The organism is Aeromonas sp. 603607 (genome assembly GCF_049171595.1).
Taxonomy (GTDB): domain Bacteria; phylum Pseudomonadota; class Gammaproteobacteria; order Enterobacterales; family Aeromonadaceae; genus Aeromonas; species Aeromonas veronii.
On record NZ_JAAKOV010000017.1, the window covers coordinates 1 to 114,898 of the forward strand.

Annotated in this window: 109 protein-coding genes, 1 riboswitch and 1 other annotated feature (1 of these 111 cut by a window edge); of the genes, 66 read left to right on the top strand and 43 right to left on the bottom strand. The window is 58.4% G+C overall.

Annotated features, from left to right (window positions below; genetic code table 11):
- Positions 1–242: 242 nt before the first annotated feature.
- Positions 243–2,432 carry an ExeM/NucH family extracellular endonuclease gene (locus G5315_RS15695; RefSeq protein WP_421333345.1) on the bottom strand — a complete coding sequence of 730 codons (2,190 nt, stop codon included), beginning with the start codon at positions 2,430–2,432 and terminating at the stop codon, positions 243–245.
- A gap of 293 nt (positions 2,433–2,725) precedes the next feature.
- Positions 2,726–2,808: riboswitch (cyclic di-GMP riboswitch) on the top strand.
- A gap of 116 nt (positions 2,809–2,924) precedes the next feature.
- Here G5315_RS15695 and G5315_RS15700 point away from each other — a divergent pair.
- Positions 2,925–5,954, top strand: a complete 3,030-nt coding sequence (locus G5315_RS15700; RefSeq protein ID WP_052200047.1) for a glycosyl hydrolase family 18 protein — start codon at positions 2,925–2,927, stop codon at positions 5,952–5,954.
- Between the two features lie 139 nt (positions 5,955–6,093).
- Positions 6,094–7,038, top strand: coding sequence for a chemotaxis protein CheV (locus G5315_RS15705; protein WP_323913019.1), 945 nt, complete (start codon positions 6,094–6,096; stop codon positions 7,036–7,038).
- Between the two features lie 76 nt (positions 7,039–7,114).
- On the opposite strand, the gene G5315_RS15710 is transcribed toward G5315_RS15705, so the two are convergent.
- A complete protein-coding gene (locus tag G5315_RS15710; protein WP_103251879.1) occupies positions 7,115–8,269 on the bottom strand; it encodes a flagellar assembly protein FlgT in 1,155 nt (384 codons plus the stop codon).
- Positions 8,270–8,476: 207 nt separating this feature from the next.
- Between G5315_RS15710 and G5315_RS15715 the strand changes: the two genes are divergently transcribed.
- Both G5315_RS15715 and G5315_RS15720 read left to right on the top strand, forming a co-directional pair.
- Positions 8,477–9,097: a FlgO family outer membrane protein gene (locus G5315_RS15715; protein WP_005338718.1), complete on the top strand. Its 621-nt coding sequence runs from the start codon at positions 8,477–8,479 to the stop codon at positions 9,095–9,097.
- Positions 9,098–9,107: 10 nt separating this feature from the next.
- Complete coding sequence (locus tag G5315_RS15720; protein WP_064338605.1) at positions 9,108–9,533, top strand: LPP20 family lipoprotein; 426 nt, start codon at positions 9,108–9,110, stop codon at positions 9,531–9,533.
- Positions 9,534–9,621: 88 nt separating this feature from the next.
- Here the strand turns inward: G5315_RS15720 and pheA are convergent, their stop codons facing one another.
- The gene (gene pheA, locus G5315_RS15725) at positions 9,622–10,794 is read right to left on the bottom strand and encodes a prephenate dehydratase (RefSeq protein ID WP_005343631.1); all 1,173 of its coding nucleotides are present in this window, start codon (positions 10,792–10,794) and stop codon (positions 9,622–9,624) included.
- Positions 10,795–10,832: 38 nt separating this feature from the next.
- Positions 10,833–10,954, bottom strand: a sequence feature (Phe leader region).
- A 170-nt stretch (positions 10,955–11,124) separates the two neighbouring features.
- Here pheA and G5315_RS15730 point away from each other — a divergent pair.
- The 17 genes from G5315_RS15730 to G5315_RS15810 all read left to right on the top strand — a co-directional run bounded on the left by G5315_RS15730 (position 11,125) and on the right by G5315_RS15810 (position 24,172).
- Entirely contained in the window at positions 11,125–11,736 is a 612-nt protein-coding gene (locus G5315_RS15730) for an HAD family hydrolase (RefSeq protein WP_216951922.1), read from the top strand.
- An 18-nt stretch (positions 11,737–11,754) separates the two neighbouring features.
- Positions 11,755–12,033 carry a DUF6482 family protein gene (locus G5315_RS15735; RefSeq protein WP_216979354.1) on the top strand — a complete coding sequence of 93 codons (279 nt, stop codon included), beginning with the start codon at positions 11,755–11,757 and terminating at the stop codon, positions 12,031–12,033.
- A gap of 79 nt (positions 12,034–12,112) precedes the next feature.
- Positions 12,113–12,949 carry a hypothetical protein gene (locus G5315_RS15740; RefSeq protein WP_227341232.1) on the top strand — a complete coding sequence of 279 codons (837 nt, stop codon included), beginning with the start codon at positions 12,113–12,115 and terminating at the stop codon, positions 12,947–12,949.
- Positions 12,950–13,055: 106 nt separating this feature from the next.
- A complete protein-coding gene (locus G5315_RS15745; protein WP_227341230.1) occupies positions 13,056–13,628 on the top strand; it encodes a DUF3157 family protein in 573 nt (190 codons plus the stop codon).
- Between the two features lie 188 nt (positions 13,629–13,816).
- A complete protein-coding gene (locus G5315_RS15750) occupies positions 13,817–14,467 on the top strand; it encodes a porin family protein (RefSeq protein WP_216979351.1) in 651 nt (216 codons plus the stop codon).
- 180 nt (positions 14,468–14,647) lie between these two features.
- Complete coding sequence (locus G5315_RS15755; RefSeq protein ID WP_088869993.1) at positions 14,648–15,595, top strand: YbgA family protein; 948 nt, start codon at positions 14,648–14,650, stop codon at positions 15,593–15,595.
- A gap of 69 nt (positions 15,596–15,664) precedes the next feature.
- Positions 15,665–16,552, top strand: coding sequence for a MerR family transcriptional regulator (locus G5315_RS15760; protein ID WP_421333348.1), 888 nt, complete (start codon positions 15,665–15,667; stop codon positions 16,550–16,552).
- Complete coding sequence (phrB, locus tag G5315_RS15765; RefSeq protein WP_421249729.1) at positions 16,549–17,970, top strand: deoxyribodipyrimidine photo-lyase; 1,422 nt, start codon at positions 16,549–16,551, stop codon at positions 17,968–17,970. The genes G5315_RS15760 and phrB overlap by 4 nt, the downstream gene beginning before the upstream one ends.
- 1 nt (position 17,971) lies before the next feature.
- Positions 17,972–18,400, top strand: coding sequence for a nuclear transport factor 2 family protein (locus G5315_RS15770; protein ID WP_421249728.1), 429 nt, complete (start codon positions 17,972–17,974; stop codon positions 18,398–18,400).
- Positions 18,397–19,131, top strand: a complete 735-nt coding sequence (locus G5315_RS15775) for an SDR family NAD(P)-dependent oxidoreductase (RefSeq protein WP_421249727.1) — start codon at positions 18,397–18,399, stop codon at positions 19,129–19,131. Before G5315_RS15770 ends, G5315_RS15775 begins: the two co-directional genes overlap by 4 nt.
- A complete protein-coding gene (locus tag G5315_RS15780; RefSeq protein ID WP_421333350.1) occupies positions 19,128–20,387 on the top strand; it encodes an NAD(P)/FAD-dependent oxidoreductase in 1,260 nt (419 codons plus the stop codon). Before G5315_RS15775 ends, G5315_RS15780 begins: the two co-directional genes overlap by 4 nt.
- Complete coding sequence (locus tag G5315_RS15785; protein WP_421249725.1) at positions 20,384–21,166, top strand: DUF1365 domain-containing protein; 783 nt, start codon at positions 20,384–20,386, stop codon at positions 21,164–21,166. Before G5315_RS15780 ends, G5315_RS15785 begins: the two co-directional genes overlap by 4 nt.
- Positions 21,166–22,422 (top strand): SAM-dependent methyltransferase, encoded by a 1,257-nt coding sequence (locus G5315_RS15790; protein WP_157161268.1) that lies wholly within the window; start codon positions 21,166–21,168, stop codon positions 22,420–22,422. Before G5315_RS15785 ends, G5315_RS15790 begins: the two co-directional genes overlap by 1 nt.
- Positions 22,423–22,424: 2 nt before the next feature.
- Entirely contained in the window at positions 22,425–22,898 is a 474-nt protein-coding gene (locus tag G5315_RS15795; RefSeq protein WP_157161267.1) for a DUF2878 domain-containing protein, read from the top strand.
- Positions 22,898–23,119: a TIGR02450 family Trp-rich protein gene (locus G5315_RS15800; RefSeq protein WP_019445887.1), complete on the top strand. Its 222-nt coding sequence runs from the start codon at positions 22,898–22,900 to the stop codon at positions 23,117–23,119. The genes G5315_RS15795 and G5315_RS15800 overlap by 1 nt, the downstream gene beginning before the upstream one ends.
- Complete coding sequence (locus G5315_RS15805) at positions 23,076–23,618, top strand: chalcone isomerase family protein (RefSeq protein ID WP_421333352.1); 543 nt, start codon at positions 23,076–23,078, stop codon at positions 23,616–23,618. Before G5315_RS15800 ends, G5315_RS15805 begins: the two co-directional genes overlap by 44 nt.
- Before the next feature lie 14 nt (positions 23,619–23,632).
- A complete protein-coding gene (locus tag G5315_RS15810) occupies positions 23,633–24,172 on the top strand; it encodes a DUF3833 domain-containing protein (protein WP_421333354.1) in 540 nt (179 codons plus the stop codon).
- A gap of 73 nt (positions 24,173–24,245) precedes the next feature.
- Here the strand turns inward: G5315_RS15810 and nqrM are convergent, their stop codons facing one another.
- The 9 genes from nqrM to G5315_RS15855 all read right to left on the bottom strand — a co-directional run bounded on the left by nqrM (position 24,246) and on the right by G5315_RS15855 (position 32,122).
- A complete protein-coding gene (gene nqrM / locus G5315_RS15815; protein WP_005338668.1) occupies positions 24,246–24,470 on the bottom strand; it encodes a (Na+)-NQR maturation NqrM in 225 nt (74 codons plus the stop codon).
- A 9-nt stretch (positions 24,471–24,479) separates the two neighbouring features.
- Entirely contained in the window at positions 24,480–25,517 is a 1,038-nt protein-coding gene (locus G5315_RS15820; RefSeq protein ID WP_005338666.1) for an FAD:protein FMN transferase ApbE, read from the bottom strand.
- Between the two features lie 3 nt (positions 25,518–25,520).
- Positions 25,521–26,744 carry an NADH:ubiquinone reductase (Na(+)-transporting) subunit F gene (gene nqrF, locus G5315_RS15825; RefSeq protein ID WP_005338656.1) on the bottom strand — a complete coding sequence of 408 codons (1,224 nt, stop codon included), beginning with the start codon at positions 26,742–26,744 and terminating at the stop codon, positions 25,521–25,523.
- 32 nt (positions 26,745–26,776) lie between these two features.
- Complete coding sequence (nqrE, locus tag G5315_RS15830) at positions 26,777–27,373, bottom strand: NADH:ubiquinone reductase (Na(+)-transporting) subunit E (protein WP_227341212.1); 597 nt, start codon at positions 27,371–27,373, stop codon at positions 26,777–26,779.
- A gap of 3 nt (positions 27,374–27,376) precedes the next feature.
- A complete protein-coding gene (locus tag G5315_RS15835) occupies positions 27,377–28,009 on the bottom strand; it encodes an NADH:ubiquinone reductase (Na(+)-transporting) subunit D (RefSeq protein WP_033114212.1) in 633 nt (210 codons plus the stop codon).
- Complete coding sequence (locus G5315_RS15840) at positions 28,002–28,790, bottom strand: Na(+)-translocating NADH-quinone reductase subunit C (RefSeq protein ID WP_005343676.1); 789 nt, start codon at positions 28,788–28,790, stop codon at positions 28,002–28,004. The genes G5315_RS15835 and G5315_RS15840 overlap by 8 nt, the downstream gene beginning before the upstream one ends.
- Positions 28,780–30,009, bottom strand: a complete 1,230-nt coding sequence (locus tag G5315_RS15845; RefSeq protein WP_227341210.1) for an NADH:ubiquinone reductase (Na(+)-transporting) subunit B — start codon at positions 30,007–30,009, stop codon at positions 28,780–28,782. Before G5315_RS15845 ends, G5315_RS15840 begins: the two co-directional genes overlap by 11 nt.
- A 3-nt stretch (positions 30,010–30,012) precedes the next feature.
- Positions 30,013–31,356 (bottom strand): Na(+)-translocating NADH-quinone reductase subunit A, encoded by a 1,344-nt coding sequence (locus tag G5315_RS15850; RefSeq protein ID WP_227341209.1) that lies wholly within the window; start codon positions 31,354–31,356, stop codon positions 30,013–30,015.
- 451 nt (positions 31,357–31,807) lie between these two features.
- Complete coding sequence (locus G5315_RS15855) at positions 31,808–32,122, bottom strand: BolA family protein (RefSeq protein WP_227341207.1); 315 nt, start codon at positions 32,120–32,122, stop codon at positions 31,808–31,810.
- A gap of 203 nt (positions 32,123–32,325) precedes the next feature.
- On the opposite strand from G5315_RS15855, the gene G5315_RS15860 reads away from it, so the two are divergent.
- The 5 genes from G5315_RS15860 (at position 32,326) to G5315_RS15880 (ending at position 37,203) form a co-directional block, all read left to right on the top strand.
- Positions 32,326–33,459: a methyltransferase gene (locus tag G5315_RS15860; RefSeq protein WP_421333356.1), complete on the top strand. Its 1,134-nt coding sequence runs from the start codon at positions 32,326–32,328 to the stop codon at positions 33,457–33,459.
- Positions 33,460–33,476: 17 nt separating this feature from the next.
- Complete coding sequence (locus tag G5315_RS15865) at positions 33,477–34,061, top strand: YajG family lipoprotein (protein WP_005349692.1); 585 nt, start codon at positions 33,477–33,479, stop codon at positions 34,059–34,061.
- 2 nt (positions 34,062–34,063) lie between these two features.
- Complete coding sequence (locus tag G5315_RS15870; protein WP_042053243.1) at positions 34,064–34,651, top strand: peptidylprolyl isomerase; 588 nt, start codon at positions 34,064–34,066, stop codon at positions 34,649–34,651.
- 173 nt (positions 34,652–34,824) lie between these two features.
- The gene (locus G5315_RS15875; protein WP_421333358.1) at positions 34,825–36,204 is read left to right on the top strand and encodes an AmpG family muropeptide MFS transporter; all 1,380 of its coding nucleotides are present in this window, start codon (positions 34,825–34,827) and stop codon (positions 36,202–36,204) included.
- Positions 36,205–36,360: 156 nt separating this feature from the next.
- Positions 36,361–37,203, top strand: coding sequence for an outer membrane protein OmpK (locus G5315_RS15880; RefSeq protein WP_204385165.1), 843 nt, complete (start codon positions 36,361–36,363; stop codon positions 37,201–37,203).
- 97 nt (positions 37,204–37,300) lie between these two features.
- Here the strand turns inward: G5315_RS15880 and G5315_RS15885 are convergent, their stop codons facing one another.
- The gene (locus G5315_RS15885; protein WP_005338634.1) at positions 37,301–37,783 is read right to left on the bottom strand and encodes a YajQ family cyclic di-GMP-binding protein; all 483 of its coding nucleotides are present in this window, start codon (positions 37,781–37,783) and stop codon (positions 37,301–37,303) included.
- 200 nt (positions 37,784–37,983) lie between these two features.
- Between G5315_RS15885 and G5315_RS15890 the strand changes: the two genes are divergently transcribed.
- Both G5315_RS15890 and G5315_RS15895 read left to right on the top strand, forming a co-directional pair.
- Positions 37,984–38,937, top strand: coding sequence for a ketopantoate reductase family protein (locus G5315_RS15890; protein WP_421333360.1), 954 nt, complete (start codon positions 37,984–37,986; stop codon positions 38,935–38,937).
- 37 nt (positions 38,938–38,974) lie between these two features.
- Positions 38,975–39,535: a DJ-1 family glyoxalase III gene (locus tag G5315_RS15895; protein ID WP_227341200.1), complete on the top strand. Its 561-nt coding sequence runs from the start codon at positions 38,975–38,977 to the stop codon at positions 39,533–39,535.
- A gap of 168 nt (positions 39,536–39,703) precedes the next feature.
- On the opposite strand, the gene G5315_RS15900 is transcribed toward G5315_RS15895, so the two are convergent.
- The gene (locus G5315_RS15900; RefSeq protein WP_421333416.1) at positions 39,704–39,853 is read right to left on the bottom strand and encodes a hypothetical protein; all 150 of its coding nucleotides are present in this window, start codon (positions 39,851–39,853) and stop codon (positions 39,704–39,706) included.
- A gap of 131 nt (positions 39,854–39,984) precedes the next feature.
- Between G5315_RS15900 and dinB the strand changes: the two genes are divergently transcribed.
- From dinB to rlmM, 6 genes are all read left to right on the top strand, one after another.
- The gene (dinB, locus tag G5315_RS15905) at positions 39,985–41,040 is read left to right on the top strand and encodes a DNA polymerase IV (protein ID WP_227343092.1); all 1,056 of its coding nucleotides are present in this window, start codon (positions 39,985–39,987) and stop codon (positions 41,038–41,040) included.
- A gap of 66 nt (positions 41,041–41,106) precedes the next feature.
- Positions 41,107–43,248, top strand: coding sequence for a methyl-accepting chemotaxis protein (locus tag G5315_RS15910; RefSeq protein WP_421333363.1), 2,142 nt, complete (start codon positions 41,107–41,109; stop codon positions 43,246–43,248).
- A gap of 284 nt (positions 43,249–43,532) precedes the next feature.
- Entirely contained in the window at positions 43,533–44,453 is a 921-nt protein-coding gene (locus G5315_RS15915) for a transcriptional regulator GcvA (protein ID WP_005338622.1), read from the top strand.
- Positions 44,446–45,075, top strand: a complete 630-nt coding sequence (locus G5315_RS15920; protein ID WP_247824067.1) for an alpha/beta family hydrolase — start codon at positions 44,446–44,448, stop codon at positions 45,073–45,075. The genes G5315_RS15915 and G5315_RS15920 overlap by 8 nt, the downstream gene beginning before the upstream one ends.
- 51 nt (positions 45,076–45,126) lie before the next feature.
- Entirely contained in the window at positions 45,127–45,513 is a 387-nt protein-coding gene (locus G5315_RS15925) for a DUF423 domain-containing protein (RefSeq protein ID WP_101530798.1), read from the top strand.
- Positions 45,506–46,600 carry a 23S rRNA (cytidine(2498)-2'-O)-methyltransferase RlmM gene (gene rlmM, locus G5315_RS15930; RefSeq protein WP_005338617.1) on the top strand — a complete coding sequence of 365 codons (1,095 nt, stop codon included), beginning with the start codon at positions 45,506–45,508 and terminating at the stop codon, positions 46,598–46,600. Before G5315_RS15925 ends, rlmM begins: the two co-directional genes overlap by 8 nt.
- Before the next feature lie 80 nt (positions 46,601–46,680).
- Here rlmM and G5315_RS15935 read toward each other — a convergent pair whose 3' ends face one another.
- From G5315_RS15935 to queF, 7 genes are all read right to left on the bottom strand, one after another.
- Positions 46,681–47,139 (bottom strand): hypothetical protein, encoded by a 459-nt coding sequence (locus tag G5315_RS15935; RefSeq protein WP_005358627.1) that lies wholly within the window; start codon positions 47,137–47,139, stop codon positions 46,681–46,683.
- 117 nt (positions 47,140–47,256) lie between these two features.
- On the bottom strand, positions 47,257–48,264 hold the full coding sequence (locus G5315_RS15940; RefSeq protein WP_005349723.1) for an isocitrate dehydrogenase: 1,008 nt from the start codon (positions 48,262–48,264) through the stop codon (positions 47,257–47,259).
- A gap of 159 nt (positions 48,265–48,423) precedes the next feature.
- Positions 48,424–49,224: a flap endonuclease Xni gene (xni, locus tag G5315_RS15945; RefSeq protein WP_040068493.1), complete on the bottom strand. Its 801-nt coding sequence runs from the start codon at positions 49,222–49,224 to the stop codon at positions 48,424–48,426.
- A 135-nt stretch (positions 49,225–49,359) separates the two neighbouring features.
- The gene (gene ppnN, locus G5315_RS15950) at positions 49,360–50,715 is read right to left on the bottom strand and encodes a nucleotide 5'-monophosphate nucleosidase PpnN (RefSeq protein WP_019445906.1); all 1,356 of its coding nucleotides are present in this window, start codon (positions 50,713–50,715) and stop codon (positions 49,360–49,362) included.
- Between the two features lie 148 nt (positions 50,716–50,863).
- A complete protein-coding gene (locus G5315_RS15955) occupies positions 50,864–52,477 on the bottom strand; it encodes a GGDEF domain-containing protein (RefSeq protein ID WP_216951894.1) in 1,614 nt (537 codons plus the stop codon).
- 79 nt (positions 52,478–52,556) lie between these two features.
- The gene (locus G5315_RS15960) at positions 52,557–54,839 is read right to left on the bottom strand and encodes a hypothetical protein (RefSeq protein ID WP_421333365.1); all 2,283 of its coding nucleotides are present in this window, start codon (positions 54,837–54,839) and stop codon (positions 52,557–52,559) included.
- Between the two features lie 177 nt (positions 54,840–55,016).
- On the bottom strand, positions 55,017–55,865 hold the full coding sequence (queF, locus tag G5315_RS15965; RefSeq protein ID WP_216951892.1) for an NADPH-dependent 7-cyano-7-deazaguanine reductase QueF: 849 nt from the start codon (positions 55,863–55,865) through the stop codon (positions 55,017–55,019).
- A gap of 204 nt (positions 55,866–56,069) precedes the next feature.
- Here queF and syd point away from each other — a divergent pair, with 204 nt between their 5' ends.
- On the top strand, positions 56,070–56,618 hold the full coding sequence (gene syd / locus G5315_RS15970) for a SecY-interacting protein (RefSeq protein ID WP_075114996.1): 549 nt from the start codon (positions 56,070–56,072) through the stop codon (positions 56,616–56,618).
- Between the two features lie 92 nt (positions 56,619–56,710).
- On the opposite strand, the gene G5315_RS15975 is transcribed toward syd, so the two are convergent.
- The 5 genes from G5315_RS15975 to G5315_RS15995 form a co-directional block, all read right to left on the bottom strand.
- Positions 56,711–57,496 carry a Zn-ribbon-containing protein gene (locus tag G5315_RS15975; RefSeq protein WP_421333367.1) on the bottom strand — a complete coding sequence of 262 codons (786 nt, stop codon included), beginning with the start codon at positions 57,494–57,496 and terminating at the stop codon, positions 56,711–56,713.
- Between the two features lie 3 nt (positions 57,497–57,499).
- Positions 57,500–57,796 (bottom strand): hypothetical protein, encoded by a 297-nt coding sequence (locus G5315_RS15980; protein ID WP_421333369.1) that lies wholly within the window; start codon positions 57,794–57,796, stop codon positions 57,500–57,502.
- A gap of 79 nt (positions 57,797–57,875) precedes the next feature.
- Positions 57,876–58,112: a DUF2789 family protein gene (locus G5315_RS15985; protein ID WP_088869965.1), complete on the bottom strand. Its 237-nt coding sequence runs from the start codon at positions 58,110–58,112 to the stop codon at positions 57,876–57,878.
- A gap of 74 nt (positions 58,113–58,186) precedes the next feature.
- On the bottom strand, positions 58,187–58,486 hold the full coding sequence (locus G5315_RS15990) for a DUF3301 domain-containing protein (RefSeq protein ID WP_005338600.1): 300 nt from the start codon (positions 58,484–58,486) through the stop codon (positions 58,187–58,189).
- 110 nt (positions 58,487–58,596) lie between these two features.
- Positions 58,597–59,637 carry a DUF3549 family protein gene (locus G5315_RS15995; RefSeq protein ID WP_113738991.1) on the bottom strand — a complete coding sequence of 347 codons (1,041 nt, stop codon included), beginning with the start codon at positions 59,635–59,637 and terminating at the stop codon, positions 58,597–58,599.
- 276 nt (positions 59,638–59,913) lie between these two features.
- Here G5315_RS15995 and G5315_RS16000 point away from each other — a divergent pair, with 276 nt between their 5' ends.
- The 6 genes from G5315_RS16000 (at position 59,914) to ptsG (ending at position 66,317) form a co-directional block, all read left to right on the top strand.
- Complete coding sequence (locus G5315_RS16000; RefSeq protein WP_005338596.1) at positions 59,914–60,249, top strand: YqcC family protein; 336 nt, start codon at positions 59,914–59,916, stop codon at positions 60,247–60,249.
- On the top strand, positions 60,246–61,019 hold the full coding sequence (truC, locus tag G5315_RS16005) for a tRNA pseudouridine(65) synthase TruC (RefSeq protein ID WP_019445213.1): 774 nt from the start codon (positions 60,246–60,248) through the stop codon (positions 61,017–61,019). The genes G5315_RS16000 and truC overlap by 4 nt, the downstream gene beginning before the upstream one ends.
- Positions 61,020–61,109: 90 nt before the next feature.
- Positions 61,110–61,550, top strand: coding sequence for a flavodoxin (locus G5315_RS16010; RefSeq protein ID WP_216951888.1), 441 nt, complete (start codon positions 61,110–61,112; stop codon positions 61,548–61,550).
- Between the two features lie 530 nt (positions 61,551–62,080).
- Positions 62,081–63,400: a maltoporin gene (locus tag G5315_RS16015; RefSeq protein ID WP_302054505.1), complete on the top strand. Its 1,320-nt coding sequence runs from the start codon at positions 62,081–62,083 to the stop codon at positions 63,398–63,400.
- A 91-nt stretch (positions 63,401–63,491) separates the two neighbouring features.
- The gene (locus tag G5315_RS16020) at positions 63,492–64,463 is read left to right on the top strand and encodes a MalM family protein (protein WP_266134125.1); all 972 of its coding nucleotides are present in this window, start codon (positions 63,492–63,494) and stop codon (positions 64,461–64,463) included.
- Between the two features lie 423 nt (positions 64,464–64,886).
- Positions 64,887–66,317 carry a PTS glucose transporter subunit IIBC gene (gene ptsG, locus G5315_RS16025; RefSeq protein WP_005338586.1) on the top strand — a complete coding sequence of 477 codons (1,431 nt, stop codon included), beginning with the start codon at positions 64,887–64,889 and terminating at the stop codon, positions 66,315–66,317.
- 253 nt (positions 66,318–66,570) lie between these two features.
- Here ptsG and G5315_RS16030 read toward each other — a convergent pair whose 3' ends face one another.
- From G5315_RS16030 to map, 4 genes are all read right to left on the bottom strand, one after another.
- Complete coding sequence (locus G5315_RS16030) at positions 66,571–66,954, bottom strand: DUF3461 family protein (RefSeq protein ID WP_005338583.1); 384 nt, start codon at positions 66,952–66,954, stop codon at positions 66,571–66,573.
- Between the two features lie 127 nt (positions 66,955–67,081).
- The gene (dapD, locus tag G5315_RS16035) at positions 67,082–67,909 is read right to left on the bottom strand and encodes a 2,3,4,5-tetrahydropyridine-2,6-dicarboxylate N-succinyltransferase (protein ID WP_005338581.1); all 828 of its coding nucleotides are present in this window, start codon (positions 67,907–67,909) and stop codon (positions 67,082–67,084) included.
- A gap of 174 nt (positions 67,910–68,083) precedes the next feature.
- Positions 68,084–70,732, bottom strand: a complete 2,649-nt coding sequence (gene glnD, locus G5315_RS16040) for a bifunctional uridylyltransferase/uridylyl-removing protein GlnD (RefSeq protein WP_421333371.1) — start codon at positions 70,730–70,732, stop codon at positions 68,084–68,086.
- An 85-nt stretch (positions 70,733–70,817) separates the two neighbouring features.
- Positions 70,818–71,606, bottom strand: a complete 789-nt coding sequence (gene map, locus G5315_RS16045; RefSeq protein WP_421333373.1) for a type I methionyl aminopeptidase — start codon at positions 71,604–71,606, stop codon at positions 70,818–70,820.
- A 371-nt stretch (positions 71,607–71,977) separates the two neighbouring features.
- Between map and rpsB the strand changes: the two genes are divergently transcribed.
- The 17 genes from rpsB (at position 71,978) to accA (ending at position 91,246) form a co-directional block, all read left to right on the top strand.
- Positions 71,978–72,706 carry a 30S ribosomal protein S2 gene (rpsB, locus tag G5315_RS16050; protein ID WP_204385178.1) on the top strand — a complete coding sequence of 243 codons (729 nt, stop codon included), beginning with the start codon at positions 71,978–71,980 and terminating at the stop codon, positions 72,704–72,706.
- A gap of 104 nt (positions 72,707–72,810) precedes the next feature.
- Entirely contained in the window at positions 72,811–73,692 is an 882-nt protein-coding gene (tsf, locus tag G5315_RS16055; RefSeq protein ID WP_204385179.1) for a translation elongation factor Ts, read from the top strand.
- A gap of 71 nt (positions 73,693–73,763) precedes the next feature.
- Positions 73,764–74,498, top strand: coding sequence for a UMP kinase (gene pyrH, locus G5315_RS16060; protein WP_005343782.1), 735 nt, complete (start codon positions 73,764–73,766; stop codon positions 74,496–74,498).
- A gap of 48 nt (positions 74,499–74,546) precedes the next feature.
- Entirely contained in the window at positions 74,547–75,104 is a 558-nt protein-coding gene (frr, locus tag G5315_RS16065) for a ribosome recycling factor (protein WP_216951882.1), read from the top strand.
- A gap of 72 nt (positions 75,105–75,176) precedes the next feature.
- Positions 75,177–75,953, top strand: coding sequence for a polyprenyl diphosphate synthase (gene uppS, locus G5315_RS16070; RefSeq protein WP_227341180.1), 777 nt, complete (start codon positions 75,177–75,179; stop codon positions 75,951–75,953).
- Between the two features lie 27 nt (positions 75,954–75,980).
- A complete protein-coding gene (locus G5315_RS16075) occupies positions 75,981–76,838 on the top strand; it encodes a phosphatidate cytidylyltransferase (protein ID WP_227341179.1) in 858 nt (285 codons plus the stop codon).
- Positions 76,838–78,034, top strand: coding sequence for a 1-deoxy-D-xylulose-5-phosphate reductoisomerase (gene ispC / locus G5315_RS16080; protein ID WP_005338569.1), 1,197 nt, complete (start codon positions 76,838–76,840; stop codon positions 78,032–78,034). Before G5315_RS16075 ends, ispC begins: the two co-directional genes overlap by 1 nt.
- Positions 78,034–79,386, top strand: a complete 1,353-nt coding sequence (gene rseP / locus G5315_RS16085) for a sigma E protease regulator RseP (protein ID WP_421333376.1) — start codon at positions 78,034–78,036, stop codon at positions 79,384–79,386. The genes ispC and rseP overlap by 1 nt, the downstream gene beginning before the upstream one ends.
- Positions 79,387–79,420: 34 nt before the next feature.
- On the top strand, positions 79,421–81,952 hold the full coding sequence (gene bamA, locus G5315_RS16090) for an outer membrane protein assembly factor BamA (protein WP_236562581.1): 2,532 nt from the start codon (positions 79,421–79,423) through the stop codon (positions 81,950–81,952).
- Positions 81,953–82,101: 149 nt separating this feature from the next.
- The gene (locus tag G5315_RS16095) at positions 82,102–82,614 is read left to right on the top strand and encodes an OmpH family outer membrane protein (RefSeq protein ID WP_005338563.1); all 513 of its coding nucleotides are present in this window, start codon (positions 82,102–82,104) and stop codon (positions 82,612–82,614) included.
- Positions 82,615–82,617: 3 nt separating this feature from the next.
- Positions 82,618–83,637, top strand: coding sequence for a UDP-3-O-(3-hydroxymyristoyl)glucosamine N-acyltransferase (gene lpxD, locus G5315_RS16100; RefSeq protein ID WP_421333377.1), 1,020 nt, complete (start codon positions 82,618–82,620; stop codon positions 83,635–83,637).
- Between the two features lie 24 nt (positions 83,638–83,661).
- Positions 83,662–84,123 carry a 3-hydroxyacyl-ACP dehydratase FabZ gene (gene fabZ, locus G5315_RS16105; RefSeq protein ID WP_421333379.1) on the top strand — a complete coding sequence of 154 codons (462 nt, stop codon included), beginning with the start codon at positions 83,662–83,664 and terminating at the stop codon, positions 84,121–84,123.
- Positions 84,124–84,128: 5 nt separating this feature from the next.
- Positions 84,129–84,920 (top strand): acyl-ACP--UDP-N-acetylglucosamine O-acyltransferase, encoded by a 792-nt coding sequence (gene lpxA, locus G5315_RS16110; protein WP_005349773.1) that lies wholly within the window; start codon positions 84,129–84,131, stop codon positions 84,918–84,920.
- The gene (gene lpxB / locus G5315_RS16115) at positions 84,913–86,052 is read left to right on the top strand and encodes a lipid-A-disaccharide synthase (protein ID WP_335864622.1); all 1,140 of its coding nucleotides are present in this window, start codon (positions 84,913–84,915) and stop codon (positions 86,050–86,052) included. The genes lpxA and lpxB overlap by 8 nt, the downstream gene beginning before the upstream one ends.
- Positions 86,053–86,171: 119 nt before the next feature.
- Complete coding sequence (gene rnhB, locus G5315_RS16120) at positions 86,172–86,762, top strand: ribonuclease HII (RefSeq protein ID WP_150390376.1); 591 nt, start codon at positions 86,172–86,174, stop codon at positions 86,760–86,762.
- A gap of 38 nt (positions 86,763–86,800) precedes the next feature.
- Positions 86,801–90,280 carry a DNA polymerase III subunit alpha gene (gene dnaE / locus G5315_RS16125; RefSeq protein WP_421333381.1) on the top strand — a complete coding sequence of 1,160 codons (3,480 nt, stop codon included), beginning with the start codon at positions 86,801–86,803 and terminating at the stop codon, positions 90,278–90,280.
- Positions 90,281–90,295: 15 nt separating this feature from the next.
- Positions 90,296–91,246: an acetyl-CoA carboxylase carboxyl transferase subunit alpha gene (gene accA, locus G5315_RS16130; RefSeq protein ID WP_005338549.1), complete on the top strand. Its 951-nt coding sequence runs from the start codon at positions 90,296–90,298 to the stop codon at positions 91,244–91,246.
- A 314-nt stretch (positions 91,247–91,560) separates the two neighbouring features.
- Here the strand turns inward: accA and G5315_RS16135 are convergent, their stop codons facing one another.
- Together G5315_RS16135 and tal are read right to left on the bottom strand one after the other, a co-directional pair.
- Positions 91,561–91,743, bottom strand: a complete 183-nt coding sequence (locus G5315_RS16135) for a DUF3545 family protein (RefSeq protein WP_005338547.1) — start codon at positions 91,741–91,743, stop codon at positions 91,561–91,563.
- 160 nt (positions 91,744–91,903) lie between these two features.
- Positions 91,904–92,854, bottom strand: coding sequence for a transaldolase (gene tal, locus G5315_RS16140; RefSeq protein WP_421333382.1), 951 nt, complete (start codon positions 92,852–92,854; stop codon positions 91,904–91,906).
- Between the two features lie 701 nt (positions 92,855–93,555).
- Here tal and G5315_RS16145 point away from each other — a divergent pair.
- Positions 93,556–94,986, top strand: a complete 1,431-nt coding sequence (locus G5315_RS16145) for an alanine/glycine:cation symporter family protein (protein WP_042055130.1) — start codon at positions 93,556–93,558, stop codon at positions 94,984–94,986.
- A gap of 62 nt (positions 94,987–95,048) precedes the next feature.
- On the opposite strand, the gene G5315_RS16150 is transcribed toward G5315_RS16145, so the two are convergent.
- From G5315_RS16150 to G5315_RS16160, 3 genes are read right to left on the bottom strand one after another with little or no spacing between them, the layout of a single operon-like run.
- Positions 95,049–97,064 carry a transglutaminaseTgpA domain-containing protein gene (locus tag G5315_RS16150; RefSeq protein ID WP_421333384.1) on the bottom strand — a complete coding sequence of 672 codons (2,016 nt, stop codon included), beginning with the start codon at positions 97,062–97,064 and terminating at the stop codon, positions 95,049–95,051.
- Positions 97,051–98,046: a DUF58 domain-containing protein gene (locus tag G5315_RS16155; protein ID WP_421333386.1), complete on the bottom strand. Its 996-nt coding sequence runs from the start codon at positions 98,044–98,046 to the stop codon at positions 97,051–97,053. The genes G5315_RS16150 and G5315_RS16155 overlap by 14 nt, the downstream gene beginning before the upstream one ends.
- Positions 98,046–98,975: an AAA family ATPase gene (locus G5315_RS16160; RefSeq protein WP_421333388.1), complete on the bottom strand. Its 930-nt coding sequence runs from the start codon at positions 98,973–98,975 to the stop codon at positions 98,046–98,048. The genes G5315_RS16155 and G5315_RS16160 overlap by 1 nt, the downstream gene beginning before the upstream one ends.
- A gap of 355 nt (positions 98,976–99,330) precedes the next feature.
- Here G5315_RS16160 and G5315_RS16165 point away from each other — a divergent pair, with 355 nt between their 5' ends.
- The 3 genes from G5315_RS16165 (at position 99,331) to dtpB (ending at position 103,718) form a co-directional block, all read left to right on the top strand.
- Positions 99,331–100,503 (top strand): MFS transporter, encoded by a 1,173-nt coding sequence (locus G5315_RS16165; protein ID WP_421333390.1) that lies wholly within the window; start codon positions 99,331–99,333, stop codon positions 100,501–100,503.
- Positions 100,504–100,521: 18 nt separating this feature from the next.
- A complete protein-coding gene (gene yidZ, locus G5315_RS16170) occupies positions 100,522–101,484 on the top strand; it encodes an HTH-type transcriptional regulator YidZ (RefSeq protein ID WP_421333392.1) in 963 nt (320 codons plus the stop codon).
- Positions 101,485–102,212: 728 nt separating this feature from the next.
- Positions 102,213–103,718: a dipeptide/tripeptide permease DtpB gene (gene dtpB, locus G5315_RS16175; protein WP_421333394.1), complete on the top strand. Its 1,506-nt coding sequence runs from the start codon at positions 102,213–102,215 to the stop codon at positions 103,716–103,718.
- Positions 103,719–103,778: 60 nt separating this feature from the next.
- Here the strand turns inward: dtpB and ruvX are convergent, their stop codons facing one another.
- The 7 genes from ruvX to metK form a co-directional block, all read right to left on the bottom strand.
- Positions 103,779–104,201: a Holliday junction resolvase RuvX gene (ruvX, locus tag G5315_RS16180; protein ID WP_005343821.1), complete on the bottom strand. Its 423-nt coding sequence runs from the start codon at positions 104,199–104,201 to the stop codon at positions 103,779–103,781.
- Between the two features lie 43 nt (positions 104,202–104,244).
- Positions 104,245–104,799 (bottom strand): YqgE/AlgH family protein, encoded by a 555-nt coding sequence (locus G5315_RS16185; RefSeq protein WP_005349793.1) that lies wholly within the window; start codon positions 104,797–104,799, stop codon positions 104,245–104,247.
- 200 nt (positions 104,800–104,999) lie between these two features.
- Positions 105,000–105,950, bottom strand: coding sequence for a glutathione synthase (gene gshB, locus G5315_RS16190; protein WP_040066605.1), 951 nt, complete (start codon positions 105,948–105,950; stop codon positions 105,000–105,002).
- A 114-nt stretch (positions 105,951–106,064) separates the two neighbouring features.
- Positions 106,065–106,796: a 16S rRNA (uracil(1498)-N(3))-methyltransferase gene (gene rsmE, locus G5315_RS16195; protein ID WP_005343824.1), complete on the bottom strand. Its 732-nt coding sequence runs from the start codon at positions 106,794–106,796 to the stop codon at positions 106,065–106,067.
- A 127-nt stretch (positions 106,797–106,923) separates the two neighbouring features.
- Positions 106,924–107,628 (bottom strand): endonuclease, encoded by a 705-nt coding sequence (locus G5315_RS16200; protein WP_421333396.1) that lies wholly within the window; start codon positions 107,626–107,628, stop codon positions 106,924–106,926.
- Positions 107,629–107,701: 73 nt separating this feature from the next.
- The gene (locus G5315_RS16205) at positions 107,702–108,229 is read right to left on the bottom strand and encodes a SprT family zinc-dependent metalloprotease (RefSeq protein ID WP_236369445.1); all 528 of its coding nucleotides are present in this window, start codon (positions 108,227–108,229) and stop codon (positions 107,702–107,704) included.
- Positions 108,230–108,297: 68 nt separating this feature from the next.
- A complete protein-coding gene (gene metK / locus G5315_RS16210) occupies positions 108,298–109,449 on the bottom strand; it encodes a methionine adenosyltransferase (protein ID WP_005343827.1) in 1,152 nt (383 codons plus the stop codon).
- A gap of 349 nt (positions 109,450–109,798) precedes the next feature.
- Here metK and tkt point away from each other — a divergent pair, with 349 nt between their 5' ends.
- On the top strand, positions 109,799–111,790 hold the full coding sequence (gene tkt / locus G5315_RS16215; RefSeq protein WP_118854212.1) for a transketolase: 1,992 nt from the start codon (positions 109,799–109,801) through the stop codon (positions 111,788–111,790).
- A gap of 129 nt (positions 111,791–111,919) precedes the next feature.
- Positions 111,920–112,162 (top strand): hypothetical protein, encoded by a 243-nt coding sequence (locus G5315_RS16220; RefSeq protein ID WP_421333398.1) that lies wholly within the window; start codon positions 111,920–111,922, stop codon positions 112,160–112,162.
- A gap of 492 nt (positions 112,163–112,654) precedes the next feature.
- On the opposite strand, the gene G5315_RS16225 is transcribed toward G5315_RS16220, so the two are convergent.
- Positions 112,655–113,683, bottom strand: coding sequence for an NAD(P)H-quinone oxidoreductase (locus G5315_RS16225; RefSeq protein ID WP_236271883.1), 1,029 nt, complete (start codon positions 113,681–113,683; stop codon positions 112,655–112,657).
- Between the two features lie 135 nt (positions 113,684–113,818).
- Between G5315_RS16225 and G5315_RS16230 the strand changes: the two genes are divergently transcribed.
- Together G5315_RS16230 and hchA are read left to right on the top strand one after the other, a co-directional pair.
- A complete protein-coding gene (locus G5315_RS16230; protein ID WP_181269112.1) occupies positions 113,819–114,691 on the top strand; it encodes a LysR family transcriptional regulator in 873 nt (290 codons plus the stop codon).
- A 145-nt stretch (positions 114,692–114,836) separates the two neighbouring features.
- A protein-coding gene (hchA, locus tag G5315_RS16235; RefSeq protein ID WP_323890840.1) for a glyoxalase III HchA crosses the window boundary here: on the top strand, positions 114,837–114,898 show its start. 802 nt of this gene lie beyond the right edge of the window; only the first 62 of its 864 coding nucleotides appear in the window; it begins with the start codon at positions 114,837–114,839; its stop codon lies off the right edge, out of view.

Sequence of the window (114,898 nt, forward strand, 5' to 3'; positions counted from 1 at the left end):
TATAGCTCAGCTGGGAGAGCGCTTGCATGGCATGCAAGAGGTCCGCGGTTCGATCCCGCGTAGCTCCACCAAATTCTTGTTACAAGAAGCAAAAAGGCCACCGCATCGCGGTGGCATTTTTGTTTTCTCCATCATTTATTTTCTCCATACGTCCGCGCCTTTCATTTGTAAATCCAATGACCTGAATGAAAAAGCCCGCGAGAGTCGCGGGCTTTGCTTGCACTATTCAAATGCGCCTGTGGTTAACGGCGACGTCGCCAGGCCAGTGGCAACAGGGCCAGCAGGCCGAGTCCCAGTGCACCACCGCCTGAGGAGGTGTCCGGTTTGGTGGCATCGCTCTCCAGTCTCAGGTCGACGATGATGGGATCATGGTCGGAGGCACTGAAGGGGTTGTCAGACTTGAGCAATGTGCCGGTGTACTGGCTGCCGTATTCGAACAGGGAGCTCTCGAAGGAGTTGATGTGCCAGTCGGCGACACCTGCCACCTTGCTGGCCAGCGCCGGGTTGGCGAGGGCGTAGTCCAGGGTGCCCAGCTCCCCGTCGTAGCTGTAGGAGATGGCTTTCTCCTTGTTGAATTTGACGTTGAGATCGATCAGGCCGTAGCTGCGAGTCACTTCGCGACCGAGCTGTTCATAGGAGTGATCACCGATAAAGGTGTGGGAGGCCGATACGATCTTCCGCTCGCTGGTGGCCGGGTTGTAGTCGGTCAGTACCCGGATCGGATCTTCCTTGGCGTAGGAGTTGAAGTCGCCCACCAGCAGCACCTGGCCCGGCAGTTTGCTGACTGCCTCACCCAGCACCTTGGCGGCAGAGACCCGGAACTCGGTGCACTTGCCCTGCAGGTCGGCCGGTTCTGTCTTGCCATCGCCATTTTCGTAGCAGCCTGACCCCTTGGATTTGAGGTGGTTGACCACCAGCGTCAGCGGCTCCTTGCTCTTGGCGAGGGTGAAGGTCTGAACCAGAGAATCGCGCTGACCGGCTGTCTTGGCCACACCACCTGTGGTGTAGCGCTGCTCCGGCAGCTTGATGACGCTGGCATCTCCGCTGGGGGTGAGCAGGGCAGGACGGTAGATCATCGCCACCATGATGGCGTCTCCGCCGAAGAACTTGCCATCGGTAAGGGCAGTGACCGGCAGACGCACATAGGCGTAGTGTTTGCTCGCATCCTTCTGCTGTTCGTTGAGGCGGGTCACCAGATTGTTGAGGGCCGAGTTATCCTCGAAGCCGTTGTTCTCCATCTCCATCAGGCCGAGCAGATCGGCATCCATTGCGGTGATGGCATTGACGATCTTGGTGCGCTGCTTCTCGAACTCGGGCTGGCTCTTGGCACCCCGGTTGCAACCTTTGGCGTTGTCGGCATCCGCCTGATCCTTGCACAGGATATTGAGTGCGCCGCCAATGCTGGAGTGACTGGTGAAGTAGTTGAGTACGTTGAAGCTGCCGATCCGCAGATCGCTGCCAGCGAGGCGAGCCGGCGCGTCTTGACGATCCTCTTCAGGGCTACGCAGCAGAGCACCGGCAGTCAGGGTGACATCGCTCGGTACTACCAGACGGAAGGCATCCTTGTTGTATACGATGACCCCCTCCAGCCCGGTCAGTTGATCACCGATGCGCAGATATCCCTGATCGGCATCCCAGCTCGGGAACCAGGGCAGTACGCCATCCGGTGCTTTGTAATCAGACTCAACCACCAGACGGTTGCTGCCATTTTGGGTGGCCAGTGCGACAGCGTCCGCACTGTTGGCAACATGAAGTTGGGTCGGTTTGATCAGCGGGGTTTTGTGGGCCAACTCTACGTTGTTGCGATAGACCTTGTAGTCGAAGCCATAGTTGCGGGTCAGGTGCAGGTCACTGCTGCTGTCGAGACGTACCCGCATCCCTTCGTGGCGATTGAGCGCTTGAGCCAGCGTCTCCCCTTCATTGACCAGCAGTACGCTGGTCGGCACATTCAGCCCTTGTGCGCTGACTTGCAAGTGGGCTTTTTTGGTGGCCTTGTCGACTAACGGGGTCAGCTGGGTGCCGCCGTAAAATTCTTGCACCTGTGCTTCCAGACAGACTTCGCTCCCCGGTTTGACGTCTTTATATTTGGTCGCGAAGTCCTTGTCGTTCAGATACACAAAGATGCCATCAGAGGTGGCCGGATTGCCATCGCCCACCGGGTCTGTCAGATAGAAACCCTTGGTCAGGCTTTGGCCCAGCGTCGTCACGATACCGCGAACGTTGAAGGTGCCCGTGCTGATTTTACCGGTCACGTTACCGTTCTTGTCGGTCACGGTCTGGGTGGCCAGCGAGCTGGCGGAGCCTGTGCCCTGAATGGTCGGGATGGGGGTGAGTTGAGCCGGATCGGACGGGCAGACAAATGCCGCATGGGCGCCTGAGGATGCAAGTGCCAGCCCCACGGCCAGCGACAGCAGGGTACGAGTACCTTTCATAGGTGTTCCTTTTTTATTTTTGCCAGTGATTCCATAGCCTTGGCTCGTTGACCAAGGGCGCGCATTGTCACATTTCTGGCATGTCATACCAGTGAGCCAACGCACATTAAACGAATCTGGGAAGATGAGGAAAAGCGTTTTTATGATCCCAGTAACGATATGATTTTTTTGATAATTCAATCAATTTTAACCCTGTGATCATGACGCTTTCGTGGCAGGGGATAATTCTCTTTGAGAATAAAGATTGAGGGGATCTTGTCGCCTTCCTATACTGGGTTCGTTCCTCACGGAACCCAGGTAAAGGGCAAACCGGCAGTGATGTCGGGGCGCAATGCCTCCGGTCTCGATCGTGGATCCAGATAGCGGGGTTTCCCTGGGTGAGGGGTGGTTTGTGTGGCAGGTCCATTGCCAGTTGTCTGCGCCCATCATGCAGGTTGCGGTTGTTCTTTGCCTTGATGACCAATGCCAAGACAAAACAAGGAAGATAACAATATGCAACAGCTCTTCAGACCCAGCAGGCTTGCCATGCTGGTCGCCCTTGCGGCTGCGCCCGCCTGGGCTCAGGCCGCTTATCCCGCCTATAAATCCGGTACTGCCTACAAGGCTGGCGATATCGTCAGCAACGTCGGTGCCCTCTACGAGTGCAAAGAATTTCCCTATTCAGGCTGGTGCGGGGCATCCCCCTATCACTATGAGCCGGGGGTAGGTGTGGTCTGGGCAGATGCCTGGAAGCCCTATGGTGGCGAGGTGCCTCCTCCTGCGCTCGGTGTGGCCGTCAGCTCGCCGGCTGTAGGTGCCAGCTTCAACGAAGGAGCCAGCGTGGCGCTGGCGGTGAGCCTGAGCGGCCCGGTAACGGCCTTGGCCCGGGTGGAATATCTTGTCGACGGCACGCTGGTCGCCACGGCGAGCGCCTCGCCCTGGAGTGCCAGCTGGAGCGCCGCCGGAGTGGGGGCCCATACCCTCAAGGCACGGGCGCTGGATAAAGATGGCAAGGTGCTGAGCGAAGCGGATTCCAGCTTCAACGTCGCCGCCGTGGTCGCGCCAGAGGCGCCCAAGGCGAGCATCAGCAGCCCGGCCAATGGCGCCAAGGTGACGCTGGGTCGCAGTGTGGCGGTGAGCGGCAACGTCACAGATGCCAACAACGATGTGGCCAAAGTCGAGCTCTATGTCGATGGCAAGAAGATTGGTGAAGACACTACTGCCCCCTGGCAGGTGAACTGGACGCCGGATGCCAAAGGGAGTGCCGCCCTCAAGCTGGTGGCCACAGACAAGACCAATCTGAGCGGTGAGTCGGCGGCGGTGACCGTCAATGTCGAGGAGGCCGCGCTGCCGCCCACCGGTGGCAACCTCTCTTGTGACATTCGCCAGATCTATCGTCCGGATGGTTACGAGTGCATGGGGGATGACCATGCCCGTCGGGTTATCGGCTACTTCACCTCCTGGCGCACCGGCAAGAACGGCCTGCCCGCCTATCTGGTGAGCGATATTCCATGGAACAAGATCACCCACATCAACTACGCCTTCGCGGCGGTGGATGAGCAGAGCCACACCATCAAGGTGGACGATGCAGCCACCAAGATGACTTGGGATGGCGTGCCGGGTGCCGAGATGGATCCTGAATTTGCCTACAAGGGCCACTTCAACCTGCTGTCGAAGTACAAGAAGCAGTATCCGGACGTGAAGACCCTCATCTCGGTCGGGGGCTGGGCCGATACGCGCGGCTTCTACACCGCCACCACCAAGGGCGATTGCTCGGTCAATACTGCCGGTATCAACACCCTGGCTGACTCGGCGGTGAGCTTTATCCGCCAGTACGGCTTTGACGGGGTCGATATCGACTACGAATACCCCACCTCGATGAAGGATGCGGGCAACCCCAACGACTTCCCGCTATCCAACCAGTGCCGGGCCAAGCTGTTTGCCAACTACGAGGTTCTGATGAAGACCTTGCGGGCGCGGCTCGACAACGCCGGTAACGAAGATGGCCGCAAGTATATGCTGACCATCGCCTCACCGGCCTCGGCCTATCTGCTGCGCGGGATGGAGAACTTCCAGGTCACTCAGTATCTCGACTACGTCAACCTGATGACCTATGACTTCCACGGTGCCTGGAACCACTTTGTCGGTCACAACGCTGCCCTGTTCGACAACAATGCCGACCCCGAGCTCTCTCACTGGGGCGTCTATACCCAGACCCAGTTTGGCGGTATCGGTTACCTCAACGCCGCCTGGTCTGCTCACTACTTCCGCGGTGCGCTGGCGGCTGGCAAGATCAACGTTGGCGTGCCCTATTACACCCGCGGTTGGCAGGGGGTGAGCGGTGGCAGTCACGGGCTGGGTGGCAAGGCAGCCCTGCCGAGCCAGAACGAGTGCCAGCCGGGCACAGGTGGCAGCACCATTCCGTGCGGCAACGGGGCGGTCGGCATCGACAACATCTGGCATGATCTGGACAAGAACGGCAAAGAGATCGGCGGTGGCGCCGTGCCCATGTGGCATGCCAAAAACCTGGAGCATGCAGCCAGCCTCGGCATCACCACGCTGCCGAGTTATGGCACTGCCTGGGGTCTGGATCCCAACAATCCGGCTCACGTGATGCAGGGCAAGTATGTGCGTTACTACGATGAGAAGGCCCACGCGCCCTGGCTGTGGAACGAAGAGAAGAAGGTGTTTCTCTCAACAGAAGATGAAGAGTCCATGGGCCACAAGCTCGACTACATCATCAAGCGTGGTCTGGGTGGCGTGATGTTCTGGGAGATGGCGGGTGATTACGCCTTCGATCCGGCCAAGAACGAGTACGGCATGGGCAGTACCCTGACCACCCTGGCTTATGAGAAGTTTGCCAAGGCAACTCCGTACAACACCAAGCAAAACGATCTGGCCGCGCCGAGCGCCCAGCTCGATATCCAGGTCAGCCTCTCCGGCTTCAAGGAAGGGGACTCCAACTACCCGATCAACCCGAAACTCAAGCTGGTCAACAAGTCGACCCAGACCATTCCGGGCGGCGCTCGCATCGAGTTTCTGGTGCCCACCTCCACCTCTGACACCATCACGGATCAGAGTGGCATGGGCCTGAAAGTGGTGGAGAGCGGTGGCAACGATAACTCGGAAGGCATTGCGGGCGAGAAGGACTTCCACAAGGTCGCCATGAACCTGCCGGGCTGGCAGACTCTGGCGCCGGGGGCCGAGATTGAAGTCGCCATGACCTACTACCTGCCCGCCGCTGGCGTGCCGAGCGGTATGCGCATCATCAGTGGCAGCCAGACCATTGGTCTCAAGGTCGAGTTCCCGACCCTGCCGGAGGCCGTGCTGGGTTCGGGTGGCGGCGAGAATCCGGGCACCAGCTGCAGCAGCCAGAACGTCAATCCGGCGGCCTACAAGGCCTATCCGAGCTGGCCGCAGGGGGATCATGCCAATGGCGGTGATCGCATCACCCATAACAAGGTGGTGTGGCAAGCAAACTGGTGGACCAGCAGCGAGCCCAAGGCAACCGATGGCAGCTGGAAGTCTGTCTGTAGCTATTGATTTTAAAATCAATGAGATAAGTGAGGCTTCGGCCTCACTTTTTTTGTCTGGTTGGTCGCTCTGGTTGAAAATGCGCCTGCCTTTCCTGGCGGGCAGCCTCTATAATAGAGTCGATTAATAATCAGATGGATATCAGCGTATGGCGAGTATATTGGATTCCGTTGATCAACGAACTCAACTGGTGGGGGAAAACCGCCTCGAGTTGTTGATGTTTCGTCTCGGCACCCGTCAGATGTTCGCCATCAACGTCTTCAAGGTACGGGAAGTGGTCAAATTGCCCCATCTGAGCAAGATGCCGGGCTCCCATCACAATATCAGCGGGGTGGCCAATATCCGCGGTACCTCGATCCCGGTGATCAACCTGCGCAGCGCCATCGGCATGCGTCCCATGCCCATAGACAGTGAATCCAACCTCATCATCACCGAGTACAACCGCACCATTCAGGGCTTTCTGGTGGGGCAGGTGGCCAATATCGTCAACATGACCTGGAAGGATATCCTGCCGCCGCCGCGCTCCGCCGGACGCGCCAACTACCTCACTGCCATCACCCGCATTCCCGAAGATGGAGTGGAGCAGATCGTCGAGATCATCGATGTAGAGAAGGTGCTGGCGGAGATCATCACCTATGACATCCGCATCTCCGAGGAGGTGCTGGACCGAGAGATCCTGCCCGAGATGCATGGCCGCAAAGTGCTGATCGTCGATGACTCCAGCACCGCCCGCAATCTGGTGCGCGAGACCCTGGGCCAGCTTGGGCTTGAGGTGATCGAGTGTCAGGATGGTTTGCAGGCGCTGACCCTGCTCAAGGGGTGGTGCGATGCTGGCAAGAAGGTGACCGACGAGATCCTGCTGATGATCACCGATGCCGAAATGCCGGAGATGGACGGCTACCGCCTGACCCACGAGGTACGCAGCGATCCGCGCATGTCTGATCTCTTTATCACCCTCAACACCTCCCTGAGCGGCAATTTCAACGAAGCCATGGTCAAGAAGGTGGGGTGTGACCGCTTTATCTCCAAGTTCCAGCCCGACCTGCTGGTGGGCGTTGCGCAGGAGAGGTTGCGTCAGGTGTTGGGAAACTGACCGATACCAATCCACTGGTGAACCATAACAACGGGAAGCTCGGGAGATGCCGTAAGCGCCGGTAACTCTCTGGCACCTATTCCAATACTGCCAAATCCCCATTCTGGATGTTAAACGGCGAATATTTGTTCTGGCTGCTGATGATGGCGCCATCGTCGAATACCTGCACCACTTCGAACAGGCCGTCGGCTGGGTTGCGCATCATGCGGGACTTGCCGTAGGGGTCGATGAAGTCGGCGTTGTGCTGGATCCTGAACTGGTCGCCGAGTTTGACGCCGTTGCGCCGCCCCAGATTGATGTAGGGGCCACGTTCGTTCTGGCCTACCACCCGGGCGGTGACCGGGGCGCAGGTGAGCTGGGCTACCAGATCTTGAGCCGCCTGCTGCAACTGGTAGTTGACCTCCTGGCCATAGCTCGATTGCCAGAACTGGCCGCTGCTGCTGCCCACCTGTTCCCGCTTGCCAAAGGTCCAGGTGGCACGTCCTTCGTAGACCTTGCGGTTGATCAGACTGCCGTTAATACCGTCGAACAGGTAGAGCTGCATGCGAAAGTTGCGCACCGGATCCTCATACCAGCTGGTCAGCTGGTTGCCCTGCGGCTCTATGGAGAGATCGTCGATGCTGCCGAGCACCAGATACTGGCTGTCGGTACGCAGGCTGAGCGCCTTGATCTCCTCGAGGGCGCTGCGATCCCCCTGTTGCAGATGGAGCGGATCGATGCGCAGGTTTTCATCCAGCCACTGGCGCACCGCGACCCCTTGCGGCGCATTGGCGAGGGTCTCGAACAGTCGTCGCGAGAGGTTTTCCGGCATGTCGTCCATGGCGCCGTAGCTGGCTTGGTCCGGATAGCGCATTCGCAGCCTGACCAGTGTCAAATCCTTGGCGAAGTGCTGGGTCTGGCAGATCTGGCGTTCGGCCTGAATGTCGGCCACTAGCGTGATGTACATGCGGCCGTTGCGCACCTCTTCCCGCTTGAGCCGGTATTGGCGAATGTCGCCGCCGGAGCGGATCTGGATCTGCTCGGATCGCAGGCTGCCATTTTCCAGACGCTGGACGCTGGAAACGGCCGCGCCGCTGGCCAGCAGCGCCTGACGCAGGGCGTCGCGGGTCGCCTGCTCGCGGGCATAGACCTCATCGCCCCCCAGAATGGCGGCGCTGCCCTGCGCTTCGATAAGCTCGGCTCGGGCGCTCAGGCTGGCCAGCAGCAGGGTCAACAGCAGCGGTAATTTCATAGCAGATACCTTGAGTTGGCGGGCAGCCGCGCCATTTTGAGGAAATGGCGCCTGCTGGCCGACATGGATCACAACACGTTCCAAGTGGCAGCGCACGTTGGCGCTGACGATGTCCATTAAAAAAGCAAGAATCATGCCTCATTCCCGGCTCAAGCTTTGTCCGGCGCGTCCGATAACAAATCAGGTGCAGATACAGGAAAGGTATCCATGAACAAACTCATCACGGCGTTGGCGCTCGCCCTGGCATTGACCGGATGCGGCTCCGACCCTATCAATCGAGATCAGGGTGACCCCCGCCAGGCGGCGCAGGGGATGGAGCTCAACTGGCTGGTGGCGCGCATGACCGATCAGTTGATGGAGCGCAAATCACTGACCACCCTGACCGAGCCCATCGCGGTGGCCTCTTTCGTCGATCTCGATACCCTGCAGGATACCAACTGGATGGGGCAGCAGATTGAGGAGAGCTTTATCTACGAGCTCAACCGCCGCGGCGAGGTGGTGGTGGACTTCAAGCTGACCGGTAGCATCAAGGTGACGCCGCAGGGGGACTTCGTGCTGAGCCGCAACTATAAGGAGCTCTCTTCCCGTTTGCCGATCTCCCGCATTCTGGTCGGCACCTTCAGCCGCAATAGCAAGGGGATCCTGGTCAACGCCCGCGTTATCGACATGCGCACCAAGATGGTGGAGACCACAGCCCAGAGCCTGATCCCGCAAAAATATCTGTTCGGTGCCAACAACTCGTTTGGTCGGGCATCGATCAATCGCGGTTATCTGATGCGTGACAGTCAGGCTAGGCCGGGCGGTCATCTAGTCAACCTGACCCCGTGAGGAGCGAGTCATGAAGATCCTGTTTGGTTGCCTGTTGGCTCTCTTGCTCACCGGTTGCAGCGGTAACCGGGTGGTGGATTACACCCAGGGTGGCAAGCCCGATGATTTTCCGGTGCTCAAGGCGGTGGGTTATGCGGTGATCGACATCCAGCCCGGCCCCTCCCAGCCGGAGAAGATGCTGCAAGCCATTCGCGCCTCCAAGATGGATGCCTATCGCGAGCTGGCCGAGCAGCTCAATGGTCAGCAGGTGCGCGGTCAGAGCAGCTACCGCGACTTGACCCAGACCTCCAACTCGCTGGATGTGTCGGTCGCTGGTGTGGTGCGTGGTGCCCGGGTGGTTGCCTCCTATCCGCGCGGCAACACCTATGCCACCGAGATGGAGCTCGATACCCGTGCCCTCTACAACATCAATCAGTTGATGGCTGGTCAGTTCTGAGTTGATTGTCTGACCTGAAAACAGGCATCAACACAGGCATCAAAACAAAAGGCGAGCAGGGTGCTCGCCTTTTGTCGTTGTGGGCTGGTTAGCTTCCCATCAGCACCGGCGGCACTGCGGTGGGTTTCACATCCTCGCTCGGGTAGCAGCCAAGCACCTTGATATAGCGGGTGATCTTGGTCAGCTCCACCAGTGCAGCCTGCATCGCCGGGGTCTGCAGGTTGGCGGAGACATCGAGATAGAACATCTCTTCCCACGGGTTGCCCTGCACCGGACGGGATTCGAGCTTGGTCATGTTGATCTCGTGGCTGCGCAGTACCAGCAGCGCCTCCACCAGCGAGCCCGGCTTCTGGGAGGTGGACATGATGAGGGTGGTCTTGGCCGGGATCTGCGGCGCCACGTCGATGGGTTTGCGCGCCACCACGATAAAGCGGCTGTAGTTCTCTTTCTGGTTGGCGAGCTGCTCGGCCAGCACGTCCAGACCATACAGTTCGCCACCGGCGGCGCTGCCGATGGCGGCGGCCTCCGGGCTGGCCAGTTCTTTCACCTTCATCATGGCGCTGGAGGAGGAGTCGCAGATCTCGTGGCGCGCCCCTTCCAATTTGCTCAGATAGTGGGAGCACTGCTGGAACACCTGCGGGTGGGCATAGAAGGTTTTGATGCGACTCAGCTCGGTCGGTACGGCGGTGAGGATGCAGTGCTCGATGGGGTAGGTGAGCTCGCCGACGATGGATAGGCTGGTATGCTGCATCACGTCATAGACTTCGTTGATGGAGCCCGAGCTGGTGTTTTCGATGGGCAGCACGCCGAAGGCGGCGCGACCCGACTCCACCGCATCCAGTACTTCACGGAAGTTCTGGCAGTTTACTTCGATCACCTGATCCTTGTAGCGCGCCAGATATTTGCGTGCGGCCAGGCTGGAATAGGAACCGCGCGGCCCCAGATAGGCGACGCTGGTCATCGGCTCCTGCTGCTCCGGGTTGAGCAGGCTCTGCAGATAGGCCTGCTGGGAGAGCACCGAGTCTTCGATGATGGTGTGATAGATGCGAGTGATGTACTGGGCATCCAACCCAAGCACGCGCCCTTTCTGGATCAGGGCGACCAGCAGCTCCTGCTCCCGCTGGTGGTCACGAATGGGGCGCGGGTTGGCTTGCTTGGCACGGGCGACCTCGATGCTGAGGGTCTTGCGTTTCGCCAGCAGGGCAAGCAGCTCCTGATCCAACCGGGTGATGTCTTGTCTGATCTCGTCGAGCGTTGCCATGATTGTTCCCTATCCAAGTAATCGATTGATATTAATGCAAAAAAAAGCCTCCGCTAGGGGAGGCTCGATTCGTCTTTGCTTTCTGTTCACACGACGACAGGCCTTCCCTCAAGCGGGCCGGATAAACGAGAAAGCAAAGAAGAATGGTGCGTGCATAGGTGTGTCCTTGAAGTAACGTCATAACCATTAAGGGATTTGCCGGTCTGATGCAAGTAAAACTTGCCCGCGGGCGGGGATGGGGGCAGGGTATCCGGTTAAGAAAATGGCGTATGAGCGATCTTCTATTGACTCTGTTTTGATGACTGACACCCCGTGGGGGAGGTAAAGACGATGGCGATTATTTTCGATCTGGGACGGGTGGTGGTGAGCTGGGATCCGGTAGGTATAGTGCGTTCGGTGCGTGGTCCGCAAGGGGCCGAACAGTTGGCCGAGCAGCTCTTTAACCACCCGGATTGGCTGGAGGTAGACAGAGGCACCATGTCGCTCCACAACATGGCCCGGGAAGCGCAAGCGCGCACTGGCCTCTCGACGGCGGAGAATCTGGCCATTTTACAGGCAGTTCCCGCTTCCCTGCTGCCAGATCCCGCTATGCTAACCCTGATAGCCGAGCTGCACGGAGCGGGCCATTCGCTCTATGCCCTCTCCAACATGGGGCACGCCAGCATCGACTGGCTGGAGCAGCATCAGGATTTCTGGCGCTTTTTCAGCGGCAAGGTGGTCTCGGCGCGGGTGCGGATGATGAAGCCGGAGCCGGATATCTACCGTTATCTGCTGGTGTCGTTTGATCTGAAACCGGCAGAGTGCATCTTTATTGATGACAGTCCCGCCAATATTGCGGCCGCCGAGGCCCTCGGCATCAGGGGGATCGTCTTTACCGACGTGGCGAGTTGCCGTCAGCAACTGGGTGAGCTGGGCAGTTTGCCTGTCACCGACAAGGGGTGATGCCCCTCCAGGAGTACTATGGAGCATGGCCGGTTTCGCAATTGGCTCAGTCACTATCCCGAGGCAACCCTGATCATCGCCTGCAAGGATGGCAGTGGTTATCAGCTCTGTATCGAGGCGGAAGGGGAGTACCTCTGTCTGACCGACAGCGAGGGGGAGCACCTGACCTTCACCTCGCTGGATCAGGCGCAGGGCTTTTTGCGAGCCCATCGGGTACATCAGGCCAGATTGCGAGTGTATGACGCTCAAGGTATTGATTTTATGGATGAATCACGGGAAATAATCATCAAGTTTTAATTTTAACCTGACTCTGTAAGGGCCTATTCAGCTTGTTTCCCGCACAATAAGCCACCTGTTTATCATCCGGAGCTGTTTAATGGATGCCAATGTTGTTGTCTTGAATCAGGGATATGATCACTCTTTTCAAGCCAGGGAGCTGCAGCTGATTGAGCGACTGGCAAATTTTGACGAGCTGATAGTCTCTTTTTCGGGGCGGTTGGAATCCTGTTACAGCATCGATTTGTGCCGTGCCAGCGGGATCAAGATCCGCGCCATCACCCTCGATAATCCGACCCGCAGCCGCAGCGAAGTGGCCCGAGCCCGCCGTTATTGCCAGCGTTATGGCATCGATCACTGGGTCATCAAGAGTGACGAAATCATCTTTTGCGATCGCCTGCCGAATATGGAGGGGTTGATCGATCCGGTTCGCCGCATTGGTGAGTATGTGCAGGCTCGTCCGGAATGGGCTCATCTGCCGTTGCTGGTTCCGGCCGCGGTGGAGGAGCGTGATGACTATCTTGCCCAGTTCGGCTCACTGCCTGCCAACACCATCTGGTTTTTTGCCGATAACGGGGTGATGAGCCGTGATTTTCGCTATGGCTTCAACAAGCGTCAGCTCGGTCGTTGGGGCAAAGGGAGCAACGGTTGCCTCAGCAATCGCTTCACCAATCCACGGCAGTTGAAGCAACGTTATCTACGAATGGTGGATCAGGCCGAACAGATGCTGGCCGACATGGGGCTGGATGAGGCGCAGGTCTTTTTCCATACCCTGTGCGACTGCTCTACCACCCTGGCCCGGGTGCGTCTGCCCGAGCATCAGCGTGCTCAGGCCTTTGATATGCAATCGGATATTCTCTCTGCCCTCAAGAGGACCGAGTTCGATCTGGTGACTCTGGATATGGCGCACAAAGAGCGGCACGATCTTGCCATCTAGCCCGTGGGCAAGCGACGCCGGAGCCAGAACGTGAGTGCCGTCATAGGCAAGGGGTGGCGGGACTGTTTATACTGTCGCCCTTTCACCTGTTGCCGAGCTTCGCCCTATGAAACCCTTCTCCCGTCTGCTGATTGCCCTGTGCCTCTCCCCCGTGTTGGCGCAGGCTGCCCCTCTTTCTCGGGTGACGCTGCCCGATGGTCGGCAGGTTCAGCTCAACGATGACTTTACCTGGGAGTATCTGGTGGTCAAACCGGCCGAGTCCGTACAGGGCGTGGCTGCTGATGGGAAGGCTGGGGCCGTGGTGGCCGTTGCTGCTCCGGTGCTGACCGATCAGGCCAAGGCCAACCCCGAATTGCTGTCACAAGCAGCACGCGACGGTGTGGTGGTCAAGCTGGACAAGATCGAGGGATCTGACCCGCTGGTGCTGACCTTTATGGTGAGCAATACCGGCACCCGCAATGTGGTCGGGGTGCGTGGCATGGTGACCCTGTTCAGTGCTGACGGAGTGCAGCTGAGCCGTCAGGAGGCCCGTTTCTGGGTTGCCGAGAACCGCCTGCCGGAGACCTATCTGCGCAAGGGGCAAGTCCGTCCGTCGTTGGCCCTCGAGATCCCCCGTCCTGCCGGATTGACCGGGCAGCCCTTGGTCAGGGTCGAAATTGATGAGGTGGTCTTCCGCTGATTTGGTGTTGTCCGGCCCATGCAAACCGATTGGGCCGGCAATTTGTTACCCCTGACATCTCGGGAAATATCTGCTTACATCTGACATGGTTTTGCAACAGCTTGCCGCTCGGCAAGCCGGGATGCTGACCGCACAATGACTCCATACCAGCTCGCTAGCAACGGGCCCAATCACATGGAGTTATCATCATGAAAAAAGCAACTGTATCTCTTCTGGTTCTGGCCGGTTTCGCCTCTACTTCCGCTCTGGCACAGGATGCGTTCAGCTACGCAAAGGGCGGTTTGACCTGGGCGCACACCAAGTCTGATTACCTTAGCCAAGACAGCGCTGCATTTCCCCGTGATGCTGCCAGCAAAGGTACCCGTGATTTTGGTGGTCTGAGCCTGGACCTCTCAAAGAGCTTTGGCTCCAACTTCTACGGTCGTGCCGGAACCGAATTCACCTCCCGCAACGACGGCAATGACAGCATGTCCATCTCCAGCCTGGGTATCGGTGTCTTTACCCCGCTGAGCACAGGACTCAATCTCTATGGCGAAACCGGTTTGATGGGCTATCAACTTGAGCGTGAGCTGGCCAAGAACAACAAGGGATGGGACGAAGTGGCTCGCAAGGATAGTGGCAGCATGTACGGTGAAGTGGGTCTGCGCTACGACATCGGCGACATCGAGCTTTCCACGGCTTACCGTTACGCCAACATGACCGACGATATGCATGACTTCAAGGTAGGCGGTGCTTACAAGCTCAACCAGAACTGGGCGCTGACTGCCGACTACACCTATCGCAGCTGGGATCTGCAGAAAGGCTCCATCTCCAGCCTGGGTGTGAAGTACAGCTTCTGATCCTCCTTCCAGTAGTCCGTAGTGTCTTGATTTTTACCCATGGCGTTCGCCATGGGTTTTTTCGTTTTCCGGTGATCTCTTTTTTCTCCTTGTGTCGTATCAGTCGGCAATAGTTATACAAATTCCATTTTTTTGTATAACTGCTATAACTGAATCAAGACTTATACAAGGAGTGCCATCATGTACAAGATTAAAGTCGGTATCAGTGCTTGCCTGCTGGGACAAGAGGTGCGTTTCGACGGGGGCCACAAGCGCTCCAGCTTCTGCGAACGGGATCTTGGCGCTCACTTTGACTATCACCCCGTCTGTCCCGAGATGGCCATCGGTCTAGGGGCGCCTCGCGCCGCCATCCGGCTGGTCAAGCGCAACGGCGAGATCCGTGCCGAGGCGAGCAACGGTAGCTTCGATGTCACCGAAAAGCTGATTGCCTTCAGCGAGCAGAAGGCACGCCAGCTCGACTTCATCTCCGGTTATATCCTCTGTGCCAAATCACCCAGCTGCGGTATGGAGCGGGTCAAGGTCTATGGCGCCAACAACGAGGGGAGCGCCAAGGAGGGGATTGGCCTCTTTGCCAAGGCGTTGATGGAGGCCAACCCCCTGCTGCCGGTGGAAGAGGATGGCCGTCTGTGCGACCCCATCCTGCGGGAGAACTTCGTGCTGCGGGTCTTTGCTTACCACGACTGGCAGCAACTCTGCGCCCGCGGTATCACCGCCTCTGCGCTGATCCGCTTCCACTCCCGCTACAAGTATCTGGTGCTCTCCCACGCCACCACCCACTACCGGGCGCTTGGCAAGCTGCTCGGCAATCTGGGCAAGTCCGCCAACCTGCAGGAGGTGGCCGACAACTATATCAAGGGATTGATGACGGCGCTGACCCTGCGAGCCAACCGCCGCAGTCACACCAATGTGCTGATGCACCTGCAGGGCTACTTCAAGCGGGTGCTGACCCCGGCCCAGAAGCAGGAGCTTGCCGATACCATCGACAAGTACCGCACCGGCATATTCCCCTTGCTGGTGCCGCTCACCCTGATCCGTCACTACCTGCGCGAGTACCCCAATCCCTATCTCGCCGAGCAGGTATATCTCAATCCACACCCCGATACGCTCAAATTGCGTTACGGGCTCTGAATCCGTTCTGTTGCTCCGGCGCATTGTTTGCGCCGGGGCGCTTCATCCCTCTGTTTGATGGACGTTGTCATGTCTGATTTACCGCAAGAAGTTGCTCCTCTGGCTGATGAGGGGATCTACCCCATTCGCGAGGTCTCCCGCCTCACCGGCATCAACGCCGTGACCCTGCGCGCCTGGCAGCGTCGCTACGGTCTGGTGCAGCCGGCCCGTACCGAAAAGGGCCACCGCCTCTACAGCGAGCAGGATATTCGCCAGATCGGCGAGATCCTGAGTTGGCTGGAGCGGGGGGTGAGCATCGGGCAGGTGAAGGGGCTCTTGAGCGAACCCCACGCCCAGCCGGTGAGCGATCACTGGCAGCAGACCCTGGAGCAGTTCAGTCAGGCGCTGCTCGCCTTCAACCAGCGCAAGGCAGAGGCCGAGCTCAACGACCTGCTGGCGAGCTACCCGTTCGAGCTGGTGCGCAGCCGGGTACTGCAACCGCTGGTGGAGGGGCTGCTGGGGCTGTGGCGCGAGCGGCCCGATGGCGAGCTGCTGCAACAAGTGTGGCTGGGCTGGCTGCATACCCGCTTCGCCCGCCACCTGATCGAGCAGGAGAAGGGCGTGCCGATCACCTTGGCGAGTTGGGGACAGGTGGGCCCTCTCGACCTGATCTGGGCCGCCTACGAGCTGATCGGTCAGGGCTATGAGGTGCAACTGCTGGGGGCGGTGGAGCCCCGCCATGCCAGCTTGCTGGAGGGGCGTGCCGTTACCCCCTGGCTGGTGCTGCTGGGGGCAGGGCTCGGCAAACAGGAGCTGGCCGCCGGGTGGCCCGCAGGTACGCGCCTGTTTGGCGAGCTGGGGCGCCTCTACGACGATGAGTGGCTTAAAGCCCATGGCTGGCAGGCGAGCCTTGCCGAGCTGATGGCGGATGCCCCAGATGCTGCTGGCACCAGCGGACGCGGGAGGAAAAAGTCATGAAACTGGTCTGGTTTCGCAACGATCTGCGCCTTGCCGACAACCCTGCGCTGCGGCATGCCTGCGCCGGTGATGAGCCGGTGGCCGCGCTCTTTATCATCTCTCCTACCCAGTGGCGGCAGCACAAAATGGCCCCCATCCGTCAGCGCTTTATGTTGGCGCAGGTAGATGAATTGGGCCGCGAGCTGGCGGCCCTTGGCATCCCGCTCCATCTGCTGCGAGTGGAGACTTTTGCCGAGGCGCCCGCTGCGCTGGCAGACCTCTGCCGCGAGTTGGAGGTGACCCAGCTCTATGCCAATCAGGCTATCGAGATCGATGAGCAGCGTCGCGACCATGCCGTCAGCGCCGCGCTGGCAGAGCTGGCGGTGAGCTGTCACTGGTTCAACGGCTGTTGCGTATTGCCGCCGGGGCGGGTGCTGACCGGCTCGGGTGAGATGTTCAAGGTGTTCACCCCCTTCAGCCGCGCCTGGCTCAAGGCCCTCGACGAGGAGGGGTTTGTCATTCATCGCGCTCCTGCGCGCCGTGGCGAGTCGTTGCCGTGGCAGCCGCTGGCCGAGCGGGAGTTGGTTGATGAAGGGCTCGGCGAGCTGACGGCTGATCCCCGCTGGCCGGTGGGGGAGGCAGAAGCTCTGCGTCGTTTGAACATTTTTCTGGAGCAGGCAGTGCTCGACTATGGCGAGACCCGGGATTTTCCTGCCATCGCGGGCACCTCTGTGCTCTCCCCCTATCTGGCGGCGGGCATCATCAGCCCCCGTCAGTGCGTGGCGGCGCTCCAGCAGCGGCTTGGCTATCGGCCCCAGTCGAAGGCTCAGCCCGGCTTTGTCTGGCTTAATGAGCTCATCTGGCGCGAGTTCTATCGCCACCTGCTGGTGCTGATCCCGACTCTCTCCATGAATCGCCCCTTCAAGGCGGAGACTGCCGCCTTGCCGTGGAGCTGGGATCCGGATGCCTTCGCCGCCTGGTGCGAGGGACGGACCGGCTATCCCATCGTCGATGCAGCGATGCGCTGCCTCAACGCCACCGGTTGGATGCACAACCGGCTGCGAATGATAGTGGCGAGCTTTCTCACCAAGGATCTCCATATCCACTGGCGGCTCGGGGAGGATTACTTCATGAGTAGGCTCATCGATGGGGATCTGGCGGCCAACAACGGTGGTTGGCAGTGGGCAGCGGGCACCGGTGCCGATGCGGCCCCCTACTTTCGGGTCTTCAACCCCACCACTCAGGGGCAACGATTTGATCCACAAGGGGAGTTTATCCGTACCTGGGTAACTGAACTTGCCGATATTCCCGCCGCTTATGTGCATCAGCCCCACGACTGGCTGCGACTCAAGGGGCAACGTGATTATCCGGCACCCATGGTGGATCACGCCGTTGCCCGGGTGAGAGCCATCGAGATGTTTCGCTCTCTGGAGAAATAGGATGAACGAGCCGCTGGCCCGCTTTATTGGCCTCTATCAGCAACTGGACAAACAGCAGTTGCACCGCTTGCCCGAGGTCTATGCCGAACAGGTGGTCTTTACCGATCCTGCGCACCGTATCGAGGGACTGGCGGCCCTTGGCGACTATTTTGCCGCCCTCTATCAGCGCCTCGCCTACTGTCGCTTCGTCATTACCAGTCAGCAGCAGCAAGGGCAGCAGGCCTGGCTCGGCTGGACCATGACCTTCTCCCACCCCAGCTTGCGTGGTGGTGAGCCGGTGACGGTGGAGGGGGCCACCCGCCTCGAGTTCAACGAGGCGGGCAAGGTGTGCCAGCACCGGGACTATTTTGACCTGGGCGCCATGCTCTACGAGCAGTTGCCGCTGCTCGGGCCAGTGGTGCGCACTATCAAGATGAGGCTGGGCGCATGAGCGGCCGGGTGCTTATTACAGGCGCGACCTCCGGCATCGGTCGTCAACTGGCGCTGGATTACCGGCGGGCAGGCTGGCAGGTGTGGGGTTGTGGCCGCGATGGCGAACGGCTGCAGGCGCTGGGGCTGGATGGCGTCACGCCGCTGCAATTTGATGCCCGGGATCTGGCCGCTATGAACGGGGTGGCTGCTACGCTGCCATCCCTTGATCTGCTAATCCTCAACGCAGGCAACTGCGAGTACATGGATGTCGGCGATGGGTTTGACAGCGAGCTGTTTGCCCGTGTCATCGACACCAATCTGACCGCCACCGGCCATGCTTTGGCCGCCTTCTTGCCGTTGCTCGGGGCGGGATCTCGGCTGGCCATCGTCAGCTCGTCGGTGAGCTGGCTGCCGCTGCCACGAGCCGAGGCCTATGGCGCCTCCAAGGCGGCCCTCGACTATCTGGCGGATACCTTGCGCCTCGATTTGGCCAGCAAAGGGATCGGGGTGACCCTGATCCGCCCCGGCTTTGTCCAGACTCCGCTCACCGCCAAAAATGATTTTCCCATGCCCTGTCTGGTGACGGTGGAGCAGGCCTCCCGTGCCATCATGGACGGGCTGACCGCTGGTCGTCACCAGATCCACTTTCCCCGCCGTTTCATCTGGTTGCTGCGCCTGCTTGGTGCGCTGCCGGTGGGGCTCTGGCTGCGCCTTGGCCGCGCACTCGTATCGAAAGGAAGCCATTCATGAAGAAAAAGATCGCCATCGTCGGTTCAGGGATCTCGGGGCTCACCGCCGGTTTTCTGCTCCACAAACACCATGACATCACCCTGTTCGAGGCGGCGCCGACTCTGGGCGGCCACACTGCGACCGTCGATGTGAATCAGGCTGGCCGCAGCTATGCCATCGACACCGGCTTTATTGTCTTCAACGATCGCACCTACCCCAACTTCTTGAAGTTGCTGGCACGGATCGGCATGGCGCGCCAACCGGCCGAGATGAGCTTCTCGGTAAAGAGCCCGGAGGGGCTGGAGTACAACGGCCACAACCTCGACACCCTGTTTGCCCAGCGCAGTAATCTGCTGAGTCCCCGTTTCTACGGTTTTGTCGCCGAGATTTTGCGGTTCAACCGGGAGGCACGAGCCTGGCTGGCAGATGGTCAACATCAGGATGCAGTCCCCGAGCTGACTCTGGGGGATTTTTTGCTGGCGGGGGAGTTTAGCGACTACTTCGCCCGCCACTACATCTTGCCGATGGGGGCGGCGATCTGGTCATCGACCCTGGCCGATATGCGCGCCTTCCCCCTAGGTTTCTTCCTGCGCTTTTTTGCCAACCACGGTCTGCTGGATGTGGCCAATCGCCCCCAGTGGTACGTGATCCCGGGCGGCTCGCGGGAATATATCGGGCCACTCACCGCGGGTTGGCAGTCGCAGATCCGACTCGCCTGTCCGGTGCAGAGCGTACGGCGGGAAGCGGATGGGGTGGTGATCCAGAGCAGTTACGGCGAGGAGCGGTTTGACGAGGTGATCTTCGCCTGCCACAGCGATCAGGCGCTGGCGCTGCTGGCGGATCCCGGCGAGCAGGAGCAGTCGATTCTCGGCGACATGCCCTATCAGGCCAACGATGTCTGGCTTCATACCGATGCGCGCTGCCTGCCCACCCGCCGCAAGGCATGGGCCAGCTGGAACTATCAGCTCGATGGCAACGACGAGGCGCGGCCGCTGGTGAGCTACAACATGAACATCCTGCAGGGGGTGAACTCGCCAGAGCCCTTCTGCGTCAGCCTCAACCCCAAGGGCAAGGTGGATGAGAGCAAGGTGCTGCGCCGCTTCGTCTACCACCATCCGGTGTTCAACCAGGCCTCCATCGCCGCCCAGCAGCGGCGTGCGGAGATCTGCGGCCAGCAGCATACCCACTTCTGCGGTGCCTACTGGTACAACGGTTTCCATGAGGATGGGGTGCGCAGTGCGCTGGACGTTGCCCAGCGCTTCGGGGCCGAGCTATGAACGGCGCCACCGTGGTCACCGAACATGAGGGTGCCGACGAACTGGCTGGCGTCACCAGTGCCATCTGGCAGGGATCGGTGCGCCACCGCCGTTTTGCACCGCGGCCCCACGCCTTCTCCTACAGCCTCTTTATGCTGGGACTGGATCTCGACGAGCTGCCGCAGCTCGATCAGGGTCGCTGGTTCGGGGTGGAGCGGGCAGGGCTGCTCTCGTTTCACCGCCACGACTATCTCAAGGGCAGCGAGGGTAGCCTCAAGCAGGCGGTGTGGCAGAAGGTGAGCGAGTTGGGTGGCGATGCCGACCCCGAGGGACGGGTGCTGCTGCTCGGCAACGTGCGCTGTCTGGGGTTCTACTTCAGCCCGGTCAACTTCTACTTCTGCTACCGACAGGGAGAGGCGCGCTATCTGCTGGCGGAGGTGTCGAACACCCCCTGGAACGAGCGTCACTACTACCTGCTGGATCTGGCGGCGCTGGCGCCCCATGACAAGGATTTCCACGTCTCCCCCTTTATGGGGCTGGCGATGCGTTACCACTGGCGCATCAGGCCGCCCGCGCAGGAGACACTGATCCATATCGAGAGTCATCCCGTATCCGGTGAGGCCAAGCTGTTTGACGCAACCCTTGCGCTCACGCGCGAACCGCTGTCGCGCAAGGGGTTGGTAGCCCTGCTGACCCGCTGGCCCTGGATGACCATGAAGGTGCTGCTCGGGATCTACTGGCAGGCCCTGCGTCTATTTATCAAACGAACACCGATTTTTACCCATCCGGAGAGCCGCTAATGGAACTTGCTCAATCAACCCTCTCTGCCTCTTTCATCGACAAGGGGGCAAGACAACTGCTGCTCAATCTGCTGGGTCGCCTCGAACATGGCCAACTGCTGCTGCGGGATGGCGGTGAGCGGCACAGCTTTGGCGTCGCGGGCACCGATCTGCATGCCGAACTGGTGGTGCAGGATCCTGCCTTCTATCGTCGTCTGTTGCTGGGGGGCAGTATTGCCGCCGGAGAAACCTGGGTGGAGGGGCTCTGGACCAGCCCGGATCCGGTGGCGCTGGTGCGGCTGCTGGCCCGCAATCTGACCCTGCTCGACTCCCTCGAACGGCGCCTCGGCTGGCTCAGCTTCCCGTTCAACAAGGTGCGCCACTGGCTCAACCGCAATACTCTGACAGGTTCGCGCTCCAACATCGCCGCCCACTACGATCTCGGCAATACCCTCTATCAGGGGTTTCTCGACAGCCATATGCAGTACTCGAGCGCCATCTATCCGAGCGCCGAGGCCACTTTGGAAGAGGGGCAGCAGGCCAAGTTGCGCACCATCTGCGAGCGGCTCGAGTTAGGGCCTGACGATCATCTGCTGGAGATCGGCACCGGCTGGGGCGGCCTCGCTGTCTATGCCGCCCGCCACTATGGCTGCCGGGTGACGACCACTACCATCTCCCGGGCCCAGCATGATTATGCCAAGGAGTGGATTGCGCGGGAGGGGCTGGGGGAGCGCATCACCTTGCTGCTGGAGGATTACCGCAAGCTGGAGGGCACCTATGACAAGCTGGTCTCCATCGAGATGATCGAGGCGGTGGGGCACGCCTTCCTGCCCGACTATTTCCGCCAGCTGTCGCGGCTGCTCAAGCCCGGTGGCCGTCTGCTCATTCAGGCCATCACCATCGCCGATCAGCGCCACGCCCAGTATCTGCGCGGGGTCGATTTTATCCAGCGCTATATCTTCCCCGGTGGCTGCCTGCCGAGTGTCTCCCAGATGGCGGGGCTGCTGGCGCGGGAGACCGACATGCAACTGGTACGGTTGCACGATCACGGCCATCACTATGCCCGCACCCTGGCCCACTGGTGCGATCGCTTTCTGGCGTTGGCGCCCGAGCTGCCCAAGCTCGGTTACAGCCAGGATTTCATCCGGTTGTGGCACTTCTACTTTGCCTATTGCGAGGGGGGATTCTGGGAGCGCACCATCAGTCTGGTGCAGCTGGAGGCCGCCAAGCCGGGGCCCGCTGGCTGGTTGGGTGATGTGCCAGTAAGCGGTCACTGACCATGTGGCAGTGGGCTCACCTGCTGGGGTTCAACCTCTACTGGTTGCTGGCGGTGAAGTGGCAGCAGCCGGGCCCGCTGCTGGCAATGTTGCTGCTGCACTTTCTCTTCTCACCCAGCCGCCAGCGTGACTGGCGGCTGCTTCCCATCGCGGTGGCCGGCTGTCTGCTGGATGCCCTGCTCTGGCAGCTCGGCCTGTTCCGGTTCCCGTCCGGTTTTCCCCTCTGGCTGGTACTGCTCTGGCTCGGTTTTGCCCTGACGCTGGCCCACGGTATGCGCTGGCTGCTGCGTTTGCCCCGCTGGCAGCAGGCGCTGTTTGGCGTATTTGGCGGTGCTTCCTCCTATGTGGCGGGGGCTGCCATGGGGGCAGTACACTTACCCTGGGGCATCTGGATCAGCACGGCGTTGCTGGCAGTGATCTGGATGTGGTGGTTACCCGTACTCCTGTGGGTAATGGTCAAGCTGGAGGGTGAATGATGACAAACACCTTTTCGACCGACTCGTTGCTTTTTTCCAAATGGACCAAAGAGAGCCAGCATGAGTTGACTGATCGCTTCTATCTGGTGGTTGCCTGCCAGCGGGATGCGCAAGGTCGGTTGGTGCAGGTGGTGATGCAGGATATCAACACCCTGCAGGAACAGGAGATGGACTGGCATGAACTGGAAGACCCCAACCACTGGCATATGGGGTGGAATTAACCCTCTACTGCTGGCGTTTGCGCTCTTGGCTGCAACCGCAGTGCAGGCTTCTGCCGCTCCCTGGCAGCAGTTGCGCCCGGTCGGGCAGGGGGAGATGAACTGGCTCTGGTTCAAGCTCTACGATGCCACCCTCTATAGTGAAAGCGGGCGCTATCAGCCCGGTCACTATCCGCAGGCACTGACCCTCATCTATGCCAGACCCATCGAACGGCAAGATCTGCTGAGCGCTACCGCCGCCGAGTGGCAGCGGCTCGGTCTTGGCTCTGACGCCGAGCGTCAGCGCTGGCTCGGCCAGCTCGCAGCACTCTGGCCCGATGTGCAGGCAGGCGACAAGCTCACCTTCTATGTCGACAAGGGCGGGGCAGGCCACTTCTGGTGGCAGGAAAAACCCCTCGGCACCTTGGCCGATCCGCAATTCTCGGCCGCTTTTCTCGCCATCTGGCTGGCTGACAACAGCCGCGATCCCGCCCTGACCCGCCGCCTGCGTGGCCAACCCTGAACATGGAGTTTCCAATGTTTTTCTATCGTGCATACCGCTTGTTGCTGTTGCTCCCCTTTTTGCTGCTGAGTGGCTGTGGTGCCAGTCTCGATGACTATCGTGGGCAGGGGCCAAACTGGGATCTCGCTCGTTTCTTCAACGGCAAATTGGTGGCTCACGGCCTGGTAACCGATCGCAGCGGCGAAGTGACCAGTCGCTTTCGGGTCGAGATGGTGGGTCGTTGGAAAGATGGCAAGGGAGAGCTGTTCGAGCAGTTCTACTTTGATGATGGCCGCCAACAGACCCGTACCTGGTATCTGAGCAAGGGGGCTGACGGTCACTGGCGAGGTACTGCTTCCGATGTGGTGGGAGAGGCGATGGGTAAAAGCCAAGGGTTTGCCCTCAACTGGCGTTATCAGCTCGATCTGGTGCTGCCGGATGGCGAGGTGGTGCGGGTGAGCTTCGATGACTGGATGTACCTGCTGGACGAAGATCGTCTGATCAATCGTGCCGAGATCAGCAAGTTCGGTATCCATCTTGGCGAAGTGATCCTCTATATCGAACGTCAGCCCTGACCGTTAACGCAAGATAACGCCCAGTAAAAAGCGCGCCGATGGCGCGCTTTTGTTTACCGAAAAACCAGAGTCATCAGATGATGCGGTTCTCTTCCAGCATCTTGCGACGGGCCTCTTCCTTGGCCATCTTCTTCTTGCGGTTGTCGCAGGGTTCCGGGCAATCGCACTCTTTCTCGATGCCGACGCTACCCAGACCGCCACAGGAGCCGGAGATGGTCTTCTTCTGGAAGATGTAACCGATAGCCATGGCGGCTATCACCAGCATGAATACCCCGAAGGTGATCAGAAAAATCTGCATCTCTACCTCTTACTTCTTGACCAGATAGGGCTTGAAGGCATCGGAGTAAGCCTCTTCAAAGCCATTGTCCGTCTTGGTGATCACGAAGATCGCCAGGCCGCGCTCGTTGGCATAGGCCAGGCTTTTCTCGGTCCCCATCACCATAAACACGGTGGCCAACCCGTCTGCGGTCATGCAGGAGGGGTGGATCACGGTGACCGACACCAGACGGTGCTGGATCGGCTTGCCGCTGCGCGGATCTATGGTGTGGGAGAAGCGCTGACCATCCAGTTCATAGTAGTTGCGGTAATCGCCGGAGGTGGCCACCCCGTTGTCACCGGGCACGATCACCTCTTGCACCGTGCCGGTGCCTGCGGTGGGCTTCTCGATGGCCACGCGCCAGGGGTGACCCTTGCCGTTGACGCCATTGATCCGCAGCTCGCCGCCAATCTCCACCAGATAGTTGCGCGCACCCAGTGACTCCAGATACTCGGCTACCTTGTCCACACCAAAGCCCTTGGCGATGGCGGAGAGATCGACGTAGAGGTCCGGAATATCTTTTTGCAGGGTATCGGCATCCACCGAGGTGATGACGTGCAGGTTGCCCAGACCGGTCTTCTGGCGAGTCTGGGTGATCAGCTCGTCGGAGGGAACCTTGGTCGGCTTCTTGTCCGGGCCAAAGCCCCACAGATTGACCAAGGGGCCAACGGTGACGTCCAGCGCCCCCTGGCTCTCACGGCCAATGTGAATGGCCTCTGTGACGACCCGTGCGGTATCGCGGGATACCACAACCGGTTTGTTGTCACGGCTCTGGTTGAAGCGCGACAGTTCGGAATCGGGGCGATAGGTCGACATCTGGTCGTTGACCCGCTCCAGCAACACATCCACCTCAGCTTGAAGCTTGGCCGGATCGCTGATGGCGCTGTCCGCCACCTTGATGGAGTAGTAAGTGCCCATGGTGCTACCGGTGATGTGGATCTCCGGTTTGGATTGGACCGTCTCCTGACCGCACCCAGTCAAGAAAAAGGCTAGCCCGAAGGCTAGCCAGGTCTTTACAACACTGTGCATGGATTAACCACCAAAGTCATCCAACAGGATGTTTTCGTCTTCAACGCCCAAGTCTTTGAGCATGTTGATGACGGCAGCGTTCATCACCGGAGGTCCACACATGTAGAACTCGCAATCTTCCGGTGCTTCGTGGTTCTTGAGATAGTTCTCGTAGAGCACGTTGTGGATGAAGCCGGTGTAGCCGTCCCAGTTGTCTTCCGGTTGCGGATCAGACAGGGCGACGTTCCAGGTGAAGTTCTCGTTCTCGGCGGCGAGCATGTCAAAGTCTTCGACATAGAACATTTCGCGCTTGGAACGGGCACCGTACCAGAAGCTCATCTTGCGCTTGGACTTCAGGCGACGCAGCTGGTCGAAGATATGGGAACGCATCGGCGCCATACCTGCACCACCACCGATGAATACCATTTCGGCATCGGTATCCTTGGCGAAGAACTCACCGAACGGACCGGAGATAGTCACCTTGTCGCCAGCCTTCAGGCTGAAGATGTAGGAGGACATCTGTCCCGGAGGGGCAGTCCAGTTGCTCGGGGGCGGGGTCGCGATACGCACGTTCAGCATGATGATGCCGAACTCTTCCGGATAGTTGGCCATGGAGTAGGCACGGATGATTGGCTCATCGACCTTGGACTCCAGCTCAAAGATCTTGAAGCGATCCCAGTCACCGCGATACTCCTCGGGAATATCGAAGTTCTTGTAGTGCACGTGGTGAGCCGGGGCTTCAATCTGGATATAACCACCGGCGCGGAACGGTACGCTCTCGCCATCGGGGATCTGCAGCTTGAGCTCCTTGATGAAGGTGGCCTTGTTATCGTTGGAGATAACAGTACATTCCCACTTCTTCACCCCGAAGATCTCTTCCGGCAGTTCGATATCCATGTCGGAGCGAACGGTAACCTGACAGGCCAGACGCTCGCCATGACGGGCTTCGCCCTTGCTGATGTGATCCAGTTCGGTCGGCAGAATGTCGCCGCCACCGGATTTCACCCGTACCTTGCACTGGCCGCAGGAGCCACCGCCGCCACAGGCGGAGGAGACGAAGATACCGCTGCCAGCCAGCACGCCGAGCAGCTTGCCACCGGCCGGGCTGGTCACAGCCTTGGCCGGGTCACCATTGATGCTGATTGTCACGTCGCCCGCGGTCACCAGCTTGGACTTGGCGAACAGAATGACTGCCACCAGTGCCAGCAGGATCACGGTAAACATGACCACACCCAAAATAATTTCCATCTATCGTTCCTTTCTGATTGCAGGAAAGCCGATTACAGGGAGATACCAGAGAAGGACATGAAGCCCAGCGCCATCAGACCGGCGGTGATGAAGGTGATGCCCAGACCACGCAGGCCTTCCGGGACATCGGAGTACTTCATCTTCTCGCGGATACCCGCTAGCGCAACGATCGCCAGCATCCAGCCTGCCCCTGAGCCCACGCCGTAGACCACAGACTCCACGAAGGTGTAGTCACGCTGCACCATGAAGGAGACGCCACCGAAGATGGCGCAGTTCACGGTGATGAGCGGCAGGAAGATGCCCAGCGCGTTGTAGAGAGCCGGGAAGTACTTGTCCAGCGCCATCTCCAGGATCTGTACCAGCGCTGCGATCACCCCGATAAAGGTGATGAAGCTCAGGAAGCTCAGATCCAGGTCAGGGGAGAGAGCTCCGGCCTTCAGCACGTAGTTGTAGATCAGGTTGTTGACCGGTACGGCGATGGTTTGCACCACGATAACGGCAATACCCAGACCCATGGAGGTCTTGACCTTCTTGGATACCGCCAGGAAGGTACACATCCCCAGGAAGAAGGAGAGTGCCAGGTTTTCGATGAAGATCGATTTAATCAACAGACTCAGATAGTGTTCCATACCTTAATCCTTCGCCTCCACCTGCTTGGGATCCTTGGTGCGCACGCCCCAGATGATCAGACCAATGATGAAGAATGCACTCGGCGGCAGCAGCAGGAGGCCGTTGGGTACATACCAGCCACCGTTGTTCACCAGCGGCAGCAGCTCGATGCCAAACCAGGTGCCGGAGCCCAGCAGTTCACGCACGGTCGCGACACTCAGCAGAATGGCGCCATAGCCCAGACCGTTACCGATACCATCCAGGAAGGAGGGGAGCGGCGCGCTCTTCATGGCGTAGGCTTCGGCGCGGCCCATCACGATACAGTTGGTAATGATGAGACCGACGAAGACTGACAGCTGCTTGGAGATGTCATAGGCATACGCCTTGAGCACCTGGTCAACCACGATAACCAGCGAGGCGATGATCGCCATCTGGGCAATGATCCGCACGCTGTTCGGGATCTGGTTGCGGATCAGGGAGATGAACAGGTTTGAGAAGGCGGTGACCGCCATGACCGCAAGGGTCATTACAAACGCTGTCTTCATCTGGCTGGTAACCGCCAGTGCGGAACAGACACCCAGCACCTGCAAGGCGATGGGGTTGTTGCCCAGCACTGGAGTCAACAGCAACTTCTTCATTTCGCTCTTGTCAGCCATTGTTGATTTCTCCTGCACGAACCTTGGCCAGGAAAGGACCGAAGCCCTTGGGACCCATCCAGAAGTCAAAGGTATGCTGTACACCGTTACCGGTCAGGGTAGCACCGGAGAGACCGTCGATCTCGTGCTCGGAGCCCGCCGGAGCGTGACCCTTGATGACGCGCAGCGCCGGCATGCCATCCTGATCGAACAGCTTCTTGCCGACAAACAGCTCGCGCCAGGCCGGATTTTCGATTTCACCGCCCAGACCAGGGGTTTCACCGTGGTCATAGTAGGTGATGCCCTTGATGGTCTGGCCATCAGCGGCAACCGCGACGAAGGCATACATGGTAGACCACAGACCCTGACCGTAGATGGGCAGGATGATGTTGTCGATCTTGCCATCGGCATCCTTGGCGAAGAACACCGGAACCAGCTTGGAGATCTGGCGCAGGCCAGCTTTGTCCTCGGCAGCAGCCAGACGGATGTTTTGCGCCGGATCTTTGGCCGCCTGTTTGGTATCGAAGTTGTCGGCATCGCCGTCAACAAAGTTACCGGTGGCGAGATCCACCAGACGGGCTTCGATCTTGTCGCCATACAGCTTGGCCAGATCGCGCTTGGCTACATCGCTGATGTCCACGCCGGCTACGGAGAGAATATTGCTCTGTTTATCCAGCGCCTTGTTCTCCTCTTGGGTAGAACGCAGGCCAACGGCAGCAACGGATACCACGATGGAACAGGCCAGACAGAGGCCGGTGACCACGCTGATGGTGCCGAAGGTTGAGTCTTTATTAAACGCCACGAGCAATCCTCCGCTTGATGTTTGCCTGAGCGACGAAGTGGTCAAACAGGGGAGCAAACAGGTTTGCAAACAGAATGGCCAGCATCATGCCTTCCGGGAACGCAGGGTTGACCACGCGAACCAGCACGACCATCACGCCGATCAGGGCGCCGTACCACCACTTGCCCTTGTTGGTAAAGGCGGCGGAGACAGGGTCGGTCGCCATGAAGGCCATACCGAAGGCGAAGCCACCCAGTACCAGATGCCAGTGCCACGGCATGTTGAACATGGGGTTGGTATCGGAACCGATGACGTTGAACAGCAGGGAAGTGGCGATCATACCGACCATCACGCCGGCGATGATGCGCCAGGAGGCGATGCGCATATAGACGATCATGGCCGCACCCAGCAGGATCATCAGGGTGGAGACTTCACCGATGGAACCCGGCAGGTTGCCAAGGAAAGCGTCCATCCAGCTGATAGCCTGACCGGTGGCACCGTTGATCAGCGCCATCTGGCCGCCCTGAGCCCATTGGCTCAGCGCGGTTGCACCGGAGTAGCCATCAACGGCAACCCAGACTGCGTCACCGGAGATTTGGCCCGGGTAGGCGAAGAACAGGAACGCACGACCTGCCAGCGCAGGGTTCAGGAAGTTTTTGCCGGTACCACCGAACACTTCCTTGGCCATTACCACACCGAAGGTGATGCCCAGCGCAGCTTGCCACAAGGGCAGCTCGGGCGGCACGATCAGGGCAAACAGGATGGAGGTCACGAAGAAGCCTTCATTGATCTCGTGCTTGCGCACCATGGCAAACAGCACTTCCCAGAAACCACCGACAAAGAAGACGGTGATGTAGATCGGGAAGAAGTGGGTGGCGCCAATCAGCATCTTGCTGCCGATACCGGCAACAGCCGGATCGAGGGAGGCACCCAGCATGGTGGCCAGGGCATATTGCCAGCTGCTGGCACCGGCTGCCGAGCCCATGTGGGCAATGGCGGCGATGGCCTGGTTGCCAACGTTGTACATGCCCCAGAACATGGCCGGGAACACGGCCAGCCACACCATGATCATCATGCGCTTCAGATCGAGCGCATCACGGACGTGGGCGGCATTGCGGGTAACGCTACCCGGGGTATAGAACAGGGTGTACGCCGCTTCGAACAGGGCGTAGTACTTGGCGTACTTTCCACCCGGTTCGAAGTGATGTTCCATATTTTCAAGAAGTTGCTTGAAACTCATCGCTTAACCTTCCAGTTCAATCTTGGTCAGGCACTCACGCAAGATAGGGCCGTACTCGGTCTTGCCGGGGCAAACGAAAGTACAGAGGGCCAAATCTTCCTCATCCAGCTCCAGGCAGCCCAGTGCTTGCGCACCGTCGGTATCGCCGGAGATCATGTCCCGCAGCAGCAGGGTGGGCAGGATGTCGAGTGGCATCACCCGTTCATAGTTGCCGATAGGCACCATGGAACGGTCACTACCGTTGGTAGTGGTGGTGAAGTTGATAAGGCGACCCTTCATCAGATGAGAGAGGGTGGTGCGGGTGATGGAGAACTTGTTGGCACTGGGGTTGATCCAGCCCAGGAACTCTTTCTCGCGACCCTCGCCCAGTGCACAGACCTGATTGTGGTAACGACCCAGATAGTCGTGAACACCCTCAGCCTTGGCGCCGCTCAGCAGGGAACCGGAGATGACGCGGTTTTCATCGGCACGCAGCTCATTGTTGGTGAGTTGGCTGATGCAGGCCCCCAGACGGGTACGCAGCAGACGCGGCTTGAGCACATTCGGGCCGGCCAGGGCGATCACCTTGTCGGTGCAGATCTGACCGGTGGTGAACAGCTTGCCGAATGCGATCACATCCTGATAGTTGATGTGCCACTGCACCTTGGTGCTGCTGACCGGATCCAGGAAGTGGATATGGGTACCCGGCAGACCGGCAGGGTGCGGACCGACGAAGATCTCTTCCTTGACCTGAGCCAAAGAGGAGTGAGGCAGACTGCCTTCGCCTTTACAGACATAGACGGTGCCGTCGGTCAGGCGGGTCAATACGGCAAGACCATCGAGGAAGGCCTGCGGCTGTTCCTTGATAATCAGCTCGGCATCGGCAGCCAGCGGGTTGGTGTCCATCGCGGTCACGAAGATGGCGCGCGGGGCTGAGCCAACCGCAGGGACTTTGCTGAACGGGCGAGTGCGCAGTGCTATCCACTGACCTGATGCAACCAGGATCTCTTGCACCTTGCTGCGCTCGAGCTTGGCCAGCTCGGAAGAGGCAAAATGCTCGAAGGTCACCTGCTCATCGGAGCCGTCGAGGTCGATGACCACTGACTGGAGCACACGTTTGGCTCCACGGTTGATCTCTGAAACTACGCCGGTGGCGGGGGCCGTGAATTTAACGCCGGGATTCTTCTTGTCTTCGAAGAGCTCCTGACCTTTGATGACGCGATCACCTACTTTGACGAACATAGTAGGTCGCATCCCCACGAACTCCTCGCCCAGTGTAGCAACACGGGTGATGGCGGGGCCATCGTAGATTACTTGCTCTGGCGCACCCAGCACGGGGATGTCCAGTCCTCTTTTGATTGTAATCATACTTAATTGCACTACCGTTACGGGAAGAGAGGTTGGTTAGCGCCGAGAAATACATCACGACGGGTGGTTGAATGAGTCGCTGTTGTGGCTGCGCCGGTTGGTCAGGCTCAGCAATTATTCAACATGCGAGGTCACTCAAAAGCGCTTGAGTCTACCACTTAAGGCCCATTTTCTGCCATGCCAAATAGGCAAAATCCCTGCGTCATCACAAAATTAACCTGCAATGAATAACCCCTGAATTCCTTGTAAGCTGTGGTTTTAAAGGTTTTTTTATTTTAATACCCCCATGGGGGTATGCTTGTGTAAGGCTGTGACTAAGCCGCCAGGGAAAACTGAATTAAATACCTATTTATGGTTGTCAGGATCAGCAGGCTGGCGGCTTTTTGTTTAATTTTTGTTTGTTTGTCACCCACAGGGTGGTGGGTCAGAGCAATGGGTGACAGCTAGCCGTTCAGGAGTGCGAGGGGTTGCCAACACAAGCTGGTGTGCGTGGTGCCTTACCCTTCTCCTGCCACTCGCTTGCCGTGTAGGTATGCAGTGCAAGTGCATGGACAGCGCCGGCCAGTTCATCGGCCAGGATGGCGTTGACCTGACGATGGCGAGAGAGAAGGCGCTGACCCGCAAACTGTTCGCTGACGATCACCACCTTGAAGTGGCTCTCAGAGCCCGGCTCCACTCGGTGCATGTGGCTCTCGTTGATCACTTCCAGCAGAGTGGGGGAGAGGGCTGCCGTCAGCTTGGCTTCAATCAGTTGTTGGATGGTCATAGGATCAGCTTCCAGAGTGAATGTCGGGCCATTCTATCGGCTGTCTAGGTGTGGAATAAGCCCCCGCAAAAGGAAAATCGCCTGCTATCCGTTCATTGGCACGCTCCGAACTGGTGAAATTCCTGCTCCTCGCTAGAATAGCGCCACTTTGCGTCGCCCCTGGCGCCTGTATACACGAATCAAGCCGAGGTTGGACTCTTCTTATGCAAACCCTTCTCGACACTCCCCATTGCCAGCTCACGCTCTACCGCTATCCGCGCCAGAGTCAGGAGACCCTGCAAGCCTGGGATGCGGCTGACGAATATCTGATCAATACCCTGGCGGAGTCTCCCCTCGAGCAGGCGGGCCCCGTCATCATCATGAATGATGGCTTTGGCGCGCTGGCCGCCTATATGCATCCGCACTCCCCCTGCTGCGTCACCGACTCTTACATCAGTGAGCGGGCGACCCTGGCCAATCTGGCCGAAAACGGACTGGATGCAGGCGGGATCCGCTTGCAGGATGCGCTGGCGCCGCTGCCCGATGCCCCTGCGCTGGTGGTGATCAAGGTCTCCAAATATCAGGCTCTATTGGAGCAGCAACTGCTGGCATTGCGTGCGGTGGTGACACCGGCAACCCGCGTTATCGCTGCCGGCAAGGCGAAGGATATTCATACCTCTACCCTCAAGTTGTTCGAGAAGTATTTGGGGCCTACCCGTACCTCGCTGGCCTGGAAGAAGGCGCGCCTCATTCACTGCGAGCCGCAGGCACAACGTCCCGCGCTGGCCAACCCCTTCCCGACTGTCTGGCCACTGGAGGGGAGTGGCATGCTCATCCACAACCATGCCAACGTCTTCTCGCGCACCAGTCTCGATATTGGTGCCCGCTTTATGCTGGACAACCTGCCCATCCACAGTGCCCGCAAGGTGATCGATCTGGGCTGTGGCAACGGGGTGCTGGGTCTGTCGCTGCTCGCCAAAGACAGCGAGGTGGAGGTGACCTTTATCGATGAATCCTATATGGCGGTCGCCTCGGCACAGCTCAACGTCGAGCACAATCTGCCCGATGCACTGCCGCGCGCCCGCTTTATGGTCAATAACTGTCTCGATGGCGTGGCGGTCGGCTCGGCGGATCGGATCCTCTGCAACCCTCCTTTCCATCAGCTGCAGGCGATCACCGATCATATCGCCTGGCAGATGTTCAGCGATGCGCACCGGGTGTTGCCTCAGGGGGGGGAACTCTGGATAGTAGGCAACCGTCATCTGGACTATCACAACAAACTCAAGCGCTTGTTTGCCAACGCACAAGTCGTTGCGTCGAACAGCAAATTCGTTATTTTGAAAGCCATCAAACGCTAAAGCCAAAGGAAACCATGATGAAAAAGTCACTCTTGCTGCTGGCCGCCCTGATGCTGGGCGGGTGTGCAACTCATTGGCCGGAGACCGCGCTGCTCAATCCGCAGGTGATCCCCGCCAACCAGCAATACTACTCTGGCAATCGCATCACCATGGAAGGGGTAGACAAGCGTGAGGCTGCCTACGTCTTCTCCATCAAACATAAAGAGAAAGCGCCCGTGCTGGTCAACAGTGAGCGTCCGCTCAACCTGCTGATGGCCGAGCGGCTGGCCGAAGGGCTGCGCAGCCAGGGTCTGGAAGTGGGCAACAGTGGCACCACCAACCTGACGCTGGTGATCTCCAACGCCGCAGTCAATGTGGAAGAGAAGACCTTTACCTATGTCACCAAGTCCCGCGTCAGCCTGCAGGTGATCGCTGATTTCCAGGGCAACCGTCTGACCAAGCAGTTCAACATGTCCTCCAGCAAGGAGAGCCCGAGCGAGCCAAGCATGGCCGACCTGGAGTCTACACTGAACCTGCAACTGGGTAGCGTGCTGCAGCAGATCATGGCGGATGATGCGCTGCGCGGTTACCTGAAAGGTCAACCGAACGGTGCAGGGGTCTGATGATGAAAAAACTCTGGTTGCTGGCCATGCTGATCGCCCCGCTGGCGTTCGCTGGCCCGAAAGTCAGAATGGAGACCAACCACGGCAATATCGTGGTGGAGCTGGCGTCCAAGCAGGCGCCCCAGACGGTGAAGAACTTCCTGCGCTACGTGGCTGATGGCAGCTATGACGGCAGCATCTTCCACCGGGTGATCCAGGATTTCGTGGTGCAGGGTGGGGGCTACAACCAGCAGTTCCAGCAATTGCCGACTTATGAGCCTGTAGTCAACGAGTCGCGTGGCGGTCTGCCCAACAAGCGTGGCTCCATCGCCATGGCTCGCACCCAGGCGGTCGACAGCGCTACTCGCCAGTTCTACTTCAATCTGGTCGACAACAATAACCTCAACGCCGGTGGCTCTGCGGGTTATACCGTGTTCGGTCAGGTGGTTCAGGGGATGGAGGTGTTGGACAAGCTGGCTCAGGTACAGACCGGTTACAGCCCCATTCTGCGTGCCAACGATGTGCCGACCAGTCCCATCATTCTGAAGAAGGTGGTCTTGCTGGCAGAAACTCCGGCAGACAAGAAAGTCGACAAGAAAGCGGGCAAGTAATCCTCGCCGGACGCGGTTCGTCACCTCGCCCTCGTCAGGCCACAATACAAGGCTCATCCCGTTCGGGATGAGCCTTTTCTCTATCCGGGCTTCTTTTGCCTATCTTTTTGCTCGCCTTGGCTATCTGCCATCAACCTGCCAAAATGACGCACTTTTCCAAAGTCGTCAGGTAGTTGAACATGATCCGCAAACCAAGCTGGAGAGAGTCCCTCGCCGTCTATCTCGAATTTCGGGTGTTTATTCTCTTTGCCATGGGGTTTTCATCGGGTCTGCCGCTGCTACTGGTGTTCGGTACCCTCTCATTCTGGTTGCGCGAGGCCGATGTCAGTCTGACCGATATCGGCTATATGAGCTGGGTGGCGCTCGCCTATGGCTTTAAATGGCTGTGGTCGCCGCTGGTGGATCGCATGCCGCTGCCGTTGCTCTCCACGCTGCTGGGGCGTCGCCGTAGCTGGATGTTCTTCTCCCAGTTGCTGATTGCCGCTGCGCTGGTCGGCATGGCGTTCTGCGATCCCAAGACCGAGCTGGCCCAGCTAGCGATGTTTGCCCTGCTGGTGGCCTTTGCCTCGGCGACTCAGGATATCGTTATCGATGCCTACCGCATCGAATCCGCCCCCGAGCGGCTGCAGGCGGCGATGGCTGCCTCCTACATGACTGGCTACCGACTGGCGATGATCATGGCGGGCGCCGGTGCGCTGGCGCTGGCAGCCTGGTTTGGCAGCAACAGCGGCTATGACTATCGTGGCTGGCAGATTACCTATCTGGTGATGGCGGGTCTGATGTCACTCGGGGTCATCACCACGCTGTTTTGCCACGAGCCGGAAATCGATCTGGCCGAGCAGGGCAAACAACAGGCCGAACGCAAGGCGCAGCTCCTGGAAAAAGGGTGGCCTGCGCTGCTGGCGAGTGCGGGGGCCTGGGGCTATGAGGCGGTCTGGTGTCCGTTTGCTGACTTCTTTCGTCGCTATGGCAGCTCGGCGCTGCTGATCCTGGCTCTGATCGCCTGCTATCGGGTTGCCGATGTGGTGATGGGGGTGATGTCCAACAGCTTCTATGTGGATATGCAGTTCAGCAAGACTGAGGTTGCCACCATTACCAAGGTGTTTGGCGTCATCATGACGCTGGTGGGCGCTGCGTTGGGGGGCGTGCTGGTGATGCGCTTCGGCACGCTGCGCATCCTGTTCTTGGGGGCGCTGCTCACTGCCAGCACCAACCTGCTGTTTGCCCTGCTCCATCAGGTTGGTCACAACCTGGAGCTGCTGACCCTGATCATTTCGCTCGATAACCTCAGCGCCGGCATCGCCACCGCGGCCTTCGTGACCTATCTCTCCAGCCTGACCAATGTGGCATTTTCGGCCACTCAGTACGCCCTGTTCAGCTCAGTAATGTTGCTGCTACCCAAGTTGCTGGCCGGTTTTTCCGGACAGGTTGTGGAGCAGATTGGCTACAGTGCTTTCTTTGTCGGAACCAGTTTATTGGGCTTGCCCGTGTTGTTGTTGATTGTGCTTGTCGCCAGAAAAGGGAGTGAGTTGCTCTCAACGGCTGACAAATAGCAAGCGTTTGCGTAGAATCGGGGGTGATTAGATTCACACTTCCGGATAAAGTTCCCGAGAAGTTGTTTCACCCCCAATTTTATTTGATTAGAATCCCTCTCGCTCCTTGTGGGCAGGCTACGGAAAACCTCAACTAACGCACAAGAGACCAATAAAATGGCCAAATTTACCAAGACTCTGATCGCTGCCGGTCTGCTGGCTGCTGCCGCTACCCCGGCCTTCGCTGCTGACTACAGCGGTGATATCCACAAGAATGACTACAAGTGGATGCAGTTCAACGTCATGCACACCATCGACCAGCGCCCTTTCACTACCGGTGAAGAGGACTACAACGATACCTATTTTGAGATGGAGTTCGGTGGTCGCTCCGGCCTGTTTGACCTGTACGGTTACGTCGACGTATTCGATATTTTCGACTCCCGTCACAGCAATAAACACCATGGTCAGAACCTGTTCATGAAGTTTGCACCGCGTATGTCTCTGGATGCGCTGACAGGTAAAGATCTCTCCTTTGGTCCTGTGCAAGAGCTTTACATTGCCAACCTGAACAACGTTGGTGACAAGCAGATGGAAAACCAGCTGGGTCTGGGTGCCGATGTGATGGTTCCCTGGTTTGGCAAGGTTGGCATGAACCTGTATGCACGTCACGCCACCGAGAACCAGTTCTTCACCGAAGAAGAAGGTGAGTGGAACGGTTATCAGTTCTCCATGAACTGGTTCAAGCCTTTCTATACCTTCGGCAATGGCAGCTTTGTCTCCTACCAGGGTTATCTGGATTATCAATTCGGCCTGGATACCCATGACCGTGCTGACCGTACCAGCGACAACCTGGCCACCTTCCACGGTATCTACTGGCACTCCGATCGCTACGCGGTTGGTTATGGCCTGAAGTATTTCATGGATGCCTACGGTACCAAAGATGGCTCCAAAGCCTACGACGGTACCCCGTGGAAGAGCACCGGCTTCAGCCACTACTTCTCTGTTACCTACAAGTTCTAATAAAACTTGGGGAACAAAAAACCGGAGCATTTGCTCCGGTTTTTTTATGCTCGGACGATTAAAGAAGAGGAGAAGGGAGAGCCCTTCTCTCCCATCATCAGTCGCGGAAATTCTGAAACTGCATCGGTTGGCCCAGTTCGGCGCCACGGACCAGTGCCATGGTCTCTTGCAGATCGTCACGCTTCTTGCCGGTGACACGTACTTCATCACCCTGGATGGCGACCTGTACCTTGATTTTGGAGTCCTTGATCAGCTTGACCAGCTTCTTGGCGATCTCTTTCTCGATCCCCTGCTTGAATTTTACGGTCAGGTGGAAGCGTTTGCCGGAGTGAACGGAGTCACCCACTTCCATGGAGCTGTTTTCGATGTTGCGCTTGAGCAGGGCACCGCGCAGGATTTCGACCATCTGCTTGAGCTGGAAATCGGCATCGGCTTCCAGTTTTACCTCTTCCTTGTTCAACTCGAAGCTGGCTTCTACCCCACGAAAATCGAAACGGGTGGCCAGTTCACGATTGGCGTTGTCGACTGCGTTCAACACCTCGTTCATTTTGACTTCAGAGACAATATCGAATGACGGCATAGCCAAAGCTCCTCATGTTGCGTTATCGGGGGGCAAATCTACCAGAAAACGGGCAAATTTGCTGATTTTGATGGGGTTGCTCTGCTAGAATCCCCTGCGCACAGGACGGGTGGACCCGTTAGTGTCCACCAGCGACATCTTCACTTATCCCCGGTAACAGGTTGAGAGGATTGCAACCCTTACCCTGACAGAGTCACACCATGCCAAGCGGATTAAAAAATTCCCGACAGCCCGTTATTCCACCCGTTACTCCGAAGTGGTCACTGTTGGGTTGTGGCGCCCTCGGCGGCGTTTTTGCCTCCCTGCTGACCCTGAGTGGTCAATCTACCCGTGTCTTGTTGCGCGAACATCATAAGTCCACGCTCCATCCGGGGATCGACTTCACCTCGCTGGAGGGGCATGTTCAGTTGCTCAATATCGAGCGCGGATTTGTCAGCAAACCCGGCAAGATCCAGCGTCTGCTGGTGATGACCAAGGCCAGTCAGGTGATTGCCGCACTGACACCCCTGGTGGGTAAGCTGGATGCCGGCGTGCCGATCGTGCTGCTGCACAACGGGATGGGCATTGCCGAGCAGGTGGTCGAGATGTTCCCGCACAATCCGGTGATTGCCGGTGTCACCAGCCATGGCGCCATGCAGTGCGGCCATTTTGTCTTCCGTCATACTGGCAAGGGTGAAACCTGGCTTGGCCCGATCAACGACGCAGCCAAGGCCCACGCCGCGCTCGCGGATGAGCTGGCGCTGGCACTGGGCCAGGCTGGTTGGGATGAACAGGTATTGGTGCGCCAGTGGCAAAAGCTGGCCATCAACTGTGCTATCAATCCCCTGACGGCCCTCTACAAGCTGAAAAATGGCGAGCTGGCTGGCCCCCGTTTTGCCGATGCCCTGCAGCAGATCTGCGTGGAGGTGGCGGATGTGATGTGCGCCGAAGGAGTTGCAACAACGGCAGAGGAGTTGCTGCGTCGGGTGATGACAGTGGTGGAACTGACCGCTGACAATTACTCCTCCATGCATCAGGATATGGAGCTGGGACGCGAGACCGAGATTGAGGCCATCACCGGCTTCCTGCTGGCCAAGGCTGCCCGGCATGGCATTGCCGTACCGGTCAATCAGGGTCTCTATCAGGCGATTAAAGAGAAGAGTCAGGCCGTCTGATCTTTTACATGGCAGAGCAAGCTGCAAGGAGGCGAACGTGAGTGTACTGGTGCTGGTGGCCCCCGGGTCGGAAGAGATAGAGACGGTCGCGATTGTCGATACCCTGGTGCGCGCCAGCATCGAGGTGGTGCTGGCCTCTTGCTGCCCTGCCGGGTCTCGGCAGGTGAAGGCATCGCGCGGGGTACAGCTGGTGGCCGATTGTCATATCGGCGAGCTGACCCATCGGGACTTTGAAGCCATCGTGGTGCCTGGCGGTTTGCCCGGCAGCGAAGTGATCCGCGATACCCCGCTGGCCATCGATCTGCTCAAAGAGCAGGCCGCTCTTGGCCGCTGGCGTGCAGCCATCTGCGCCGCCCCTGTGGTGGTGTTGCAACATCACGGCCTGCTGGATGGTGCCATCGTCACCTGTCATCCCGGCTTTCAGCCCCGACTACCGACATCGCAGCTGTCACATGAGCGGGTAGTCAGGGATGAGGCTCATCGCCTTATCACCAGCCAGGGGCCGGGCAGTGCCATCGAGTTTGCGCTTGAACTGGTCCGGGTGCTGCGTGGGGATGAAGTGGCGGCCACTGTCGCTGGCCCTATGGTTCTGCCTTGAGCGCACTCTGCTGCAGAATCAAGCTGGTCATGCTTTGAAAAACGGGCCCCGATCATCTTGATCGGGGCCCGTTTGTTATCTGCCGTTGTCGGTCACGCCATCTTGTCCGGCTCAGTAGTCGTACTGTGAGCACTGTTTTTTGTTGTACTCAGTTTTCCAGCGTGCCAATTATTGCTCTGTGCCGAGCTTGTCTCCTTTCTTGATGGCCTGTTCCAGTATCTCAATCCGGTCGTACAGCCAGCGGCACTCTGCCGTCGGGTTGTTCTTGCCGATGCCGGTCAACGGTAGCAAACAGAGTCCCAACCAAAGATATTTCATCCCGAACGCTCCTTGTCATTGTGGTAGTAAAGGTCTCCTTGGAGTCTACTATTTTAGCCGCAACGAGAGAGATAGAGCTGCGGTTATCCTTGGGGTAAGATGATGCCATGTCTGTTTATTTATACAGTGGTATGCGCAAGATCATCCATATCGACATGGACTGCTTTTTTGCCGCGGTGGAGATGCGGGATAACCCCGCATTGCGGGAAGTTCCGCTTGCGATAGGGGGGGCGTCCGAGCTGCGCGGTGTCATCTCGACCTGCAACTATGTGGCGCGCCGGTTCGGGGTGCGCTCCGCCATGCCGAGCGCGCTGGCGAAAAAACTCTGCCCACCGCTGGTACTGATCCCGGGGCGAATGGCGGTGTACAAGGATATCTCCCGTCAGCTCAGGGCCATTTTCCTGCGCTATACCGATCAGGTTGAACCGCTGTCGCTGGATGAGGCTTACCTCGATGTGACCCATAGTCGCTGTTGTGGTGGCAGCGCCACCCTGATGGCGCAAGAGATCCGGCAAGCCATCGTCACCGAACTGGGATTGACCGCTTCGGCCGGGGTCGCCCCCAACAAGTTTCTCGCCAAGCTCGCCTCGGAGCAGCGCAAGCCTGATGGTCTGTTTGTCATTCGTCCCGACGAAGTGGCCGAATTTGTCTGTCAGCTGCCACTCGGCAAACTGCCCGGGGTGGGGCGCAAGACTGCCGAGCGGCTGGAGGCGCAGGGGCTATACACCTGCGAAGATGCCCGAGCCTTGTCGGCAGAGGAGTTGTGCCGTCGCTTTGGCAAGCTGGGCGAAATGCTGACGACCCGTATCTGGGGGCTAGATGAACAGCCGGTGCAGGCGCACCGGATCCGCAAAACCATCGGGGTGGAGACCACCCTGGCAAGCGATCTCTGTGACGAAGAGGCCTGTCTGAAGGTATTGCAGCAACTGCTGCCTGAGCTGGAACGGCGATTTCAGCTGGCGTGTCCTGCCGAGCAGGTGATGGGGCAGGGGATTAAACTCAAGTTTGCCGACTTCCATCAGACTACCGTCTATCGCAGCCAGGGGGGCTATCAGGCCGCATTGTTCACACCACTGCTCAAGGAAGGGCTGCTGCGGGCGCAAGGGCGTTCGATACGTCTGCTGGGACTGGTAGTCGGGCTACCGAAGGAGGGAGAAGTAAACCAACTCTCGCTGGATTTGCTATGAGATGGTTAAGTTTTTGTTTATAAAGTCGATAATCTACCTGTATCTGCATGAAGTAGGAATATTGGCATGAATGCTCTTTCTGTCCAGGGACGGATTACCCTGATCGCCGGTTGCTGTCTGCTGGTCACGGCCGCTGCGCTGGTCACCTCCTCTATTTATAACGCGAGCAAGATGCAGTCCCAGGTGCGGCAAGCCACCATGCATGAGGCACAGCTGTCAGCCGAAAACAGGATGAAAGCGATGGGGTCAGAGCAGGCCGCCAAGGTGACCAGCTATCTTGATGAAGCCTATTTTCGTGCCAGTCTGCTGGCCGAGAGCGTGCTGTTCCAGCGCAAGAATGCGGCCGACAACTTCGTTCATTCGGAGGCGCTGCGCGGGGCTATCAATCAGCAATTGCACGATGCGGCAGCCTCATCGACCAACCTGCTCGGCGTCTATGCGGTATTTGAGCCCGATCAGCTGGATGGGGAGGACAGCAACTATCAGGGCTCTACGGAACTGGGCTCAAATGACGAAGGACGCTTCTCCAGCTATTGGGCCTATGACAATGGCCAGCTGGTGCCCGAGGTGCAGAATGAGGATGTGCTGACTGACGAGAGCCCGACCGCTGCCGGTGGGGTTGAAAACGAATGGTATCGCTGCAGTATACGTACCCGGGCCCTCTGTCTGCTGGAACCTTATCTCGATGATGTTGGCGACAACAAGATACTGATGACCTCGGTGACAGTGCCCTTGCTGGAGCAAGAGCACTTGCTGGGGATGGTCGGGGTCGATATCTCGCTGGCCACTTTGCAGAGTTTGGTCAGCACCATGGACAAGGAGCTCTATGACGGCAAGGGCAGAATATTGCTGGTCAGTCACGAGGGGCGCGTGGCGGGAGCCGATGAGTTCGATGTGACCATGGGGCGTGGGCTGGATCAGAAGTATCAGGGGCTGGCCAGTGAGCTGAAAGGCTGGCTCAGTCAGGGTCAGGAGCTGACTCGCTGGAGCAGCGATGGCACCCTGTTGCAGACCTTTGTCCCGGTATCCATGCGTGGCACCGACCGTAAATGGGGCATCTACATTGAATTGCCACGGGCCGTAGTGCTGGCCTCGGCCCAGCAATTGCAAGATGAGCTGGCCAGTGAAGCCAATCGCAGCGTGGTCTCGCAGCTGTCGATCGGAGTGCTGATCTCGCTGGTTGCCCTGAGTTTTATCTGGTTGATGGCGCGCCAGATTGTGGCACCCATCCGCGCTGTAGTTGCCCGCCTCAAGGATATCGCCAGTGGTGAGGGGGATTTGACCCAGCGTATCGAGATCCAGCGGCAAGACGAGATCGGCGAGCTGGCCAAGTGGTTCAACAGCTTCCTCAACAAGTTGCAATCCACCATCAGTCAGGTGATTGATACCGTCTCCGGTACGCGCAACAGTGCCGAGCGAGCCGCGCAAGTGGCCGAGCGCACCAGCAGTGGCATGCAGGCCCAGTATCAGGAGATCGATCTGGTGGCGACGGCATTTGAGGAGCTGAGCGCCACCGCGTTGCAGGTCTCCGGTAATGCCGGCTCGGCGGTGGCGGCTGCCAACACCACTGATGCCGCGGCGCAAGAGGGCAAATATGTCGTTGCCGACACCCAGGAGGCGATGCGCAAGCTGATGACCATTATCAACGATGCCCAGCCGGTGGTGGAGCGGCTCTCCGCCAACAGCGACAACATCAATGACATTCTTATCGTGATCCAGGGAATTGCCGAGCAGACCAACTTGCTGGCGCTGAATGCGGCTATTGAAGCGGCGCGGGCCGGTGAGCAGGGCCGTGGCTTTGCCGTGGTGGCCGATGAGGTGCGCAATCTGGCGGGTCGTACCCAGAATGCCATCGTCGAGATCCAGACCCTGATCAGCCAACTGCAATCCGGTACCGGCGCCGTGGTCAAGGCGATCCGCGATGGTCATGGACAGGCTGACGAGACGCTTGCCAAGGTGGATCTCTCGGTGCAGGTGCTGGAGCAGATTATCCAGTCGGTCTCCACCATCCATCAGATGAACGAGCAGATTGCCCGAGCGGCGCAGGAGCAGAGCCGGGTGGCGGACGAGATCAACCGCAACGTCAGCAACATTCGCGATGTGAGCCACACCATTCGGGCCGAGGCGGCGACCTCCGCCGAAAATGGTCGCGAGCTCTCTGCGCTGGCGGATAAACAGCAGCAGCTGGTGGGGCAGTTCAAGGTATAGAAGGGATGAAAAAAGGCGCCATCCAGCTGGAGGCGCCAAACACATTCAGATGACAGACTGGGTCAAACCGGTGAGATTTGAGCCCCTCTTCCCGCAGAGGAAGAAACACAACACCACAATCACAGTCGAAAGACTCACTAAAAACACATGTAAACCAACACGTAGTAGAAAATGTGAGCCATATGACGACTGATTGCTGGGCGAATTATGTTTATTCACTGGTCGACCCGCAACCGACAAATTATAATGCGCCCCATTAGAAAAACTCATCGTCGGCTGGTGTCATGTCTCGTCGTTTACCCCCGCTCAATGCCCTCAAGGCCTTTGAAGCAGCGGCTCGTCACTTAAGCTTTACCCGCGCAGCAGAAGAGTTGTTTGTGACTCAGGCTGCCATCAGTCACCAGATCAAGGCGCTGGAGGAGTATCTTGGCATCAAGTTGTTCCGCCGCAAAAACCGTTCCTTGTTGCTGACCGAAGAGGGGCAGGGCTATTTTCTGGATATCAAGGACATCTTTGCCTCCATCTCGGAAGCGACCGACAAGCTGCTGGCCCGCAGTGCCAAGGGGGCGTTGACTGTCAGTTTGCAGCCGAGTTTCGCCATCCAGTGGCTGGTGCCGCGGCTGGTCAAGTTCAGCGAGCGCCACCCCGATATCGATGTGCGGATCAAGGCGGTCGATCTCGACGAAGGGTCGTTGACCGACGATGTGGATGTGGCCATCTATTACGGGCGCGGCAACTGGCCGGGTCTGCGCTCGGACAAGCTGCATACCGAGTACCTGATCCCGGTCTGCTCCCCCTTGCTGCTGACCGGGCCCAAACCGCTGCGTACGCCGCAAGATTTGACTCTTCATACCCTGCTGCACGATACCTCCCGCCGCGACTGGAAGGCCTGGTTCCGCCAGCTCGATATCGATGCCCCCAACGTCAATCAGGGGCCCATCTTCAGCCACTCCACCATGGTGATCCAGGCGGCGATCCACGGCCAGGGGGTGGCGCTTGGCCACAGCGTGCTGGCTCAGCCCGAGATTGAGGCTGGTCGCCTTATCTGCCCGTTCGAGCAGGTGCTGGTGAGCAAAAATGCTTTCTATCTGGTGTGCCAGGAGCAACAGTCGGATCAGGGCAAGATCGTTGCCTTCCGCGACTGGATGCTGGAGCTGGTGGAGCAGGAAGAGGCGCGTCGCAGGGCAAGGCTCGCCGATGCCTGATGTGATCCGCGAGGGGGCAATTGATGCCCCCGTTCGCATTTTGCTGGCCCACGGGGCAGGTGCAGGGATGGATCATGCCTTTCTTACCGAGTTGTCACGCCTGCTGGCTGGCCCCGACATCGAAGTGGTGCGCTTCAACTTTCCCTACATGACCAGGCGAGCCCAGGATGGCAAGCGCCGCCCACCTGACAGGGCGCCTGTGCTGCTCGCCCATTGGCGCGACATGATCCGCGAGTTTGCCCATCCACGGCTGTTTCTGGCGGGCAAGTCGATGGGCGGGCGGATGGCGGCGGAACTGTATCGTGAAGGCGAGGGTGAGATGAATGCTGCAGGATTGCTCATTCTCGGGTATCCTTTCCACCCTCCGGCCAAGCCCGACAGCTGGCGAGGCGAGGTACTCAAGCATATTGCAGTGCCAACTCTGCTGTTGCAGGGGGAGCGCGATACCTTCGGTAGTCGCGCCGAACTGGCCGATTTCCCCTTCTCACCCGCCGTATCGGTCCATTGGTTGACCGATGGTGATCATGGTTTCAAACCGCGAAAAGCCAGTGGCGTGAGTGAGCAGGAGAATATGCAGCATGCAGCTGCGGCCATCAGCCATTTTGTGGCCCGGCATGGATAGCACGATAGGGTTGGTTTTATTGCCAGCCGTGATGAGAGAGGGATTGTGAGGATGCAGATCCATCGACATTGGCTGATACTGGCCGGTCTCTTCGGGTTGACGGCCACCATGCTGGGGGCTTATGGCGCCCATGGATTGGCGGCGACCGGCATTACACCCGAGCGTCTGGCGGCATTCAATACCGCCGTGCAATATCAGTTTTTTCACGCATTGGCCCTGCTGGTTCTGGGCTGGTGTGGTGTGCGTAGCAAGGTGATCCAGCTGGCTGGCACCGCTTTTGTGCTGGGGATCATCGGATTCTCCGGCAGTATTTACGCCATGGTGCTGCTTGGCAGCAAGGGGCTGGGGTTGATTACTCCGGCCGGTGGCCTCTGTTTTATGTTGGGATGGGCGGCCCTGATCTGGGCTGGCTGTCGTCTTGGAGGAAAAAATGAATAATCTGCTGCTTTATTGCCGCCCCGGTTTTGAGAAAGAGGCGGCTGCAGAGATCACCGAGCGTGCCGGTAACATGCAGTGCTACGGTTTCGCCCGGGTCAAGGACGACAGCGGTTATGTGATCTTCGAACTGTATGACGAGGAGCAGGCGGACCTGCTGGCTCGCAAGCTGCCATTCCGGGAGCTCATCTTCATCCGCCAGATGCTGGTGGTCACCCATGAGCTGAAGGATCTGGATGTCGCGGACAGGATCTCCCCCATCCTTGAGGCGGTGAGTGACTACACCATTTGCGGTGATCTGCGGGTCGAAACCGCGGATACCAACGAAGCGAAAGAGCTGTCGGCCTTCTGCCGCAAGTTCACCGTGCCGCTGCGTCAGGCGCTGCGCAGCAACGAGATCCTGACCAAGAAGGAGACGCCAAACCGTCCGGTGTTCCACGCCTTCTTCATGGCCAATGATCACGTGTTGCTGGGCTACTCCTATTCGTTCAACAACTCCGGATTCCACATGGGGATCCCGCGCCTGCGCTTCCCGGCCGATGCGCCGAGCCGCTCCAGCCTCAAGCTGGAGGAGGCGTTTTACGTGTTCGTGCCGCGGGAAGAGTGGGATGTGCGTCTCTGCTCAGGCATGAAGGCGGTGGATCTGGGCGCCTGCCCGGGTGGCTGGACCTATCAGCTGGTGCGTCGTGGCATGATGGTGACGGCGGTCGACAACGGCATGATGGCCCAATCCCTGATGGATACCGGTCAGGTCAAGCATATCCGGGATGACGGTTTCGTCTGGCGTCCGAGCAAGAAGAACACCTACTGGCTGGTGTGCGACATGGTCGATAAACCGGCGCGGGTCGTTCACATGATTGCGGACTGGTTCCGTGAGGGTGACTGCCAGGAGGCGATGTTCAACCTCAAGTTGCCGATGAAGAAGCGTTATGCGGAATCGGTACACAACATCGAAGTGCTGCGCGAGATGCTCAAGGAGATCGACAACGCGTTCGTGATCCAGGCCAAGCAGCTCTATCACGATCGAGAAGAGATCACCGTGCATGTTTACAACAAGTACTGGGTCTCCAAACTCGAGCCCAAGGCGTGATGTAGCCGTTCAGCCCGTACGATAAATACCAAGACCGACAGGGAACCCTGCCGGTCTTTTGCTATTCAGGGCTCGAAAAATCAGAAACGGTAATCGAGGCGCAGGGAAGATTCGTCGTCGGTCACCTTGATCTCTATCTGCAGCGGGATGGTTTTGTCGACCGGATTGAATTGCATCTTTATCCCGTCTCCTCTCAGCCTGAGGGCGGTGTTCATTCCGCCAGCCTTGAACTTGACCTTGGGTCTGAAGCGTTCAACTGACAGACTGACGCTCTTTTCCGGGGTCAGATTGAGCTGCGGGTAGGAGGTGATCTTTTGATTACCAAAGTTGTCGGTGGAGACTTCAATACCAAACGACAGGGGTTTGGGTGCCTTGAGTAGGTCGTTGGTATTCAGGCTCGAGCGCCATACCTCGGTGGCAGTCCGTTTTTCCTGCTGTGGCAGTTTGGCGGTTTGGGTCTGTTGATCCTGCTCGAAAGCACTGGCAGTGCCACACACCAGCAGCAGACCCGACACCAGATAGCACCCGTATCCCTTCATGAAAAACACTCCCTGTTCTTCTTCTCTATTGAACATAGTTGCTGTTTGGGGAGTGGCAAAGGATTCGGAAATATAAAAAAGGGAGCCTAGGCTCCCTTTTAAAATCAATTGGTTAGCTTACAGGCGATCGATGATGGCTTGGGTGAATTCGCTGGTGGAAGCCGTGCCACCCAGATCGCGGGTGACCCGATCACCGGATTCGATGGTGGCTCGTACCGCCTCGCGGATCCGCTCTGCCTTATCCTGCATGCCGAGGTACTCCAGCATCTGAATGGAGGCGAGGATCACCGAGGTCGGGTTGGCGATATTCTTGCCTGCGATATCCGGTGCCGAGCCATGCACCGCTTCGAAGATGGCGGCGCCATCGCCGATGTTGGCGCCGGGCGCCATGCCAAGGCCGCCAACCAGACCGGCGCAAAGATCCGAGAGGATGTCGCCGAACAGGTTGGTGGTGACCATGACATCGAAACGCTCCGGGTACATCACCAGATTCATGCAGGCGGCATCGACGATCATCTCTTCGCTCTGGATATCCGGGTAGTGGCTGGCGATTTCACGGGCCACTTCGAGGAACAGGCCGGAGGTCGACTTAAGGATGTTCGCCTTGTGGATGATGGTGACCTTCTTGCGCCCTTCCTGACGGGCCAGCTCGAAGGCGAACTTGACGATGCGCTCGGCCCCTTCGCGGGTGATGATGCTCATTGCCTCGGCACTCTTGTTGTCATCACTGCGCTTCTGACCTGCACCCGAGTACATCCCTTCGGTGTTTTCACGCACTGTGATGATGTCGATGTTGTCGTAACGGCTTCTGGTGCCCTTGAAGGAGATGACCGGACGCACGTTGGCGTAGAGGTTGAACTTCTTGCGCAGGGAGACGTTAATGGAGGTAAAACCGCCGCCGACCGGTGTGGTCAATGGTCCTTTCAGGCTCACCTTGTTCTTCTCAATCAGATCCAGGGTAGCCTGGGGCAGCAGCTCGCCATGCTTCTCGAGGGCAACCAGACCCGCATCAGCGTATTCGTACTCAAAGTCACAGCCCGCATGGGTCAGGATCTGGATGGCTGATTCAATGATGCTGGGGCCGATGCCGTCGCCGGGGATCACGGTAATTTTTCTTTTGGACATGAGAGGGTTCCACTTCCAGGGTATAGGGGAGGATGGGGCTGCTTTATAGCATTTACTCAGCAAACCAACCACATTCCTTTACATTCTACTCACTTTTATCAACAGCGAGGGTGAGTCTCGTCATGGTTCACGCCCTTGCCTGCATTTTTGTTCGGCACTTCAGTCTGGCTGGGGCGGGTAGCGGATGTCCCGCAGGTTGAATCCCAGCGGAATATCCCGCTGCAAGCGCACCAGCCGCTGGGCCAGCAGGGCCTCATCCTGATGTTGGCGCAGTTTGATCAGTGGCTTGGCGGCGTCCTCTTGCTGGCAGGCTTCGAGCATGGCTGCCAGGTTGCCATATTGCTGCAACAGCTGGGTGGCGGTCTTGGGGCCGATCCCCGGAACCCCCTTGATATTGGAACCGCTGATACCGGTCAGGGCCCAGAAGTCGACCAGCTGAGCAGGGGCTACCCCATATTGCTGCTGGACGAAGGCCGCATCCAGCCAGCGTTTGTTGAAGTAGTCGCGCACCCGGATATGCGGGCAGATCAGTTGGCAGAACCCCTTGTCGGTGGAGATGATGGTCGCCTGATGGCCATGGCTGGCGATGCCGCTGGCGAGGGTGGCGATAAGGTCATCCGCTTCATCTGTCTCGGAGAGCAGGGCATCGACACCGCACTCCCAAAAGGCATCCTGCAGGGTCGCCAGCCCTTCACGCAGTTCGGGGGGCATGGGAGTTCGCCCCTCCTTGTAGGCCGGATAGACCTCCTTGCGCCAGCTATGCACCTCGCCATCAAACACGGCAATGACATGGGTCGGCTCGCTATTGGCCAGCAGCTTGCGGCAGGTATTGATAAGGTTGGCGCGGGTTGCAACCAGCGCCTGGGCAGGGGTCAGTGCCTGCTGGGCCTGTACCGCGTGCAGACGGCGAATGAGGTTGAGGGCATCGATGATGAGCAGGTGTGGCCGGATAGTTGACATGGGGCACTCTTGACGGTCGGGACGCCCCATTGTAACAAACCGCTCGCCTTATGGGGGATTGATGGCGGTCGGGAAGGCATTGAGCCAATAAAGAGGGGCGCCGATGCGCCCCTCTGTCGATGATGTATCTGTACCCTAGCGGACAATTTCGTAGCAGGGCACATACTGGCTGCCCGGCAGCTTCATCCGCTGCTGCTTGACGAAGCTCTCCAGCAGCTTGTCCATCAGGTGCATCAGCTCCTTGTCGCCGTGCAGCTTGAAGGGGCCCTTCTTCTCGATGGCGCGAATGCCCCCTTCCTTGACGTTGCCGGCGACGATGCCGGAGAAGGCACGACGCAGGTTGGCGGCCAGCAACTGGGGTGGCTGGTTGCGGTGCAGATCCAGACTGGCCATGCTGGCGTGATCCGGTTCGAAGGGGAGCTGGAACTCCGGCTCAATCTTGAGGGACCAGTTGAAGGAGTAGGCATCGCCGACCGATTTGCGGTATTCGCGGATTTTTGGCATCGCCTCTTTCATCACCCGGGCCACTTCCGGTGCATCGCCGACAATGATCCGGTAGAGCTTGGTCGCCGGTTCACCGAGGGTCGCCTTGATGAAGTCATCGATGGCTCGGAAGTAGTCGGCACTCTCTTTCGGGCCGGTCAGGATGATGGGCATGGGTTGTCGTTCGTTGGCCGGATGCATCATGATGCCGAGCAGATAGAGCAGCTCTTCGGCGGTGCCGACCCCGCCCGGGAAGATGATGATGCCATGGCCCAGACGCACGAAGGCTTCCAGCCGTTTCTCGATATCCGGCAGGATCACCAGCTCGTTGACGATGGGGTTGGGCGGCTCGGCCGCGATAATGGAGGGCTCTGTGAGGCCGATGTAGCGCCCGTTGCGCACCCGCTGTTTGGCATGGCCGACGGCGGCCCCCTTCATCGGGCCCTCCATGGCTCCCGGGCCGCAACCGGTACAGATGTTCAGCTCACGCAAGCCCAGCTCGCTGCCCACGGCGCGGGTGTACTGGTACTCGATCTCGTTGATGGAGTGGCCACCCCAGCAGACGATCAGGTTGGGATCGGCGCCAGGCAGGATCACCTTGGCGTTGCGCAGGATGGCGAACACCACGTTGGAGATATGAGTCGAATTGGTGAGGTTGACCAGCCGGTTCGATTCAAGCTGGTTGGAGACATAGAGAATGTCGCGCAGCACCGAGAAGAGGTGCTCCTGAATACCACGAATGATCTCTCCATCGACGAACGCGTGCTCGGGGGCGTTGAACAGTTCCAGCTTGACCCCGCGCTCGCGCCGGATCACATGAATGTCGAATGATTTGAAGCGCTCCAGGATCTCCTTGGAGCTGTCGGTATGGCTGCCGGAATTGAGCACCGCCAGCGAGCAGTTGCGAAACAGTTGATAGATATCGCTGGAGGCAGTCTGCTTGAGGCGATCCACCTCGAGCTGTGACAGCAAATCCATGCTGCCAACGGGATTGATGTGCGTAATCATAGGTTCCCCTTTACTCACTTGTTATCGTTGTGTTTTTTCCCTGGGGAGAAAAGGGATGCCATGTTGCATCCCCTGAGTTTGATAGTAGTGGCAACGGAGGGGGGAGGGAAATAGGGCGACGACTGTTCGCTGTTTTTTTAGTCACAACTCAGGCCAGTGTCACTTGATCCCGACCTGCGTTCTTGGAGTGGTAGAGCGCTCTGTCCGCCCGTTCGAACACATCTGACGGGTTGTCACCATCCTTGAACAGGGTTGCGCCGATGGAGATGGTGATCTCCACCTTGGCATCGCGAAAACGGAACGGGATGCTCTTGATGGTCTGGCGCAGGGTTTCCAGCGGCTTCTGGAACTTGTCCGGGTTGATATTGGGCAGCAGCACCACGAACTCTTCGCCGCCGAAACGGGCGATGAAGTCAGTATCACGCAGGGCGCTCTGCAGCGCTTTGGCAACAACCTTCAACGCCTTGTCGCCGGCCATGTGGCCATAATTGTCATTGATGTTCTTGAAGTGATCGATGTCTATGATCGCCATGCAGAGCGGAGTGCGGTAGCGAAGCCAGCGCTTGAACTCCTGCTCCAGCCGCTCGTCGAGGGCGGCCCGGTTGTGTACCTGAGTCAGGCTGTCGAGGAACAGCTTGTGCTTCTGAATGGTCAGCCGCTTCTTGTATTCGGCGGTCTCATCCTTCATCAAGCGCAGCTTGGACTCCATGGTGGAGAGGCGGGTGAGCAGGTGACGTTCCCGTGCTGCGGTACTTTCCCGTTCTTGCAGCAGCAGATTGATGGCGCCCATATGGCCGGAGATGGCACGCTTGAGCGCATCGATGGAGTTATGGCTGGCCAGGGAGTGGTCGATCGCCTGCAGTTCGCAGACCAGAGCTTCGCGGGTTTCACGGGTTTCATTTTGTAGCGCACGCCCCTCATCGAGGGATTCGGTAAAGCCGACATGCACTGCTGACAGGCTCTCGTTGAGGGAGCTGAGAAAGGCGCGGGAGGCTTTGCGCTCCTCGCGGGTGCCTTCGATGATAAGTTCGATGACCTGCATACAGGTCTCTGCCAGCATGGCAGGATTGATGCCGATCAGCAGTTGACGGCGGATATCCCCGAGGCTCTCGCCAATTGAACCGGCGAAATCAAGTTCGGTGATCAGCCGCTGCAGTTCGTCTGCGATACGCGCATGATCTTTGAGGTCAAACGGCTCAACATCAGGTTGGGGTTCACAACCGGGCTCGCTCTCTTGCTGTTGGGGCGCTGAAGAGCCGGACAGTGGCTGGCTTGGCAGCAGCTGGATCTTGATCGCCTGCTGATAGAATTCAAGCAGGCGGATCACCTTCTTTTGATGATCGGCAATACCATAGCCGGCGGGGCTTTTCAGAAATTCCTTGAGGGATTTTCGGGTCTCTTCCGGGAAGCCCTTGATGGTTTTTAGCTGTTTTGAGCCAAGATCAATGGCTGCCTGGGTCAGGGTGAGCGACTCTTCCAGTGCATTGCTGTGCTGCTGCAGCAACTTCTCGATGGCAAGTAGCTCTGCATCCAGCGAGGTGAATGCGGGATTGCTATCCAGTCTCTGCTTGAGCTTGGCGAAGCGATTGTCCAGCTCGCGATCGAAGCCGCGGCAAGAGAGCATCAGCTTGTTGATAAACTGGATGCCACGAGCTCGCTCTGCATCGGAAAAGGAGAGAACGCCGTCGAGCTCCAGCTGTTTTTGCTGGAGGGATTCCCTGAGCCTGGCCAATTGTCCTGCTACGGCAGCGATGTCATTCATTATCAGGTCGCCCTGTTGTCATTATTGTTTTTGGTGTTGGATAGCAACAGTGGCCGAACCCGAGGTTGAGTGTCGTCTGTTATCTATTATTTGCCGGCTGGCCTTCAGCCGCTTGCATCCTTGCGAGGCTGGGCCAGTTAACCCATTGCTTTTCATGAGAAGAATTGACTTTTACCAGCCCCTTGTCAATTGCCATCAAGCCGCATTGCCACACATCCCCATTAAAAAATGCAGCCTGCTGGCAATCGATGGCGGCGAGCTCCAACCAGGCGTTTTGCCGGTATTTTTCACTGAGCTGAATGGCTCCCGACAGGGCGAGATAGCAGAGGTCGAACAGGCCATTGTGATCGAGCGCGGTCGCCGCCTTGGGCAGGAAGGGGTGGCTGACAATCCCCAGGCTTATCTGGCGATCAAGCTCGTATTGGCAAGGGAAGGCTGCGATGGCGGTTAGCAGGTCTCCCGCAAGTTGATGCAGGTTGGTCACGTGGCGCTGCGGCACAACGTACAGCATGTGCCCTTCCCGCAAGTCATAGATACGGCCATCTTGCGGGGTCAGGGTATCCATATAGATGCCGAACGCCTGCTCGATTTCACGGCTGGCCTGATAGCCGTGGCGCTCCAGCGTATTGACCAGGAAGGGTACCCGGAACAGCAGATAGTGCAGCTTGTCATCGAATTCACTGTGCTCTTCGCTCAGATACCAGCGCTCCGATTTCAGCTGGCGTTTTGCCATCTCCCGCGGCCAGCGATTCATCAGCCGCTGCCAGTTGGCAAGTCCGGAGCGGGGTTCGATCAGCAGGGCCTCGCCAGTGCGTTTCAGTTGCAGACGGGCGGTACGCAATTTTAGCCAGAGGGTGAAGAAGAGGTAGATAAAGAGCGCCAGCAGCAGGCTGGTGGTAATGCTCGACCAGAGATAGCGCTCCTGCTGGTGCTGGCTGTTGTTAAGCTGCTGCTCCAGCTCCTTGATGTGTTGTACCCGTTCAACCTGGACATAGTTGTCGCGGATCGCAGCCTGCTCCTGATCAATTTCCTGCTGGCGAACCTCTTCTCCCAAACGATGGAAGCGCTTGTAGCTGTCGAGGGCCTGGTGCAGGTATCCCTTCTGCTCATACGCAAGTGACAACAGACGGAATACTTCGTACTGGCGGCGAGTGTCGCCTACCTGATTGGCCAGTGCCCGGGCATTTTCCAGCTGCAGGATGGCGATGGCCGCCTCCTGCTTCTTCAGATAGAGCTCGCCGAGCAACAGCAGGGTATCGATCAGCGGCTCTTTGGCATCGCCCAACTCGTGGGACTGCCGGGCTGCATTGAGGTAGTTGCCGGCCAGCGAGAGGTTACCGCTTTGCAGATAGGTTTTGCCAATCTCGTACTTGAGCAGAGAGGCCTGCGGCCGACTGCTTCCCTCATCGAGCAAATCCAGCGCATTGAAGAAGTAGACCAGCGCCATATTGAGGTCGCCCTGATCACGGTTGAGTCGGGCCAGCACGATAAGTGAGTCGCATAGCAGTGACGGATTGCCGATGGAGTGAAAATAGTTGGCCGCTTCATTGGCATATTGCAGCGCTTTCTGGGGCTCCTGCTCTTGCTGATAGAGTTTGACTATCTGGTTGGAGAGCAAGCCGAGAAAGAGCGGGTCGTTGAGATTCTTGGCCTGCTGCTGGGCATCGATATATTCACCCAATGCCAGCTGGGGTTGTTGCAGCACACGATAAAGGTCGCCGCTGATGGCGCTGACCCAGGCGCTGGCAAGAGGATTGGCGGCTTTGGCAGCCCAGATCCTTGCATCCGCCAGATGGGTCTTGGCGTCTTCAAGATGCTGATTTTCAATCTCGTAGCTGGTGCGTTGCAGGCGGCTATAGATCTGTAACTGGCTCTGTTTGAGGTCGGGACGGGCCAGCTGTTCGTCCAATTGTTCCAGCAGGATACGGCTGTTGTTCTGGCCATCTTGCCTTAGCCCCTGGCTACGGATTTTGAGATAGAGGGCGTGGGCCTTGAGTTCGGGTTGGCGCTCTCTCTCCGCCAGCTCCATCGCCTTGTCGAGGGTTTGCTGGGTAGCTTGATATTGGCCAAGCTGGATTCGGCACTCCCCTTCAAGCAGGTGTGCTCCGATGGTTTGCGAAACGGTGCTGTAGCTGAGCAGAGGCTCGCGATAGCCGAACTCCTGACGATTACTGATGATTTGCTGGGGATTATTGGCCGCACGCGTCAGAAAGGCGGAGGTGATCTGAACACATCTGGCAGGGTCGGTCAGCACCAGTGATTGGGCCTGTTGCAGATCCAGGGATAGTTGCTCCTTGTCCAGATCCAGATTTGGAGCGGACAGAGAAGACATCATCATAGCCAGAAAAAACAGTTGATTCATTGGATTAAGGACGGCGCAGAGGTGTTGGCATGTTATCCAAGCCCACCCCTGCGAGTCCAGCGTTTACTGATGGTGTGCTCAGGCTCCTTTGTAGCCGGATGCATCAAGGCGCCAGCAGGGTTGAGATAGCAGGGCGCTGTGGTGTGATACCGGGAAGCCCTTTATCAACGTCTGCTCTTATTGACGGATCAGACGCAGGTTGGTTGGCACGGCTTCGAAATCGGAGCGGAACGGGTTGATGTCGAGGCCGCCGCGGCGGGTATAGCGTGCATAGACGGTCAACTGCTCAGGCTGGCAATAGTGCTTGAGGTCGATAAAGATCCGCTCGATGCACTGCTCGTGGAACTCGTTGTGTTGGCGGAACGAGATGAGGTAGCGCAGCAGCTTCTCCCGATCGAGTTTCGGCCCCTTGTAGCGGATTACCACGGAGCCCCAGTCGGGCTGGCTGGTGACCAGGCAGTTGGATTTGAGCAGGTGGCTGTGCAGAGTCTCTTCAACCTGCTCGCTGCCGACCGCCCCTTGCAGCAGGGACGCATCAAACTCGTAATTGTCTACCTCGATATCCTGCTCATCAATGCACTCGCCGGGCAGCAGGGCAATCTGGTGCGGCGCCTTGTCGAGGGGGAACAGGGTCACCTTGACGGTCTCACCGGCACAGGCACTCAGATCCTTGGTCAGCATGGCGGCGACTGCCTCGATAGAGTCGCAACGGGTCTGGTTGAAGGAGTTGAGGTAGAGCTTGAAGGATTTGGATTCGATCAGGTTCGCACTGGTGGCCGGAATGGCCACTTCACCCACCGCCACCATCGGCTTGCCCTTGGCATTGAGCCAGGAGAGCTCATAGAGGGTCCAGACATCGCAACCGCTAAAGGGCAGGTCATCGCCCAGCTTGAGATCATCCCGGTTCAGGCTACGTGGAACCGGCTGCAGCAGGGAGGGGGTGTACTGGCTGATGTAATCGGATTGCTGGCCCAGGCTCAGGCCGGTCAGGGCGCTGGCCCCGGCGTATCTATCTTGTTTGCTCACAGGGTTGCTCACGTAATCTGCTCATGATGAGTGGAATGAAACGGGCCATTGCAGGGCCGGATGGTTGCAGCCGCTTGGCTTGGGCGTCGGCCTCTCTGTATCCCGGGTTCTGTTTCCCGGGTCACTAGGTCGGCTGGCAACCTTGTCTGTTACCGGGTTTGGTGGTGCAATAGCGGACTTTGCCAGCAATTGTGGGGATTTTCGATGTCGGATCAAGTTTTGTCTGCCCTGGAGCACTTTTTTGCCCGCTGGCAACGGGATGGCGAGGCCAGACGAGGCCTGCCCCTGTGCGAGTGGGAGGCGGACTGGCGTTCCCCCTGCCAGCTTGGTGAGCCCGCCGATGGTCGGGTGGCCTGGCGCCCTCACCAGCGCTCCGAGCCCGGCGATTTCACCGCCATGAACGAGGCGCTGGAGCTGCAGCTTCATCCCGCAGCGACCACCCTGTTTGGCCATTGGTTCAGCCGCCCTGTGCCCTGCCTCTTCAAGGGGCTGCGCCTTGAACTGATCCTGCCGTGGAACGAGGCGGATCTCGACCTGCTCAAGGAGAACCTGATCGGCCACCTGCTGATGCTGCGCAAGCTAAAACGAACCCCCTCCATCTTTATTGCCACCACCCGCAACGAGATGACGCTCATCTCCCTTGATAACGAGAGTGGTCAGGTGTGGCTGGAGTGGCTCGATTCAGGCCGCCGTCTGACGCTGGCTCCCTCCTTACCGGCGTTTCTGGAGCGGCTGGAGACGTTGCCGCAATAGCACCTGCTCGAGCCAAGGTTACCCATCGGAACGAAAAGAGCCTTGCTATGCGGCAAGGCTCTTTTTTATGGCATCGCGTACAGGGAACGCGCTTAATCCTTGAAATCCCAGGAGAGGTTGGAGACCAGACGGCAGCTGTCGCACTTGAAGTCGAAGATCTCGTGCAGCGGCTCTGTCAGCGCCCACTCACCGCCACAGCTGGGGCAGGGGCGCGCCTTCTCCTCGGCGGCGCTCAGCCCGCCCACCCGATAGAGGTAGTAGTAGGTGGGGATGCCGCTCAGCACTTCCAGCCGTTTGGCCAGATCGCTGCCGCGCCGGTAGAGGCGGCTGCCCACTTCGCCGATTTCGTGCAGCGCCGCATGTTCGGCGATGGAGCCGTTCATCTGCAACTGATCGCACGCCTCCCAATCCTCCTGCCACTTGATGATCTGTTTCTGATCGCCGTTGGCGACCGCGGGTAGTTGGTAGAGCGGAATGGGAGCGAAGTGGTCGCCACAGCGCAGCGGCGAGCAGGTGTGCAGGAAGCTGGTGTAGAGCAGCATCCAGCTCGGCCGCTCGCCCTGCGTGCCGCAAGGATCTGTGCTGTCGGAGAGCAGATCCGCCCCCTGCAGCTGGAGTTTGGGCGACAGCAGCCCGGCCTGGTTGAGCTGCTGCTCAGCCAGTTTGACCTGCTCGCTCTGGTTGTCGGGGTGCAGGCTATCCTGCTCCGGACAGACCACCCGACTGACGAAATAACCGTCGTGCATGCTGGTGGGGAACTCCCGCCCGAGGATCTGACCCTGATAACGCAGCATGTCGAGGTAGTTGACGATGGCCCGCTCGGCGTCGCCAAGGGAGGTATCGCGGTAACACTCAAAGCAGAGTTCGACGATATACATGGTTCAGCCTTGCCCCTGCTGAAGGAGCAGGTCGGTCAGGCGATCCACCTTCTGTTCGATGCGCGCGAGCTGTTCGGCGAATTGCTGCAGGGTGAGCGCCGGCGCTGGCTGGGGGGCTGCCTCTTGCAGGATCTCGCTCTCGGCGGTCGCAACTGGCTGCTGCTTCCACTGGCTCAGCACTTTCAGCAGCTCGGCCATTGGCACAGGCTGGGTGAGGCGGGCCTTGATCATGGCAGTGGTGGGCGTCAGGCCCTTGGCGGCCAGCTCGTTGGCAATTCGGATGATCTCGTGGGCGGACATAAGCATGCTCTGGGTGAGAAGGGGGGATCGATATCGGGGCGGGATCTTAACCAAAGCCGGCAGGGGAGGAAAGGGCGGCTTAGCGGGGCTGGCGCAGCATCACATCGAGCTGGTCGATCGCTTCACACCAGTCGGAGTCGTTCCACAGGGCGTCGCGCAGAAAGCTTGCCTGGGCAGCGCTCCAGAAACCGGCCTCCGGCAGCAGGGTCTCATTGTCGAGGTGATGGTCGTGCACAAAGCGGTGCAGGCTCAGCTCGTCGTTGGCCATCCCAAGCTGGGCAAACAGGGCTGGCAGATCGTGGACAAGGGGTTCCATCTCGTCTCTCCCTTTGTTTAATCCCTGAGATTATAGACAGGCACAGCCATCGGGCGCAGAGACGAGATTGGAGATCAGGCAGAGGGGATGCGATGGGGTGGCAGATCAACGCCCACGACGTGCAGCCCCTGCATCTTGAGGGTGCCTTGATAGTGGCTCTCGCCATCGCTGGAGAATTCAAACTGATAGTGGGTCAGCAGCCGCAGGGGATTATGCGCCAGCTCCCGCCGATGGCGAGCCAGTGACAGCAGTTGCAGATCATGGTGCTGGCAGTAGCGGCGCATGTATTGCCAGGCCACTTCTGCCTGTTGGCGTTGCAGCCAGAACAGGCCGGCTACGGCAATCAGCAACAAAATTCCGAGCATCTCTCCCATAGGCGGGCTTCCTTATCGTGATGTCAATAACCGGGAGTCCTGCTCGGCACTCCCGATCTCCTTTTCTATTTCCCGCCGTGTTGCCTCGTGGCGTCAGGGGAGGCGAGGGATCAGGCCGAGGCAAACAGACGGCCGATGGCCTTGCCCAGCGCATCGCTGCGGTTGGGGTCACGCAGTCTGGCCAGCATATCATTGCGCAGGGCCGGTAAAGTGACCAACTCGGCAAAAACCTGATTGAAGAACTGGGTTGGTTGCAGTGCCAGTTGTTCCAGATAGTGGCTGAGCAGATTGGCATCTTTCAGGTCGGGCCAGAGCCGGCCCGCAATGGCGAGCAGCAGCGCCGGGCTCGGCTGGGTTTGCAGCAGGGTCAGCAGCTTGTTGGTGCGCAGCGTGCTGCCGGGGCAGGAGGCCATGGCGCGGCAGAGGTAGGCCAGGGTCTCCGGGTTGGGGGCGGCGCACTCCTGCTCCTTGCCGATCCGCTCGAGCAGGGCCCCTTGTACTGCCGGTGGCAGCGGGGCGTTTTCAAGGCTCTGGCAGAGGGCATAGAGCGGCTCTTGCGGCAGTTTGGGCAGCGCCTTACAGATCAGCGCCAGATTGCGCTCATCATGCAGTCGTTCGGCCAGATCGGCAAAGCCCTGCAGCCCCAGAGTCTGCCAACCGGTGTCGTTGGGGGCGGCCAGATAGTGGCAGAGGGCATCGTAATAGGCGGAAGGGGCCTGCTCCAGTTGTCGCGCCAGCTTGGCATGCAGACTGGCCATTTTTGCCTCCGCCGGGCGGAAGGTGTAGGGATTGTCGGCCAAGCGCTGGGCTTTTTCCTCGTCCAGATCGCCGGTGAGCTTGTAGCCCAGGGTCTCCACCACCTGATCCATGAACAGCTTGGGGCCGTTTGACATCAGCAGGCCGCGCTCATCGAGGGCAAACTTGAGGAACCAGAGGTAGTGGCGAGACTCGCTCGGCTGGAAGAAGTGCACACCGAGCCAGGCGTGCTGTTGCAGCGGCCAGGGGTAGGGTTCCTGCTGCTGTTCGATGCGCACAAAGGTGTCGCTTGCCAGTGGCCGCACCTGGCGGCCCATGTCAAACAGCTGGAACTGGGTGCCAGCCTGAGTCAGAAATTCGGTCAAGGTATTGATGGCAGTAGGCGTCGCAGACATGGTGAGATCCGGCTAATGGTGATGCGGGCCGATTATAAGGCCCTTGCCGAGGATAGCCAGTGGCAGCAGACGTGCGCTGCGGCAGATATCAACATGGCAGCCATGCAGGGGGAGGTGTATAGTATCGCCCTTTTTTAACGGCGGCAGGCCGCGCTGATTGCCGTGTATGTCGACGAGCCGGCTGAATCGCCGGTGCTGCGTGACGGAATTTATTTGCATCCTGGCTGGCCCTGTCGGGTCAGCGGATCAATCTGTGGTTATGAGGAAGAGAGCGAGATGAATCAATATTTGCTGGTAGCTGGCCTGTTGGGGGAACTCACCGCCGAGTTGCAGCGCCTTGAGCGCTGGCAAGCTGACCATCCCGGTGACGAAGCCCTGGCAAGCACCCTGCCTTTTTGTGTCGATACCCTGAGCTTTGATCAGTGGCTGCAGTTCGTGCTGATCCCGCGGATGGAGCAGCTGGTGATGTTGCAGGCGCCGCTGCCCACCAGCGTCTCCCTCTATCCCATGGCCAGCGAAGTCTACAAAGAGGATCTGGCCGAGGCAGAAGCGCTGCTGCGCCTGATCGCCCGCTTCGATCTGCTGCTTTCCGGCAAAGTGATCGAACAATGATGCCTGCGCAAACTCGAGAAGAGAGTGACCTGAAGCTGACTCTGCTCTATCAGGATGAGTGGCTGGTGGCGGTCAACAAGCCGTCCGGTCTGCTGGTGCATCGCAGTTGGCTCGACAAGGGCGAGACCCGTTTTGCCATGCAGATGACCCGGGATCTCATCGGCGGTCGCCATGTCTATCCGGTGCATCGCCTCGATCGGCCCACCTCAGGCGTGCTGCTGTTTGCGCTCGATCCGGTGATTGCCCGCGCGCTGACCGAAGCCTTCACCCAACGTCAGGTACACAAGGAGTATCTGGCATTGGTGCGGGGCTGGGCGCCCGAGCAGGGGGTGATCGACTATCCCCTCAAGGAGCAGTTGGACAAGATTGCCGATGCCATGAGCAACCCGGATCGTCCGGCACAGGATGCCGTCACCACCTTCCGGCGCCTGCATCAGGTCGAGCTGCCCCACGCGGTCTCCAAGAAGCACCCTACCAGTCGCTACAGTCTGGTCAGATTGTTCCCGAAGACCGGCCGCAAGCATCAGCTGCGCCGCCATATGGATCACCTGTTCCACCCCATCGTCGGGGATACCACCCACGGGGATGGTCGTCACAACCGTTTCTTTCGCGAGCACTTCGGTTGCGAGCGACTGCTGCTGGTGGCCCGCACCCTGAGCTTTACCCATCCTGTGCTCAAGGTGCCGATGCGGATCCAGGCGCCACTCGGTCAGGATGTGCTGCGCCTGTTTGCCGAGCTGGGCTGGCCCGCCAGCGAGAGCGACTACTAAGCGCCTGATCCTCAGCCTTGAATCGGTGGCATCTGACGCCAGCTTGCTGATAGAGTTGCTCAAAAGAGTGACTCAAGCAGGGAGAGGAGAATGGCGCAGATCGATATCGTGGTAGGAACTGTCTACGGCGCAGCCATGCTGGTGGCCGAGACCTTGGCAGATGAGCTGGAACGCAAGGGGCATCACTGTACCCTGCACGAAGAAGCACGGCTGGCGGACATAGACCCCGGCCGTTTTTTATTGCTGGTCAGTGCCACCACCGGGCAGGGGGACATTCCACCCAATCTGCAGCCTTTTGCCAGCGAGCTGGCCGACAAGGCACCTTGGCTCAAGGGATTGCGTTATGCCCTGATTGCCATGGGGGACAGCAGCTATGACCATTTTTGTGGCGCGGGCCGTCGGCTGGACGGATTGCTGCAAGAGTTGGGGGCCACGCGAGTGATTTCCCCGCTGGAGCTGGATGCCACCGTGCACGATGAACCCGAACAGGTGGCACTCAGCTGGCTGAAAAAGTGGGATATTCAGCCCTGAATATTCTCTTGAATAGAGCCATATCAATCCCCTGAGCCTTAAGTAGCAGGGGATTGTTATTTGCACAAGAACCATTTCACTCTGCAACGCATATTTCCCCTGATGGCGGAGGGGTATTTTCCCCTTTTAGCATTCCATTGCCGTAATGGTTTCACGCGCACCGCAGACCCGTCATCCAAATAAAAGTTCCATCTTGAAAGCGATCTCAGTCATGTTTTTGTCATTCGAACGTAAAATAATGACTTTAGTTCTATCGCGAATTAATTAATGATAACGCTTTCAGGATTGTTTTTGTTGTGAGTTTTTCTTGTTTTTCGGATTTTAATTGCGCGGTTGATGGCTTTTTTACTTGTTGTTGTTGTGGAGATCGTTTGCCGAGCGATTTGTCGCCATTTTGTGAGTCGCTTCATATTTGTCGTGAAATACGCTCCCTATAATCAACCTCGGTTATCACCAACAGGATTACATGGTGATAAGAAGTTGAATATTCAGGATCACACTCCTCACTGCGGGAAATAAGGAATATGACAATGAAAATGAAGTGGCTCCCGATTGCAGCAGCTGTTACTGCCGCCCTGGCTTCCCAAGCCGCCTTTGCCGTAGATTTCCACGGTTATTTCCGTTCCGGCGTCGGTGTTTCCGGCGACGGCGACATGGTTAAATACAACGTCAATAAAGTTGGCCGTCTTGGTAACGAAAATGATACCTACGGTGAAGTGCAACTGGGTCAGGAAGTATTCAACAAAGATGGCAAGACTTTCTATGTTGATTCCATGTTTGCCATGGCTTCCAACGGTTCAAACGACTGGGAAGGTACCGGTACTGTTTGTAACTTCGATGCCAAGCAGTGCAATGGTGATTCCGACTTCGCTCTGCGTCAGTTCAACGTACAAGCCAAAGGCTTGCTGAACTTTGCTCCTGAAGCAACCCTGTGGGCTGGTAAGCGTTACTATCAACGCCATGACATCCACATCTCCGACTTCTACTACTGGAACATCTCCGGTGCCGGTGCTGGTATCGAAGGCATCCAGGCTGGTCCGGGTAAAGTATCTTTCGCATGGGTACGCAACGATCGCAGCGCTGCCGATGTGTTTGGCCAGTACACCCAAACCGGAGTGGATGGCAACGGTAACCCGACCTATCAGAAGAATGAAGATCTGAACGTTAACACCTTGGATCTGCGTTATGCCGGCATCCCGCTGTGGACCGATGCGTCCTTGGAACTGGGCGTTGACTATGCTCTGGTCAATGAGACCAACGATCAGAAAGCACTGAAAAAGAATCCGCAAGATGGCGTGATGCTGACTGCTGAACTGACCGCTGGCATCCTCGGTGGTTTCAACAAAACCGTGCTGCAATACGGTACCGAAGGTTACTCCAAGACCATGGCTTTCTATGGCGATGGTTCCTGGTACGGCGCTGAAGCCAAAGACGGTGCCGATGGTTTCCGTATCATCAACTGGGGCGTTGTTCCGATGGGCAACTCCTGGGAGATGGGTCACCAGCTGGTTTACGGTGTAGGCAACGAAATGTGGGACGGCAACGACAAGTGGGAAACCATGTCTGTTGTTGTTCGCCCGATGTACAAGTGGGATGACTTCAACAAGACCATCTTTGAAGGCGGTTACTTCAAGGACAACAACAAGTCCACCAATGGCAGCGAAGACAAAGATGCCGGCTACAAGCTGACCCTGGCTCAAGCCTGGTCTGCTGGTTCCAGCTTCTGGGCCCGTCCGGAAATCCGTGTGTTCGCCTCCTACCTGGCTAACGACGAAGACAAGAAAGTCTTCGAAGGCAATACCTCCAAAGACACCTACCAGTTTGGTGTGCAAGCAGAAGCTTGGTGGTAAGCAAAAGTTTAAGTTAAGTTAGTGACTGCCCCCTTATGGGGGCAGTTTTGTTTCGCCGGATCACGGCCACCGGATTATGGAGATAAGAAAAATGAAACGGGTAAAGATGTCTATTGCAGCCGTAATCACTGCGCTATTAACCGGTTGTGCCGGCAACATGGTTGTTCCTCTGCAAGAACATGGCTCTATCTTGAGCGATGCAGATCAAGCCAAGCAAGCGTTGGCCAAAGCCTCCAGCTGCTGTGTGGCGTTTAAAGATTTCAGTTATGCCCCCTTGCCTGAAGGTGAGACCTTGCTGGCCATCGATGGCAAGCAACCCACTTTTCAGTTTGATGAGGGGATGAGTTACTTTGCGGCTTATCGCCTGCCGGCCAACACCGGTAATCTGGCGATCAGCCTGGCATCACAGGTGAGCAAAACCGTGATGGTGCCCAAAGTCATTATGCTGGATGCCGAGTTCAAGGTGACTCGCGTACTGGGTGAGTCTGTATTCAGTTATCAGCCTGCTCACCTGCTCGATAACGACCGTATCGAAGGGCGTCTCTTTGTTGACCGCAGCATGCCTGGCAACCCGGCCAGCGAAACATACATGATCGTCTATGCGCCTGCGGACCAACTCTCTGGCAGCACAACAATCCTTCATCCATCAAAAGCGTTTGCTCGTGCTAATGGTACCGTTGAGCCTGATATCAAGGATCCGGTGATCCCGCACTCCCCTTGGGGTTTGGTGCAGATCAAAGTCAAAGATATGGCCCGTGGAAGTGGTCTTGAAGCGGTATTCAAACCCGAATATGCCGATAAGGTGGCCATGAGCCAGGGTCAGCAGGTTGCCGCGATAGCGACGACTGCAGCCGTTACCACAACTGCAACAGCTGCGGTCGCAGCCAAACCTGCTCCTGCCATGCTGAGTGAAACAGAAGCCTTCTACCAGAGCCAGATCGAAAAAGCGGTCAAGGCGGGGGATATCGACAAGGCGATGAAGCTGGTGAACGAGGCCGAGCGGGCCGGTTCAACCAAGGCAAAAAGCGTGTTTATTGATGCGGTCAAGCGGTCGCAAAAATAGAATAATACGACCATTTACTGGTCAGATATATTTATTGAGGCCTCCCTTGTTGGAGGCCTTTTTAATCGGTAGACTGTAATAAATAAAAGTCACGCCGTTACACTTAGTTACAATAGGTTTCTGTTTGATGTAAATGGCATTATTAAAATACAAAGTGAAACTGCTATTTATATGTCTTTGTAATAGAGTGATAGTGCGGATTATTAACTTATATTAGATGCGTTTTTTAGCCGCTAAACAAGTTGTGATCTTCCCTCCAAATTCAATATTCCCCCGCCTTCGAAAGCAGCAATTTATGACCCGCTGGGTTATATTCTGATGGTCAAAATAAACAAGCCCGACTCGAAGATATCTGAATGAATCAGTCCTTATTTCATCCAGATAGATCGTTCAGGGACGACAATCCATTCAGGAGCGCACACAATGTTCAAAAATGCTTTCTCTAATCTGCAAAAGGTTGGTAAGGCGCTGATGCTGCCAGTATCAGTCTTGCCAGTCGCAGGTATTCTGCTGGGGGTGGGTGCTGCCCACTTCAGCTGGATGCCGGAAATTGTCTCCCAATTGATGGAGCAAGCCGGTGGTTCCGTATTTGGCCAGATGGCCCTGCTGTTCGCAGTGGGTGTTGCTCTGGGCTTTACCAATAACGACGGTGTATCCGGTCTGTCAGCTATCGTTGGCTACGGCATCATGGTCGCAACCCTGAAGGTCATGGCACCTGTGATGGGTGTTGAAACCATCGAAACCGGCGTGCTGGGTGGTATCCTGGCCGGTGGTATCGCTGCCTGGGCGTTCAACCGCTTCTACAAGATCCAGCTGCCAGAGTACCTGGGCTTCTTCGCGGGCAAACGTGCCGTACCCATCATCACCGGTTTCCTCTCCATCGGTCTGGGTGTGATCCTGTCCGTGATTTGGCCGCCAGTGGGTGGCGCTATCGGTGCCTTCTCTGACTGGGCTGCCAACCAGAATCCGGTACTGGCCTTCGGTATCTACGGCGTGGTTGAGCGCTCCCTGATCCCGTTCGGTCTGCACCACATCTGGAACGTACCGTTCTTCTATCAGGCTGGTACCTGCGTCAACGGTGCCGGTGAAACTGTTCACGGTATCATGACCTGCTTCCTGACTGCTGATGACGCGTCCCGCGCTGCCGGTAACGGCTTCGGTCAGCTGGCTGGTGGCTACCTGTTCAAAATGTTCGGTCTGCCTGCTGCTGCGTTCGCCATCGCTCACGCTGCCAAGCCGGAAAACCGCGCCAAGATCGTTGGTATCATGGCCTCTGCTGCCCTGACCTCTTTCCTGACCGGTATCACCGAGCCGATTGAATTCTCCTTCCTGTTCATCGCTCCGGTTCTGTACGCAATCCACGCTGTACTGGCTGGTCTGGCTTATGTGCTGACCAACTCTCTGGGTATCGTACACGGTCACACCTTCTCCAACGGCTTCATCGACTTCGTGGTGCAATCACCGCGTGCCGACAACATGCTGCTGCTGGTTGGTCTGGGTCTGGTTTACGCTGCTATCTACTACGTGGTATTCAGCTTCGTTATCCGTGCCATGAACCTGAAAACCCCGGGTCGTGAAGACGAGACTGCTGAAGAGGCCGTTGGCCAAGGCAAAGACGAGATGTCTGCTGCTCTGGTTGCCGCCTTCGGTGGTAAAGAGAACATCGCTTCTCTGGATGCCTGCATCACCCGTCTGCGTGTTGGTGTGAAAGATGTTGCCAAGGTTGACCAGGCTGGTCTGAAGAAACTGGGGGCTGCCGGTGTGGTAGTGGCTGGTTCCGGCGTTCAAGCCATCTTCGGTACCAAGTCCGACAACCTGAAAACCGACATGGACATCTGGATGAAGAGCAACTAATTCTGTTGCCTGAATATCAGCGTGTTTGAAGAGGGAGGCGAAAGCCTCCCTCTTGCTATTTGTGACTTTGGATAGTGCGAGTCGCTGTAGGTCTTATCGTGGCAGGAGCCGGGTTGCCCAATGGTGGCCCAACAGCACAAGGTGGTGTGCTCCGCTCACCTTATCGCACGCTATTGCCAGGTAACACCATCGCCCCATAAAGCCAGCCAATAAAAAGAGCGCCACCGGGCGCTCTCTTGTCGAGTCGAGGGGATTAGAGTTTCTCCAGATCCCGTTCGATTTCGCTGATCTTGTTTTGTACCACTTTTTCCAGATGGCGCAGGTCGCGCAGGATCTTCTGTTTGATATCCGGGTCGGCCTGCTGATGGACGCCCTGGGTCAGGTTGTCCAGCTCATCCACTACATACTTGAGGTTGGCGTTGATCTCGGTGACATCCTTGTACTCATGGGTACCGGAGTCGACCAGCATGGTCTTGCGCTGGCGGGGATACTTGAATTTGACACTCTTGGCGAAGAACTCGCCCTTCTGCTTCTTGAAGTAGATCTTGAGGATGTCGTGGTTGGCCTCCTGGCGCAGGGTATAGCTGTCGACGGAGGCGGGATCCTGGATCCCCAGGCTCTTCAGATTCTCGTACATCAGGCTTCCTCGGTTTGAAACGATCCTGTCTCATCCATCTTAACCGATGCCTCATGGCTTGCCTGTGACAGGGGCGCCAAAATCAAAAGGGCGCCATCAGGCGCCCTTTTCATCACAGCAATGCTGATTACTCGTCGATGGAGCGCAGCAGAGCGTTGATGCCGACTTTGGCGCGAGTCTTGGCATCAACCTTCTTGACGATCACCGCCGCGTAGAGGCTGTACTTGCCGCACTTGGAGGGCAGGGAGCCGGAGACGACCACGGAGCCAGCCGGTACGCGGCCGTAGTGGATCTCGCCGGTTTCGCGGTCATAGATGCGGGTGGACTGGCCGATGAAGACGCCCATGGAGATGACGGAACCTTCCTCGACGATGACCCCTTCAACCACTTCGGAGCGGGCACCGATAAAGCAGTTGTCTTCGATGATGGTCGGGTTGGCCTGCAGCGGTTCCAGTACGCCACCGATACCGACGCCGCCGGAGAGGTGAACGTTTTTACCGATCTGGGCGCAAGAGCCGACAGTGGCCCAGGTATCGACCATGGTACCTTCGTCAACGAAGGCGCCGATGTTGACATAGGAGGGCATCAACACGGTATTGGGGGCGATAAAGGAGCCTTTGCGGGCGGTCGCCGGCGGCACCACGCGCACACCCGCTTCCTTGAACTGCTCGGCGGTGTAGTTGGAGAATTTGAGGGGAACCTTGTCGTAGTACTGGGCATCGTCGCCCTTGATGATGCCGTTGTCGTTGATGCGGAAGTAGAGCAGTACCGCTTTCTTCAGCCACTGATGGACAACCCACTCACCGGCAATCTTCTCGGCAACCCGTGCCTTGCCGGAGTCCAGCAGGTCGATGGCTTGCAGGATGGCGGACTTGGTGGCGCTATCCACGGAGCCCGGAGTAATGGTGTCGCGGCGCTCGAAGGCCGCTTCAATGATCTGTTGCAACTCGGTCATGACAGGTTTCCTTTAAAAAATTCTGTTTGTTGTATCACACTTTTCCGACTGTTTTTAAGGGGTTGACCGGAATTCTTCCAGCCAGCGACCATTTCTTCATCCGATGTGCGCCAACCAGTTGTTTGGTATGGCAAAAAACGCCCGACAATCAGCCTCTTTCGAATCACTCTTCGCTTAATCAAGTACCGACTGCTGGGGATTGAGCTGGTGTACCAGTCGCTCTTCCAGCTGTTTTTGCTGTTCGGCGGTCAAGGGCTCGCCATCGAGGCTGGTCAGGCTGAAAAAGTCCTCGACCCTCTCACCGAAAGTGGCGATTTTGGCGGCGTGCAGCGACAGCCCGCACTGCTGGAAAACGGCACCGATCCGCGCCAGCAGGCCGGGGGTATCGAGGGCCGTCAGCTCCATCAGGGTGTGACGGCTCTCCCCTTTAGTGGGCGAAGAGCGGGGCAGGAAGACCACCCGGGTCGGCACGCTGAACTGGCGGTGGCGCCGCGACAGCGGCTTGTTGCGCAGCACCAGCTTGCCAGGCTCCTGCAGCGCCTTCTCCAGCGCTTTCTTGATGGTGGCGGTGCGGTTGGGGCTGATGGGCTCGCCGCTCGGCTCCAGCACCACGAAGGTATCGAGCACATAGTTGCTGCGCGAGTTCATGATCTGGGCGTCGTGGATGTTGAGGTTCTTCTGATCCAGTGCCGAGGCCACGGTGGCAAACAGATTCGGGGTATCGCGGCAGTAGATAAACACCTCGCTGCCGCCGCGGGTCGGGTGTTTGCCGATGATCACCAGCGGTGCCGGATTGTCGCCATGCTCGATGATGTGGCGGCAGTGCCAGGCGATCTGTTCCGGGCTGTGGCGCAGGAAGTAGTCGGCCTTGAAATCGGCCCAGAGCTGGTTGATCGCCTCTTCCGATACATCCCGTTGTGCCAGCAGTTGCTTGGCCTGACGCTGGTTTTCGCGAATGCGCAGCCGCATGTCGGGCGGGTTCTCCAGCCCCTGGCGCAGCGCCTTCTGGGTCGCGAAGTAGAGCTCCCGCAGCAGAGTGCCCTTCCAGTCGTTCCACAGGCTATCGTTGGTGGCGCAGATATCGGCCACGGTGAGGCAGTAGAGCAGGTCGAGATGCTGCTCGTCACGCACCTTCTGGGCAAAGTCGGTAACCACGTCGGGATCGTATATATCGCGGCGCTGGGCGGTGACCGACATCAGCAGGTGGTGGCGCACCAGCCAGGCGACCAGCCGGCTCTCGTAGCGATCGAGGCCGTGCAGCTGACAGAACTCCAGCGCATCGACGGCGCCAAGTTCCGAGTGATCGCCGCGCCGCCCCTTGGCGATATCGTGGAACAGGGCGGCGATGCTGAGCAGCTCCGGTTTACGCAGTCGGGTGAACACTTCATGGCAGAGCGGGTGGCTCTGGCGATTGGCCGGGTTGGGAAAGCCGTGAATGTTCTTGAGCAGCCGGTGGGTGTGCTCATCCACCGTATAGGCGTGGAACATGTCAAACTGCATCTGGCCGACGATGAGGTTCCATTGCGGCAGATAGGCAGCGAGGATGCCGTATTTGTGCATCAGGGTAAGCGGCAGGCCGATGCCGTTGGGATGGCGCAGCAGCGCCATAAACAGGCGGCGGCAGTCCGGCAACTCCTGCAGCCAGCAGTTGAGCTTGCGGCGCGCCTCGCGCAGCTGGCGCAGGGTGGCGGAGTGGATGCCCGCAATCTCGGGATGCTGGGCCATCTGATAGAAGAGACGCAGAATAGCGACCGGTTCACGGGCAAACAGCTCGGCATCGACCGCATCGATGAGGCGGCCACGGAGCTGGAACTCGTCGGAGAGGCGGCGCACATCCATGGCGCTGTTGCCGAGGATCGCCTCGTCAAACAGTTGCAGCAGCATCTCGTTGAGCTCGGAGACCCGCCGCACCGTCTGGTAGAAGCGCTTCATCATCTGCTCGACCGGAGCGTTCCCTTCCCCCTCGAAGCCCAGCATCTGGGCCACGGTGCGCTGGCGGTCGAACAGCAGGCGGTTGTCCCCCTTGTTGATGGCCATATGTAGGGCAAAGCGCACCTTCCAGAGGAAGTTCTGGCAGTCGAGCAGCTCGCGGTACTCGGCGCGGTTGAGAAAGCCGTGGCTGGTCATCTCGAACAAGGTGGTGGCGCCGAAGTGGCGACGGGCGACCCAGGCCAGGGTCTGAATGTCGCGCAGGCCGCCCGGATTGCACTTGAGATCCGGCTCCAGTTTGTAGGCGGTGCCGAGAAACTGCTGGTGCCGCTCCGCCTGCTCTTGGCGCTTGGCACGAAAGAAGGCTTCACTTGGCCAGAAGTGCTGGGGGCCGGTGGCCTCTTTCAGTTGCCGAAAGCCCTCTTGGCGACCAGTGATGTAGCGGGCCTCGATGAGGTTGGTGGCGACCGTAATATCGGCGCGCCCCTGCTCGAGGCACTCCGCCACGTTGCGCACCGCCTGACCCACCTCCAGCTTGAGATCCCACAACAGGGTGATGAACTCGCCAATGCGTAGCCCCAACACTTCGTCCAGTTCGTCGCCGTCATAGAGGATCAGCAGGTCGATATCGGAGTGGGGGTGCAGCTCGCCGCGGCCATAGCCCCCCACCGCGATCAGGGTGAGGTCACTCTTGTCGAAGCCAAACTTCTGCCACAACCGGCAGAGCAGCTGATCCATGTATTCGGAGCGGGTAGCGACCAGCTCGATGATGTTGTCACCGGCATCAAAACGGGCATGCAGCCAGCCGAGAAAGCGACTCAGGTACTCTTTGCAGTTATCGCGGGTGAGTTGGTCGTCGGGTAACAAATGGGGGGAAAGCAGGCTGGCGTCCATGGCATCTCACACACAAAGTGGCAGGCATCTGGCTGAAACAGGCAGTAAAAACCCCGGCGCTTTTCACAAGGGCCGGGGTTCGATGTTAGCTGTGTTTGATGAAGCGGTCGATAGTGTCGTCCGGGCGCAGGGTCAGTACCTCGCAGCCATCCTCGGTCACCAGCAGGGTGTGTTCCCACTGGGCGGAGTCGCCGCCATCCTTGGTGGTCACGGTCCAGCCATCCTTCGGATTGACCTTGCAGTGATACTTCTTGCTGTTGACCATGGGCTCGATGGTGAAGCACATGCCTGCTTTCAGCTCCAGCTTGCCACTGTTGCGGTAGTGCAGGATCTGCGGCTCTTCGTGGAACTCGGCACCGATGCCGTGGCCGCAGTAGTCACGCACCACGGAGAAGCCGGCCTTCTCGACGATGGGCTGGATCACGGCGCCAATTTCGGTGATGCAGGCACCCGGACGCACCTTCTTGATGGCAGCGTAGAGGCTCTCTTGCGCAACCTTGCAGAGCTGGCAGCGCAGCGGGGTGGTTTCCCCCACGATGAACATGGCCGAGGTATCGCCGTGGTAGCCATCCTTGATAACGGTGATGTCGAGGTTGATGATATCGCCATCACGCAGCTTCTTGTGGTTCGGGATGCCGTGGCAGATCACATCGTTCACCGAGGTACAGATGGATTTCGGGAAACCGTGATAGTTGAGCGGGGCCGGGATGGCCTGCTGCACGTCGACAATATAGTTGTGGCAGAGGGTGTTCAGTTCGTCAGTGGTGACGCCAGCTTTGACATGGGGCGCAATCATGACCAGCACATCGGCGGCCAATTGGCCGGCAACGCGCATCTTTTCAATCTCTTCCGGTGTCTTGATTTTAATGGACATGGGATCTCTCTTGGGACCTGATCGCGCATCTATCGATGTCCGGCAATCAGGTAATGAAAAATAGATGCGTTTGCAATCAGGCCAAAATTTTATCCGCAACCCCCGCGTACTTCCAGTGTGATTGTCATCACAGCGTCAAATGGCAGTCGCAACCTCCTCTGGCGGGATCCAGATTTACACCTGTTTAGAGTGTCGGCCGGTGGTGTCCTGAACAAAGTTATGGTATAAAGCGCGCCGGAATGGGGAACTTGCGTCCCGATTTCATCACCCTTACTTAAACAACACACACACATCGACACATATGCCGGGGTGCCTTAACGGGTCGGTTATATGGGATGTGTGGAGGCCTAACCCCAATACAGAGGTATAAAATGGCTAAAGTTTCTATGCGCGACATGCTGCAAGCCGGCGTTCACTTCGGTCACCAGACTCGTTACTGGAACCCGAAAATGAAATCCTACATCTTCGGTGCCCGCAGCAAAGTTCACATCATCAACCTGGAAAAAACCGTTCCGATGTTTGACGATGCCATGAACTTCATCAGCTCCGTAGCTGCCAAGAAAGGCAAGGTACTGTTCGTAGGTACCAAGCGTGCCGCGTCTGAAGCCGTAAAAGAAGCCGCTGAGCGTTGCGACCAGTTCTATGTTAACCACCGCTGGCTGGGCGGCATGCTGACCAACTGGAAAACCGTTCGTCAGTCCATCAAGCGCCTGAAAGATCTGGAAACCCAGAGCCAGGACGGTACCTTCGAGAAGCTGACCAAGAAAGAGGCGCTGATGCGTACTCGCGAAATGGAAAAGCTGGAGAAGAGCCTGGGTGGTATCAAGAACATGGGCGGCCTGCCTGACGTTCTGTTCGTTGTCGATGCCGACCACGAGCACATCGCTATCAAAGAAGCCAACAACCTGGGTATCCCGGTAGTTTCCATCGTTGATACCAACTCCAACCCGGACGGCGTTGATTACGTCATCCCGGGTAACGACGACGCTATCCGTGCCGTACAGCTGTACCTGAATGCTGCTGCTGACACCGTACTGGAAGCTCGCGAGCAGGACATCGTTGTTCAAGCCGAACAAGATGGCTTCGTTGAAGCTGAGTAATTGATAAGGTCTGCAAAGCCCTTATTAACCAAGCTGATGTAATTGGTTAGCAGGGGCCCTTGTGGCCCCTGTTTCTTGTCAATTCAAGACCGAGGATACTGGACATGGCAAACATTTCTGCCGCCCTGGTAAAAGAACTGCGCGAGCGCACCGCCGCTGGCATGATGGATTGCAAAAAAGCACTGGAAGAGGCCAACGGCGATATCGAGCTGGCCATCGAGAACATGCGTAAATCCGGTCAGGCCAAAGCCGCCAAGAAAGCTGGCCGTATCGCCGCTGAAGGTGTGATTTTCGCCCGTACCGAAGGCAAAGTTGCCGTCATGATCGAGCTGAACTGCGAGACTGACTTCGTTTCCAAGGATGCCGGTTTCCTGGCCATGGGTCAGAAGATCGTCGAGATCGCAGCTACCCAGAAGATCGCAGACGTTGATGCGCTGAAAGCCGCTGATTTTGGCAACGGCGAATCCGTAGAGCTGACCATCACCAACCTGATCGCCAAGATCGGTGAGAACATGAACCTGCGTCGCGTGATGCTGGTTGAAGGTGACAACCTGGGCACCTACGTTCACGGTTCCCGCATCGGTGTTATCACCAAGCTGACCGGTGGTTCCGACGAACTGGCCAAAGATCTGGCCATGCACGTTGCAGCCAACAGCCCGCAATTCGTCAAGCCTGAAGATGTATCTGCTGAAGTCGTTGCCAAAGAGCGCGAAATCCAGATCGACATCGCCATCAACTCCGGCAAGCCGAAAGAGATCGCCGAGAAGATGGTTGAAGGTCGCATGAAGAAGTTCACCGGTGAGGTTTCCCTGACTGGTCAGCCGTTCGTGAAAGATCCTTCCATGACTGTTGCCGAGCTGCTGAAGAAAGAAGGCGCTGACGTTGTCTCCTTCACCCGTTTCGAAGTGGGCGAAGGCATCGAGAAGCAAGAGACCGATTTCGCTGCTGAAGTTGCAGCCCAAATCGCGGCCGCTCAAAAGGCCTAATCGAACCGGTTTTTCCGTTTCCCCAGACCGCGACTTATGTCGCGGTCTTTATATGACCAGGAATCAGTGACATGAGTACCAATCCCAAACCTGCATACAGACGTGTTCTTCTGAAGTTGAGTGGTGAAGCCCTGCAAGGATCCGAGGGTTTCGGCATTGATCCGGCAGTGCTGGAGCGGATGGCCCAAGAGATCAAAGAGCTGGTTGAGCTGGGTGTTCAGGTCGGTCTGGTCATCGGTGGCGGCAACCTGTTCCGTGGTGCCGGTCTTGCCAAGGCGGGCATGAACCGCGTGGTGGGCGACCACATGGGTATGCTGGCAACCGTGATGAACGGTCTGGCCATGCGTGATGCTCTGCATCGTGCTTATGTGAATGCCCGTCTGATGTCTGCCATTTCCCTGCAAGGGGTTTGTGATTCCTACAGCTGGGCCGAGGCAATCAGCCAGCTGCGTGCAGGCAAAGTGGTGATCTTCTCTGCCGGTACTGGCAACCCCTTCTTCACTACCGATTCTGCAGCTTGCCTGCGCGGGATCGAGATCGAAGCCGATGTAGTGCTCAAGGCCACCAAGGTTGATGGTGTATACAACGAAGATCCAGTCAAGAATCCGGATGCCGTGCTGTACCATGAATTGAGTTATGATGAAGTTCTTGAAAAAGAGCTCAAGGTGATGGATCTTGCTGCTTTTACTCTGGCACGTGACCATGATCTGCCGATCCGGGTGTTCAACATGAACAAGCCGGGCGCTTTGCGCCGGGTTATCATGGGTGAGCCGGAAGGTACCCTGATCCATTACGTCAGCAAATAATATAGATGCGAGCCGCATGGCGGCTCGTTCGCCAAAAGGAAAACCGCTGTGATCAACGAGATTAAAAACGACGCCAAGGAGCGTATGGGCAAGAGTGTCGAATCACTCAAGACCCAGATGTCCAAGATCCGTACTGGCCGTGCTCACCCGAGCCTGCTCGACGGCATCCAGGTTGAGTATTACGGTGCTGCCACTCCGCTGAAACAGTTGGCCAACGTCGTGGCAGAAGATGCTCGCACCCTCTCCATCTCCATTTTCGACCGCTCCATGATCCAGGCGGTAGAGAAGGCGATCCTGACCTCCGATCTGGGCCTGAACCCCTCCAGCAATGGCCAGACCCTGCGCGTGCCGCTGCCGCCGCTGACCGAAGAGCGCCGTCGCGACCTGACCAAGATCGTCCGTGCCGAAGCGGAAAACGCCCGTGTTGCCGTGCGCAACATTCGCCGCGATGCCAACGCCGACCTGAAAGCGCTGCTGAAGGACAAAGAGATCTCCGAAGACGACGACCGTCGCGCCCAGGAAGAGATCCAGAAGCTGACTGACTCCTACATCAAGCTGGTCGATGAGGCTCTTGCTGCAAAGGAGAAGGAGCTAATGGAAATCTAAGCGCCTGAAAGGTATATTACGAGCGCCGTGTAGTGCCCCTGCACGGCGCTTTTGTCTTTGTGGGAGAAAACCATGTCGCTTTTGGCTGCGTTGGGTGATTGTGCCAACTCGTCTTTACCCCGTCACGTCGCCATCATCATGGATGGTAACGGTCGCTGGGCCCAGAACCGAGGCAAGATGCGGGTTTATGGCCACAAGGCGGGCGTCAAGTCAGTGCGCGAGGCCGTTACCTTTGCTGCGCGAGCCAAGATCGAGGCATTGACCCTGTTTGCATTCTCCAGCGAAAACTGGCGTCGTCCGGAAGGGGAAGTCAGCGCCTTGATGGAGCTGTTCATTACCGTGCTGGGCCGCGAGGTGAACAAACTTCACAGTCACGGGATCCGGCTCAGGGTGATTGGCGATACCGCTCGCTTCAGTGATCGGTTGCAGGCCAAAATCGCCAAGGCGGAAGCCTTGACCGCCAATAACAAGGGATTGACCCTGAACATTGCAGCCAACTATGGTGGCCAGTGGGATATCGCTCAGGCGGCTCGCAAGCTGGCCCGCGCGGTTGTTGCCGGTGAACTGGCCGCAGACGACATTGATGAATCCATGTTGACCCGCGAGGTTTGCATGGCCGATCTGCCACCCGTGGACCTGTTGATCCGCACCGGTGGCGATCATCGCATCAGCAACTTTGTGTTATGGCAGCTCGCCTATGCAGAGCTCTATTTTACCCCGGTATTGTGGCCCGATTTCAACGAGGCCGAGTTCAGTGAGGCGGTTGCCTCTTTCGTTGCCCGCGAGCGTCGCTTCGGTTGCACGGGTGAACAGATACGGGAATTGATCGCCGAGCAGCAGACCGGCTAAACCCCGCTCCCAAGAGAGAGGTTTCTTTTGCTAAAACAACGAATTATTACTGCTTTGATGTTGATCCCCCTGGTGTTGGGGGCGCTCTTCTTTCTGCCATTGAAATTTTTTGCCCTGTTGGCAGCGCTGGTGTTTTTGTTGGCCAGTCGCGAATGGAGTGGGTTTGTCTCTGCTGCTCCGCAGCAATGGTTACCCATCGTATTTTGTCTGTTGCTTGGTGCCAGCCTCTTTTGGCTGCCGGTGGAGCAACTCTGGACGCCTCACCTGCACCCCCTCGTGATGGGCGTGCTCTGGACCGCGGTAAGCTGGTGGTTGCTGGGTCTGCTGCTGGTGCTGCGTTATCCCCAAAGCGCCAAGCTGTGGAAAGAGTCTCTCTGGCTCAAGTCCCTGTTTGGTCTGGTGACCCTGGTTCCCTTCTTCTGGTCGCTGGTCGCCATCCGTGGTTACAACTTTTACCATGACCCCATGATGGGCGCCTGGATCCTGTTGTTCGTGATGGGACTGGTCTGGGCGGCAGATTCTGGCGCGTATTTTTTCGGCAAGGCGTTCGGTAAGCACAAGCTGGCACCGGCTGTGAGTCCGGGCAAAACCATCGAAGGGATGTGCGGCGGCCTCTTTACCGCCAGCCTGCTGGCCATCGGTGTCACCTGGTCGATGGGATTTGTTCCTGCCAAGATGATCACCGTGCTGTTTTGCTCTCTGCTGGCGGTGCTAGCCTCCGTACTCGGCGATCTGACCGAAAGCATGTTCAAGCGCGAGGCGGGCATCAAGGACTCCGGCACCCTGTTGCCGGGTCATGGCGGCATTCTCGACCGGATCGACAGCCTGACCGCCGCCCTGCCGGTGTTTCTGCTCAGTTATCTGCTACTCAGTCAGGAGTTTTGATGCACAAGTCACTGGTTATTCTGGGGGCCTCTGGCTCCATTGGTCAGAGTACCTTGAAAGTGCTGCGCCATAACCCGGGCAGTTGGCAAGTATTGGCGTTGACCGCCGCCCGCAACGTGGATGCCATGTTGCGGGACTGCCTCGAATTCTCCCCCCGTTTTGCCGTGATGGTCGATGAGGATGCCGCCCGTGAACTGGCTGCCCGTCTGAAAGCGCACGGCAGTGCGACCCGGGTCATGTCTGGTGCAGCAGCCCTCTGCGAGGTTGCCGCTCACCCCGACGCCCATAGCGTGATGGCCGCCATCGTCGGTGCGGCCGGACTGGCCCCGACCATGGCCGCGGTACGTGCCGGCAAGCGTATTTTGCTGGCCAACAAGGAGGCGCTGGTGATGTCCGGTGCTTTCTTCATGGAGGCCGTTCGCGAGCATGGTGCCGAGCTGCTGCCCATCGACAGCGAACACAATGCCATCTTCCAGTGTCTGCCGACTGCCGTGCAGCGCCAGCCCGGTTTTTGTGATCTGGCGGCGGCGGGGATCAGCAAGATTTTGCTGACCGGTTCTGGCGGCCCGTTCCGTTACACCGAGATCAGCGAGCTGGCCAAGGTGACGCCGGCGCAGGCTATCGCTCATCCCAACTGGTCGATGGGGGCCAAGATTTCGGTCGACTCCGCCACCATGATCAACAAAGGGCTGGAGTACATCGAGGCGCGCTGGTTGTTCAATGCGGCGCCCGAGCAGATCCAGGTGGTGATCCACCCGCAGTCGGTGATCCACTCCATGGTGCAGTACAAGGATGGCTCCGTGCTGGCTCAGCTTGGCAATCCGGATATGTGTACCCCCATTGCCCATGCGCTGGCTTATCCCAATCGCATCCCCTCCAGTGTGGAACCTTTGGATTTCTTCAGTGTCGGAGAGTTCAGCTTTATCCGGCCTGATTATGATCGCTACCCCTGTCTGGCGCTGGCCATCAATGCCTGCCAGAAGGGACAAGCGGCGACTACTGCGCTCAATGCGGCCAACGAGGAGGCGGTTGCCGCCTTCCTGGCCGGGCGCATCGGTTTTATGGATATTGCCCGGATCAACGAGGCAGTGATGCTGGCGCTGGAGAGCAGCGCCGTCGGCTCGCTCGATGATCTGTTTGCCCTTGACGGTGCGGCAAGAGCCCGTGCTCACACTTTGATTGAGGAGCTTGGCTGATGGGCGGTGTGTTGTGGAATATTGGTGCTTTTGTTGTTGCGCTAGGCCTGCTGGTCGCGGTGCACGAGTTTGGTCACTTCTGGGTGGCCCGTCGTTGTGGCGTCAAGGTTGAGCGCTTCTCTATCGGTTTTGGCAAGGCGATCTGGCGCCGGATGGGTAAAGATGGCACCGAATATGTGCTGGCGCTGATCCCGCTCGGTGGTTACGTCAAGATGCTCGATGGCCGGGTCGATGAACTCAAGCCCGGTGACGAGCAGTATGCCTTCAACCACAAGAGTGTCTGGGCGCGGATGGCGATTGTCGCCGCTGGTCCCATGGCCAACTTCGTCTTTGCCCTGTTTGCCCTCTGGCTGATGTTTATCATCGGGGTGCCGAGCGTCAAGCCGGTGATCGGTGAAGTGCGTCCGGCATCCATCGTGGCCGAGGCGGGTGTGCTGCCCGGGATGGAGATTGTCGGGGTCGGCGATGAGCTGACCGGTGACTGGGAGAGCGTCACCTACGCTCTTATCAGTCATCTGGGTGATGATGCAGTGACTCTCAAGGTGCAGGCACCCAATACCAGCTATGCCACCGATAAAACCTTGTCGCTGACCGGCTGGACCTTCGATCCGGATAAAGAGTCGCCTATCGGCAGCTTGGGGATCGTCCCCCTGAGTGGCAAAGTGCTGCCAGTCGTGGCTGCAGTGGTGGCCAAGAGTGCCAGTGAAAAGGCGGGGCTGCAGGTCGGTGACCGTATCAAACAGGTCGGCGATCAGCCTATTACCGCGTGGGCCCAGTTTGTCGAACTGGTGCAGCAGGCACCGGGCGAACCCCTGCAAGTGGTGGTTGAGCGCAACAACAGTGATCTCAACGTGACCCTGGCCCCGGATAGCCGCAAGGTGCAGGGCAAGCTGGTAGGATTCGTCGGTCTCTCACCGCAACTGGTTCCATTACCGGATGAATATCGAATTCTGTTACAGTATGGGCCTTTGCAGGCGCTGTGGCATGGCGCGGACAAGACTTGGAGCCTGATCACGCTCACCTTTGACATGATTGGCAAGTTGATCGGTGGCATCGTGTCGCTGGACAACCTGAGCGGCCCCATCTCCATTGCCAAGGGCGCCGGCAGCAGTGCCGACTATGGTCTGGTCTATTTCCTGAGTTTTCTGGCGCTGATCAGCGTCAACCTGGGGATTATCAATCTGTTCCCCCTGCCGGTGCTCGATGGTGGCCATCTGGTCTATTTCCTTATCGAAGCGGTCACCGGCAAGCCGGTATCAGAGAAAATACAGGAAGTGGGTTTCAGGATCGGTGCCGCCATTCTGATGTTATTGATGGGCATTGCGCTGTTTAACGATTTCGCTCGCCTCTGAGGCCAGAGCATCAACAAGGACACATAAGAACAAAATGGCTGTTAAAAAAGCATTGGTGTTGAGTTGCCTGCTGGGTGCCAGTTTCCTGGCCCAGGCGGCCCCTGCCTCTTTTGTGGTGCAAGATATCCAGGTCGAAGGTCTGCAACGGGTGACCCTGGGTGCCGCACTGTTGAACCTGCCGATCCGGGTCGGTGATACCGTCGACTCCGTGGCTCTGGCCAGCGCCATCAAAAAGCTCTATGCCTCGGGTAACTTCGAGGATGTGAAGGTTTACCGTGACGGCCAGGTGCTGCAGGTGATGGTCAAGGAGCGTCCGACCATCTCCAGTATCGAGTTTGCCGGCAACAAGGATATCAAAGAGGAGCAACTGACCCAGAGTCTGGAGTCCTCCGGCATCCGTGTGGGCGATCCGCTGGATCGCACCGTGCTCACCTCCCTCGAGAAGGGACTGGAAGATTTCTACTATGGCGTGGGTAAATACTCCGCCAAGGTCAAGGCCATCGTCACCCCGTTGCCGCGCAACCGGGTCGACCTCAAGTTCACCTTCGTGGAAGGGGAAGCGGCCAAGATCCAGCAGATCAACATCGTCGGTAACAGCGTCTTCCCGGAAGAGAAACTGATTGCCCAGCTCTCCCTGCGCGACGAAGTGCCCTGGTGGAACTTCACCGCCGATCAGCGCTATCAGAAACAGAAGCTGGCGGGTGATATCGAGACCCTGCGCTCCTACTACATGGATCGTGGCTATATCCGCTTCCAGCAGGAGTCTACCCAGGTCTCCATGACCCCCGACAAGAAGGGCGTTTACGTCACCCTCAACATCAAGGAAGGGGATCAGTACAAGGTCTCCGGTGTCCAGCTCAAGGGTGACCTGATCGACCGCGGTGGCGAGATGAAGGGATTGATCCCGATTGCTGCCGGCAGCACCTACTCTGCCAGTCAGGTGACTCATACCGAAGAGGTGCTCTCCAAGTTCCTCGGCCGTTACGGTTATGCCTATCCGAAAGTGGTCACCTTCCCGCAGGTCAATGACAAGACCAAGGAAGTTGAGCTGATCGTCAACGTTGAGCCGGGCCCTCGTGTCTATGTGCGCAACATCAACTTCAGCGGTAACGCAACCACCGAAGATCAGGTGTTGCGTCGCGAGATGCGCCAGATGGAAGGCACCTGGCTCTCCTCCGACAACATCGAGCAGTCCAAGAGCCGTCTCAACCGTCTCGGTTATTTCGAGAGTGTAGAAGTGGACACCAAGCGGGTGCCGGGCAACGATGACCTGGTTGACCTCGACTTCAAGGTCAAGGAGCAGCCAGCAGGCTCTATCAACGCCGGTATCGGTTACGGCACCGAATCGGGTCTGAGCCTGCAGGCGGGGATCTCCCAGGACAACTTTATGGGTACCGGTAAAAAGGTCTCCATCAACGCCAGCACCAACGACTACTCCAAGAACGTTGACCTGAGCTACAACGACCCCTATTTCACCGTGGATGGTGTCAGCCTGGGTGGTCGGGTCTACTACAACCAGTTCCGCGCCGATGATGCCGATATCGTTGATTACGAGAATGAAACCATCGGTTTCCGTCTCTCCAGCGGCTTCCCGGTCAACGAGTTCAACCGTCTCGACTTCAGTACTGGGATCGAGAGCACCAAGCTGAGCCGTCCGTCATTCAATGCCCAGAACTATCAGGAGTGTCTGAAGGACAATCCGGATACTGATGGTAATACCTACTGCTGGGATCAGTGGAATGATAACCGCCAGTCGGTACAGATGGATCAGTTCTGGAATGCTTACTCACAGGATGGTTCCAACCTCGATTTCGTGACCGTTGATGTCACCGCTGGCTGGACCCGCTCTACCCTGAACAAGGGGATGTTCCCGACTTCTGGCGATCGTCAGCGTATCAACGCCAAGGTGACCGTACCGGGCATGGAGCTGCAGTACTACAAGCTCTCAGCCGAGGATGCCCACTACTTCCCGCTCGATGCGGATCACAGCTGGGTAATGATCGGCAAGGGTCGTGTCTCCTACGGTAACGGCTATGGCGATGACTCCATGCTGCCGTTCTTCGAGAACTACTATGCGGGTGGTTTCGATACGGTGCGTGGCTTCAAGAGCAACACCATTGGTCCCAAGGCGATCTACAAGACCTACAACAAGCCGGGTGCTGGCAGTTGCACGGGTTCTCAGCCGTGTGAAACTGGTTACTACGAAGGTTCCGACACCTCGGTGGGCGGTAACGCTCTGGCCGTCGCTTCACTGGAGCTGGTCTTCCCGACCCCGTTCGTCTCCGAGACCTATCGTCCGCAGATCCGTTCCACCGTCTTTATGGACGCAGGTACCGTCTGGAGCACCGATTTTGCCAACGGAGCATATCCTTGCGCCGCCGGTTCTGATTGCAACTATCTGAGCCAGGACTACTCCAACCCGGGCAATATCCGGGTCTCTGCCGGTGTCTCCCTGCAGTGGCTCTCGCCGATGGGGCCGCTGGTGTTCGCCTTGGCCAAGCCGATCAAGAAATATGAAGGGGATCGCACCGAGTTCTTCTCCTTCAACATCGGTCGTACTTTCTAAGCAGAGTTTCGCCCCCACCCATGCGGTGGGGGTCTTCAATGATGGGACGCGCGGTATGCGTGCCTCACCAGGTAACAAGACGGTCCTAACGCCGCTTGCATAATCGGGTAAATCAGGTAGCCCTCGCCATGAGGGAACAAGGAGTAAGTGTGAATAAAGCGTTGAAAGTAGCTGGTTTGAGCTTTGCACTGATGGCTGCCGGCATGGGTTCTGCCTTCGCTGAGACCAAGATCGCCGTTGTTGATATGGGCGAAGTCTTCCAAAAGCTGCCCCAGCGTGAAGCCGTTGCAGCCAAGCTTAAAGGTGAATTCGAGCCGCGTATGCGTGAGCTGCAGAAGCTGGAACAGGAAGGCCAGAAGTTGGTCGAGAAGTTCCGCAAGGATGAAGCCTTCATGAGCGCCGAACAGAAGAAGCAGAACCAGGAGAAGCTGGCCAAGCTGCAGATGGAGTTCAACCAGAAGCGTCAAGCCTTTGAGCAGGACAACGGCCGCCGTCAGTCCGAAGAGCGCAACAAAATCCTGACCAAGGTTCAGGCTGCCATCGATTCCATCGCCAAGAGCAATGGTTACGATCTGGTGCTGGAGCGCAATGCCGCCCCGTATGCCGCCAGCAAGCTGGACATCTCCGGCCAGGTTATTTCTCAGGTAAGCAAGAGCAACTAATTGATGGCATTCACTCTCGCACAGCTGGCCCAGCAACTGGGGGCCCAGGTCCATGGCGACGGAACCCTGGAAATCCGCAAGGTAGCGACATTGGAAAAGGCCGGGGAGGGGGATATCACCTTCCTGTCCAACAAAAAGTACCGGCACTATCTGGAGCAGAGCAAGGCGACCGCCGTGCTCATTACCGAAGCGGATCTGCCATTTTGTCCCACCAATGCCCTGGTGCTCAAAGACCCCTATGTGGGCTTTGCCCGGGTAGCTCAACTGCTGGACACCACCCCGCAGCCGGCCACGGATATTCATCCGAGCGCCGTTATCGCGGCTGACGCGCAACTGGGCGAGAGAGTGGCCATCGGCGCCAATGCAGTGATCGAATCCGGCGTCGTGCTGGGTGACGATGTACGCATTGGCCCGGGCTGTTTTGTTGGCAAAAATACCCGGCTGGGAGCCCGCTCCCGGCTGTGGGCCAACGTCACCCTCTATCACAATGTGACCATGGGTACCGACTGTCTGGTTCAATCCGGCACAGTGATCGGGGCCGATGGTTTCGGTTACGCCAACGAGCGTGGCGAGTGGATCAAGATCCCCCAGCTCGGCGGCGTGACCATTGGCAACCGGGTCGAGATCGGTGCCTGTACCACCATTGACCGCGGTGCGCTGGAAGATACCCGCATCGCTGACAACGTCATCATCGACAACCAGTGCCAGATCGCTCACAACGTGGAGATCGGTTACGGCACCGCCGTGGCGGGCTCTACCGTGATGGCTGGTAGTCTCAAGGTCGGCAAATACTGTATCATTGGCGGCGCTTCCGTCTTTAACGGGCATATGGAGATCTGCGACCAGGCCACCGTTACCGGTATGGCCATGGTGATGCGACCCATTACCGAGCCCGGTGTCTACTCTTCCGGCATCCCTCTGCAAACCAATAAAGAGTGGCGCAAGACCGCCGCCCGGGTGATGCGTATCGAAGAGATGCACAAGCGGTTAAGCAAGCTTGAGAAGAAGCTGGATCAAGAATAATCACGATTGGTATAGGGTACTGTTTTGACTACTGAAAAGAAGAGCCTGGGTATCCAGGAAATCATGGATCTGCTGCCCCACCGTTATCCTTTCCTGATGGTGGATCGTGTAGACGACTACGAGATCAGCGATGAGCGTAAAACTCTGCGCGCCATCAAGAACGTCTCGTTCAACGAGCCGATCTTCCAGGGGCACTTCCCGGCCAAGCCGGTGTTCCCGGGCGTACTGATCCTGGAAGCGATGGCACAGGCCACCGGTATCCTGGCCTTTACCATGGTGGGCAAGCCGTCTCCCAACGAACTCTATTATTTTGCCTCAATCGACAACGCTCGCTTCAAGCGCCCGGTCGGCCCCGGTGACCGACTGGTGCTGGACGTGGAGTTCCTGAAAGAGCGTCGCGGTATTGCCAAGTTCACCGGTGTCGCCACCGTCGACGGTGAAGTGGTCTGTACCGCCGAGCTGATGTGCGCCAAACGCGAGGTTTAACACACGTGATCGACCAGACTGCCATCATTCACGATACTGCCATCGTCCATGAGTCTGCCGTGATCGGTAAAGGGGTTGAAATCGGCCCCTTTTCTGTCATCGGCGCCGAGGTGGAAATCGGTGACAACACCTGGGTAGGTTCCCATGTGGTGATCAAGGGCCCGACCAAGATTGGTTGCGGCAACAAGATCTTCCAGCACACCTCCATCGGTGAGGATTGCCAGGACAAGAAGTACGCCGGTGAGCGCACCTTCCTCGAGATTGGCGACAACAACGTCATTCGCGAGAACTGCACCTTCCACCGCGGCACCATTCAGGATCAATCCCTGACCAAGGTGGGCAGCGGCAACCTGTTCATGGTCAACGTTCATGTTGCCCACGACTGCATCATCGGTGACAACTGCATCTTCGCCAACAATGCGACCCTGGCGGGCCACGTGGTGATCGGTGACTTCGTGATCTTCGGTGGTCTCTCCGCCATTCACCAGTTCGGCCGCGTCGGTTCCCACGCCTTCGTCGGTGGCTGCGCCGCCCTGAACAAGGACGTGCCGCCTTACGTGATGGCTGCTGGCAACTACGCCAAGCCGTTCGGGGTCAACTCCGAAGGTCTGCGTCGCCGCGGTTTCAGCGCCGAGGCCATCTCCGCCGTCAAGCGTGCCTACAAAGAGATCTTCCGCTCCGGCAAGACCATCGAAGAGGTGCTGCCGGTGCTGATCGAGATGGCGCAAGCCGAGCCGGCCGTCCAACTCTATGTGGACTTCCTCAAAGATAACGAGCGCGGGATCATCCGTGCCTGATCCGGTTCGTATCGGTATCGTCGCCGGAGAGGTCTCCGGCGACATTCTGGCTGCCGGTCTGGTGCGCGAGCTGCAGGCCCGCTACCCGGATGCGCAGTTCGAAGGGATCGCCGGGCCGCGGATGCAGGCCCTCGGCGTCAAGGCCCTGTTCGAGATGGAAGAGCTCTCCGTCATGGGGATCACCGAGGTGCTGGGCCGTCTGCCGCGTATCCTCAAGGTTCGTCGCGAACTGTTGCGCCACTTTATTGCCAATCCGCCCGATATCTTCATCGGCGTGGATGCACCGGATTTCAATATCGGAGTGGAGCTGAAACTGCGCCGCGCCGGTATCAAGACGGTTCACTATGTCAGCCCCTCGGTGTGGGCCTGGCGCCAGAACCGCATTCACAAGATCAAGGCCGCTACCGACATGGTGCTCGCCTTCCTGCCGTTCGAGAAAGCCTTCTACGACCGCTTCGATGCCCCTTGCCGTTTTGTCGGTCACACCATGGCGGATGATATTCCGCTGGTGCCGGATCAGGCTGCCGTGCGTCGCAATCTCGGTATCGATGCCAATCGCCGCTGGCTGGCGGTGCTACCGGGCAGCCGCACCGCAGAAGTGGGCTTTATGTCTCCCCTGTTTCTCGAAGCGTGCAAACACCTGACGGTGCGCTATCCGGATCTCGGCTTCATCGTGCCGCTGGTCAACCAGAAACGGCGTGAGCAGTTTATGGCCATCAAGGCCGAGGTGGCACCGGATCTCGAGATGGTGTTGCTGGAAGGTCAGGGCCGCGAGGCGATGATCGCCGCCGACGTGGTGATGCTGGCCTCTGGCACCGCGGCGCTCGAAGCCATGCTGGTAAAAAAGCCGATGGTGGTGGGCTACAAGCTCAAGCCCTTCAGCTATTGGCTGGCCCAGCGACTGGTAAAGACCGAATTTGTCTCTCTGCCCAACCTGCTGGCCGGTCGCATGCTGGTGCCGGAACTCATCCAGCACGAGTGCACCCCGGAGAATCTGGTGGAAGAGGTGAGCAAGTACTTCGAGCACGACAACAGTGCGCTGGTCAACACCTTCACCGAGCTGCACCAGCTGATCCGCTGCAATGCCGACTCGCAGGCTGCCGATGCGGTGGCGGATCTGCTCGGCAGATAACGCTATTTCGGACCGTCGATTGCGCCGCGCAGCCCGTTAATCCGTTTTCCGAGTGGCGATGCCGCGCCAGTCGACCCCTGTCAGGCCCCACGGGGCCTGTTTTGATTCAAGGCTACAAGATGATGATCGATATTCCTGACGACAAGCTGGTTGCCGGTGTGGACGAAGTGGGCCGTGGCCCCCTGGTGGGTGACGTGGTCACCGCTGCGGTCATTCTCGATCCCGCCAATCCCATTGTCGGACTGGCTGACTCCAAGAAGCTCTCTGAGAAGAAGCGGCTGGCGCTGTTTGACGAGATCAAAGAGAAAGCGCTCGCCTGGGCCATCGGTCGCGCCAGCCCGGAGGAGATCGACGAGCTCAACATCCTGCATGCCACCATGCTGGCGATGCAGCGCGCCGTGGCGGGACTGAAGGTGACGCCCGAGCTGGTCTTTATCGATGGCAACCGTTGCCCGGCATTGCCGATGGAAGCGCGCGCCGTGGTCAAGGGCGATAGCCTGGTGGCCGCCATCAGCGCCGCCTCGATCCTCGCCAAGGTGACCCGCGATGCGGAGATGACCGAGCTGGACAGCCGTCATCCCGAGTACGGCTTTGCCCGCCACAAGGGTTATCCGACTGCGGAGCACCTCGCCATTCTGGCCGAGCGTGGCCCGTTGCCCGAATATCGCAAGAGCTTCAAGCCGGTGCGCCGCGCACTGGGGATCGAGTAGACCATGCCATTTAGTTTGAGCAGCGAGAGGAGATGACGATGGCTGACCCCCGTTTTATCCACCTGCGAGTCCACTCCGACTTCTCCATGGTCGATGGCCTGCAGAAGATTAATCCCATCGTCGGGGCGGCGGCGGCCAACAACATGCCGGCGCTGGCGCTGACCGATCAGATGAACATGTGCGGTCTGGTGCGCTTCTATGGCGCAGCCCACGGCAAGGGGATCAAACCCATCGTCGGTGCCGACTTCTGGGTGCAGAGCGATGAGCTCGGCGACGAGCAGTTCCGTCTCACCCTGCTCGCCATGGATAACGACGGCTACCAGAACATCACCCTGCTTATTTCCCGCGGTTACCAGCGCGGCCATGTGCAGGGGCGGCCGGTTATCGACAAGAGCTGGCTCGCCGAGCATGCCAAGGGGGTGATCGTCCTCTCCGGCGGCCGCGAGGGGGATGTGGGCAAGTTCCTGCTCAAGGGCAACCGGCAGATGACCGAGCAGTGTCTCGCCTTCTATCAGACCCACTTCCCCGATGCCTACTACCTCGAACTGCTGCGTACCGGTCGACCCGACGAAGAGGTCTACCTGCATATGGCGGTGGCCATCGCCACCGAGTTCGAGCTGCCGGTAGTCGCCACCAACGAGGTGGTGTTCCTCAACGCCGATGATTTCGACGCCCACGAGATCCGGGTCGCCATCCACGATGGCTATACCCTGATGGACAAACGCCGCCCCCGTCGCTACAGCCCCCAGCAGTACCTGCGCAGTCAGGAGGAGATGGCGGAGCTGTTTGCCGACATTCCCGAAGCGCTGGAAAACACGGTGGAGATCGCCAAGCGCTGCAACGTGACGGTGCGTCTCGGCGAGTACTTCCTGCCCAACTTCCCGACTGGCGACATGACCACCGAAGATTTTCTGGTGGCCAAGTCGAAAGAGGGTCTGGAGGAGCGTCTCGAGTTTCTGTTCCCGGATCCGCAAGTGCGTGCCGAGCGACGTCCCGAGTATGACGAGCGTCTCGATGTCGAGCTGAAAGTGATCAACCAGATGGGCTTCCCGGGTTACTTCCTCATCGTGATGGAGTTTATCCAGTGGTCCAAGGACAACGGCATCCCCGTTGGTCCGGGCCGGGGGTCGGGGGCAGGCTCTCTGGTGGCCTACGCCCTCAAGATCACCGACCTCGACCCGCTGGAATTTGACCTGCTGTTCGAACGTTTCCTGAACCCCGAGCGGGTATCCATGCCCGACTTCGACGTCGACTTCTGCATGGATCGACGGGATGAGGTGATCGAGCACGTTTCCGATATGTATGGTCGGGAGGCGGTCTCCCAGATCATCACCTTCGGCAGCATGGCGGCCAAGGCGGTGGTGCGGGACGTGGGCCGGGTGCTGGGCCACGCCTACGGCTTTGTGGATCGCATCTCCAAGCTCATTCCGCCGGATCCGGGCATGACGCTCGCCAAGGCGTTCGAGGCCGAGCCCAAGCTGCCCGAGCTCTACGAGCAGGATGAGGAGGTCAAAGACCTCATCGACATGGCTCGCCGTCTCGAAGGGGTGGTGCGCAACGCCGGTAAACACGCCGGTGGCGTAGTGATCGCGCCCACCAAGATCACCGACTTTGCGCCGCTCTACTGCGATGACGAAGGGCATCACCCGGTCACCCAGTTCGACAAGAACGACGTGGAGTACGCCGGTCTGGTGAAGTTCGACTTCCTGGGTCTGCGGACCCTCACCATCATCGACTGGGCGCTCGGCATGATAAACCCGCGTCTTGCCAAAGAGGGCAAGCCGCCGGTCGATATCGCCGCCATCCCCATCGATGACAAGAAGTCGTTTGACCTGCTGCAGCGCTACGAGACCACCGCGGTATTCCAGCTGGAATCCCGCGGCATGAAGGATCTCATCAAGCGGCTGCGCCCCGACTGCTTCGAAGACATGATCGCACTGGTGGCCCTGTTCCGACCGGGCCCGCTTCAGTCAGGCATGGTGGATAACTTCATCGACCGCAAACACGGCAATGAAGCGATCTCCTATCCGGACGAGAAGTGGCAGCACGAGAGCCTGAAACCGATTCTGGAACCTACCTACGGCATCATCCTCTATCAGGAGCAGGTGATGCAGATCGCCCAGACCCTGGCGGGTTATACCCTGGGTGGCGCGGACATGCTTCGCCGGGCGATGGGTAAGAAAAAGCCCGAGGAGATGGCCAAGCAGCGGGCCGGTTTCGAGGAGGGCGCCGTCAAGAATGGCGTCGACGGCGAACTGGCGATGAAGATCTTCGATCTGGTGGAGAAGTTTGCGGGCTACGGCTTCAACAAATCCCACTCCGCCGCCTATGCGCTGGTCTCCTACCAGACCCTCTGGCTCAAGACCCACTTCCCGGCCGAGTTCATGGCGGCGGTCATGACCGCCGATATGGACAACACCGACAAGATCGTGACCCTGGTGGATGAGTGCCAGCGGATGGGGCTGACCGTGATCCCGCCGGATGTGAACACCGGTCGCTATCGCTTCTCGGTCAACGAAGATGGCCATATCGTCTACGGGATCGGGGCGGTGAAAGGGGTCGGTGAAGGCCCCATCGATGCGATCTTGAGCGCCCGGGATCAGGACGGCCCGTTCCGAGATCTGTTCGACTTCTGTAACCGGGTCGACATCAAGAAGCTCAACAAGCGGGTGATGGAGAAGCTCATCCTCTCCGGCGCCATGGATCGGCTCGGCCCGCACCGCGCCGCCCTGATGGCGACCCTGGAGGAGGCGATGCGTGCCGCCGAGCAGCACGCCAAGGCGCAGGCGGTGGGGCAGGTCGACATGTTCGGCGTGCTCACCGAAGAGATTGACGACGTCAAGAAGGCGTTTGCCAACGTGCCGCACTGGCCTGACAAGGTGTGGTTGGAAGGGGAGCGCGAGACCCTCGGGCTCTATCTCACCGGCCACCCCATCAACCAGTACAGCAGCGAATTGCGTCGTTATACCTCGGGTCGCCTGTGCGATCTGCATCCCACCTCCCGCGATACCGTAACCACGGCGGCGGGGCTGGTGATTGCGGCCCGCAGCATGGTGACCAAGCGTGGCAACAAGATGGGGATCTTCACCCTGGACGACCGTTCCGGTCGCCTCGATGTGACCCTGTTCAGTGAAGCGCTGGAAAAATATGAAGAATTGATGCAAAAAGACCGCATTTTGGTGGTTTCTGGACAGGTCAGCTTTGATGACTTCTCCGGTGGCCTTAAAATGTCGGCTCGAGAATTACTGGATATCAACGATGCGAGGGAGCGTTTTGCCAGAGCAATCCGCATCTCCCTCGATGAACAGCGGATTGATGATCGCTTTTTCCCGCGTTTGTGCGAGATTTTGGAGCCCGCCCGTGCCGGAGTCTGTCCGGTTCAGGTAAACTATCGTCGCCCCGGCTCCCGGGTGCGATTGACGCTCGGTACCGAGTGGCGGGTGACGCCCACCGATCAACTGATAGATGACTTGCGAGTCCTGCTTGGACGAGAGCGGGTTGAATTGGTTTTTGATTAGAGGTTCTAAGGCCCTATGAGTCTTTTTCTGGATTTTGAACAGCCGATTGCCGAGTTGCAGGCGCAGATTGATGAACTCAAACATGTGAGTGAAGGCAATCACGCCGTGGATCTGAAAGACGAGATCCGCCGGCTGGAGAAGAAAAACGAAGAGCTGACCAAGAAGATCTTCGGTGATCTGGGTGCCTGGCAGGTATCCCAGATGGCGCGTCATCCCCAGCGCCCCTACACCTTTGACTATATCGAGCATATCTTCACCGATTTCGACGAGTTGGCTGGCGATCGCGCCTATGCCGATGACAAGGCTATCGTCGGCGGCATCGCCCGTCTCGACGGTGAGCCGGTGATGGTGATTGGTCACCAGAAGGGTCGCGAGACCAAAGAGAAGATCAAGCGTAACTTCGGCATGCCGCGTCCGGAAGGATACCGCAAGGCCCTGCGTCTGATGGAGATGGCCGAGCGCTTCAAGATGCCGATCATCACCTTTATCGATACCCCGGGCGCTTACCCCGGCGTCGGTGCCGAAGAGCGTGGTCAGTCCGAGGCGATTGCCCGCAACCTGAAAGTGATGGCCGGTCTGACCGTGCCGGTGGTCTGCACCGTGATCGGTGAGGGCGGTTCAGGTGGTGCACTGGCAATCGGCGTGGGCGATCGCGTCAACATGCTGCAGTACTCCACCTACTCCGTCATCTCGCCGGAAGGGTGTGCCTCCATCCTGTGGAAGAGTGCCGACAAGGCCTCTGTGGCTGCCGAAGCGATGGGTATCACAGCCCAGCGTCTGAAGGAGCTCAAGCTGATCGACCATGTGATCGACGAGCCCCTCGGCGGTGCCCACCGCGATGTGGAGAAGATGGCCAAAAACCTCAAGGCTCGCATCAAGCAGGATCTGGACGCCCTGCGTCCGCTCGATACCGAGCAACTGCTGGAGCAACGCTACCAGCGTCTGCTGGGCTACGGTTACTGCTAAGCGCAGCTGTCACCCCCGAGTATTCAGGCCCCCGTCATTGACGGGGGCTTTTTATTGCGGTTGATCTGTCATTCAGGTGAGTGCCCCAACGTGCCCTGAAACGGCGCTGCTCACTCTTCGCGGGTGAGGGGCAGGGTTGGTATGCCATGCCGTTGGTGAGGGCTGTCAGGGACTGTGGCAACCCGTTGTCTGTCGCCTGCCCGCTGCATCCTGTGGCATCGCTGGCGATGGCACGACAAGCCGCTTGATCATCTGATTGCGGCATAAAAAAGCGCCCCGACTATGCGGAGCGCTTTTACAGGTGTCTGGCGGTATTACAGTTCAATCTCGTCTGTAAGACCTTCATAGGCGATATCGATGGATTGCAGCTCCTTCTGCAGGCGATGTTTGTCTTTCAACGCCTCGATTTCACGCCATTTACGTTTTTTTCCCGTTGTCCCGCGGCTACGCGAACCGAGTTCAACCACCTCGTCATAATCGAAGTTGAACATTTCCATGGCTCCCTCCTTGGTTTTTATCGTTTTCACCACCCGTATAACATAACGAATCTGAAATTAAAACGTTTTCGTGACGACTCTATGACAGCGCTAAAAAAGCCCATGAAAAAAAACCGGGCCCCTTGGTAGGGGCCCGGTTTTTATCAGAAAAAAGAACCGATTACAGGCGGCTTGCCAGCATGGTTTCCAGCTTGCCCTGGTCGATGGCGAACATGCGGATGCCTTCGCCCAGCTTCTCGTGAGCCATGGCGTCCTGGTTCAGTTCCCAGCGGAATTCGGCTTCGGTCATCGGAGTCGGTTTGGCCTTGCGCTCACCGGCGTAGTCCAGTTTGCGTACCACGGCCCCTTCGGCCTTGCTCAGCTCTTCCAGCAGGGCCGGGCCAATGGTCAGGCGGTCGCAACCGGCCAGTTCCAGGATCTCGCCGGTGTTGCGGAAGCTGGCGCCCATCACCACGGTCGGATAGTCGTGCTGCTTGTAGTAGTTGTAGATGGAGGTGACAGAGACTACGCCCGGATCTTCGCTGGCGGTGTAGTCACGGTTGTGCTTGGCCTTGTACCAGTCGAGGATGCGGCCTACGAACGGGGAGATCAGGAAGGCACCGGCTTCGGCACAGGCACGGGCCTGGGCGAAGGAGAACAGCAGGGTCAGGTTGCACTGGATACCCTCTTTCTCCAGTACTTCAGCGGCACGGATCCCTTCCCAGGTGGAGGCCAGCTTGATCAGAATGCGGTCGTTGCTGATGCCGGCTTCGTTGTAAAGACGGATCAGTTTGCGGGCCTTAGCGATGCTGGCTTCGGTATCGAAGGAGAGACGGGCATCCACTTCGGTAGAGATGCGGCCAGGAACGATCTTCAGCACTTCCAGACCGATGTTGACGGCCAGCTTGTCGCCCGCGTCGATGATTTGCTGTGCCTTGTCCTGGCTCTGGGCTTTGGCCCACTTGATGGCGTCTTCGATCAGCGGAGCGTACTCGGGGATCTCGGAGGCCTTCAGAACCAGAGAGGGGTTGGTGGTGGCATCGATGGGCTGATAGCGTTTGATGGCTTCGATATCACCGGTGTCGGCAACAACAGTGGTCAGGGCTTTCAGCTGGGTTAATTTATCGGCCATAGCGAATATCATCTCTTAATGAGGGAGTAATCCCTGGGTTGCGGGCTTGAGACGGTGGTTCTGAAATAAAATTACAGGATCTTGGTGCCTCAGGCTCAGAAAAGCGCGATGGGGGCGGCCCATCGTCATTGCCTGCCTAATTAATACTGATGTGGTGCATCCTGCAATAGGGGCGCTTGGTTGTTAAACATTCAAGCTGTTGAGTTATCCCGTTTTATGGCTTGAAACTATATGATTAGTAAGGTTTTTTACATTTCCTTCTGACCTCGATCCAGTTTGCTGTCAGCTGAACTTTTTTAGCCAATATCCATATTTGTGTCGTCGATCACATAAATTATCTCACTACGTACTTGAAATTTAATTACAGCGAAAACGTTTGGCGAAATGTCTCCGTTTGAAAGCCATTTCATGCAAGCGTTTGCGTTTTCGCATAGCTCATCAGGGATATATCAAAATGGTTCTCTTATGGGGCTTAATGGTGGCCTGTCTGATTGAATTATTGAGTTTGTTGAAAGTTTGCGATTTAAATGGAGCTTTATGGGCTTTTACCGTTCGTTTTTTGTGTCTCGCGTGACCGGGATCACTATTCCGGGCTCTCCCGCTGTGCTAGATTCCGCCCCTTTAGCGAAACGCTAATTAAACGACAGACAGAAAACGGTCAGCGCAGACTGGCCATGGATGTGAATAACAACGAGAGAATTATGGACACCTTGATTGCGATGCTAAACGACCTGATGTGGGGAGCCGTGCTCATCTACCTGCTCATCGGGGTCGGTATCTTTTTCACCTTCCGCCTGGGTTTTATCCAGATCCGTCACTTTGGCCACATGTTTTCCGTGCTGAAAAACAGTCGTAAATCGGACAACGCGGGCATCTCCTCTTTCCAGGCCCTCTGTACCAGCCTTGCCGCCCGTGTCGGTACCGGCAACCTGGCCGGTGTGGCAGTCGCCATCTATCTGGGTGGCCCCGGCGCCATCTTCTGGATGTGGCTGATTGCCTTTATCGGCATGGCGACCGCCTTCGTTGAAAGCACCCTGGCCCAGCTCTACAAGGTCAAGGATGAGGATGGCAACTACCGTGGTGGCCCGGCCTACTACATGGAGAAAGGCCTTGGCATGCGCTGGATGGGGGTGGTCTTCTCGCTCTGCCTGATCCTGGCATTTGGCCTGGTGTTCAACGCGGTGCAGGCCAACTCCATCAGTCTGGCGATGAAGGTGGCGTTTGGCATTCCTGACTGGGTCAGCGGTCTGGCGCTGGTGGCGCTCTCCGGCCTGATTATCTTTGGCGGCATTCGTGGCATTGCCCGTTTTGCCGAGCTGGTGGTGCCCTTTATGGCGCTGGCCTACATCCTGCTGGCGCTGGTGATCGTGGCGATGAACATCACCGAGTTGCCCCATGTCTTCATGCTGATCATCAAGTCCGCCTTCGGGATTGAGCAGGCTGGCTCGGGTGCGCTGGGTTATGCCATCTCCCAGGCGATGATCAACGGCATCAAGCGTGGTCTCTTCTCCAACGAAGCGGGCATGGGCTCTGCGCCCAACGCTGCAGCGACTGCCACTCCCTATCCGCCGCACCCGGCCTCCCAGGGTTATGTGCAGATGCTGGGGGTCTTTATGGATACCATCGTCATCTGCAGCTGTACCGCCGCCATCATCCTGATGTCAGGTCAGTTTGAGCCGGGCTCCGGCGTGACCGGTGTCGAGCTGACCCAGCGGGCGCTCTCTTCCCAGATTGGCAGCGGTGGCAACATCTTTATCGCGGCGGCCATCTTCTTCTTCGCCTTCACCTCTATCGTGGCGAACTACTCCTATGCCGAAACGAATCTGGTGTTCCTCGAGCACAACCACAAGGGCGGCCTGATGCTGTTCCGGATGTTTGTGCTGGGCATGGTGATGTTCGGCTCTGTGGGCGAGTTGCCGACCGTCTGGGCAATGGCTGATGTCTCCATGGGGTTGATGGCCATCGTCAACCTGGTGGCTATCCTGCTGCTCTCCGGCGTCGCCATCAAGCTGGCCAAGGATTACAACGACCAGCTCAGGCTGGGCAAGGTGCCCACCTTTGATGCCAACAAGTACCCCGAGATCCGCTCCCAGCTGGAAGAGGGGATCTGGGACAATCCGACCAAAAAATAACAAGCGGTGAGTCAAACCTCTTGATTAAAACCTGAAGGGGGAGCCGGTGGCTCCCCCTTCTTTTATGAGCCGCTCTTCGGCGGCTGATCCCAGCGCTGGGCGAGCTGTCTGATACGCCGTTGCAACTGGCGCCAGCAGCGCCCTTGTTGCCGGTCGTTGAGGAGGGCATAACGCCAGCGGCGATAGAGCCACGCACTCTTTAGCAGGGGATGGGCAAGGTCGGGGCGCAGCCGCGCCAGCCGCTCGCACCATGCTCCCATGCTCTCGGCAGGCTCTGGGGAATAGCCGCTGCGTTTGCCCCGTTTGAGCAGGGGTTGCCAGATGCGCCGCTCTGGCGGCAGACGGGCGGGCAACAGCAGGGGCAAGCTCACCAGCAGGGCGACCAGCATCAGGCTGGCGAGGATCAACCAGGGAGTGTATCCCGCCAGTGCAGGCCAGCGCAGACCGATTTGCTGCCAGAGCTGGCCCGCATCGTAACCAATCACCCAGCGACTCCACTGGTAGTCGATATTGTTGCCCCACCAGCGCAGCTGATTGAGCAGGGCCCAGTTGCGATAACGCTGCAGAGCAAGCGGGTCGGCGGCGGTAAACTCGTCGCTCAGGGCCTCCCTCACGCCGCCTTCAATGCGCTCCGGTGCCACTGCCGCAGTGGGGTCGATTCGCCGCCATGTTCCTCCTTCATCGAGATACTCCACCCAGGCGTGAGCATCGAACTGGTGTACCGCCAGATAGTTGCCCGTGGGATTCCACTCGCCGCCGAGATAACCGGTGACCAGCCGTGCCGGAATACCGGCGGCGCGCAGCACGAAAGCGGTCGCCATGGCGTAGTGGCCGCAAAAGCCGCGCCGAGTATCGAACAGGAACTCATCCACCCCGTCACCGCCAAGTCGTGGCGGTGTCAGGGTGTAGTAATAGGATTGGCTGCGAAACTGCGCTAGCAGGGCGGCGACCAGCTCTGCGCGATCCGGATAGCGCACAGCCAGCACTTGGCCATGGACGCGCGCTCTCGGGTTGCCTCCGGCTGGCAGTTGCAGGTTGCGCTGAGCGGCTTGGTGGTCGTCCTCGATCTGTGCTTCGCCGCGGCCAATGCGATAGCGGATTGCCACCTCGCCGCTCCCCTGCCGATAGAGGGTGTGAATGGGGGTGAGCAGCACTGGTCCAGTCAGAATAGTCGGTTCACTTTGGGCAAAGGCCCAGCGGTGGCGCTGGGGCTCGGCGATCACCTCGTAGCTCCCGGCGGGTAATGGACTATCTGCCAGCTGATTGCTTGCCCGTGAAGATGATGCCAGAAGGGTCAGCCCGGTCTGCACCTGCACTGTCTGCTGCCATGCTTTGACCTCGGGGCTCAGCAACCAGCGCTGACCATCGAAAACTTCTTGGCGCATCACCGGAAAATAGCGCTCGCGGACAGGGGGCGGGCCATCGGCAAAGCTGACCCGAAACGCCAGTTCCGAGGAGTTGACCAGTTCGCTGATATCGCCGGGGGCCAGCTCTTCCGAGAGGCCGGACAGGGCACGGCTGGTGGTGGGCATCTGCCAGAGGGGCGGCAGCCTTGGCAGTAGTATAAACAGGGTGATAAGCAAGGGCAGCGCCAGCAGCAGGGCGCTCCCCGCACTGCGCCAAGGCCGTTTCTGCTCGGGGACGACGGCGGTCACCAGCGCGGTCACTGCCAGCCAGAGTGCCACTGCCATCCCGGCTGTCCAGCCGATGCTTTGGCGTTGTACCAGCGCCAGCGCGATGAGGAAGAAGGCGAGCAGCAGCACCTGCTCGATATCCCGCTCGCGCCGTACCTCGATCATCTTGAGGCTATAGCCGAGCCAGAGCAGATTGATCAGGGCGGGCAGGGTGCCCAATGTGCGCCACTGCAACCCCAGCAACACCACGGTTGTGATGGCCAGCAGCGCCAACCAGCGGGCAGGCAGGGGCGGCAAGCCGCGCCACAGCATCATGGCCCGGACGCCGAGAGTGATGGCGCCCACTGCCACTACCCAGAGTTGCAACTGGGGCCAGAGCGCCGCGACCAGCAGCAGCTGTTGCAGGGCGATGAGTGGCAGCAGGCGGCGGTTATCGAGCAGCATCTGGCGTGATCTTCGGTGGTGTTGCATCGAATTGGGCCAGTGCCAGCAGGCAGCGCTGCACAGAGGCGGCGCCGCTATCGGGCCCCAGCGTCTGGTTTGCCAGTGTCAGGGTAAAGGGGATGCCCCGCTTGCCGTAATCGGCGCACCACCAGGCCAGCACCGCCAGCCGCTGCTCCAGATCCCCGCCCGCGACCCGCTGCAAGGTGAGGTGAGTCTCATCCTGCTGCGGTTCATGGAACTGCTTGGTCAGCAGGCCGCGCCCTTGGGCAAGTTGCTTCCAGGCGACCCGGCTCAGTGGTTCACCAGCCTGATGTATCCGCAGAGAGTCAAAGTCACCGAGAGTGGCCGGAGCGGGCTGGCCCTGATGCCCCTCGCGTTCGGTCGCATGTTCCCCTCTTAGCGCCCCGAACGCCGGTTTGGGGGCGAGCCAGCCCTCCAACTGCAAGTCCAGCAGGGACCAGCAGCGAAACAGGCCGAGAGGGTAGCGGCTCTCGACCCGCAATCGACCAAGGTGCAGTGGCCCACGGCGCGAGCCCGATACTGGCAGGATAACTGTGCTGGGCACAGCGTCGGCCTGTGCCAGCCAGAGGGTGCCTTCGTTGAGGCTAAACCGGAGCGCCTGCACCGGGCGAGGGCTCTGCACCAAGATACGGATAGGTAGCTGGCTACCCGCTTCCCCCAGTATCAGCGGGCCACCCAGCAGTTCCAGCCCCAGCAGGTTGCGGTGGGTGAGCCACATGGCGGCCATAAACAGGCTGCCGAGGCAGTAGGCCACCAGCAGCACCAGATTGTTCTGGTAGTTGGTGCCGAGCAGATAGATGGCGAGCAGCACCAGCAGATAGAGCAGCCCCATGCGGGTAGGGAGAATAAAGAGGCTGCGGGTACCCAGCGTGATCTGGCGGGCCGGGGGAATGCGGCGGTCGAGCCAGCGTCGCTGCCAGCGGGCTCGCCACTGCTGCCAACGGTTTAGCAATTTGCTCATCAGGGATTGTCCGGATCGACCCTGGCCAGTAACCGCTGGCTCAGGGGACAGGCTTCGCCGTGCTGCACGCCAAAGCTGCCCCGCAGTCGATGCTCGGCCACATAGGGGAAGACTGCCTGTACATCCTCCACCGTGACAAAGCGCCGCCCCGCCACCAGCGCCCAGGCCCGGCTCACCGCCAGCAAGGTCTGGGCTGCCCGGGGGGAGAGGGGCTGTGGCAGATCCCCATCAAAGCGGCTCTGGTGCACCAGCGCCAGCAGGTAGTCGAGGGTGGCATCGGAAACATGGATAGCATCACCTTCCGCTTGCAGGGCAGTCAGCTCGGCGGCATTCAGCATGGCGGGCAACGGGCCAGTCGGCTGGTTGCCCCGCAGTAGCTGGCGCTCCGCCTCTCGCGGCGGAAAACCCAGCGAGAGTCGCACGGCGAAGCGGTCGAGCTGGGATTCCGGCAGCGGATAGGTGCCCGCCTGATCCGCCGGATTCTGGGTGGCGATGACGAAAAACGGATCGGGGAGGGGATGCGTATTCCCCTCAATGCTCACCTTGCCCTCGGCCATCGCCTCCAGCAGGGCGCTCTGCACCTTGGGGCTGGCGCGGTTGATCTCGTCCGCAAGTAGCATCTGGGTGAAGATGGGGCCGGGGTGAAAGCGAAATGTTTGTTGCTGGGGGTCAAAAATCTGAAGCCCCAGCAGGTCGGCGGGGAGCAGATCGGCGGTGAACTGCATGCGCCTGCATGCCAGCCCCAGTACCTGTGCCAGCGCGTGGGCCAGGGTGGTCTTGCCCATACCGGGCAGATCCTCGATCAGCAGATGACCGCGCGCCAGCAGGGTCACCAGCGCGATTTTCAGTTGCAGCGGCTTGCCCAGAATGACTTGCTCCAGTGCCGCCAGCAGCCCGGCAATCTGCTCTTCTCTCTTCATTCCCTTCATACACATTCCCTGTATTGCGTCGCACCTACAGCTTATACGCCCGCAAGGGCCAAGGCGGATAACAGACGGGCGGTAAAGTGCAGCGCAGGGATGGCAATGAGCGGGAGGTGACCCGGTTTATTGCTGAGTCTGCTTGATTCAATATGGCCGCTTAGGCACGCAACTTAATAGAATATTTCCTGATTGGAATGTACCGATCGCCATCTCTTCACTAGGTGAGGGCGGTGGGCACCCATATAGTTGCCCCATTGCGACGCGCTGTGTTGCTACCTTTGTCACCACCTTGGCCCCGCCACTGTTCGCCTGTCGCTGTGATCTGGCAGGCATCGGCACGCCAATCTGCCATGGAGCATCCATGCTTGTTTTCCTGTTGTGCACTTTTCTGATGATCATTCTCTATCCGGTCGGGATCGATCTCTATCTGGTCGCCGTGCCCCAGATTGCCGATACCCTGCAGGCGAGCGAGGCGCAGATCCACACCGCCTTCTCCATCTATCTGTTTGGTATGGCAGCCACCGTGCTGCTGGGTGGGATGATTGCCGATCGCTTCGGGCGGCGCTGGGTGGTGCTCGGGGGCGCCCTGATTTTTGTCCTTGCCTCGCTGGTGGCGGGTAATGCAGAGGGGATAAGTCAGTTCTATTTCGGCCGTTTCTGGCAAGGAGTCGGGGCGGGGACGCTCTATATCATGACCTTTACCGTGCTGCGGGACGTGCTGAGTCAGGAGCGGCTGGCGATGGCGCTCTCGATGATCAACGGGATCATCTGCGTGATCCCGGTGCTGGCGCCGGTTCTCGGTTACCTCATCCTGTCACATTTTGATTGGCGCGGGATCTTCGTGGCGATGGCGATGGTGGCGGCCGTCAGCGGTCTGGTGAACTTGCTTCTGCTCAAGGAGACCCGCCCGGCTCGGCAACCGGGGAGTAGCGCGGCGCTGCCCTTTGCCCTGCTGCGCTCGCCGCGCTTTATGCTGCTCTCCCTGCTGACCAGTGCCAGCGTGACCGCCATTCTGGTCTATGTCAGCGTCTCGCCGCTGATCCTGATGAAGGAGTTTGGCTTCACTACCGAGCAGTACTCCATCGTGATGATGGTGATGGCTGGCGTGAGTATGTCCACCTCCTTCCTGACGCCCCTGCTGTTGCGCTGGCTGGGCAAACAGAAGGTGCTGGCGGTGTCTCATCTCTCCTATCTGCTGGCGGCCTGCTCACTGATCGGCAGCTGGCAGACGGGGGGCGATATCCATCTGCTGCTGCCGGGGTTTGCGCTGGTCTGTGTCGGCTTCTCCTGTGGCTTCGGGGTGGCAATGGGAGAGGCGCTCGATGGTTGCCAGCATAACGTGGCCTTTGCCAGTGCCGTGCTCTGCATCATGCAGATCAGCCTCTCCGGCCTCTACATCTGGCTGCTGGGCCAACTTAGCTTTGCCCCGACCGAGATGCTGATCTGCGCCCTGCTGCTGGCACTGCTCAGTTACATGGCTGTCAGGGGGCTGTTACCATTGCTCGCGCTTCGTGAAGCGCGGTCGCAGGGCTGATGGAAGATGAGAGGGGATATGCGCAATCTGGGTGAACTCGATTTGAACCTGCTGGTGGTGTTCAAGTACCTGATGCAGGAGCGCAGTGTGGCAGGGGCGGCGAAAAAGCTCTGTGTCACTCCGTCGGCGGTGAGCAAGTCTCTGGCCAAATTGCGGGAGTGGTTTGACGATCCCCTGTTTGTGCGGGTACGGCTGGGGTTGCAGCCCACCAACCTCTCTCTGACCCTGGAGGAGGAGCTGAAGGTCTGGTTCCAGCTCACCGACAGCATCACCTCGCTCAATAGCGAGGCGATCCCCGACGGTGCCCGCTTCACCCTGGTGATGGAGTCCCCCTTCTACATCAGCTTCCTGAGCGATCTGCCCATGACCATCTACCAGAAGTACCCCAACTCGGTAGTCAGGATGCTGGGGTGGGATCACCACTCCCTCAACGACATCGTCAACGGCGATGCGGATCTCGGCTTCTGCGCCCGCGAAACCCATGGCCGCTCCCAAGCCAAGGTCAACCGCTTGCCCTACTACATCGATCACGAGGTGCTGTTCACCGATCGCCCGGTGGTTTTTCTGCGCAAGGATCACCCCTTGCTCCAGCAAAAGTGGTCGCTGGAGAATTTTTTGGCCTGCCCCCAGATCAGCATGGTGTGGGAGGCGAACGATACCTGGGCCCTCGACAGTCTGCTGGAGGACGAGGGGCTGAAGCGGGAGGTGCCCATCATGGTCTCCAGCTTCGAGCAGGCGCTGCATATTGCCTCCCAGTCGAGCCACGAACTGATTGCGGTGGCTCCTTCCTACTGCGGTAGTTATGCCAGTCGGCATCACGGCAATCTGATCGCCATGCCGCTGCCGCTGCCCGAGAAGCTCTACGCACAGCTGGAGATCGCCTTCATCCTGCTGTGGCACAAACGGCACAATCAGGATGCCAAGGTGATGTGGCTGCGCAACGAGATCCGGCGACTCTACAACGACGAATCGCCACGCTAATGTGAGCGTGACGGTGCCCATCGATCAGCCGGAGCCATCTGCTCCGGCTTTTTGTTGTCGTATCGCCCGGATGAGCGGGCTTTGGCACGACTTAAGTGCCAAGCGCGGGTTCACGGGTTCACGGGTTCATATGGTGTTTCATTCAACTCTCTTTATGCACAGATTGGCTTTGGTTGCACGTCTCGAGTGAAGCTATTTTCACGAAAAAAATTCATGTGGTTTCATTAGAAAACTTCACTGATGGTCACTTTTAAAGTGTGATCGACCATTAAGTTCCTGTATTTTCAGTGATATAGCATGACTCCCCTTGGAATGGTGGGGTTAGATAGCGCCTGCGTAGGTGACTGCCAGTAGAGCGCAGCGTGAGCCAGCCCCACAGGTCGTCTGTGGCCGTGCCATGCCCCGGCTATCTGGCCACCAGCCATGAGTGACGGAGCAGAGGGGAATAAGTATCAAGGTTGATAAACTGGCTTGAGTAAAGGGATGCAGCAAAGGTAGAACCCGGAGCCAGTAACTGTACCGGGAGACGCCACTCACCATCCCCCGATAACACCTAATTGAAACCGGCTAGATGAAAAAACACCTTTCATCGAACGGGGCCCGTGCACCCGAAAATAGCCAGATTGGCAGGCTGACTGTGCTCCCCGTTATGGCAATGACGGAAGAGAAAATAGTGCGGCAGCCACCACCAGATTAATAAAAATAAATCTCAGCAAAGGCAGGTTAATATGCGTCCAGCAACAGCACCGACCGGGTTGTTACAACAGCCCAAACCCTTCTTCATGATATTTTTTGTCGAACTCTGGGAGCGCTTCGGTTATTACGGCGTGCAGGGGATCCTGGCAGTTTTCTTTGTACAGCAATTGGGTTTTTCCCAGGAGCAGTCGTTTATCACCTTCGGTGCCTTCTCGGCGCTGGTGTATGGCCTTATCTCGATCGGTGGTTATGTCGGCGACCATATTCTCGGTACCAAGCGCACCATGGTGCTGGGGGCCGTGGTGCTGGTTATCGGCTATTTCATGACCGGCCTCTCTATCTATAATCCCGACCTGATTTTCTATGCGCTGGGCACCATTGCAGTTGGTAACTGCCTGTTCAAGGCCAATCCGGCCAGCCTGCTGTCAAAATGCTACCAGCCAAAAGATCCGCGGCTGGATGGGGCTTTTACCCTGTTCTATATGTCGATCAATATCGGCTCCCTTATTTCCCTCTCGCTCGCGCCGGTGATTGCCGATCACTACGGCTACACCGTGACCTATAACCTGTGCGGGGTGGGGCTGATTATTGCGCTGCTCACCTTCTTTGCCTGCCGCAATATGGTGAAGGATATTGGCTCCGAGCCGGATCACCTGCCACTGAATTACAGCAAGCTGCTGCTGGTTATATTGGGCTCGGTAGCCATGGTCTTCTTTTGCTCCTGGCTGATGCACCACGTGGTGATCGCCAACATGGTGCTGATGACGGTAACCATCGCCGTGGTGATTGTCTTCTTTCGCGAGGCGTTCAGGCTCGATACCGTGGGCCGCAACAAGATGTATGTGGCCTTCGTGCTGATGCTGGAGGCGGTGCTCTTCTACGTGCTGTATGCCCAGATGCCGACGTCTCTGAACTTCTTTGCCATCAACAACATGCACCACGAAATGCTGGGCATGAGCGTCAACCCAATCAGCTTCCAGGCGCTCAACCCCTTCTGGGTGGTGGTGGGTAGCCCGGTACTCGCGATGATCTATACCCGGATGGGCAGCAAGGGGCGGGATCTCACCATGCCGCTCAAGTTCACCCTCGGGATGTTCTTCTGCTCGCTGGGCTTTCTGACGGCGGCGGCATCCGGCTGGTGGTTTGCCGATGAGCAGGGGCTGACCTCCCCCTGGTTTATGGTGCTTATCTACCTGTTCCAGAGTTTGGGTGAGCTGATGATCAGTGCCCTGGGACTGGCGATGGTCGCCGCGCTGGTGCCGCAACGGCTGATGGGCTTCATTCTCGGAATGTGGTTCCTGACTCAAGCGATGGCGTCCCTGCTGGGAGGCTATGTGGCGACTTTTACCGCCGTGCCGCAAGGGATGACGGATCCGCTGCAAACTTTGCCCATTTACACCGGCGTATTTGGCAAGATCGGGATGGCGACCCTGCTGATTGCGGTAGTGATGGGGCTGATGGTGCCCTGGCTGAACCGGATGATGAATGCGACGCCGACAGAGGCCGAAGGGCTGGTCGCGGGTCAATCACAGACGTAATGAGGGGAGGATAGTGCGAGACAAGGCAAGGGCTGCGACCCTTGCCTTGCTGTTGATGGTTTAGTTGTACTGCTCTTCCATCCAGGCTTCGACGATCAACTGCGCCGAGACGCCGTCCACGCTGCCTTTTTCCAGTGCGCGATAGCCGCCTCGCTCAAACAGGCGGGCGCGGGCATCTGTGGTGGTGAGTCGCTCATCCTTGAACTCCACCGGTTTGCCGAAGCGGCCATGCAGCCGGTTGCCGAATTTGCGGGCCCGTACCGTGATCTCCTGATCGGTACCATCCATGTTCAGCGGCAGGCCGACCACCAGCAGGTCCGGTTGCCACTCCTTGAGCAGCTTCTCAATCTCGTCCCAGTTGGGGATGCCGTCGTTGGCCTTGAGGGCGCGCAGAGGCTGGGCTGTGCCAGTCAGCTCCTGACCGATGGCGACGCCAATGCTCTTGGTGCCATAGTCAAAGCCCATGATGCTGCGTGATGACATAACTGATAAATCCTCGAAATAGAGAGCGGAGCGGGCCAGCCGATCAGCTGTGGCCGATATCGCTGGAGAGGTGAACCGGGTTCACCCCTATGCTGGCGGCAGCTTGCTGCCAACGTTTGTGAATGGGGGTCTTGAACACCAGAGCAGGATTGGGGGGGATCACCAGCCAGGCGCCATCCACCAGCTCCTGCTCCAGCTGCCCAGCGCTCCAGCCTGCATAACCAAGGGCCACCAGCCAATGGGCAGGAGCTTCGCTCGTACCCAGGGTTTCCAGAATATCCTTGGAGGTGGTCACCATCATCTCATCCCCCACCTGCAGGGTGGAGTTGAAACCGGGGCGGAAGCTGTGCAGCACGAAGCCGCGATCGGCGTGAACCGGCCCCCCTTGCAGCACCGGCTGCTTGAGTTCCGGGTTGTTGGGCGGATTGAGCTGGAGCTGGGTCAGCATGGTTTCCAGCGACATCTCGACCGGAATGTTGACGACCAGTCCCATGGCGCCCTCTTCGTTGTGCTCGCACAGATAGACCAGCGAGCGTTCGAAGTAGGGATCCGTCAGGCTTGGCATGGCAAGCAGGAAGTGATTTTGCAGTGTTTGCATAGAGGCCAAATAGTGCAAAGGTATTTGAGGTCAATTATGGCAGTTGATCCCCATGGGAAAAACCGCTTTTTGGGCTGGGCGAGATCCCGCCCCTTTCCGGATTGCCTTGAAACAGAGAGGGTGGCGCCGGGCCACCCTCTCTTTTTCAGGGCTTGTCGGGGGCGGTTACCCCTGAACAGGCCGGTTAGCTTGCCAGGCGATTATTTGCCCAGCCGACGCTCGATGGCATCCATCAGCATGCCGGTGATGTGTACATCGAAGGCTGCTTCAATCTCGCGAATGCAGGTCGGGCTGGTGACGTTAATCTCGGTCAGCCGATCGCCGATGATGTCGAGGCCGACGAAGATAAGGCCTTTCTCTTTCAACGTTGGGCCCACCGCGCGGGCGATGGCCCAGTCGGCTTCGCTCAGGGGACGCGCTTCACCACGGCCGCCGGCAGCCAGATTGCCACGGGTCTCACCTTGCGCCGGAATACGGGCCAGACAGTAGGGAACCGGTTCGCCATCCACCACCAGTACCCGCTTGTCGCCATCCTTGATAGCGGGCAGATAGGTCTGCGCCATGCAGTACTGGCTGCCGTGGGCGGTCAGGGTCTCGATGATGACACCGACGTTGGCGTCATCTTCCTTCATGCGGAAGATGGAGGCGCCGCCCATGCCGTCCAGCGGCTTGAGGATGACGTCTTTGTGCTTCGCGTGAAAGGCGCGCAGCTTGTCGGCGCGGCGGGTTACCAGCGTGGTCGGGGTGTGCTCGGCAAACCAGGCAGTATAGAGCTTCTCGTTGGCGTCGCGCAGGCTCTGCGGCTTGTTGACGATAAGGCAACCCTCATCCTCGGCCCGCTCCAGCATGTAGGTGGCGTAGATAAATTCGGTGTCGAACGGCGGATCCTTGCGCATCAGGATCACATCTAGGTTGGAGAGGGGCTGATCCACCACCTCGCCCAGGGTGTACCAGTCGGCATAGTCATATTTGACGGTGAGCGGGCGCATGGTGCCAAAGGCGCGACCAGCTTCCATGTAGAGATCCTTCATCTCCAGATAGAAGAGCTCATAGCCGCGCTTTTGCGCCTCTTCGAGCATGGCAAAGCTGGAATCTTTCTTGATGTTGATGGCCGAGATGGGGTCCATCACGATGCCGAGTTTAATGGTCATCCGCTGTTCCTTTTTAATGGCTCGATAGGATTGTAGGGTCGATTAGCGCAGCGTAATCGGCCGCTTGCGGCTGCGTCGATGCAGCCATGGGGCTGATTGATGCGGCCGATAGTATCAAGCGAGATCGCCAAAACGGCACTGCAGCGCAGTGATCGCAGTCAGGGCGGCGGTTTCGGTGCGCAGCACCCGCGGCCCCAGCAGCATCTCTTTGAAATCTTCCTGCACGGTACGGGCGATCTCGTCGCTCGACAAGCCCCCTTCCGGGCCAATCAGCAGGCGCACGCCGTGCTCGGGAACGGGCAGGGTGTTGATGCTGTACTCGGCGCGCGGGTGCAGGTTGAGCTTGAGCTCCTTGGTCTCTTCCGCCAGCCAGGCGTCCAGCTCCATCGGCATGCGTACCTCTGGCACCACGTTGCGGCCGCACTGTTCGCAGGCGCTGATCACCACCTTCTGCCACTGTTCGCGCTTCTTCTCCAGTCGATCGGCTGGCAGCTTGACGCCGCAGCGTTCGGAGAAGAGCGGGGTGATACATGTGACGCCCAGCTCCACTGATTTCTGGATGGTGAAGTCCATCTTGTCGCCACGGCTGATCACCTGACCGAGGTGGATGGCCAACGGTGACTCCACCGATTGGACGTCGCAGCTGTCGATGGTCACTTCCACCGACTTTTTGCCGACGCTGGCGATGGTGGCGGGATATTGATTGCCATCGCCGTTGAACAGCTCGAGCTGCTGGCCCGGCTGCATGCGCAGTACCCGGCCGATATGGTTGGCGCCGTCTTCCGACAGGGCGATGGTCTGGCCAACTTGCAGGGTGGCCGGTTCATAGATACGTGGAATGCGCATGGCTGCTTGTCAGTCTCTTGCTTGGAAACCCTTCATATCCTGCTGCGAGGCGGCAAGCAAGGCTCACGCGGCAGTGGGGAAGGGGTTCATTATAGGAGGGGGCTATCCCCTCCCAGGTCAAATGGGGTTATTGGCACTGCTTTTCAATAAAGGGATTGGTATTGCCCTGCAGCTTGCCGATGCGGCGGTTGCGCTCGCACTCCCAGCCATCTGCCGGGTACTGGCGATCCCAAGCTTCAAACAGTTTACGCTGTTGCGCTGCCAGACGCAGCCCATACTGCTGGCTCATGTAGAGGTAGGCTCGGGCAATCTGGCCCCGTACCTGCCCCTTGGGCGGCTGCACCCGACGATCCTTGAAATCCACCAGCATCTGGCACTGGCCGTACTGATCCGGCTTGCCGTTCCAGTCGGAGAAGCGGTAGTTGGCCCGATCGCCGTTCACCTCGCCAATGGCGGGGAAGAGGTTGTGCATGTCCCCCTCCATCTTGTTGAACTCGGGGCTCGCTTTTTCGCAGTTCTTGCGACCGCCATCCTGCCAGCATTGCAGCTGGTGGCCGAACTCCCAGGCCGGAACCACGTGTTCCCACTCGATGCGGGCGGCGCGCTTGGCCTGCTTGCGCGGCTCATAGCCGCAGCTGGCCAGATCCGGGCTCATTTTCTTGCCCTGATAGTCGATGTCACAGCCGCAGTAGAAGGTGGTGACCGCAGGCTGGCTGCGATAGAGCTTCACCAGATCCTGCTTGGCTTCGCGAAAGGTCTGGGCGTGCAGGGGGGCGCTGAGCAGCGGCAAACCGGCCAGCAGGGTCAGGGCGATGGAGGAGATGAAACGCATGGGATTCCTTGCAAACGGGGTGATTGACGAACGATGGTGGGCACCCTACCACAGGGGCGCGACACACGCTGGCTTACTGCTCTGGTTCCGGTCGTTCCCGCTCCAGCGGCTGCTTGCAGCGGCGGCAGTGATAGCGGGCCTCGCCACGCACCACCTTGTTGTGGCGGCGAATAGAGAGCTGATGCTGCTGGCAGTGACAGCGATAGGGCACGGTGCGCTGGGCCAGTACCGCCAGATCGAAGCTGTGGGTGGTTCTGGGCTCAAGGCCGAATACCTCCCGCATCACCGATTGCCACTGCTTGCCGTGGGGCAAGACCCGGCTTTTGCCGCGACCTTCACCCCACAGGGCATAGACCAGCAGATGGGCCACCTCGTGGGGCACGACCTCATCCAGAAACGCCTGCTGGTTGGCCTGATAGAGGGCGGGATTGAAGCGTAGCTCCCAAGTTTGCAGCCGCGCAGATCCCGCCGCCCGGCCCCGCATATTGCAGTAGATCCGCGGGCGGGGGAAGGTGCGGCCAAGGCGCGCCTCGGCCTGCACAAAGCAGGCTTCTACGCGTTGTTGCAGCAGGGCGACAAGCTGGGCAGGGGTGGCAGACATCGACATCTCGTCAAATGGCGGATAAGCAAAAGGGGAGCCAGGCTCCCCTTTTATCACAACAGCGAGCCTTACAGGCCAGCGGCGGAACGCAGCAGTTCGGCCTTGTCAGTCTGCTCCCACGGGAACTCGTCGCGACCGAAGTGACCGTAGGCAGCGGTGGCCTGATAGATTGGGCGCTTCAGATCCAGCATTTCGATCAGACCATACGGGCGCAGTTCGAAGTGCTCGCGTACCAGCTTGACCAGCAGATCCTCGGCAACCTTGGCAGTACCGAAGGTCTCGACGCTGATGGAGGTCGGCTCGGCCACACCGATGGCGTAGGAGATCTGGATTTCACAGCGATCGGCCAGACCGGCGGCCACGATGTTTTTGGCAACGTAGCGGGCGGCGTAGGCAGCGGAGCGGTCAACCTTGGACGGATCCTTACCGGAGAAGGCGCCACCACCGTGACGAGCCATGCCGCCGTAGGTGTCGACGATGATCTTGCGACCGGTAAGACCGCAGTCACCCATCGGGCCGCCGATAACGAAACGGCCGGTCGGGTTGATGAAGTATTTGGTGTCCTTGTTGACCCACTCGGCCGGCAGCACCGGCTTGATGATCTCTTCGCGTACCGCTTCAACCAGATCCTTGTGGCTGATGGATTCAGCGTGCTGGGTAGACAGTACAACGGCATCGACACCGATGATCTTGCCTGCGTCGTCGTAGGCAAAGGTCAGCTGGCTCTTGGCATCCGGACGCAGCCACGGCAGGGTGCCGTTCTTGCGCACTTCAGCCTGACGCTTCACCAGCAGGTGAGAGTAGGTGATGGGGGCCGGCATCAGCACGTCGGTTTCGTTGGTGGCGTAGCCGAACATCAGGCCCTGGTCGCCAGCGCCCTGCTCCAGCGGATCGCTGCGGTCAACACCTTGGTTGATGTCCGGGGACTGCTTGCCGATGGCGTTCAGCACGGCGCAGGAGTCAGCGTCGAAGCCCATGTCGGAGTGGGTGTAGCCGATTTCACGCACGGTATCACGCACGATCTCTTCGATATCAACCCAGGCAGAGGTGGTTACTTCGCCGGCCACCATGACCATACCGGTCTTGACCAGGGTCTCGCAGGCGACACGGGCCTTGGTATCTTGCTTGAGGATGGCGTCCAGTACCGCATCGGAGATCTGGTCCGCAATCTTGTCTGGATGGCCTTCGGAGACCGACTCGGAAGTAAACAGCTTTGCCATGATATGAATCTCAGCTTGTCTGGGTTATCGCCACAGCAATAACCGGGTGAATGGGATGGTGTAGAGGTATCTACATCTGGACGTCTATATTAATTAGCGCCCCCCGCGATTGCCAGCACTATTTTGTCGCGCAGTGTCCAATGGGTCACAAGCGGTGCTCTCCTATCCCGAAAGGGATGGAAATCAAACGTTTTTCTCTGGTTGCTTTGGCCAATAGAGGGCAAGAAAAGCGATTGTCCTCCCAAAGCCACTTTATTCATCCAGATAATATTTGCACGCCGCGCGCCCTGCTGGGACAATAACGCGCCTTAATCTTGGCCATCAAATGAAGCAATCGCAGGAGATTCAGATGCCTTCTCGTAAAGAGCTTGCCAATGCCATTCGTGCATTGAGTATGGATGCCGTTCAAAAAGCCAACTCCGGTCACCCGGGCGCCCCCATGGGAATGGCGGATATCGCCGAAGTGCTGTGGCGTAGCCACCTCAGACATAACCCGAACAACCCCAAGTGGGCCGACCGCGACCGTTTCATTCTCTCCAACGGCCACGGCTCCATGCTGCTGTACTCCCTGCTGCACCTCTCCGGTTATGACCTCTCCATCGACGATCTGAAAAACTTCCGCCAACTGCACTCTCGCACCCCGGGTCACCCGGAGTACGGCTATGCACCGGGCGTTGAAACCACCACTGGCCCGCTGGGTCAGGGCATCACCAACGCCGTTGGTATGGCGATCGCCGAAAAAGCCATGGCTGAGCAGTTCAACCAGCCGGGCCACGACATTGTCGACCACTACACCTACGCCTTTATGGGCGACGGCTGCCTGATGGAAGGTATCTCCCACGAAGCGTGCTCCTTGGCAGGTACCCTGCAACTGGGCAAACTGATCGCGTTCTGGGATGACAACGGTATCTCCATCGACGGTCACGTAGAAGGCTGGTTCACCGACGACACCGTCAAGCGCTTCGAAGCTTACGGCTGGCACGTTATCCCGGCTGTTGACGGTCACAGCCCGGAAGCCATCAATGCCGCCATCGAAGCCGCCAAGGCCGAGACCGGCAAGCCGACTCTGATCTGCTGCCGCACCATCATCGGTTACGGCTCCCCGAACAAATCCGGTTCTCACGACTGCCACGGCTCACCGCTGGGCAACGACGAGATCGCCGCTGCTCGCGCATTCCTGAAGTGGGATCACGCGCCGTTCGTTATCCCGGCCGATATCGCTGCCGAGTGGAACGCTCAGGAGAAGGGCGCTGCACTGGAAGCCGACTGGGCTGCCAAGTTCGCCGCCTATGAAGCCGCTCACCCGACTCTGGCTGCCGAATTCAAGCGCCGTACCGCTGGCGAACTGCCGGCCAACTGGGCTGCTGAATCCGCCAAGATCATCGAAACCCTGCAAGCCAACCCGGCCAAGATCGCAACCCGTAAAGCGTCCCAGAACTCTCTGGAAGCGTTCGGTAAGCTGCTGCCGGAGTTCATGGGCGGCTCTGCCGACCTGGCTCCGTCCAACCTGACCATGTGGTCCGGCTCCAAGTCCCTGACCAACGACGATGCCTCCGGCAACTACATCCACTACGGTGTACGCGAGTTCGGCATGTCCGCCATCATGAACGGTATAGCCCTGCACGGTGGTTTCATCCCCTACGGCGCGACCTTCCTGATGTTTATGGAGTATGCTCGCAACGCCCTGCGCATGGCCGCCCTGATGAAGCAGCGCGCCATCTTCGTTTACACCCACGACTCCATCGGTCTGGGTGAAGATGGCCCGACTCACCAGCCGGTTGAGCAGATCGCCTCCCTGCGTCTGACTCCGAACATGAGCACCTGGCGTCCGTGTGACCAGGTTGAATCTGCCATCGCCTGGAAACACGCCATCGAGCGTACCGACGGCCCGACCTCTCTGATCTTCTCTCGTCAGAACCTGGCCCAGATGGACCGTACTGCCCAGCAGCTGGCCGACACCGCCAAGGGTGGCTACGTGCTGAAGGATTGCGCCGGTACTCCTGAGCTGATCCTGATCGCCACCGGTTCCGAAGTGGAACTGGCCGTTGCCGCCTATGAGCAGCTGACTGCCAAGGGCCGTGCCGTGCGCGTGGTCTCTCTGCCGTCTACCGATGTGTTCGACGCCCAGTCTGCCGAGTACAAGGAGTCCGTCCTGCCGATGTCCGTCACCAAGCGTGTGGCCATCGAAGCGGGCATCGCTGACTACTGGTACAAGTACGTCGGTTTCGGCGGCAAGATCATCGGTATGACCACCTTCGGTGAGTCCGCACCGGCCGAGCTGCTGTTCAAGGAATTCGGCTTTACCGTAGAAAACGTGGTTGCGACCGCTGAATCCCTGTAATAGCTAATTGCTTTGTATAGAACTGAAAAGCGCCTCCCTCGGGAGGCGCTTTTTTATAAATTAATAAAGCAGCACCGCCTCTGTATATATAATAACTTTAATATGAGGTGTTCATATGATGGAAGTTATATGACCAAGAATACTTATGACTATGAACGGTTGGAAATACCAAACCTTATGGTTCTTGATTCGGCTGATCAGTTTTATGATGGCGCTAAAATTCTGAATGAATTACCTCCTGGATCTGGAGTGTTGTTGCCAATCATTACCAATGCAGCTTTGGCGCTTGAATTATATATAAAAGCATTGAATGTTCGCTCGGTAATTGAAGTCTACAGGCCATATAATAACGGGGGTATGGAGGTAGGGTAAAAGAGATTCCATTTAAGGGGGCTCATGTTTTGAGCACTCTTTTAAATAGTGTTATTGACGAAATTAAAAGGGATGTGGATGGCTTATTTAATGATGGCGTGATAACACATTCATTTTGTGACCTTATCAATTTAGTTAGGCCGTATGACTCCTTGTTTGTTCAGGTTAGATACTCTTATGAAAATGATGTTCTTTCCAATTTTAATATCACAGAGTTGTTTGAGTGTATTGAAATTGTTCATGATGTGATTACGAAAATCACACCTATCCATAGAGTTATCAAGTAATTTCGTAGGTTCGATTAGCGAAGCGTAATCGGCGTTCGCGTTTTTAAGGCGAATCAATAAAAATAATGCTCCCTCCTGTTACCAAAAAAGAAACCGGCATATAGCTGGTCTCTTTTTATTTATTGCAACCCTTACGCCTGCGGTGTGGTACTGTCCGCATTGGATATCGCCGCATCCACCTCGGCCTGCTCCACGATGGGCTTTATCAATCTGACGACAACGGCGCCATGGTTAATACCAGCTTGCCGATATGACGGCCTGAATCCAGCAAATGGTGGGCGGCGGCGGCCTCATGCAGCGGGAAGGTCTGGTAAACCTGCGGTTTGACCTCACCGCGTTCGATAAATGGCCAGACATGAGTTTGCAACTGGGCAATCAGTTCGGCTTTTTCTTGCGGAGTACGCGAGCGCAGGGTGGATCCGATATGGGTCAGCCGCTTTTGCAGCATGGGAAACAGATCCAGATTGGGGGCGGCGCCCGCAATAATGCCGATCTGGACTATGCGACCATTGATGGCGGCCGCCGCATAGTTGCGCGCGACATACTCCCCGCCAATGATATCGAGAATGATGTCGGCGCCATGGCCATCGGTGGCCGCATGCACGGCCTCGACAAAATCTTCCTCCTTGTAGAGCACGGCCACATCCGCGCCCAGCTTGATGCTGGCGGCCTGCTGCTCGGGTGAGCCGACCGTGGTGATGATTTTTGCGGCGCCAAATGCCTTGGCCAGCATGGTGGCGGTCGTGCCGATGCCGGAGGCGCCGCCATGGATCAAGATAATGTCCCCTTTTTTAAACTGGCCCCGTTCAAACATATTTGACCAGACCGTCATAAAGGTTTCCGGCAGTGCCGCGGCTTCGACAAAGCTCAATCCGGGCGGCAGGGGCAGGACATTGCTCTGGTGGGCGACGCTGTACTCGGCATAGCCGCCACCCGAAATCAGCGCGGCGACCTTGTCGCCAATCTTGAGATGGGTCACCTGCTCCCCCTTGGCGACCACGACCCCGGCGACCTCCAGCCCGGGAATATCCGATGCTCCTGCCGGAGGCGGGTAGAGCCCTTTGCGCTGCATCACATCCGGCCCATTGATGCCGGTCGCATAGTGCCGGATCAAGACCTCATCCGGCTTGGGCTTGGGTGTGGCGCGGGTGGTCAGTTGCAAGACATCGGGGCCACCTGGCTGGGTAATCTCTACCGCGCTCATGGTGGCGGGAATGGAATAGGCGTTATGCATCAGCGGCTCCTTGTAACGAGGTGATATGAGGTTCCCCGAGTGGGATGAGCACCAAGATAGTGGAGATTGCTGATGAATAAACGCAGTATTATCCCTCACCTGTAATGCAAAAATGCATTTCAACCGGGAGTCGTGATGAACTGGGATGATGCGAAAATTTTTCTGGCGTTGCATCGGGAGGGGAGCCTGAGGGGCGCCGCCCGTGTGGTCGGGGTCGATCAGGCCACCATTGGCAGACGGATTGCTGCACTGGAGCATCGTCTGGCGGCCACGCTGTTTCTCCGTACATCCAAAGGGTATGTGCTGACTCATGTCGGAGAGATAGTGCTGGCCAGCGCCCAGCAGATGGAGCTGGCGGCCATTGATTTTGTGCGGGCGGCGCAAGGGGTCGACAACCGTCTGGTCGGTGAGGTCAGCGTGGCGACCACAGACACCCTGGGGATGGATTTTCTGATACCGGCCCTGACCGAGCTGCATCAGCGTTATCCCGATATCAGGGTCATCCTCAATACCTCGACCCAGGTGGTCAATCTGTCCCTGCGGGAAGCGGATATCGCGATCCGGACGGTGAAGCCGGACAATCCCGACCTGATTATTCGCAAGCTGGCCTCCTGGCCGGTCGGGTTGTATGCCTCCGCCGACTATCTGGCTCGCCATGGCATTCCCGAAGCGGGCACCGGTTTTGCGGGCCATTCGCTGGTGGTGTATGAGCCTCACTGGCAGAGCGCTCGCTCGCCAATGATGCTCGAAGAGGCGGCCGAGGGGGCCACGGTCGCCGCGGGGGTCAATACCAGCCTGATGCTGCGTCAGGCCCTGTTGATGGGGCTGGGGCTTGGCGAGGTGGCGGTTCCGCTCGCCGAGCAAGCCGGGTTGGTGCGGGTCTGGCCCGAGCGGCAGTTACAGCAATCCTACGATGTGTGGCTGGTGACCCATCAGGATGTGCAACATGCCGCGCGGGTCAGAGCGGTCATGGATGTCATCGTCAGGGCATTTGCCGCGATGGCCTAAGTCTGGCGGGGATTCTGTTCAGGTTTTGTCGCAGCGTGGTCACATCCCTTGCCATAGTCATGGCGGTTGAGGGAAAACCCTCATTTACTTGGTCTCTGACAGTCAATACTGTGAGACCGAGTCCACCACTACTGGAGCCTGACCCATGACCGATATGCTTGTTGACGATAAACAACCGACCCCGGATCCGGCAGAGCAGAATGCCTT

Coding starts and splice junctions, on each gene's coding strand:
- G5315_RS15695 (WP_421333345.1), bottom strand. CDS start 2,432: ATGAAAGGTACTCGTACCCTGCTGTCGCTGGCCGTGGGGCTGGCACTT.
- G5315_RS15700 (WP_052200047.1), top strand. CDS start 2,925: ATGCAACAGCTCTTCAGACCCAGCAGGCTTGCCATGCTGGTCGCCCTT.
- G5315_RS15705 (WP_323913019.1), top strand. CDS start 6,094: ATGGCGAGTATATTGGATTCCGTTGATCAACGAACTCAACTGGTGGGG.
- G5315_RS15710 (WP_103251879.1), bottom strand. CDS start 8,269: ATGAAATTACCGCTGCTGTTGACCCTGCTGCTGGCCAGCCTGAGCGCC.
- G5315_RS15715 (WP_005338718.1), top strand. CDS start 8,477: ATGAACAAACTCATCACGGCGTTGGCGCTCGCCCTGGCATTGACCGGA.
- G5315_RS15720 (WP_064338605.1), top strand. CDS start 9,108: ATGAAGATCCTGTTTGGTTGCCTGTTGGCTCTCTTGCTCACCGGTTGC.
- pheA (WP_005343631.1), bottom strand. CDS start 10,794: ATGGCAACGCTCGACGAGATCAGACAAGACATCACCCGGTTGGATCAG.
- G5315_RS15730 (WP_216951922.1), top strand. CDS start 11,125: ATGGCGATTATTTTCGATCTGGGACGGGTGGTGGTGAGCTGGGATCCG.
- G5315_RS15735 (WP_216979354.1), top strand. CDS start 11,755: ATGGAGCATGGCCGGTTTCGCAATTGGCTCAGTCACTATCCCGAGGCA.
- G5315_RS15740 (WP_227341232.1), top strand. CDS start 12,113: ATGGATGCCAATGTTGTTGTCTTGAATCAGGGATATGATCACTCTTTT.
- G5315_RS15745 (WP_227341230.1), top strand. CDS start 13,056: ATGAAACCCTTCTCCCGTCTGCTGATTGCCCTGTGCCTCTCCCCCGTG.
- G5315_RS15750 (WP_216979351.1), top strand. CDS start 13,817: ATGAAAAAAGCAACTGTATCTCTTCTGGTTCTGGCCGGTTTCGCCTCT.
- G5315_RS15755 (WP_088869993.1), top strand. CDS start 14,648: ATGTACAAGATTAAAGTCGGTATCAGTGCTTGCCTGCTGGGACAAGAG.
- G5315_RS15760 (WP_421333348.1), top strand. CDS start 15,665: ATGTCTGATTTACCGCAAGAAGTTGCTCCTCTGGCTGATGAGGGGATC.
- phrB (WP_421249729.1), top strand. CDS start 16,549: ATGAAACTGGTCTGGTTTCGCAACGATCTGCGCCTTGCCGACAACCCT.
- G5315_RS15770 (WP_421249728.1), top strand. CDS start 17,972: ATGAACGAGCCGCTGGCCCGCTTTATTGGCCTCTATCAGCAACTGGAC.
- G5315_RS15775 (WP_421249727.1), top strand. CDS start 18,397: ATGAGCGGCCGGGTGCTTATTACAGGCGCGACCTCCGGCATCGGTCGT.
- G5315_RS15780 (WP_421333350.1), top strand. CDS start 19,128: ATGAAGAAAAAGATCGCCATCGTCGGTTCAGGGATCTCGGGGCTCACC.
- G5315_RS15785 (WP_421249725.1), top strand. CDS start 20,384: ATGAACGGCGCCACCGTGGTCACCGAACATGAGGGTGCCGACGAACTG.
- G5315_RS15790 (WP_157161268.1), top strand. CDS start 21,166: ATGGAACTTGCTCAATCAACCCTCTCTGCCTCTTTCATCGACAAGGGG.
- G5315_RS15795 (WP_157161267.1), top strand. CDS start 22,425: ATGTGGCAGTGGGCTCACCTGCTGGGGTTCAACCTCTACTGGTTGCTG.
- G5315_RS15800 (WP_019445887.1), top strand. CDS start 22,898: ATGACAAACACCTTTTCGACCGACTCGTTGCTTTTTTCCAAATGGACC.
- G5315_RS15805 (WP_421333352.1), top strand. CDS start 23,076: ATGAACTGGAAGACCCCAACCACTGGCATATGGGGTGGAATTAACCCT.
- G5315_RS15810 (WP_421333354.1), top strand. CDS start 23,633: ATGTTTTTCTATCGTGCATACCGCTTGTTGCTGTTGCTCCCCTTTTTG.
- nqrM (WP_005338668.1), bottom strand. CDS start 24,470: ATGCAGATTTTTCTGATCACCTTCGGGGTATTCATGCTGGTGATAGCC.
- G5315_RS15820 (WP_005338666.1), bottom strand. CDS start 25,517: ATGCACAGTGTTGTAAAGACCTGGCTAGCCTTCGGGCTAGCCTTTTTC.
- nqrF (WP_005338656.1), bottom strand. CDS start 26,744: ATGGAAATTATTTTGGGTGTGGTCATGTTTACCGTGATCCTGCTGGCA.
- nqrE (WP_227341212.1), bottom strand. CDS start 27,373: ATGGAACACTATCTGAGTCTGTTGATTAAATCGATCTTCATCGAAAAC.
- G5315_RS15835 (WP_033114212.1), bottom strand. CDS start 28,009: ATGGCTGACAAGAGCGAAATGAAGAAGTTGCTGTTGACTCCAGTGCTG.
- G5315_RS15845 (WP_227341210.1), bottom strand. CDS start 30,009: ATGAGTTTCAAGCAACTTCTTGAAAATATGGAACATCACTTCGAACCG.
- G5315_RS15850 (WP_227341209.1), bottom strand. CDS start 31,356: ATGATTACAATCAAAAGAGGACTGGACATCCCCGTGCTGGGTGCGCCA.
- G5315_RS15855 (WP_227341207.1), bottom strand. CDS start 32,122: ATGACCATCCAACAACTGATTGAAGCCAAGCTGACGGCAGCCCTCTCC.
- G5315_RS15860 (WP_421333356.1), top strand. CDS start 32,326: ATGCAAACCCTTCTCGACACTCCCCATTGCCAGCTCACGCTCTACCGC.
- G5315_RS15865 (WP_005349692.1), top strand. CDS start 33,477: ATGAAAAAGTCACTCTTGCTGCTGGCCGCCCTGATGCTGGGCGGGTGT.
- G5315_RS15870 (WP_042053243.1), top strand. CDS start 34,064: ATGAAAAAACTCTGGTTGCTGGCCATGCTGATCGCCCCGCTGGCGTTC.
- G5315_RS15880 (WP_204385165.1), top strand. CDS start 36,361: ATGGCCAAATTTACCAAGACTCTGATCGCTGCCGGTCTGCTGGCTGCT.
- G5315_RS15885 (WP_005338634.1), bottom strand. CDS start 37,783: ATGCCGTCATTCGATATTGTCTCTGAAGTCAAAATGAACGAGGTGTTG.
- G5315_RS15890 (WP_421333360.1), top strand. CDS start 37,984: ATGCCAAGCGGATTAAAAAATTCCCGACAGCCCGTTATTCCACCCGTT.
- G5315_RS15900 (WP_421333416.1), bottom strand. CDS start 39,853: ATGAAATATCTTTGGTTGGGACTCTGTTTGCTACCGTTGACCGGCATC.
- dinB (WP_227343092.1), top strand. CDS start 39,985: ATGCGCAAGATCATCCATATCGACATGGACTGCTTTTTTGCCGCGGTG.
- G5315_RS15910 (WP_421333363.1), top strand. CDS start 41,107: ATGAATGCTCTTTCTGTCCAGGGACGGATTACCCTGATCGCCGGTTGC.
- G5315_RS15915 (WP_005338622.1), top strand. CDS start 43,533: ATGTCTCGTCGTTTACCCCCGCTCAATGCCCTCAAGGCCTTTGAAGCA.
- G5315_RS15920 (WP_247824067.1), top strand. CDS start 44,446: ATGCCTGATGTGATCCGCGAGGGGGCAATTGATGCCCCCGTTCGCATT.
- G5315_RS15925 (WP_101530798.1), top strand. CDS start 45,127: ATGCAGATCCATCGACATTGGCTGATACTGGCCGGTCTCTTCGGGTTG.
- rlmM (WP_005338617.1), top strand. CDS start 45,506: ATGAATAATCTGCTGCTTTATTGCCGCCCCGGTTTTGAGAAAGAGGCG.
- G5315_RS15935 (WP_005358627.1), bottom strand. CDS start 47,139: ATGAAGGGATACGGGTGCTATCTGGTGTCGGGTCTGCTGCTGGTGTGT.
- G5315_RS15940 (WP_005349723.1), bottom strand. CDS start 48,264: ATGTCCAAAAGAAAAATTACCGTGATCCCCGGCGACGGCATCGGCCCC.
- xni (WP_040068493.1), bottom strand. CDS start 49,224: ATGTCAACTATCCGGCCACACCTGCTCATCATCGATGCCCTCAACCTC.
- ppnN (WP_019445906.1), bottom strand. CDS start 50,715: ATGATTACGCACATCAATCCCGTTGGCAGCATGGATTTGCTGTCACAG.
- G5315_RS15955 (WP_216951894.1), bottom strand. CDS start 52,477: ATGAATGACATCGCTGCCGTAGCAGGACAATTGGCCAGGCTCAGGGAA.
- G5315_RS15960 (WP_421333365.1), bottom strand. CDS start 54,839: ATGAATCAACTGTTTTTTCTGGCTATGATGATGTCTTCTCTGTCCGCT.
- syd (WP_075114996.1), top strand. CDS start 56,070: ATGTCGGATCAAGTTTTGTCTGCCCTGGAGCACTTTTTTGCCCGCTGG.
- G5315_RS15975 (WP_421333367.1), bottom strand. CDS start 57,496: ATGTATATCGTCGAACTCTGCTTTGAGTGTTACCGCGATACCTCCCTT.
- G5315_RS15980 (WP_421333369.1), bottom strand. CDS start 57,796: ATGTCCGCCCACGAGATCATCCGAATTGCCAACGAGCTGGCCGCCAAG.
- G5315_RS15985 (WP_088869965.1), bottom strand. CDS start 58,112: ATGGAACCCCTTGTCCACGATCTGCCAGCCCTGTTTGCCCAGCTTGGG.
- G5315_RS15990 (WP_005338600.1), bottom strand. CDS start 58,486: ATGGGAGAGATGCTCGGAATTTTGTTGCTGATTGCCGTAGCCGGCCTG.
- G5315_RS15995 (WP_113738991.1), bottom strand. CDS start 59,637: ATGTCTGCGACGCCTACTGCCATCAATACCTTGACCGAATTTCTGACT.
- G5315_RS16000 (WP_005338596.1), top strand. CDS start 59,914: ATGAATCAATATTTGCTGGTAGCTGGCCTGTTGGGGGAACTCACCGCC.
- truC (WP_019445213.1), top strand. CDS start 60,246: ATGATGCCTGCGCAAACTCGAGAAGAGAGTGACCTGAAGCTGACTCTG.
- G5315_RS16010 (WP_216951888.1), top strand. CDS start 61,110: ATGGCGCAGATCGATATCGTGGTAGGAACTGTCTACGGCGCAGCCATG.
- G5315_RS16015 (WP_302054505.1), top strand. CDS start 62,081: ATGAAAATGAAGTGGCTCCCGATTGCAGCAGCTGTTACTGCCGCCCTG.
- G5315_RS16020 (WP_266134125.1), top strand. CDS start 63,492: ATGAAACGGGTAAAGATGTCTATTGCAGCCGTAATCACTGCGCTATTA.
- ptsG (WP_005338586.1), top strand. CDS start 64,887: ATGTTCAAAAATGCTTTCTCTAATCTGCAAAAGGTTGGTAAGGCGCTG.
- G5315_RS16030 (WP_005338583.1), bottom strand. CDS start 66,954: ATGTACGAGAATCTGAAGAGCCTGGGGATCCAGGATCCCGCCTCCGTC.
- dapD (WP_005338581.1), bottom strand. CDS start 67,909: ATGACCGAGTTGCAACAGATCATTGAAGCGGCCTTCGAGCGCCGCGAC.
- glnD (WP_421333371.1), bottom strand. CDS start 70,732: ATGGACGCCAGCCTGCTTTCCCCCCATTTGTTACCCGACGACCAACTC.
- map (WP_421333373.1), bottom strand. CDS start 71,606: ATGTCCATTAAAATCAAGACACCGGAAGAGATTGAAAAGATGCGCGTT.
- rpsB (WP_204385178.1), top strand. CDS start 71,978: ATGGCTAAAGTTTCTATGCGCGACATGCTGCAAGCCGGCGTTCACTTC.
- tsf (WP_204385179.1), top strand. CDS start 72,811: ATGGCAAACATTTCTGCCGCCCTGGTAAAAGAACTGCGCGAGCGCACC.
- pyrH (WP_005343782.1), top strand. CDS start 73,764: ATGAGTACCAATCCCAAACCTGCATACAGACGTGTTCTTCTGAAGTTG.
- uppS (WP_227341180.1), top strand. CDS start 75,177: ATGTCGCTTTTGGCTGCGTTGGGTGATTGTGCCAACTCGTCTTTACCC.
- ispC (WP_005338569.1), top strand. CDS start 76,838: ATGCACAAGTCACTGGTTATTCTGGGGGCCTCTGGCTCCATTGGTCAG.
- rseP (WP_421333376.1), top strand. CDS start 78,034: ATGGGCGGTGTGTTGTGGAATATTGGTGCTTTTGTTGTTGCGCTAGGC.
- bamA (WP_236562581.1), top strand. CDS start 79,421: ATGGCTGTTAAAAAAGCATTGGTGTTGAGTTGCCTGCTGGGTGCCAGT.
- lpxD (WP_421333377.1), top strand. CDS start 82,618: ATGGCATTCACTCTCGCACAGCTGGCCCAGCAACTGGGGGCCCAGGTC.
- rnhB (WP_150390376.1), top strand. CDS start 86,172: ATGATGATCGATATTCCTGACGACAAGCTGGTTGCCGGTGTGGACGAA.
- dnaE (WP_421333381.1), top strand. CDS start 86,801: ATGGCTGACCCCCGTTTTATCCACCTGCGAGTCCACTCCGACTTCTCC.
- accA (WP_005338549.1), top strand. CDS start 90,296: ATGAGTCTTTTTCTGGATTTTGAACAGCCGATTGCCGAGTTGCAGGCG.
- G5315_RS16135 (WP_005338547.1), bottom strand. CDS start 91,743: ATGGAAATGTTCAACTTCGATTATGACGAGGTGGTTGAACTCGGTTCG.
- tal (WP_421333382.1), bottom strand. CDS start 92,854: ATGGCCGATAAATTAACCCAGCTGAAAGCCCTGACCACTGTTGTTGCC.
- G5315_RS16145 (WP_042055130.1), top strand. CDS start 93,556: ATGGACACCTTGATTGCGATGCTAAACGACCTGATGTGGGGAGCCGTG.
- G5315_RS16150 (WP_421333384.1), bottom strand. CDS start 97,064: ATGCTGCTCGATAACCGCCGCCTGCTGCCACTCATCGCCCTGCAACAG.
- G5315_RS16155 (WP_421333386.1), bottom strand. CDS start 98,046: ATGAGCAAATTGCTAAACCGTTGGCAGCAGTGGCGAGCCCGCTGGCAG.
- G5315_RS16160 (WP_421333388.1), bottom strand. CDS start 98,975: ATGAAGGGAATGAAGAGAGAAGAGCAGATTGCCGGGCTGCTGGCGGCA.
- G5315_RS16165 (WP_421333390.1), top strand. CDS start 99,331: ATGCTTGTTTTCCTGTTGTGCACTTTTCTGATGATCATTCTCTATCCG.
- yidZ (WP_421333392.1), top strand. CDS start 100,522: ATGCGCAATCTGGGTGAACTCGATTTGAACCTGCTGGTGGTGTTCAAG.
- dtpB (WP_421333394.1), top strand. CDS start 102,213: ATGCGTCCAGCAACAGCACCGACCGGGTTGTTACAACAGCCCAAACCC.
- ruvX (WP_005343821.1), bottom strand. CDS start 104,201: ATGTCATCACGCAGCATCATGGGCTTTGACTATGGCACCAAGAGCATT.
- G5315_RS16185 (WP_005349793.1), bottom strand. CDS start 104,799: ATGCAAACACTGCAAAATCACTTCCTGCTTGCCATGCCAAGCCTGACG.
- gshB (WP_040066605.1), bottom strand. CDS start 105,950: ATGACCATTAAACTCGGCATCGTGATGGACCCCATCTCGGCCATCAAC.
- rsmE (WP_005343824.1), bottom strand. CDS start 106,796: ATGCGCATTCCACGTATCTATGAACCGGCCACCCTGCAAGTTGGCCAG.
- G5315_RS16200 (WP_421333396.1), bottom strand. CDS start 107,628: ATGCGTTTCATCTCCTCCATCGCCCTGACCCTGCTGGCCGGTTTGCCG.
- G5315_RS16205 (WP_236369445.1), bottom strand. CDS start 108,229: ATGTCTGCCACCCCTGCCCAGCTTGTCGCCCTGCTGCAACAACGCGTA.
- metK (WP_005343827.1), bottom strand. CDS start 109,449: ATGGCAAAGCTGTTTACTTCCGAGTCGGTCTCCGAAGGCCATCCAGAC.
- tkt (WP_118854212.1), top strand. CDS start 109,799: ATGCCTTCTCGTAAAGAGCTTGCCAATGCCATTCGTGCATTGAGTATG.
- G5315_RS16220 (WP_421333398.1), top strand. CDS start 111,920: ATGACCAAGAATACTTATGACTATGAACGGTTGGAAATACCAAACCTT.
- G5315_RS16225 (WP_236271883.1), bottom strand. CDS start 113,683: ATGCATAACGCCTATTCCATTCCCGCCACCATGAGCGCGGTAGAGATT.
- G5315_RS16230 (WP_181269112.1), top strand. CDS start 113,819: ATGAACTGGGATGATGCGAAAATTTTTCTGGCGTTGCATCGGGAGGGG.